At 64.6% G+C, this 112,049-nt stretch carries 112 protein-coding genes and 1 tRNA gene (2 of these 113 cut by a window edge); 48 read left to right on the forward strand and 65 right to left on the reverse strand.

Annotated features, from left to right (window positions below; all coding sequences use genetic code 11):
* Together AC3ANW_RS12185 and AC3ANW_RS12190 are read right to left on the reverse strand one after the other, a co-directional pair.
* Window positions 1-1,933: the 5' portion of a response regulator gene (locus AC3ANW_RS12185; RefSeq protein ID WP_488341109.1), read on the reverse strand. The gene continues 1,598 nt to the left of window position 1, outside the view; 1,933 of the gene's 3,531 nt are visible here — the first part of the coding sequence; it begins with the start codon at window positions 1,931-1,933; the stop codon falls past the left edge of the window.
* 114 nt (window positions 1,934-2,047) lie between these two features.
* Window positions 2,048-2,974, reverse strand: coding sequence for an alpha/beta fold hydrolase (locus AC3ANW_RS12190; protein ID WP_488341110.1), 927 nt, complete (start codon window positions 2,972-2,974; stop codon window positions 2,048-2,050).
* 87 nt (window positions 2,975-3,061) lie between these two features.
* On the opposite strand from AC3ANW_RS12190, the gene AC3ANW_RS12195 reads away from it, so the two are divergent.
* Window positions 3,062-4,111, forward strand: coding sequence for an aldo/keto reductase (locus tag AC3ANW_RS12195; RefSeq protein WP_488341111.1), 1,050 nt, complete (start codon window positions 3,062-3,064; stop codon window positions 4,109-4,111).
* Window positions 4,112-4,117: 6 nt separating this feature from the next.
* On the opposite strand, the gene alaS is transcribed toward AC3ANW_RS12195, so the two are convergent.
* Window positions 4,118-6,751, reverse strand: a complete 2,634-nt coding sequence (alaS, locus tag AC3ANW_RS12200; protein ID WP_488341112.1) for an alanine--tRNA ligase — start codon at window positions 6,749-6,751, stop codon at window positions 4,118-4,120.
* Between the two features lie 137 nt (window positions 6,752-6,888).
* On the opposite strand from alaS, the gene AC3ANW_RS12205 reads away from it, so the two are divergent.
* The 6 genes from AC3ANW_RS12205 (at window position 6,889) to AC3ANW_RS12230 (ending at window position 14,248) form a co-directional block, all read left to right on the forward strand.
* A complete protein-coding gene (locus AC3ANW_RS12205; RefSeq protein ID WP_488341113.1) occupies window positions 6,889-8,367 on the forward strand; it encodes an NAD-dependent succinate-semialdehyde dehydrogenase in 1,479 nt (492 codons plus the stop codon).
* 19 nt (window positions 8,368-8,386) lie between these two features.
* Window positions 8,387-9,079 carry a response regulator gene (locus AC3ANW_RS12210; RefSeq protein WP_488341114.1) on the forward strand — a complete coding sequence of 231 codons (693 nt, stop codon included), beginning with the start codon at window positions 8,387-8,389 and terminating at the stop codon, window positions 9,077-9,079.
* Complete coding sequence (locus tag AC3ANW_RS12215; protein ID WP_488341115.1) at window positions 9,057-10,565, forward strand: sensor histidine kinase; 1,509 nt, start codon at window positions 9,057-9,059, stop codon at window positions 10,563-10,565. The genes AC3ANW_RS12210 and AC3ANW_RS12215 overlap by 23 nt, the downstream gene beginning before the upstream one ends.
* Before the next feature lie 118 nt (window positions 10,566-10,683).
* Window positions 10,684-11,160 (forward strand): tripartite tricarboxylate transporter TctB family protein, encoded by a 477-nt coding sequence (locus AC3ANW_RS12220; RefSeq protein ID WP_488341116.1) that lies wholly within the window; start codon window positions 10,684-10,686, stop codon window positions 11,158-11,160.
* A gap of 3 nt (window positions 11,161-11,163) precedes the next feature.
* Complete coding sequence (locus AC3ANW_RS12225; RefSeq protein ID WP_488341117.1) at window positions 11,164-12,732, forward strand: tripartite tricarboxylate transporter permease; 1,569 nt, start codon at window positions 11,164-11,166, stop codon at window positions 12,730-12,732.
* Window positions 12,733-12,868: 136 nt separating this feature from the next.
* On the forward strand, window positions 12,869-14,248 hold the full coding sequence (locus AC3ANW_RS12230; protein WP_488341118.1) for a carbohydrate porin: 1,380 nt from the start codon (window positions 12,869-12,871) through the stop codon (window positions 14,246-14,248).
* Window positions 14,249-14,253: 5 nt separating this feature from the next.
* On the opposite strand, the gene AC3ANW_RS12235 is transcribed toward AC3ANW_RS12230, so the two are convergent.
* A complete protein-coding gene (locus AC3ANW_RS12235; RefSeq protein WP_488341119.1) occupies window positions 14,254-16,836 on the reverse strand; it encodes a GAF domain-containing protein in 2,583 nt (860 codons plus the stop codon).
* 168 nt (window positions 16,837-17,004) lie between these two features.
* Between AC3ANW_RS12235 and AC3ANW_RS12240 the strand changes: the two genes are divergently transcribed.
* Window positions 17,005-19,752: an ATP-binding protein gene (locus AC3ANW_RS12240; RefSeq protein ID WP_488341120.1), complete on the forward strand. Its 2,748-nt coding sequence runs from the start codon at window positions 17,005-17,007 to the stop codon at window positions 19,750-19,752.
* A gap of 185 nt (window positions 19,753-19,937) precedes the next feature.
* The gene (locus tag AC3ANW_RS12245; RefSeq protein WP_488341121.1) at window positions 19,938-20,498 is read left to right on the forward strand and encodes an FxDxF family PEP-CTERM protein; all 561 of its coding nucleotides are present in this window, start codon (window positions 19,938-19,940) and stop codon (window positions 20,496-20,498) included.
* 82 nt (window positions 20,499-20,580) lie between these two features.
* Here the strand turns inward: AC3ANW_RS12245 and AC3ANW_RS12250 are convergent, their stop codons facing one another.
* From AC3ANW_RS12250 to AC3ANW_RS12265, 4 genes are all read right to left on the reverse strand, one after another.
* The gene (locus AC3ANW_RS12250) at window positions 20,581-20,940 is read right to left on the reverse strand and encodes a hypothetical protein (RefSeq protein ID WP_488341122.1); all 360 of its coding nucleotides are present in this window, start codon (window positions 20,938-20,940) and stop codon (window positions 20,581-20,583) included.
* A gap of 55 nt (window positions 20,941-20,995) precedes the next feature.
* Entirely contained in the window at window positions 20,996-21,277 is a 282-nt protein-coding gene (locus AC3ANW_RS12255) for a hypothetical protein (RefSeq protein WP_488341123.1), read from the reverse strand.
* 289 nt (window positions 21,278-21,566) lie between these two features.
* The gene (locus AC3ANW_RS12260; RefSeq protein ID WP_488341124.1) at window positions 21,567-21,950 is read right to left on the reverse strand and encodes a hypothetical protein; all 384 of its coding nucleotides are present in this window, start codon (window positions 21,948-21,950) and stop codon (window positions 21,567-21,569) included.
* Window positions 21,951-22,220: 270 nt separating this feature from the next.
* Window positions 22,221-22,451, reverse strand: coding sequence for a hypothetical protein (locus AC3ANW_RS12265; RefSeq protein ID WP_488341125.1), 231 nt, complete (start codon window positions 22,449-22,451; stop codon window positions 22,221-22,223).
* Between the two features lie 163 nt (window positions 22,452-22,614).
* Between AC3ANW_RS12265 and AC3ANW_RS12270 the strand changes: the two genes are divergently transcribed.
* The 3 genes from AC3ANW_RS12270 to AC3ANW_RS12280 are packed head-to-tail and all read left to right on the forward strand — an operon-like array spanning window position 22,615 to window position 23,899.
* A complete protein-coding gene (locus AC3ANW_RS12270) occupies window positions 22,615-23,058 on the forward strand; it encodes a hypothetical protein (RefSeq protein WP_488341126.1) in 444 nt (147 codons plus the stop codon).
* On the forward strand, window positions 23,055-23,432 hold the full coding sequence (locus AC3ANW_RS12275) for a hypothetical protein (RefSeq protein WP_488341127.1): 378 nt from the start codon (window positions 23,055-23,057) through the stop codon (window positions 23,430-23,432). The genes AC3ANW_RS12270 and AC3ANW_RS12275 overlap by 4 nt, the downstream gene beginning before the upstream one ends.
* Complete coding sequence (locus AC3ANW_RS12280; protein ID WP_488341128.1) at window positions 23,429-23,899, forward strand: hypothetical protein; 471 nt, start codon at window positions 23,429-23,431, stop codon at window positions 23,897-23,899. The genes AC3ANW_RS12275 and AC3ANW_RS12280 overlap by 4 nt, the downstream gene beginning before the upstream one ends.
* Window positions 23,900-23,941: 42 nt before the next feature.
* On the opposite strand, the gene AC3ANW_RS12285 is transcribed toward AC3ANW_RS12280, so the two are convergent.
* The 33 genes from AC3ANW_RS12285 to AC3ANW_RS12445 form a co-directional block, all read right to left on the reverse strand.
* Window positions 23,942-24,682 carry a phospholipase D-like domain-containing protein gene (locus AC3ANW_RS12285; protein ID WP_488341129.1) on the reverse strand — a complete coding sequence of 247 codons (741 nt, stop codon included), beginning with the start codon at window positions 24,680-24,682 and terminating at the stop codon, window positions 23,942-23,944.
* A 147-nt stretch (window positions 24,683-24,829) separates the two neighbouring features.
* A complete protein-coding gene (locus tag AC3ANW_RS12290) occupies window positions 24,830-26,293 on the reverse strand; it encodes a hypothetical protein (protein ID WP_488341130.1) in 1,464 nt (487 codons plus the stop codon).
* Window positions 26,290-26,616, reverse strand: coding sequence for a hypothetical protein (locus tag AC3ANW_RS12295; protein WP_488341131.1), 327 nt, complete (start codon window positions 26,614-26,616; stop codon window positions 26,290-26,292). Before AC3ANW_RS12295 ends, AC3ANW_RS12290 begins: the two co-directional genes overlap by 4 nt.
* A 56-nt stretch (window positions 26,617-26,672) precedes the next feature.
* Complete coding sequence (locus tag AC3ANW_RS12300; RefSeq protein ID WP_488341132.1) at window positions 26,673-27,197, reverse strand: styrene oxide isomerase; 525 nt, start codon at window positions 27,195-27,197, stop codon at window positions 26,673-26,675.
* Window positions 27,198-27,199: 2 nt separating this feature from the next.
* Window positions 27,200-27,715, reverse strand: a complete 516-nt coding sequence (locus AC3ANW_RS12305) for a glycoside hydrolase family 108 protein (RefSeq protein ID WP_488341133.1) — start codon at window positions 27,713-27,715, stop codon at window positions 27,200-27,202.
* Complete coding sequence (locus AC3ANW_RS12310) at window positions 27,712-28,200, reverse strand: hypothetical protein (RefSeq protein ID WP_488341134.1); 489 nt, start codon at window positions 28,198-28,200, stop codon at window positions 27,712-27,714. The genes AC3ANW_RS12305 and AC3ANW_RS12310 overlap by 4 nt, the downstream gene beginning before the upstream one ends.
* Complete coding sequence (locus AC3ANW_RS12315; protein WP_488341135.1) at window positions 28,197-28,676, reverse strand: hypothetical protein; 480 nt, start codon at window positions 28,674-28,676, stop codon at window positions 28,197-28,199. Before AC3ANW_RS12315 ends, AC3ANW_RS12310 begins: the two co-directional genes overlap by 4 nt.
* A complete protein-coding gene (locus tag AC3ANW_RS12320; protein ID WP_488341136.1) occupies window positions 28,676-29,011 on the reverse strand; it encodes a hypothetical protein in 336 nt (111 codons plus the stop codon). The genes AC3ANW_RS12315 and AC3ANW_RS12320 overlap by 1 nt, the downstream gene beginning before the upstream one ends.
* A 12-nt stretch (window positions 29,012-29,023) precedes the next feature.
* Entirely contained in the window at window positions 29,024-31,339 is a 2,316-nt protein-coding gene (locus tag AC3ANW_RS12325) for a hypothetical protein (protein WP_488341137.1), read from the reverse strand.
* A 1-nt stretch (window position 31,340) separates the two neighbouring features.
* Entirely contained in the window at window positions 31,341-31,631 is a 291-nt protein-coding gene (locus AC3ANW_RS12330) for a hypothetical protein (protein ID WP_488341138.1), read from the reverse strand.
* A 20-nt stretch (window positions 31,632-31,651) separates the two neighbouring features.
* Entirely contained in the window at window positions 31,652-32,203 is a 552-nt protein-coding gene (locus AC3ANW_RS12335) for a DUF4376 domain-containing protein (protein ID WP_488341139.1), read from the reverse strand.
* A 2-nt stretch (window positions 32,204-32,205) separates the two neighbouring features.
* Entirely contained in the window at window positions 32,206-38,193 is a 5,988-nt protein-coding gene (gene gpJ / locus AC3ANW_RS12340) for a TipJ family phage tail tip protein (RefSeq protein ID WP_488341140.1), read from the reverse strand.
* A gap of 38 nt (window positions 38,194-38,231) precedes the next feature.
* Window positions 38,232-38,663 (reverse strand): hypothetical protein, encoded by a 432-nt coding sequence (locus tag AC3ANW_RS12345; RefSeq protein ID WP_488341141.1) that lies wholly within the window; start codon window positions 38,661-38,663, stop codon window positions 38,232-38,234.
* The gene (locus AC3ANW_RS12350; RefSeq protein WP_488341142.1) at window positions 38,660-39,166 is read right to left on the reverse strand and encodes a DUF1833 family protein; all 507 of its coding nucleotides are present in this window, start codon (window positions 39,164-39,166) and stop codon (window positions 38,660-38,662) included. Before AC3ANW_RS12350 ends, AC3ANW_RS12345 begins: the two co-directional genes overlap by 4 nt.
* Window positions 39,163-39,471: a hypothetical protein gene (locus AC3ANW_RS12355; protein WP_488341143.1), complete on the reverse strand. Its 309-nt coding sequence runs from the start codon at window positions 39,469-39,471 to the stop codon at window positions 39,163-39,165. The genes AC3ANW_RS12350 and AC3ANW_RS12355 overlap by 4 nt, the downstream gene beginning before the upstream one ends.
* Window positions 39,472-39,537: 66 nt before the next feature.
* A complete protein-coding gene (locus tag AC3ANW_RS12360; protein WP_488341144.1) occupies window positions 39,538-42,156 on the reverse strand; it encodes a phage tail tape measure protein in 2,619 nt (872 codons plus the stop codon).
* Between the two features lie 2 nt (window positions 42,157-42,158).
* Window positions 42,159-42,473, reverse strand: coding sequence for a hypothetical protein (locus AC3ANW_RS12365; RefSeq protein ID WP_488341145.1), 315 nt, complete (start codon window positions 42,471-42,473; stop codon window positions 42,159-42,161).
* Between the two features lie 17 nt (window positions 42,474-42,490).
* Window positions 42,491-42,799: a phage tail assembly chaperone gene (locus tag AC3ANW_RS12370; protein ID WP_488341146.1), complete on the reverse strand. Its 309-nt coding sequence runs from the start codon at window positions 42,797-42,799 to the stop codon at window positions 42,491-42,493.
* Window positions 42,800-42,810: 11 nt separating this feature from the next.
* Window positions 42,811-43,773: a phage tail tube protein gene (locus AC3ANW_RS12375; protein WP_488341147.1), complete on the reverse strand. Its 963-nt coding sequence runs from the start codon at window positions 43,771-43,773 to the stop codon at window positions 42,811-42,813.
* Window positions 43,774-43,779: 6 nt separating this feature from the next.
* A complete protein-coding gene (locus AC3ANW_RS12380; RefSeq protein ID WP_488341148.1) occupies window positions 43,780-43,965 on the reverse strand; it encodes a hypothetical protein in 186 nt (61 codons plus the stop codon).
* A 9-nt stretch (window positions 43,966-43,974) separates the two neighbouring features.
* Complete coding sequence (locus AC3ANW_RS12385; protein ID WP_488341149.1) at window positions 43,975-44,412, reverse strand: hypothetical protein; 438 nt, start codon at window positions 44,410-44,412, stop codon at window positions 43,975-43,977.
* Entirely contained in the window at window positions 44,409-44,738 is a 330-nt protein-coding gene (locus AC3ANW_RS12390) for a hypothetical protein (RefSeq protein WP_488341150.1), read from the reverse strand. The genes AC3ANW_RS12385 and AC3ANW_RS12390 overlap by 4 nt, the downstream gene beginning before the upstream one ends.
* Window positions 44,739-44,740: 2 nt before the next feature.
* Complete coding sequence (locus AC3ANW_RS12395) at window positions 44,741-45,073, reverse strand: DUF2190 family protein (protein ID WP_488341151.1); 333 nt, start codon at window positions 45,071-45,073, stop codon at window positions 44,741-44,743.
* A gap of 69 nt (window positions 45,074-45,142) precedes the next feature.
* Window positions 45,143-47,218: a prohead protease/major capsid protein fusion protein gene (locus tag AC3ANW_RS12400; RefSeq protein WP_488341152.1), complete on the reverse strand. Its 2,076-nt coding sequence runs from the start codon at window positions 47,216-47,218 to the stop codon at window positions 45,143-45,145.
* Window positions 47,219-47,287: 69 nt separating this feature from the next.
* Window positions 47,288-48,769 carry a phage portal protein gene (locus AC3ANW_RS12405; protein WP_488341153.1) on the reverse strand — a complete coding sequence of 494 codons (1,482 nt, stop codon included), beginning with the start codon at window positions 48,767-48,769 and terminating at the stop codon, window positions 47,288-47,290.
* A gap of 1 nt (window position 48,770) precedes the next feature.
* Window positions 48,771-48,986: a phage head-tail joining protein gene (locus AC3ANW_RS12410; RefSeq protein ID WP_488341154.1), complete on the reverse strand. Its 216-nt coding sequence runs from the start codon at window positions 48,984-48,986 to the stop codon at window positions 48,771-48,773.
* Complete coding sequence (locus AC3ANW_RS12415; protein ID WP_488341155.1) at window positions 48,926-49,399, reverse strand: Mor transcription activator family protein; 474 nt, start codon at window positions 49,397-49,399, stop codon at window positions 48,926-48,928. The genes AC3ANW_RS12410 and AC3ANW_RS12415 overlap by 61 nt, the downstream gene beginning before the upstream one ends.
* Window positions 49,400-49,403: 4 nt before the next feature.
* Window positions 49,404-51,407 (reverse strand): phage terminase large subunit family protein, encoded by a 2,004-nt coding sequence (locus AC3ANW_RS12420; RefSeq protein WP_488341156.1) that lies wholly within the window; start codon window positions 51,405-51,407, stop codon window positions 49,404-49,406.
* On the reverse strand, window positions 51,404-52,006 hold the full coding sequence (locus tag AC3ANW_RS12425) for a hypothetical protein (RefSeq protein WP_488341157.1): 603 nt from the start codon (window positions 52,004-52,006) through the stop codon (window positions 51,404-51,406). The genes AC3ANW_RS12420 and AC3ANW_RS12425 overlap by 4 nt, the downstream gene beginning before the upstream one ends.
* On the reverse strand, window positions 52,003-52,755 hold the full coding sequence (locus tag AC3ANW_RS12430) for a hypothetical protein (RefSeq protein WP_488341158.1): 753 nt from the start codon (window positions 52,753-52,755) through the stop codon (window positions 52,003-52,005). The genes AC3ANW_RS12425 and AC3ANW_RS12430 overlap by 4 nt, the downstream gene beginning before the upstream one ends.
* Window positions 52,752-53,048, reverse strand: coding sequence for a hypothetical protein (locus AC3ANW_RS12435; RefSeq protein ID WP_488341159.1), 297 nt, complete (start codon window positions 53,046-53,048; stop codon window positions 52,752-52,754). The genes AC3ANW_RS12430 and AC3ANW_RS12435 overlap by 4 nt, the downstream gene beginning before the upstream one ends.
* A complete protein-coding gene (locus AC3ANW_RS12440; RefSeq protein ID WP_488341160.1) occupies window positions 53,041-55,395 on the reverse strand; it encodes a DUF5906 domain-containing protein in 2,355 nt (784 codons plus the stop codon). Before AC3ANW_RS12440 ends, AC3ANW_RS12435 begins: the two co-directional genes overlap by 8 nt.
* A gap of 170 nt (window positions 55,396-55,565) precedes the next feature.
* Complete coding sequence (locus AC3ANW_RS12445) at window positions 55,566-56,069, reverse strand: phage regulatory CII family protein (protein WP_488341161.1); 504 nt, start codon at window positions 56,067-56,069, stop codon at window positions 55,566-55,568.
* A 417-nt stretch (window positions 56,070-56,486) separates the two neighbouring features.
* Between AC3ANW_RS12445 and AC3ANW_RS12450 the strand changes: the two genes are divergently transcribed.
* The 8 genes from AC3ANW_RS12450 to AC3ANW_RS12485 all read left to right on the forward strand — a co-directional run bounded on the left by AC3ANW_RS12450 (window position 56,487) and on the right by AC3ANW_RS12485 (window position 60,791).
* Entirely contained in the window at window positions 56,487-57,200 is a 714-nt protein-coding gene (locus AC3ANW_RS12450) for a S24 family peptidase (protein WP_488341162.1), read from the forward strand.
* 8 nt (window positions 57,201-57,208) lie between these two features.
* Entirely contained in the window at window positions 57,209-57,844 is a 636-nt protein-coding gene (locus AC3ANW_RS12455; protein ID WP_488341163.1) for a hypothetical protein, read from the forward strand.
* A gap of 69 nt (window positions 57,845-57,913) precedes the next feature.
* The gene (locus AC3ANW_RS12460; protein ID WP_488341164.1) at window positions 57,914-58,126 is read left to right on the forward strand and encodes a hypothetical protein; all 213 of its coding nucleotides are present in this window, start codon (window positions 57,914-57,916) and stop codon (window positions 58,124-58,126) included.
* A gap of 286 nt (window positions 58,127-58,412) precedes the next feature.
* Window positions 58,413-58,919 (forward strand): hypothetical protein, encoded by a 507-nt coding sequence (locus AC3ANW_RS12465; RefSeq protein ID WP_488341165.1) that lies wholly within the window; start codon window positions 58,413-58,415, stop codon window positions 58,917-58,919.
* A gap of 254 nt (window positions 58,920-59,173) precedes the next feature.
* On the forward strand, window positions 59,174-59,482 hold the full coding sequence (locus AC3ANW_RS12470; protein ID WP_488341166.1) for a hypothetical protein: 309 nt from the start codon (window positions 59,174-59,176) through the stop codon (window positions 59,480-59,482).
* Window positions 59,483-59,499: 17 nt separating this feature from the next.
* Window positions 59,500-60,252 carry a hypothetical protein gene (locus AC3ANW_RS12475; protein WP_488341167.1) on the forward strand — a complete coding sequence of 251 codons (753 nt, stop codon included), beginning with the start codon at window positions 59,500-59,502 and terminating at the stop codon, window positions 60,250-60,252.
* Between the two features lie 12 nt (window positions 60,253-60,264).
* A complete protein-coding gene (locus tag AC3ANW_RS12480; protein WP_488341168.1) occupies window positions 60,265-60,534 on the forward strand; it encodes a hypothetical protein in 270 nt (89 codons plus the stop codon).
* Window positions 60,531-60,791, forward strand: coding sequence for a helix-turn-helix transcriptional regulator (locus tag AC3ANW_RS12485; RefSeq protein ID WP_488341169.1), 261 nt, complete (start codon window positions 60,531-60,533; stop codon window positions 60,789-60,791). Before AC3ANW_RS12480 ends, AC3ANW_RS12485 begins: the two co-directional genes overlap by 4 nt.
* Here AC3ANW_RS12485 and AC3ANW_RS12490 read toward each other — a convergent pair.
* Genes AC3ANW_RS12490 through AC3ANW_RS12505 form a run of 4 tightly spaced genes read right to left on the reverse strand, consistent with a single transcriptional unit; the run spans window position 60,780 to window position 65,184 of the window.
* Entirely contained in the window at window positions 60,780-61,652 is an 873-nt protein-coding gene (locus AC3ANW_RS12490) for a hypothetical protein (protein ID WP_488341170.1), read from the reverse strand. The genes AC3ANW_RS12485 and AC3ANW_RS12490 overlap by 12 nt on opposite strands.
* Complete coding sequence (locus AC3ANW_RS12495; RefSeq protein ID WP_488341171.1) at window positions 61,652-62,725, reverse strand: AAA family ATPase; 1,074 nt, start codon at window positions 62,723-62,725, stop codon at window positions 61,652-61,654. The genes AC3ANW_RS12490 and AC3ANW_RS12495 overlap by 1 nt, the downstream gene beginning before the upstream one ends.
* A complete protein-coding gene (locus AC3ANW_RS12500) occupies window positions 62,722-63,888 on the reverse strand; it encodes a GmrSD restriction endonuclease domain-containing protein (RefSeq protein ID WP_488341172.1) in 1,167 nt (388 codons plus the stop codon). The genes AC3ANW_RS12495 and AC3ANW_RS12500 overlap by 4 nt, the downstream gene beginning before the upstream one ends.
* A 12-nt stretch (window positions 63,889-63,900) precedes the next feature.
* On the reverse strand, window positions 63,901-65,184 hold the full coding sequence (locus AC3ANW_RS12505; protein WP_488341173.1) for a tyrosine-type recombinase/integrase: 1,284 nt from the start codon (window positions 65,182-65,184) through the stop codon (window positions 63,901-63,903).
* Window positions 65,185-65,410: 226 nt separating this feature from the next.
* Here AC3ANW_RS12505 and AC3ANW_RS12510 point away from each other — a divergent pair.
* The 5 genes from AC3ANW_RS12510 (at window position 65,411) to AC3ANW_RS12530 (ending at window position 68,228) form a co-directional block, all read left to right on the forward strand.
* Window positions 65,411-65,484, forward strand: a tRNA-Gly gene (locus tag AC3ANW_RS12510).
* 455 nt (window positions 65,485-65,939) lie between these two features.
* A complete protein-coding gene (locus tag AC3ANW_RS12515) occupies window positions 65,940-66,098 on the forward strand; it encodes a DUF3309 family protein (RefSeq protein ID WP_488341174.1) in 159 nt (52 codons plus the stop codon).
* A gap of 87 nt (window positions 66,099-66,185) precedes the next feature.
* Window positions 66,186-66,698, forward strand: a complete 513-nt coding sequence (gene nikR, locus AC3ANW_RS12520) for a nickel-responsive transcriptional regulator NikR (RefSeq protein WP_488341175.1) — start codon at window positions 66,186-66,188, stop codon at window positions 66,696-66,698.
* 24 nt (window positions 66,699-66,722) lie between these two features.
* Window positions 66,723-67,643, forward strand: coding sequence for a TIGR01777 family oxidoreductase (locus tag AC3ANW_RS12525; protein ID WP_488341176.1), 921 nt, complete (start codon window positions 66,723-66,725; stop codon window positions 67,641-67,643).
* 63 nt (window positions 67,644-67,706) lie between these two features.
* Entirely contained in the window at window positions 67,707-68,228 is a 522-nt protein-coding gene (locus tag AC3ANW_RS12530; RefSeq protein ID WP_488341177.1) for a MarR family winged helix-turn-helix transcriptional regulator, read from the forward strand.
* On the opposite strand, the gene AC3ANW_RS12535 is transcribed toward AC3ANW_RS12530, so the two are convergent.
* The 6 genes from AC3ANW_RS12535 to AC3ANW_RS12560 all read right to left on the reverse strand — a co-directional run bounded on the left by AC3ANW_RS12535 (window position 68,229) and on the right by AC3ANW_RS12560 (window position 75,563).
* Entirely contained in the window at window positions 68,229-69,533 is a 1,305-nt protein-coding gene (locus AC3ANW_RS12535) for an amidase (RefSeq protein ID WP_488341178.1), read from the reverse strand.
* Between the two features lie 97 nt (window positions 69,534-69,630).
* Window positions 69,631-70,704, reverse strand: a complete 1,074-nt coding sequence (locus AC3ANW_RS12540) for a porin (protein ID WP_488345417.1) — start codon at window positions 70,702-70,704, stop codon at window positions 69,631-69,633.
* 31 nt (window positions 70,705-70,735) lie between these two features.
* Window positions 70,736-71,530 carry an ABC transporter ATP-binding protein gene (locus AC3ANW_RS12545; protein ID WP_488341179.1) on the reverse strand — a complete coding sequence of 265 codons (795 nt, stop codon included), beginning with the start codon at window positions 71,528-71,530 and terminating at the stop codon, window positions 70,736-70,738.
* Window positions 71,527-73,332: a branched-chain amino acid ABC transporter ATP-binding protein/permease gene (locus AC3ANW_RS12550; protein WP_488341180.1), complete on the reverse strand. Its 1,806-nt coding sequence runs from the start codon at window positions 73,330-73,332 to the stop codon at window positions 71,527-71,529. Before AC3ANW_RS12550 ends, AC3ANW_RS12545 begins: the two co-directional genes overlap by 4 nt.
* 38 nt (window positions 73,333-73,370) lie before the next feature.
* Window positions 73,371-74,402, reverse strand: a complete 1,032-nt coding sequence (locus tag AC3ANW_RS12555; RefSeq protein WP_488341181.1) for a branched-chain amino acid ABC transporter permease — start codon at window positions 74,400-74,402, stop codon at window positions 73,371-73,373.
* A 12-nt stretch (window positions 74,403-74,414) separates the two neighbouring features.
* Window positions 74,415-75,563 carry an ABC transporter substrate-binding protein gene (locus AC3ANW_RS12560; protein ID WP_488341182.1) on the reverse strand — a complete coding sequence of 383 codons (1,149 nt, stop codon included), beginning with the start codon at window positions 75,561-75,563 and terminating at the stop codon, window positions 74,415-74,417.
* 359 nt (window positions 75,564-75,922) lie between these two features.
* On the opposite strand from AC3ANW_RS12560, the gene AC3ANW_RS12565 reads away from it, so the two are divergent.
* From AC3ANW_RS12565 to AC3ANW_RS12615, 11 genes are all read left to right on the forward strand, one after another.
* The gene (locus tag AC3ANW_RS12565; RefSeq protein ID WP_488341183.1) at window positions 75,923-77,110 is read left to right on the forward strand and encodes an acyl-CoA dehydrogenase family protein; all 1,188 of its coding nucleotides are present in this window, start codon (window positions 75,923-75,925) and stop codon (window positions 77,108-77,110) included.
* A 24-nt stretch (window positions 77,111-77,134) separates the two neighbouring features.
* Entirely contained in the window at window positions 77,135-77,509 is a 375-nt protein-coding gene (locus tag AC3ANW_RS12570) for an IacB protein (RefSeq protein ID WP_488341184.1), read from the forward strand.
* Window positions 77,510-77,517: 8 nt separating this feature from the next.
* Window positions 77,518-78,078, forward strand: a complete 561-nt coding sequence (locus AC3ANW_RS12575; protein WP_488341185.1) for a nuclear transport factor 2 family protein — start codon at window positions 77,518-77,520, stop codon at window positions 78,076-78,078.
* A gap of 33 nt (window positions 78,079-78,111) precedes the next feature.
* The gene (locus AC3ANW_RS12580; RefSeq protein ID WP_488341186.1) at window positions 78,112-79,395 is read left to right on the forward strand and encodes an aromatic ring-hydroxylating oxygenase subunit alpha; all 1,284 of its coding nucleotides are present in this window, start codon (window positions 78,112-78,114) and stop codon (window positions 79,393-79,395) included.
* 20 nt (window positions 79,396-79,415) lie between these two features.
* Entirely contained in the window at window positions 79,416-79,892 is a 477-nt protein-coding gene (locus AC3ANW_RS12585; RefSeq protein WP_488341187.1) for an aromatic-ring-hydroxylating dioxygenase subunit beta, read from the forward strand.
* A gap of 8 nt (window positions 79,893-79,900) precedes the next feature.
* On the forward strand, window positions 79,901-80,647 hold the full coding sequence (locus AC3ANW_RS12590) for an SDR family NAD(P)-dependent oxidoreductase (protein WP_488341188.1): 747 nt from the start codon (window positions 79,901-79,903) through the stop codon (window positions 80,645-80,647).
* 10 nt (window positions 80,648-80,657) lie between these two features.
* Complete coding sequence (locus AC3ANW_RS12595; protein WP_488341189.1) at window positions 80,658-81,620, forward strand: PDR/VanB family oxidoreductase; 963 nt, start codon at window positions 80,658-80,660, stop codon at window positions 81,618-81,620.
* A 23-nt stretch (window positions 81,621-81,643) separates the two neighbouring features.
* Window positions 81,644-82,135: a flavin reductase gene (locus tag AC3ANW_RS12600; RefSeq protein WP_488341190.1), complete on the forward strand. Its 492-nt coding sequence runs from the start codon at window positions 81,644-81,646 to the stop codon at window positions 82,133-82,135.
* Window positions 82,132-83,112 carry a ketopantoate reductase family protein gene (locus AC3ANW_RS12605; protein ID WP_488341191.1) on the forward strand — a complete coding sequence of 327 codons (981 nt, stop codon included), beginning with the start codon at window positions 82,132-82,134 and terminating at the stop codon, window positions 83,110-83,112. Before AC3ANW_RS12600 ends, AC3ANW_RS12605 begins: the two co-directional genes overlap by 4 nt.
* A 20-nt stretch (window positions 83,113-83,132) precedes the next feature.
* Window positions 83,133-83,900, forward strand: coding sequence for a class II aldolase/adducin family protein (locus AC3ANW_RS12610; protein ID WP_488341192.1), 768 nt, complete (start codon window positions 83,133-83,135; stop codon window positions 83,898-83,900).
* Window positions 83,901-83,995: 95 nt separating this feature from the next.
* The gene (locus tag AC3ANW_RS12615; RefSeq protein ID WP_488341193.1) at window positions 83,996-84,385 is read left to right on the forward strand and encodes a hypothetical protein; all 390 of its coding nucleotides are present in this window, start codon (window positions 83,996-83,998) and stop codon (window positions 84,383-84,385) included.
* Here the strand turns inward: AC3ANW_RS12615 and AC3ANW_RS12620 are convergent.
* Complete coding sequence (locus AC3ANW_RS12620; protein WP_488341194.1) at window positions 84,349-85,623, reverse strand: acyltransferase family protein; 1,275 nt, start codon at window positions 85,621-85,623, stop codon at window positions 84,349-84,351. The genes AC3ANW_RS12615 and AC3ANW_RS12620 overlap by 37 nt on opposite strands.
* 74 nt (window positions 85,624-85,697) lie before the next feature.
* Between AC3ANW_RS12620 and AC3ANW_RS12625 the strand changes: the two genes are divergently transcribed.
* Window positions 85,698-86,684: an AraC family transcriptional regulator gene (locus AC3ANW_RS12625; RefSeq protein ID WP_488341195.1), complete on the forward strand. Its 987-nt coding sequence runs from the start codon at window positions 85,698-85,700 to the stop codon at window positions 86,682-86,684.
* A gap of 24 nt (window positions 86,685-86,708) precedes the next feature.
* Here the strand turns inward: AC3ANW_RS12625 and AC3ANW_RS12630 are convergent, their stop codons facing one another.
* The 3 genes from AC3ANW_RS12630 to AC3ANW_RS12640 are packed head-to-tail and all read right to left on the reverse strand — an operon-like array spanning window position 86,709 to window position 90,099.
* Window positions 86,709-87,542: an LLM class flavin-dependent oxidoreductase gene (locus AC3ANW_RS12630; protein ID WP_488341196.1), complete on the reverse strand. Its 834-nt coding sequence runs from the start codon at window positions 87,540-87,542 to the stop codon at window positions 86,709-86,711.
* On the reverse strand, window positions 87,539-88,822 hold the full coding sequence (locus AC3ANW_RS12635; RefSeq protein ID WP_488341197.1) for an LLM class flavin-dependent oxidoreductase: 1,284 nt from the start codon (window positions 88,820-88,822) through the stop codon (window positions 87,539-87,541). The genes AC3ANW_RS12630 and AC3ANW_RS12635 overlap by 4 nt, the downstream gene beginning before the upstream one ends.
* On the reverse strand, window positions 88,819-90,099 hold the full coding sequence (locus AC3ANW_RS12640) for an acyl-CoA dehydrogenase family protein (RefSeq protein WP_488341198.1): 1,281 nt from the start codon (window positions 90,097-90,099) through the stop codon (window positions 88,819-88,821). Before AC3ANW_RS12640 ends, AC3ANW_RS12635 begins: the two co-directional genes overlap by 4 nt.
* 171 nt (window positions 90,100-90,270) lie before the next feature.
* On the opposite strand from AC3ANW_RS12640, the gene AC3ANW_RS12645 reads away from it, so the two are divergent.
* The 4 genes from AC3ANW_RS12645 to AC3ANW_RS12660 are packed head-to-tail and all read left to right on the forward strand — an operon-like array spanning window position 90,271 to window position 95,345.
* Window positions 90,271-91,863 carry an ABC transporter substrate-binding protein gene (locus AC3ANW_RS12645; RefSeq protein WP_488341199.1) on the forward strand — a complete coding sequence of 531 codons (1,593 nt, stop codon included), beginning with the start codon at window positions 90,271-90,273 and terminating at the stop codon, window positions 91,861-91,863.
* A 25-nt stretch (window positions 91,864-91,888) separates the two neighbouring features.
* Complete coding sequence (locus tag AC3ANW_RS12650) at window positions 91,889-92,839, forward strand: ABC transporter permease (RefSeq protein ID WP_488341200.1); 951 nt, start codon at window positions 91,889-91,891, stop codon at window positions 92,837-92,839.
* On the forward strand, window positions 92,836-93,720 hold the full coding sequence (locus tag AC3ANW_RS12655; protein ID WP_488341201.1) for an ABC transporter permease: 885 nt from the start codon (window positions 92,836-92,838) through the stop codon (window positions 93,718-93,720). The genes AC3ANW_RS12650 and AC3ANW_RS12655 overlap by 4 nt, the downstream gene beginning before the upstream one ends.
* Window positions 93,717-95,345, forward strand: coding sequence for an ATP-binding cassette domain-containing protein (locus AC3ANW_RS12660; protein WP_488341202.1), 1,629 nt, complete (start codon window positions 93,717-93,719; stop codon window positions 95,343-95,345). Before AC3ANW_RS12655 ends, AC3ANW_RS12660 begins: the two co-directional genes overlap by 4 nt.
* On the opposite strand, the gene AC3ANW_RS12665 is transcribed toward AC3ANW_RS12660, so the two are convergent.
* Together AC3ANW_RS12665 and AC3ANW_RS12670 are read right to left on the reverse strand one after the other, a co-directional pair.
* Window positions 95,276-96,397 (reverse strand): LacI family DNA-binding transcriptional regulator, encoded by a 1,122-nt coding sequence (locus AC3ANW_RS12665; RefSeq protein WP_488341203.1) that lies wholly within the window; start codon window positions 96,395-96,397, stop codon window positions 95,276-95,278. The genes AC3ANW_RS12660 and AC3ANW_RS12665 overlap by 70 nt on opposite strands.
* 33 nt (window positions 96,398-96,430) lie before the next feature.
* A complete protein-coding gene (locus AC3ANW_RS12670; RefSeq protein ID WP_488341204.1) occupies window positions 96,431-97,612 on the reverse strand; it encodes an acyl-CoA dehydrogenase family protein in 1,182 nt (393 codons plus the stop codon).
* Between the two features lie 213 nt (window positions 97,613-97,825).
* Here AC3ANW_RS12670 and AC3ANW_RS12675 point away from each other — a divergent pair, with 213 nt between their 5' ends.
* A complete protein-coding gene (locus AC3ANW_RS12675) occupies window positions 97,826-98,794 on the forward strand; it encodes a TauD/TfdA dioxygenase family protein (RefSeq protein ID WP_488341205.1) in 969 nt (322 codons plus the stop codon).
* 292 nt (window positions 98,795-99,086) lie between these two features.
* Window positions 99,087-99,581, forward strand: a complete 495-nt coding sequence (locus AC3ANW_RS12680; RefSeq protein WP_488341206.1) for a hypothetical protein — start codon at window positions 99,087-99,089, stop codon at window positions 99,579-99,581.
* Window positions 99,582-99,614: 33 nt separating this feature from the next.
* Here AC3ANW_RS12680 and AC3ANW_RS12685 read toward each other — a convergent pair whose 3' ends face one another.
* The 4 genes from AC3ANW_RS12685 to AC3ANW_RS12700 are packed head-to-tail and all read right to left on the reverse strand — an operon-like array spanning window position 99,615 to window position 103,626.
* Window positions 99,615-100,790, reverse strand: coding sequence for a c-type cytochrome (locus AC3ANW_RS12685; protein ID WP_488341207.1), 1,176 nt, complete (start codon window positions 100,788-100,790; stop codon window positions 99,615-99,617).
* Entirely contained in the window at window positions 100,787-101,572 is a 786-nt protein-coding gene (locus tag AC3ANW_RS12690) for an ABC transporter ATP-binding protein (protein ID WP_488341208.1), read from the reverse strand. Before AC3ANW_RS12690 ends, AC3ANW_RS12685 begins: the two co-directional genes overlap by 4 nt.
* The gene (locus AC3ANW_RS12695; protein WP_488341209.1) at window positions 101,566-102,606 is read right to left on the reverse strand and encodes an ABC transporter permease; all 1,041 of its coding nucleotides are present in this window, start codon (window positions 102,604-102,606) and stop codon (window positions 101,566-101,568) included. Before AC3ANW_RS12695 ends, AC3ANW_RS12690 begins: the two co-directional genes overlap by 7 nt.
* Before the next feature lie 15 nt (window positions 102,607-102,621).
* Entirely contained in the window at window positions 102,622-103,626 is a 1,005-nt protein-coding gene (locus AC3ANW_RS12700; protein WP_488341210.1) for an ABC transporter substrate-binding protein, read from the reverse strand.
* Window positions 103,627-103,867: 241 nt separating this feature from the next.
* On the opposite strand from AC3ANW_RS12700, the gene AC3ANW_RS12705 reads away from it, so the two are divergent.
* Together AC3ANW_RS12705 and AC3ANW_RS12710 are read left to right on the forward strand one after the other, a co-directional pair.
* The gene (locus AC3ANW_RS12705; RefSeq protein ID WP_488341211.1) at window positions 103,868-104,059 is read left to right on the forward strand and encodes a hypothetical protein; all 192 of its coding nucleotides are present in this window, start codon (window positions 103,868-103,870) and stop codon (window positions 104,057-104,059) included.
* A gap of 58 nt (window positions 104,060-104,117) precedes the next feature.
* Window positions 104,118-104,411 (forward strand): hypothetical protein, encoded by a 294-nt coding sequence (locus AC3ANW_RS12710; RefSeq protein WP_488341212.1) that lies wholly within the window; start codon window positions 104,118-104,120, stop codon window positions 104,409-104,411.
* Here the strand turns inward: AC3ANW_RS12710 and AC3ANW_RS12715 are convergent.
* On the reverse strand, window positions 104,370-104,819 hold the full coding sequence (locus tag AC3ANW_RS12715) for a VOC family protein (protein ID WP_488341213.1): 450 nt from the start codon (window positions 104,817-104,819) through the stop codon (window positions 104,370-104,372). The two genes, AC3ANW_RS12710 and AC3ANW_RS12715, sit on opposite strands and share 42 nt — an antisense overlap.
* A 107-nt stretch (window positions 104,820-104,926) precedes the next feature.
* On the opposite strand from AC3ANW_RS12715, the gene AC3ANW_RS12720 reads away from it, so the two are divergent.
* Both AC3ANW_RS12720 and AC3ANW_RS12725 read left to right on the forward strand, forming a co-directional pair.
* Window positions 104,927-105,790, forward strand: coding sequence for a LysR family transcriptional regulator (locus AC3ANW_RS12720; RefSeq protein ID WP_488341214.1), 864 nt, complete (start codon window positions 104,927-104,929; stop codon window positions 105,788-105,790).
* A 102-nt stretch (window positions 105,791-105,892) separates the two neighbouring features.
* The gene (locus AC3ANW_RS12725) at window positions 105,893-106,825 is read left to right on the forward strand and encodes an exopolyphosphatase (protein ID WP_488341215.1); all 933 of its coding nucleotides are present in this window, start codon (window positions 105,893-105,895) and stop codon (window positions 106,823-106,825) included.
* Here AC3ANW_RS12725 and AC3ANW_RS12730 read toward each other — a convergent pair.
* Window positions 106,809-107,987: an MFS transporter gene (locus AC3ANW_RS12730; protein WP_488341216.1), complete on the reverse strand. Its 1,179-nt coding sequence runs from the start codon at window positions 107,985-107,987 to the stop codon at window positions 106,809-106,811. The two genes, AC3ANW_RS12725 and AC3ANW_RS12730, sit on opposite strands and share 17 nt — an antisense overlap.
* A gap of 104 nt (window positions 107,988-108,091) precedes the next feature.
* Here AC3ANW_RS12730 and AC3ANW_RS12735 point away from each other — a divergent pair, with 104 nt between their 5' ends.
* Entirely contained in the window at window positions 108,092-108,664 is a 573-nt protein-coding gene (locus AC3ANW_RS12735) for a TetR/AcrR family transcriptional regulator (RefSeq protein WP_488341217.1), read from the forward strand.
* Between the two features lie 5 nt (window positions 108,665-108,669).
* Here AC3ANW_RS12735 and AC3ANW_RS12740 read toward each other — a convergent pair whose 3' ends face one another.
* Window positions 108,670-109,641, reverse strand: a complete 972-nt coding sequence (locus tag AC3ANW_RS12740) for a Bug family tripartite tricarboxylate transporter substrate binding protein (protein ID WP_488341218.1) — start codon at window positions 109,639-109,641, stop codon at window positions 108,670-108,672.
* Between the two features lie 112 nt (window positions 109,642-109,753).
* A protein-coding gene (locus AC3ANW_RS12745; RefSeq protein WP_488341219.1) for a sensor domain-containing protein crosses the window boundary here: on the reverse strand, window positions 109,754-112,049 show its 3' portion. 701 nt of this gene lie beyond the right edge of the window; only the last 2,296 of its 2,997 coding nucleotides appear in the window; the start codon falls outside the window, past its right edge — the gene reads right to left on this strand; the stop codon is at window positions 109,754-109,756.

The raw sequence follows: 112,049 nt of genomic DNA on the forward strand, positions 1-112,049 counted from the left end.
CGGTGATGTCGATGCCGACGCCGCCGTCGTCGCGCGGCACGACGACCACCGAGACCGTTCCACGTTCGGTGAACTTGAAGGCATTCGAAAGCAGGTTCTTGAGGATCTGCTCGACCCGCTGGCGGTCGGTGAAAAGCGAAGCCGGTGCGCCCGGCTGCACCGACATGCTGAACTGCACACCCTTCTGGTTGGCGACCGGCTCGAACATGCCACGCAGGCCGTCGAGCAGGCGGGTCACGCCCATGTCCTGCGGCCGCACATCGAGCTTGCCTGCCTCGACCTTGGAAATGTCCAGGATGTCGTTGATGAGGTTCAGCAGGTCGTTGCCGGCGCCGTAGATCGATTCGGCGAACTTCACCTGCTCGGCGTTCAGGTTGCCGTTGCCGTTGTCGGCCAGCAGCTTGGCAAGGATCAGCGAACTGTTCAGCGGGGTGCGCAGTTCGTGGCTCATGTTGGCCAGGAACTCGCTCTTGTAGCGGCTGGCGCGCTGCAGTTCTTCGGCGCGACTTTCAAGTTCGCCACGGGCTTCGTTGAGCGCGCCGTTGCGTTGGTCAAGCGCGTTCGCCTGATCGGCCAGACGCTGGTTGCTGCGCTCCAGTTCGACCTGCTGCACCTCAAGGCTGGCCTGCGATTCGCGCAGCACCCGCGACTGCTCTTCCAGTTCTTCGTTGGCGGTGCGCAGTTCTTCCTGCTGCACCTGCAGTTCTTCGTTGAGTTGCTGGGTTTCTGCCAGCATGTCCTGCAGGCGCTGGCGGAACCTTGCAGCCTCGGCGGATGCGCCCACGCTGGCCGCGATTCCGTCCAGCAAATCGATGTCCCGGTCGTTCAGCTGCCGCAGGAAACCCAGTTCTATGACACCGTTGACTTCGCCGTCGCGCTGGATCGGCGCCACCACACCCGACATCGGCAGGCCTTCGCCCAGGCCCGAACTCACCCGCAGGTAATCCGCCGGCACTGCTTCGAGGCGGATCAGGCGATTTTCGGCGGCTGCCTGGCCGACCAGGGTTTCGGTCCTCTGCATGCGTGCGTGTTCAGCGTCGAGTTCGGCGCTGAAGCCGTAGGCCGCCACCCGCCGCAGTCCGCCGTTGTCGTCGAACACATACAGTGCGCCGACCACGCTGCCCAGTCGCTGCGCGAGATATTCCAGCACGTTGGCGCCCAGGATCGGCAGCGCCTGCTGGCCTGTCAGGCGGGCAGACAACTCGGTCTGGCCTTCACGCAACCAGGCCTGGCGCTGCAGTGTCGCCGCGTGCTCGGCCTGCTGCTCCAGAACGCGGTCGTAGGTGCGGGAAAGCCCTGTCAGCTCCCGCCGCCCGTACCAGGCCAGGCCACCGCTGAGGGCCACGCTGAACAGCAGGAACAGCACGATGGTGACGATGGAGGTGTCGTGGGCGGTGTCGGTGCGCTCCCTCAGCAGGCGCTGCTCCACCTCCAGGAAATCGGACATCTCGCGCCGGATCTCGTCGGTGAAACGTTTGCCGCGGCCTGAACCGATGGTCTGCCGCCACCCTTCGCCATTGGTGCGGCGCAATTCCAGCATCTGCTGTGAAAACTCCACCCAGCTCTGCTGCAACGATGCAACCCGTTGCAGGCGCTGCACCTGCGGTGGATTGTCCGAAACCTCCTGCTCGAGCGAGGCGACTTCCTTGGGGAAACGGGACCTGGCTATTTCATAGGGGTCGAGAAAACGTTCGTCGCCATTGATCAAGAACCCGCGCATCCCGGTTTCCATGTCTGCCGACAGGGACGACAACTCGTGCGCGCGGCCGATGACACGGTCCGTGTGTTCCACCCAGGACATCGAATTCAGCAGATAGGCGATGAGTCCGACGAAGAAGACGGCCCCCAGCAGGCCGGCACCCAGCGGCAGCGCCAGGTTGCGGGAAAGAATGCGTTTGAAAGTGCGCTGGTCTATGGAATGCGGGGTATTCATGGCTCTCGCGGGTGGAGGCGGCTAGGCGGAGAAGGCGGGTGAGTGTGACAGAGGGTCACAGCGACCCGACGTAGGCGGATTTCGCAATTTGCTCGGCAAATCGCGTGTTATTTATCAGCTGCAGATGAAATTCTCGATCAACCCTGCCACCTGGCGTGGCTGGTCGTGGTGAAGCATGTGGCCGGCGTCGGCTACTTCCGCCGTCCGGCAGTCCTGTACCTGGCCCAGGCGCTCGTGGAAATCGGCCAGCGAATAGGCCCCACGGCGCGATGCGGCCAGGGCGCCACCGGTGGCATGGACTGCCAGCACCGGGCAGGCGATGGCGCGGTAGTGGGCCAGCGTTTCGTCCGCACGGAACACGCGCGCGGAAACGACCCGGTGCGACGCATCTCCGAGGATGCGCCAGCGCTCGCTGCCGTCGGGCTGCGGCACCGCCTGCGCCCATTCGCCTGCCAGCCAGTGGGCTGCCGACGGTGCCAGCCGCGGGTTGTTGCGCATCAGCCGCCGCGCGACCGCATCGCGGCTGTCGTAATCGGCCAGGGCCTTTTCGCCGCGGCGCAAGGCCGACAGTTCGTCCAGCCACTGGCCGTGCCGCACGGCGGCTTGCCCAGCCGGCACGTCGGCGAGGCCGAAACCTTCGAGATTGACCAGCCGGCGCACCCGCCGCGGCCGCGCGCCGGCATACAGCATGGCCACGTTTCCGCCCATGCTGTGGCCAACCAGGTCGACCGGAGCATTCGGCGACACCTGGTCGAGAAGGGCATCGAGGTCTCCCAGGTAGTCATCGAACACGCGGTGGTCGACCACGGGACTTGTCGTCAGGCCGAAACCGCGCCAGTCGAAAGCCAGCACCTCGCGCCCGGCCGGCAAGCGGTCGACCATGAACTGCCACGATGCGCCCACGTCCATCCAGCCGTGCAGCAGCACCAGCGCAGCCTGGCCGGCGACAGGCGCCCCCCAGCGGTGAAGATGCAGGCAGCACTGCCTTATCGGCATGAAGCTGCGGATCGAGGGACGTCGTGGGTGGTAGGCGTCAGGCATTTCGGGAAGCTGATGTAATTCGCAAAGTCGCAGGAAGACATTCTCATATCCTCCGACCTGTCTTTCATTCAGCTGGAAAACCCGCTCATGCAACAAGTCACCCTCGGACAAAGCGACCTGCAGGTCACCCCTATCTGCCTCGGCACCATGACCTTCGGGGAACAGGTCGACCAGGCATCCGCCCACCAGATCCTGGACCGTGCGGTCGAGCGCGGCATCAACTTCCTCGATGCCGCCGAAATGTATTCGGTGCCGGCCCGTGCTGCCACCTACGGTTCCACCGAAAACATCATCGGCAACTGGTTCGCCGCTCAGCCCGCGCGCCGCCAGCAGGTGGTGCTGGCCAGCAAGGTAGCCGGCCCGTCGCGCGGCATGGACTGGATCCGTGACGGCCTGGGCATGACCGCCGCCGACATCGAAGCGTCCTGCGATGCCAGCCTGAAGCGCCTGCAGACCGATGTGATCGACCTCTACCAGATCCACTGGCCCGAACGCCACGTACCGATGTTCGGCGGTCTGTATTACGACCCGGCCAGGGAAACCTCGCAGACGCCGATCCACGACCAGCTGGAAGCGCTCGGCAGGCTGGTCAAGGCCGGCAAGGTGCGGGCCATCGGCCTGTCGAATGAAACGCCCTACGGCGTGCATGAATTCGTGCGCCTGGCCGAGCAACACGGCCTGCCGCGTGTCGCCACGGTTCAGAACGTCTATTGCCTGATCGCCCGCGGCGTCGAGAACGCACTGGACGAAACCCTGCACCGTTTGGGCGTTTCGCTGCTGGCCTATTCGCCGCTGGGATTCGGGCTGCTGACCGGCAAGTACGACGAACCCGGACTGGAGGGCGGCAACGGCCGGCTGGCCAAGTTCGAGTCGATGCGCAAACAACGCTGGGGCAGGCCGGAAGCGTTTGCCGCCGCCGCTCGATACAACCAGCTGGCCCGGGACCACGGCCTGACTCCCACACGACTGGCCCTGGCGTTCTGCTACACCAAGTGGCAGGTGGCCAGCACCATCATCGGCGTGACTTCGCTGGCGCAACTGGACGAGAACATCGACGCCTACGGCACGAAGCTGTCAGCCGATGTGTTGGCGGAAATCGACAAGATCCGCTGGACGGACCGCGACTACGCCAACTGACAGGCATCAGACCCGCTCGGTCACCCAGCCCAGCACCGACTTCAGCGCCGTCGGAAGCGCTGCCGCATCGGTGCCGCCGGCCATCGCCATGTCGGCCTTGCCGCCGCCCTTGCCGCCCACTTGCTGGGCGACGAAGTTGACAAGTTCCCCGGCCTTCACCCGGCCGACGCTGTCTGCGGTCACGCCGGCTGCGATCTGCACCTTGCCACCGTCGACCGCTGCCAGCACGATGGCCGCGGTCTTCAGTTTGTCCTTGAGTTTGTCCATGGTGTCGCGCAGCACCTTGGCATCGGCGCCCGGCAACTGGGCGGCCAGCACCTTGATGCCGCCGACGTCGACCGCCTGAAGCATCAGTTCGTCGCCCTGCGAAGAGGCCAGCTTGCCCTTCAGGGCGGCGACTTCCTTCTCGAGCGAACGCACCTGTTCGAGCACCGAACCCAGCCGGCCTTGCAGATCGGCGGCAGGTGCCTTGAGCGTGGCGGCAACGGTCTGCACGGTCGATTCCAGTTGCTGCAGGTAGCTCAGCGCGTTGATTCCGGTGACCGCCTCGATGCGACGCACACCGGCGGCCACACCGCTTTCGCCCACCACCTTGAACAAACCGATGTCGCCGGTGCGGGCGACGTGGGTTCCGCCGCAAAGTTCGCGGCTGGACCCGATGTCCAGCACCCGCACGGTTTCACCGTACTTCTCGCCGAATAGCATCATGGCGCCGGTCTGCTGGGCCGACTCGATGTCCATCACCCGTGACTGGGTCGGCTCGTTGGCCAGGATCTCGGCGTTGACCCGCGACTCGATTTCCAGGATCTGCGCATCGGTCACCGCGGTGCCGTGTGCGAAGTCGAAACGGGTGCGTTCGGCGTTGACCAGCGAACCCTTCTGCTGCACATGAGTGCCCAGCACCTCGCGCAGGGCCTTGTGCATCAGGTGGGTGACGCTGTGGTTGCGCTGGGTGGCGGCTCGCAGCGCCGTATCCACCCGCGCCATGACCTTGTCGCCGACCTTCAGCGTGCCCTGGGTCTGGGTGCCGTGGTGGCCGAACACGTCGGCCTTGATCTTCTGGGTGTCGGCGACACCGAAGGCCACGCCTTCGGCCGCGATCTGGCCCTGGTCACCGACCTGGCCGCCGCTCTCGGAATAGAAGGGCGTGGTGTCCAGCACCACGACGCCGGTCTGGCCTTCGGTCAGTTCCTGGACCGGCGAGCCCTCGTGGTACAGCGCAACCACGCTGGCGGATGCCTCCAGCAATTCATAGCCGGTAAACAGATTGCCCGTGCCGGCGTAGTCCAGCGCACGGTCCATGCGGAACTTGCCGGCGGCGCGGCCAGCGGCCTTCTGGCGTTCCATGGCGGCCTTGAAGCCGTCTTCGTCGACCGTCACATCACGTTCGCGGCAGACGTCGGCCGACAGGTCGAGCGGGAAACCGAAGGTGTCGTGCAGCTTGAAGGCGACCTCGCCCGGCAGCACCGTGGCACCGCCGGCCAGGGCCGAGTCCAGGATTTCCATGCCGTTGGCGAGCGTCTCGAAAAAACGTTCTTCTTCGGTCTTCAGCACCTCGACGATGCGCTGGTGGTCGGCCTGCAGCTTGGGATAGGCCTCACCCATCAGCGCTACGAGGTCGGGCACCAGCTTGTGGAAGAACGGCTTCTTCTGGCCCAGCTTGTAACCGTGGCGGATGGCGCGGCGGACGATGCGGCGCTGCACGTAACCCCGGCCTTCGTTGCTCGGGATGACACCGTCGGCCACCAGGAATGCGGTGGCGCGGATGTGGTCGGCGATCACCCGCAGGCTCTTGTTTTCGAGGTCGGTGCAACCGGTTTCGCGTGCGGCGGCGCGGATCAGCGCGGCGAAGATGTCGATCTCGTAGTTGCTGTGCACATGCTGCAGGATGGCCGCCAGCCGCTCCAGGCCCATGCCGGTGTCCACGCAGGGTGCTGGCAGGCGGGTGACGCTGCCGTCTTCCGCCATGTCGAACTGCATGAACACGTTGTTCCAGATCTCGATGAAACGGTCGCCGTCTTCGTCGGGACTGCCGGGGGGGCCGCCTGGGATGTGCGCGCCATGGTCGTAGAAGATTTCCGAGCACGGCCCGCAGGGGCCGGTGTCGGCCATCATCCAGAAGTTGTCGGACTTGTAGCGGCCGCCCTTGTTGTCGCCGATGCGGATCACACGCTCGGGCGGCAGGCCGATTTCCTTGGTCCAGATGTCGTAGGCCTCGTCGTCTTCTTCGTAGACGGTCGCCAGCAGGCGGTCTGCGGGGAGTTTGTAGACCTCGGTCAGCAGTTCCCAGGCCCACTTGAGCGAGTCGCGCTTGAAGTAGTCGCCGAAGCTCCAGTTGCCCAGCATCTCGAAGAAGGTGTGGTGGCGGGCGGTATAGCCGACGTTTTCCAGGTCGTTGTGTTTGCCGCCGGCGCGCAGGCAGGCCTGGACGGAGGTGGCGCGGTTGTAGGAGCGTTTGTCTTCGCCCAGGAACACGTCCTTGAACTGGACCATGCCCGAGTTGGTGAACATCAGGGTCGGGTCGTTGCCCGGCACCAGTGAACTCGACGCGACCACGGTGTGTCCCTTGGCGGCGAAGAAATCGAGGAATGTCTTGCGGATCTGGGCAACGGTGGCCGGCGGAGTCGTGGGTGTCGTCATATCCGGCGATTTTAGCCGTCGCATGGCCAGCTCCCACCCCCGTGCATGCACGGCCCCAGGCCGGATGCGAGAATATTCGGCTCGCTCGCGCCGCCCGGCCGCAGCCACGTCACCAAGACTCACAGGAGTACCAGCGCATGGACATGAAGACCTCCCCCCTCGCCCTGCTGAACGACCCCAGCCTGCTCAAGACCGACGCGTTGATCGATGGCCGCTGGGTCGCCGGCAGCGCCCGCTTCGACGTGAACGACCCGGCCACCGGCCTCAAGCTGGCCGACGTGCCCAACCTGGGTGCCGCCGATGCCGAAGCCGCCATCGCCGCCGCCGATAAGGCCTGGCCCGCCTGGCGCGCCAAGACCGGCAAGCAGCGCCACGCCATCCTGCTGAAATGGTTCGACCTGCTCATCGCCAACCAGGAAGACCTCGGCCGCATCATGACCGCCGAGCAGGGCAAGCCCTTCGCCGAAGCCAAGGGCGAAGTCGCCTACGCCGCCAGTTTTGTCGAATGGTTCGCCGAAGAAGCCAAACGCGTCAACGGCGAGACCCTGCCCCAGTTCGACAACAACCGCCGCCTGCTGGTGATGAAGCAAGCGGTCGGTGTCTGCGCCGCCATCACGCCGTGGAACTTCCCGCTGGCGATGATCACCCGCAAGGTCGCGCCCGCCCTGGCCGCCGGCTGCCCGGTGGTCATCAAGCCGGCCGAACTCACCCCGCTGACCGCGCTGGCCGCCGCCGAACTGGCCGTGCGCGCAGGCATTCCGGCCGGTGTGCTGAACCTGCTGACCGCCGACAGCGACAACTCGATCGCCGTCGGCAAGGTGCTGTGCGCCAGCGACGTGGTGCGCCACATCAGCTTCACCGGCTCCACCGAAGTCGGCCGCATCCTGATGGCGCAGAGCGCGCCGACGGTCAAGAAGATGAGCCTGGAGTTGGGCGGCAACGCGCCCTTCATCGTGTTCGACGACGCCGACATCGACTCGGCCGTCGAGGGCGCCATGGCCAGCAAGTACCGCAACGCCGGCCAGACCTGCGTCTGCGCCAACCGCATCTATGTGCAGGAAGGTGTCTACGACCAGTTCGTCGAGAAGTTCGCCGTCGCGGTGAAGGCGCTGAAGGTCGGCAACGGTTTCGACGCCGATGTGGTGCAGGGCCCGCTGATCGAGCCGGCAGCCGTCGCCAAGGTGCAGAAGCACCTGGAAGACGCGCTGGCCAAGGGCGGCCGTGTGGTGGCGGGCGGCCAGAAGATGGAAGGCCAGTTCTTCCAGCCGACGGTGGTGGCGGACGCCACGGCCGACATGCTGTGCGCCCGCGAAGAGACCTTCGGCCCGTTCGCGCCGGTGTTCAGGTTCGAGACCGAACAGGAAGCCGTCGATGCGGCCAACAACACCGAGTTCGGCCTGGCGAGCTATTTCTACAGCCGCGATGTCGGCCGCATCTTCCGGGTGGCCGAGGCGCTGGAATACGGCATGGTGGGCATCAACGCCGGTGTCATCGCCACCGAGCACGTGCCTTTCGGCGGGGTCAAGCAGTCGGGCCTGGGGCGCGAGGGTTCGCATCACGGCATCGACGATTATCTCGAACTGAAGTACCTCTGCCTGGGCGATATCCAGAAGTGATCGAAAACTTAAGGGCGACATGAGGATCCTGCTGGTCGAGGACGAGGCCGAAATGGCCGCCTGGTTGCAGCGCGCGCTCAAGCAGAGCGGCTTCGTGCCCGACCACGCGCCGGACGCCCGCACGGCCGAAGCGCTGCTGTCCGTCGGCACCGCCTACGACGCGGTGGTGCTCGACCTGGGCCTGCCCGACAAGCATGGATTCACCGTGTTGACCGCCCTGCGCGACGCCGGCAACCCGGTGCCGGTGCTGGTGCTGACGGCCCAGGGCGCCCTGCCCGACCGGGTGCGCGGCCTGCATCTGGGGGCCGACGATTTCATGGCCAAGCCCTTCGCCATCGAGGAACTCGAAGCCCGCCTCATCGCCCTGGTACGCCGCAGCCACGGCCGCCAGCATCCGCGACTGCAGTGCGGCTCGCTGGCCTACGACAACGAAAGCCACGCTTTCACCCTGGCCGACCAGCTGTTGCAACTGACCCCGCGCGAACACGCTGCGCTGACCGCGCTGCTGATGCGGGCCGGCTCACCGGTCGGCAAGTCGCAGCTTTCCGACAAGGTGTTCCCGCAGGATGCCAGCGTCGGCCCCGATGCCATCGAGCTGGTGTTGCACCGCCTGCGCCGCAAGCTGGCGGACAGCGACGTGCTAGTCGTCACCGTGCGCGGCCTGGGCTACATGCTCGAAAGCGCGGCCCATGGCAACAGACAGGACGCCTAGCGCCACCGCCAGCAGCGGTCGGCGCTGGCAGCGTCCGGGCATCCGTTTTCAGCTGCTGGTCCTGCTGCTGCCCGGACTGGCGGCGCTGCTGATGTTCGACAGCTGGACCGACTACCGCGCCATGGCCCGCACAGTCGAGGTGGCCTACGACGAAACGCTGCTCGAAGTGATCACCGCGCTGGACGAAGGCCTGGCGACCGACTCCGACGGCGCACTGACCCTGCGCGAGCCCTTCTCCATCCAGGGCATGTTCGAGTCGCTCAACGCCAACCACAAACACCTGCAGGTGCTGGCCACGCCCGAGGGGCCGGACCTGCCCGGCGCGCCGCCGGTCGAGACGCTGCTGGGCGTCGACGACCTGCCGGCACCGCCACCCAGCGACAAGGCCGTGGTCTTCTACAACGCCGAATATCGGGGGTATCCGGTGCGCGTCGCCGCCCTGCAGCGCCGCGCCTACGACGGTCTCGGCCGGGCATGGCAGTTGTCGATCCGCGCGGCCGAAAGCACCGGCCGCCGGAACGCAGCGCGCGAGGCTCTGCTGAAACGCGAAATATGGCAGGGCGTGCGCATGCTGGCCGTCACCGTGCTGCTGGTGTGGCTAGGTGTGGCCTGGGCGCTTAACCCGTTGCGCCGCTTGCGTGCAACCCTGCGCGCGCGGTCTGCCAAAGACCTGCGGCCGCTGGAAACCCGTGCCGTACCCGGCGAGGTGGCGCCGCTGGTGGATGCGGTCAACCACCACATCGCCGACCACCGCGCGGTGCTCGAGAAACAAGCCGGTTTCCTGGCCGATGCATCGCACCAGCTGCGCACGCCGCTGGCGATCATGACCACCCAGGCCGGTTTCGCGCTCCGGCAGGACGACCCCGCCGTGCTGCGCGAAAGCCTGGCCGCCATCGCCTCGCAACTGGAACGCAGCCGGCGCCTGTCCGACCAGTTGCTGGCGATGGCCAATGCCAGCACCAGCCGCTCGACCGAACCACCCGCCGGCCCCGCCGACCTGCAGCAGGTCGCGCGTGGAGCGCTGCTGCAATACCTGCCGCTGGCACGCGAAAAGAACATCGACCTGGGATGGGACGAGACCAGTTCCGACTGCCCGGTGCCGGTGGCGGCCGATGCCGCCGAACTGCACGAAGCCTTCGCGAACCTTCTGCACAACGGCATCCGACACACCCCGCGCGACGGCCGCATCACGGTGACCGTACGGACCGAAAACGGCCCGCCACCGCACGCCGTCGCCGAAGTCACCGACAGCGGCCCCGGCCTGCCGATCAATGAACGCGAGGCTGTTTTCCAGCGGTTTCGCCAGGGATCCAGGGCTGCCGGCGCACCGCAGGGCGGCGCCGGCCTGGGCCTCGCCATCGCCCGGGCCTATGCCAGGCGCAACGGCGGCGACATCGTCCTGGCCGACCCCGCCGACGGCAGCCGCGGACTGGCGGCGAGACTGGTGGTTTCCCTGAGTGAACCCGCCGCCGGACATCCGCAATAACACGTATTTTGCGGCTCGCATGCCCAATCGGAAGCTGATTGGAAGCCTCGATTTCTAGACTCGCCTCCGTTCGAGATACAGGTCCATCCGGGCCTGGCTCGGAGCCTTTGGAGAGAGCATGAAACCTTCCCCGCATTTCAATAAGGACTACTACGGCGGCGCGCTGATGGTCATCATCGGCCTGGCCGCGGTGTACGCCAGCGTGCAGTACAAACTGGGCACCCTGCAACGCATGGGGCCCGGATTCTTTCCCTGCGCGGTCGGCGCACTGCTGGCGGCAACCGGCCTGCTGATCGCCCTGTCCGCCCGCGGCGACAAACCGGCGGCCGAGACCGGCGGCCACCACCCCGCCGGCCTGCCCGACCTGCGCGGCGGCCTCTGCATCATCGCCGGCACCATCGCCTTCCTGGTGCTGGGCAATTACTGCGGCCTGCTGCCGGCGACCTTCGCCATCGTCTTCATCTCGGCCATGGGCGACCGCAGCAACACGGTGCTGCAGGCCTTCGTGCTTTCGCTGGCGATGATGGTCATCGCCACCGTGGTCTTCTGGTGGGCGCTGCAGCTGCAGCTGCCGCTGGTGAAGTGGGGGGCCTGAACCATGTCGCAATCCCTGCATGACCTGTGGTTCGGTTTCGGTGTCGCCTTCCAGGGCACCAACCTGATGTGGTCCTTCTTCGGTGTGCTGGTCGGCAACCTGATCGGTGTGCTGCCCGGCATGGGCGCGCTGTCGGCCATTTCCATCCTGCTGCCGCTGACCTATGCGATGCATCCGGTGCCGGCGATCCTGATGCTGGCCGGCATCTTCTACGGCTCGCAATACGGCGGTGCCATCGGCGCCATCCTGCTGAACCTGCCATCGCATCCTCCACATGCGGTGACATGCCTGGACGGCTATCCGTTGACCAAGCAGGGCAAGGGCGGCACCGCGCTCGGCATCACCATGATCAGCTCGTTCTTCGCGGCTTCGGTCGGCATCCTGGTGATGGTTTTCGCGTCGCCGCTGCTGACCGAGGTGGCCTTCAAGTTCGGGCCGACCGAGATCTTCTCGATCATGCTGCTCGGCCTGCTGGCGGGTTCGACCATGTCGCGCGGCTCGCCGCTCAAGGGCGTGGCCATGACCCTGTTCGGCCTGCTGGCCGGCTGCGTCGGCACCGACGTCAACAGCGGCGCGTTCCGTTTCTCGTTCGGTGTGCCCGAGCTGTCGGACGGGCTCGAACTGGTGGCCATTGCCATGGGCCTGTTCGGTGTGGCCGACTTCCTGCTGAACGTCAACCGCATGAAGACCATCACGGCCAACACCAGCCTGCGCATCCGCGACATGCGGCCCAGCAAGGCAGAACTGAAGGAAGCCATCTGGCCGATGATCCGCGGCACCGCGGTGGGCACGGTGTTCGGCGCCATGCCCGGCACCGGCCCGACCATCACCACCTTCATCGCCTACGCGCTGGAACGCAAGATCAGCAAGACGCCAGAAAAATACGGCACCGGCATGATCGGCGGCGTGGCGTCGCCCGAGGCGGCTTCGCACTCCAAGACCCAGGTCGACTTCATCCCGACGATGTCGCTCGGCATCCCCGGCGACGCGGTCATGGCGCTGATCTTGGGCGCGCTGATGATCCAGGGCATCCAGCCCGGCCCGCAACTCATCAGCGAGCATCCGGACATCTTCTGGGGCCTGATCGCCAGCTTCTGGATTGGCAACGCACTGCTGATCATCCTCAACGTGCCCATGATCGGCGTCTGGGTGAAGCTGCTCCAGGTGCCCTACCGCTACCTGTTCCCGTCAGCCATGTTCTTCATCGCGGTCGGTGTGTTCAGCACGCAGAACAACCTGTTCCAGATCTGGGAGGTGCTGGCGTTCGGCATCGTCGGCGCGATTCTGATCTACCTGAACTTCTCGGTCGCACCCATCATGCTGGGCTTCGTGCTGGGGCCGATGGTCGAAGAGAACTTCCGGCGCGCCCTGCTGCTGTCGCGTGGCGACCTGCACATCTTCATCCAGCGTCCCATCAGCGGCACGTTCATCGCCATCAGCTGCCTGCTGCTGATCGGCGTGACCTGGTCGGCCTGGCGCGGCAAGAAGCGCGGCAATGCGCAGGAATCGGTGGCCGGGGAAGTGCTGGCCAGTGCACACGTGCCCCAGCGGCAGATCGAACAGGCCGTCTGAGCCGCATCACGGTCATTACGGTTAGCTCTCTCCGCATCGCGGAGTTCAGGCCGGCACCCAAAGGGTTGTCGGCCTTTTTTGCGTTTGACGCGTTGTCACGGGACGGCCTTTTCGGCTCCCTATACTTCGCCCGCCCATGAAAAGCCTCCGCGCCCCGCACGCATCCCTCCTCACACAGGCCGTCCTGGCCTTGTTGTGCTCGGCTGCCGCCCTGCCCTCTTCCGCCCAAGACGTGCCCGCCGCTGCCGACGATCCGCAAGAAATCGAGAACTTCTCGTTCCACGGCCAGGCAACCTACATCAACCAGAACAAGCCGGCGTTTCGCGCCGCCTACTCCGGAGTCAACAGCCTGTCGCCCGAACGCGAACACAGCTATTCGTTCACCTCGACCGCCTTCCTGGGCGTTCGCCTGGCACCGCAGACCGAGCTGTACTTCAACCCCGAGCTGGTGCAGGGCCTGCCGCTTTCGCGCCTCACCGGCCTGGGCGGGCTGACCAACAGCGAACTCCAGAAGACCGCCGGCACCAGTCCCATCGTCTACCGCGCGCGGCTGTTCGTGCGGCAGACCTGGGGCCTGGGCGGCGGCAGCGAATTCATCGAGGGCGATGCCAACCAGCTGGCCAGCCGCTACGACAAACGCCGCATCACCCTGACCGCCGGCAACTTCGCGGTGTCCGACCTGTTCGACGGCAGCACCCATGCACACGATGCCCGGACCCAGTTCCTGAACTGGTCCTTCCTGACCCACGGTGCCTATGACTTCGCGGCGGATTCGCGCGGTTATTCATGGGGCGTGGCGCTCGAATACCGCCACGACGACGACTGGACCCTGCGCGCCGGCCGTTCGCTGATGCCACGTGAATCCAACGGCCTGAAGCTGGATCATCAGTTCTTCAGGCATTACGGCGACCAGATCGAGCTGGAGCGCCGTTATCAGGCCTACGGCCGTCCGGGCACGCTGCGGCTGCTGGCGTTCCGCAACGTCGCGGTGATGGGCGGTTTCGAAGATGCGCTGGCCTATGCCGCAGCCAACGGAACCACACCCGACGTCGCCCCGGTACGCGAACGCCGCACCAAGGTCGGCGCGGGCGTCAACCTCGAGCAGGAAGTGGCGGACGGGGTGGGCGTGTTCACCCGGCTGGCGCGCAACGACGGCAAGTCCGAGACCTATGCCTTCGCGGAGATCGACCGGTCCATATCGTTCGGCACCACCATCGAGGGCGGCCGCTGGGGTCGTTCGAAGGACGCGCTGGGTATCGCCGTCGCACAGAACGGCCTGTCGCGTGAACACCGCGATTTTCTGGCGGCCGGCGGCTCGGGTTTCTTCGTCGGCGACGGCCGCATCAGCTACAAGCCCGAGACCATCGGCGAGGTGTATTACCGCCTGGCGCTGCCCAACGTGAAGAAGCTCGAGAACGCCATCACCCTGGGTTTCCAGCGCATTCGCAACCCGGCCTACAACGCCGACCGCGGCCCGGTGCGGGTGGTGTCGCTGCGATTGCACACCGAGTTCTGAGCCGGTCAGGCCTGCCGGTTCCTCTCCAGACGCTCGACCACTTCCTCGGCAAGTTTGCGCAGTGCGTCGAGCTGCTGCTCGTCGACTTCGCGCGGCTTGGAGTCGATGACACAGATCGTTCCGATGGCGTGGCCCCACGACGTCACCAGCGGCGCACCCGCGTAGAAACGGATGCTCGGGTCGCCGACCACCAGCGGGTTGTCGGCAAACCGGGCGTCCTGGGTGGCGTCATTCACCACCATCACCTGGCGCGGATCGTGAATGGCATGGGCGCAGAAAGCATGTTCGCGCGACGTTTCGCTGACCGCCAGGCCGACTTTCGACTTGAACCACTGGCGCTGGTCGTCCACCAGCGAGACCAGCGCGATGGGTGCATCGAACAGGCCGGCCGCCAGGCGGGTCGCGCGGTCGAAATCGTCTTCCTGGGCGGTGTCCAGCACCGCCAGGGCCGCCAGGTCGGCCAGCCGGGCTTTTTCGGCATTGCCGGTGGCGATCGTATGGCGCAGCGCATCGGACAGCGCCGCCATCGAATACGGCTTGGGCAGCAGCGAAAATTCGTGGTGCTCGGTGCTGGCCAGCACGCTGCTGTAGCCGCTGCACAGCAGCACCGGAATGGCCGGATACAGGCGGCGGATGTCGCGCGCCAGCCGGATGCCGTCCATCTCGGCCATCATCACATCGGAGAAAACCGCGCAGTAGGCCGCCGGTTCGTCGGCCAGCAACTGCAGCGCGTGGCGAGCACCGTGAGCGACCGATACCTGGTACCCCAGTTCGACCAGCGTCGCCTCGGCCGCATGCGCCACATCGTGGTTGTCCTCGACCACCAGCAGCCGGCCACGCGGCTCGCTGTCGAAACCGGCCATGTCGCCGTTGGATTCCGGCGCCACCGATGCGCGACGGCGCGCAAGCGGCAGGTAGATCGTGAAGGTGGTTCCGCGGCCGGGTTCGCTTTCGACCTGCACGTCACCGCGCGACTGCTTGGCGAATCCGAACACCTGCGACAGTCCCAGTCCGGTGCCCTGCCCCACGGGTTTGGTGGTGTAGAACGGTTCGAAGACACGGTCGATGCGGTCGGGCGCGATGCCCGAACCGGTGTCACGGACCGACACCGCCACGAAATTGCCCGGTACCGCCCCTGCCGAACGCAGGGCCGGAATGCCATCGACCCGGCGGGTGTGGATGTGCAGCCGGCCGACGCCTTCCATGGCGTCGCGGGCATTGGCAGCCATGTTGACCACCGCAGTATCGAACTGCCCCGGGTCGACATCCACCATGCAGGCGGCGTCGGTGGTGCCTGAGGTTTCCAGCGTGATCTCGATGCGGGAGCCGACCAGCGTCTGCACCATGTCGCCGATGGCGGCCACGTTCTGGGCGGCATCGAACACCACCGGCTGCAAGGTCTGGCGCCGCGCGAAGGCCAGCAACTGGCCGGTCAGCTTGGCGGCACGCGCCACCGCGTTCGATATGGACGCCATGAACCGCTGCCGCCGCTCGTCCGGCAGCGCCGGCCGCTGAAGCAACTGGATGGACGTGCTGATGATGGTCAGCAGGTTGTTGAAATCGTGGGCGATGCCGCCGGTCAGCTGGCCGACGGCTTCCATCTTCTGGCTTTGCCGCAGCTGGTCTTCGGCCGCCTGCAGGGACTGGGCCTGCAGCTTGAACTCGGTGATGTCGCGGCCGACCGCGATGATGCGGCCGTCGCCCTGGCCGGCGCTCCAGGATATCCAGCGGTAGCTGCCATCGCGGTGGCGGTAGCGGTTTTCGAATCCCGGGAAATTGGCACCTTCGGCAATCGCCCGGGCGCCGTCCAGGGTGCGGGCAAGGTCGTCCGGATGCACCAGGTCGGCAAGGTTCTTGCCGACCACCTCGCGTTCCTGCCATCCCAGCATCGAAAACCATGCGGGGTTGACGGCCAGCACCTGGCCGTCGAACCGGGCCACCAGCATGACCTCGGCGGACAGCTGCCAGAGCCGGTCGCGGTCGGCGGTGCGGTCCTGTAGCTGGCGCTCGAGTTCTTCGTTGGCCGAGCGCAGTGCGCCCAATGCCTGGGCCGTCGCGATGGCGGCCCAGGTGCGGTCGGCCACGCTGGCGACGAATCCGATCTCTTCGTGTGTCCATTCGCGCGGTTGGTCCTGGTGCGCCAGGAACACGCCGACCAGCCGGCCGTTGCTCATCAGGGGAACGTTGAGCAGGGCGCGCACCCGGATGCCCGCGAACGCATCCTTGCGGGCGGCGGTGCGCGGGTCTTGCTCGACATCGCTGATGGCCACCACGCGCCCGGCACGCAAATCTTCGATGAAGGAGCCGAAATCAGCGAAACGATAGCGCCCCGCCAGCCGGCAGGCGTCGTCGCTGCGACACCAGTCGCGGGTGATTTCCACATGGGCGCCGGCATCGTCGATGACGCCATAACCGGCGCGCAGCACGTTCAGCGTCTCGCCGCAGACGAGGGCCGCGGTCCCCGCGATATCGGCCGCGTCGGACAGCGGCCGCAACAGATCACCGAGTTTCAGTGCCGCCGCCTGAAGAAGGTCGGATGGCCGACGTTGATCCACCTGGGAGTCGCTCTGGGAGTCCTGGAAAGCCATATCGCCGATTAGTTTAGAAACACCTGCCACTCAACGCCGCAGAACTCTCCATATTTTGCTTCACATCGTCATCGTTTCTCTTTAGCTAAAGCCGCTGTCTTTAAAGCCTTTACGTGGACAATGAAACAGATTGGTACGATAAAAATCCGCAGGCTTCCGGCGACTGAATTGAGCCCTTCTTCCATCTCGATCCCCGTCAAGGCAGGTTTCCAGCCGCCACCCGGACGCCTTCATACCCGTCTCGGCCTGGCCCTGGGTGGCCTGATCGTGATTCTTTGCCTGTCGCTCAGCGTCATGCTCGGAGAGATCGCGGAACGCCGGCTGGTGAAGCTGGGTGCCAGCAACCTGGACATGCTGGCCGAGCAGATGGCACGAGAACTTTCTAACGGCATGAACCAGTTCGCCAAGGAAGTCATCAACCAGAGCATGCGCGACCGGTACCACGAACCCGCCACATCTGCCGGAGACATGCGGAAGGCGCTGGACGATTTTCAACGCGAAAACCCGGAGGTGGCCTACGCCTCGATCGTCGACATCCCCAGCGGTACGGTACTGGCGGCCACCGGTGGTGTTTATGAAGGTGGCGATCTGACGGGCCGGCCGGTGTTCTACATGGGCAGGACTGGCCTGTTCATCGGCGACGTTCACGGTGCGGTCCGGCTCGCGGACCTGCTGCCCAAACCCAAGAGCGGCGAGCCGCTGCGTTTTCTCGACGTGTCGGTGCCCATCCGTGATCAGAAGGGCCAGGCGTTCAGGGTTTTCGCGGTGCATATCGGCTGGGAATGGGCTGGCCAGGTGCGTGACAACATGCTGGGCCCGGCGGCAGAACGCCAGGGCGTGCAGTTGTTCCTGGTCGACACCGACTCCAAGGTCGTGCTGACCGCATCGCCCGATGTCGTCGTCGGTGCCGACCTCTCGGCCCTGCTGTCGAACACCGGACAACGTGCGCTCAAGAAGACCTGGAATGACGGCGAACCCTATCTGACCGCCGTGGCAGTCACCCACGCCCGGGGCAGCTTCGGCGGTTTTGGCTGGCGTGTCGTGGCCCGCCAGCCCTATTCCGCCACGCTGGCTTCGGTGCGCGACCTGCAACTCGGGTTCATGGCCGGCGGCCTGGTGATCGGGCTGCTGGCGGCGTGGCTGGCCTGGCGGGTCACAGGGCGGCTGGTCGACCCGTTGCGCAGGCTGGCCGACCAGGCAGAAGGCGTCAACGCCGGCGATGTGTGGGCGAACAGCACTTCGCCCCATGGCACCAGCAGCGACGTCGGTGAGGTGCAGGCGGTCAAACGCGCACTGGCCCGATTGGCGGATTCCGCCCGCATCCACGCAGACGCCACCAACACACAGGCGCGTCAGTTCGAGGCGTTGGCCGACTCGCTTCAGCAGGTGGTCTGGCAGGCCGACGCCGACGGCCAGCTTCAATACATCAACCACACCTGGATCCTGGCGCACAAACCGGCCGGCGCTTTCAACCTCGCCGACCTTGCAGCCCTGGTCCATGAAGAGGATCGCGCCGCCTTCAGCCGGCAATGGGCCGACGCAAAGGTCCAGGGAAGCGACTTGAACTGCCGCTGCCGACTGTTCGCACCGCCGTCGGGCGCGCCCCGCTGGTTCGAAGTCCAGGCCCGCGCGGTCGCCGGTGCCGACGGCAGGCTGAATCGCTGGGTCGGCACCCTGTTCGACATCGACGGCATCACCAATCTGGCCGAAGCCACCAGCCGCGCACTGGCAGAGGAACAGTCGGCGCGGGCCCAGGCCGACCGCGCAGCGCGCATCCGCGACGAATTCCTGGCCACCGTCTCGCATGAATTGCGCTCGCCGCTCAATGCCATCACTGGCTGGTCCGACATCCTGGCGCGCAAACGGACCGACGACCCCATGATCGCCAAGGCCGCCGAATCCATCCGTCGCAACGCCCGCCACCAGGCAGCATTGATCGACGACCTGATGGACATGACTTCGGTGATGGCCGGCAAGATGGTCATCCGCATGGAGCCGGTGGACCTCGCGCTGTCGGCCAAGAACGTGTTTCTGTCGCACCTGCACAAGGCGCAAGAAAAAGGCGTCGAACTGGTCTGCCGCGAGGTTGCGCCGGTCATCGTCGAAGGCGAGCCCCGCCGCCTGGAACAGGTGCTGTCCAACCTGGTCGGCAATGCGGTCAAGTTCACCGAGGCCGGCGGCCGGGTCGAGCTGTCGGTGCGCGCCGAAGCCGGCCGCGCCATCTTGCAGGTAACCGACAGCGGACGCGGCATCGGCGCCGCCTTCCTGCCCCATGTGTTCGAACGCCTGCGACAGGAAGACGGCTCGGTGACCCGCCGCGTCGGCGGGCTCGGCCTGGGCCTGGCGATTGCACGCGGAGTCGTAGAACTGCACGGCGGAACCATCGAGGTGACGAGCCCCGGCCCGGGCCTGGGCAGCTGTTTCACCGTGTCGTTGGCACTGTCAGTCGAGGCATCGGACACACCGACCCTCCAGGAATCACGTCTGCCCGGTGCACTGGGTGACCAGCTTCAGGGTTTGCGGGTCCTGCTGGTCGACGACGAACCCGACGCCCGCGAAGTTGCGCAGGTGGCGTTGGCGGCTTTCGGCTGTGTGGTGCAGACACGGTCTTCCGCTGCGGAGGCCCTTGCCAGCCTGGCGACCGAAAGCTACCAGCTGCTGGTGTCCGACATCGGTATGCCCGTCATGGACGGCCTGAGTTTCATCCGCCAGCTACGGACGCTGACCGACGGACCGAACCATGGAATCCCCGCCGTGGCCTTGAGCGCCTTTGCCATGGAAACCGATATCCGCGCCGGCCTGGCAGCCGGTTTTCAGGCCTATGTCGCCAAACCCATCGCCCTGCAGAAGCTGTACGACGCGATCGTCGGGGTTTTGCCGGCGGCAGCGCTCGAGCCGGCCGGCGGTCGGCCGTAGGCGGTACAGCCATGAAGACCACCGATTCGAATCTGACAGTTCAGGCAGTGATTACAGCGAAACCTGCAGCGGTGACAATTTAGAGGACTGCAAGACCGAACGGCCTATTGGAAACATTAAGCCCACATGTGACATTTCTATGCCACATGTGACGCCCAAACCTCAATCCAACTGGTTATTCAGATATGCAAATACCCGTCAAAAAAACTGCTCTGTTGAGTTTGATCGCCATCGCATTGGTGGCGCCGGTTTCCGGCACCGCATTGGCGGCGACGAACATCGGAACGGTGAACGCGCTGGCCACGTTCGGCTCCACGACGACGCTCGGGACATTCGACGACCTTTACAACTTTGCGGTAACCCCGAATTCGGGTGCGGTGATCTCTTCGACCACCTTCACTTTCGGTGTCGGCGGAACCACGATGACGGCGCTGGACCTGTACGTCGGCACCTTTCTCACCGCGGCCGACCTGATCGGACATACGGCCTTGCCGACCACGATTCTTTATTCGCAATCGGGCGGCAGCATGTTCACCGCCCTCAACCAGATGGCCGACTATTCAACCTTGGGTTCCGTCGGCTACACACTGCGCGTGGCCGGCAACAGCAGCGTCATGGCGTTGCCATACACCGGGTTTATCGCACTCGCACCCGTGATGCCTGTGCCGGAGCCGGAAACCTACGCCATGGTGCTGGCAGGGCTGGGAATGATGGGCACGATCATTCGCCGACGCAAAATGCAGTGACCAAGGTCATTTCCATCTGGCCGGATCAGTTTCCGCGGCAGGCGTCGCGGGATGTCATCGGGACTGATCTTTCGCCACAGGACTAAACGATCAGCCCGCGAACGTCCTGGTAGGAGTCTTGCATATTGCAGCGCTTTTGCAGGTCGGCCCCTGCCAGTTTGAGCGCAGTCAAACCATCTGGTGCGATCGGTAAAAAAACGACGATTTGCCAGTTGCACTGGCCTTGGCCGTGATTGACGCGTGGAACGACTGCGAATTGGTGAGGATTCAGCTCAACCTTGACCGGCTGCATCGAGATCATTTCTTCGATCTTTTCTTGGATGCTGTCGGCAGAATATTCGGGATATGCATGGCCCGACGAATTCCTTGGAAATGCCAAAAAAATCCGGTTCAGCTTCGAGTCCCTGACGTGAACATCCACTGGTTTCAAATTTTCGGACATGGCATTATCTCGATTGATTTCCAGGATGGGCGTCGTGGATACCGCCTACTTCGGGTCACCCCCAAATCGAGCCATGCGACTTCCTGTATGACCGCTCCATCTGCTCACACTTCTCGACCTGTTCCGCAGCACCGATGGTCGGAGGATCGCGGGTACCAGCGGCTTTCCAGCAATTCAAGATCACCCGCAAGGACCGTTCTCGTTGGCTTTCTCCATCGCCCCTGCCCGAATACAGTACTACCAATACCAGCAATGAGACGATGCCGATAATCACGCTTGCGTTATAAACCAATGTCGATCTTGAGAATTCATTGGGCTTGTCCTTCGAGCCGATCATGCAATCCTTCTTTCGCTGCCAGCAACATGAAACATACCGTGCGCAAGCATGCACGCAACAAAAAAACATGAACACACTAGTTTCATTTTGTTGCATTTTGTTGCACACACGATGAATCTGGACAAGGCATCGAGTTCTTGGCTCCCAATGCCCTAACAAAAAGTAAGCGCTCAATCACCAGGCGATCGAAGAACCGTTCGCCGGAATTCCATGCAGCGTCTCGACGAACGCCGCTTGATAACCGTCCGCATCATGGGAAGTCACATGCCGAAGGTAAACAGCGGCTCACTCACGATAAGCAGAACCACAAGATGCCGATGAACACGCCAGACACCACCGCGGCCACGATTCGTCTCAGATTCCTGGCGCACCGATGCTCTTTGTGCGCGGCCGCCATGCGGCCGTCCATTTCTTCGTCGTACATGCTGTCCAGAACCGAGTCGCGGACCAGTTCGGAGACGGCGAATTCGCTTTCGTTGCCCGCAACGGGCACCCGACCGCCACGAAGGGTCACCCATTTGCCGCCCAACTTCATGCGGGCGCTCCACAGCGCATCGTTGGCGACCAACCGGAACCTGGCTACGTATGGATGAGATCGCCCGGTTTCATGGTCAAAGAACTCTCCGTTGACTTCGGTGCCAGGGGCTTTTGATTGATTGGGGCTATCGATCATTTTTGCAGGATAGTCCTGATGGGCCGAGTGAATGTATTTGTTTCAGCTGCCTCCGTCCTGTCGATACCTTGTCTGCTGGGACGAGCCTATTCGTGCGACGCGAGATTGGCGCAGACCGGCTTTTCTCATACACTTCAACGTCTTAGCGGAAAAACCCCTTATCCATCAACAGGATAGGAAACGCGGGTGTAGTTCAATGGCAGAACTCACCCACCCTCTGAAAACGGCGGTTTTTTCACGAAAGCTACGCCAAAACCTACGCCGATCTTTTCAGGATCCGGAAGCGCAATCAGCGTCCCCCACCGGGTCTGTCGCCTCGTTCTCATACGTTCGGTTGTCGGCCGCGGCCAGGGCCAAGGTGCCGGCATTCAGCGCATCGGCATAAGTCCCGTAGTCGCAGTCCGAATGGCTGTTCGGCGTGAAGGTGTCGCCGTCGAGTTCCACCAGCACCCAGCGGTAGGCGTCTGGTTCTTCTTCAACAACGTACAGGGCATAGGTCATGGTGGCTCCAGTGGTTCAGACCACTGTGAAGCCTGGCGCGGCCTAGAACGTGACCAACCGCTACGGCATCAAAAGACTGTATATTTAAACAGTGCTTCTGTATGTCTACCGTCTGCGCTCCAAAGGGCGCCCACTCACGCCTCGCGAGGTGTCGGAGTCGCCTGTGCATGGTCACCTGACCTATGGGCAAGGCTCCCGAGAGTTCTATGCGCGCGGCGTGATGGTGGCCCGCGTTCTCGATCCAGCCGAACCGACCAGGGACCTGGTGCCCGCCATCGACAACGCCCGGGTCGAGCGCCTGCGCGGTTTCGTTCAGCTGCGCGGCATCGAGTATTTCAAGAAATCGATCAAGAGCCGCACCGACCGATGGGAGCAGTCGTGGCTCTGCTGCGCGACCCTGGAACAAGGGCTGCAGGTGCTGCTGCGGGCGGAGGCGCGGCGGCGGGCCGGTATGCCGTTGGACCGGCTTCCTGGCGCACCACCGCCGATATCGCTACTCGCTCAAGAGCGCGCGGCCGAACGCCTGATCGAATCGAACCGGAGGTTCGCGCAAGAACTCGCCGGCATGGAAAAGGACTCACCGTTCTGCCGAAAGGAAGACTTGTGAACTGCTTCGTCTATCGACTGCGCCATCGGGGAACCCGCATGGGCGTGGATGCTGTCACCGCGTTTCCGCCGGCCCGCGGCTGGCTGGCAGTCGAACGGCCTCATACGACGACGGAGCCTGGCGCACACGCGCAGCTGCTCGACCTTGCCGAACACCAGCGCGGCGTGCTGCCCGATCTGGTGAACGCCCGCGTCGGCAAGATCGCCGGTGGCATGCTGCTGGCCGGCACGGAGCAATGCGATGGCCGCACCGCCCGTCAGAAGATGCAGACTTGGGTGGTGGCGCCCACGGAGACCGAAGCAGCCGCCATGGTGCGCGCGCTGCGCGGCGAGTTGGACGTGGTGGTCGCATGCCGCGCGGAGATGCGGACATGATCAAACGCAACATCGAGGACGTGTTGAAAGCCTACGACGCTGCCGCAGCTGAGACGCGCGGCCGGACGCTTGACCAAATTGACCACGCCGCGGATGCCGAGACAGCCCGAGCGAGAAAGCTGCTGGCCGTGACGTTGGAAGACTACACCGGCGACTCGGAGCATGAGGTTCCAGCCTCCTGCTGGCGGTATCGAAAGGAAATGGAGCGGCTGCTGGGCGGCGCGCTGCCGATGGTCCTGGCGTTCCGGGCGTTCAGCATGGCCAGGGAAAGCGAGCCGGAAGAGTTATCCGAGACCGAGCGACGGCTTGCTGAGGAATGGGTGAAAGCGATGCCGCGGGCACATGCGGCTGGCGTGAATGGGCTGGGGCCGGTACCTACAGCCTGGTTTGAAGTGCGGAGCGTGCGGCAGGACACGCCGATGAAACCGCGGGTGGCCGCCGCTCCTGCACAGGGTGATCTGTTCTGATGGCCGCACGGTGGATAACTATGTGGTTCCAAGTAATGGCAATCAAGTGCGCATTTCGTGGGTGTTTATTCTTACATCAGGCGCGACGTAATCGTGGGACCAATTCAGGCCCTCTGAAATTCGCAATAAGTTTGACCACTCTTCATAATATGCTTCCGCTACCTCTTTGCTCTCGATATAAACACCATTCTCTAGGGACAAACTTGCATTCAAAGTCATATTGAAAGAGCCTGTCCAGACAGCATACGGCTCAATCACATTTTCCTGGGAGTAATTACAGAACACCAGAAATTTATGGTGCATTCGAGGAATTATTTCTTGCCCACCAACTCGCGCCATCCCGATGCAACGCACGGCCACCGACGGAATAAGAGATTCTCCAGATTTCGAATCAGCACTCTCAAGCCCGGAAAGATGACGCCAATGAAGTGGGTACAACACATCGTATTTTTTCCTACGGAGTGCCTTAGAGCTTGAGGTGTCGTTGACATCAGGTCGTAAAAAATCCTCTTTTTGCAGAATGATGGAAACGCCATTTTTTTTTGATAGGGCGTCTAATATCGGGAAACTTGTCAGCCAAGCAACACACCCAACTACGGCTCCGCTCTTATTTATTTTCTTGATTATGGCTGATTCTAGCCCCTTAAAATAAATCTCTACTCTCTTAACCTCCTCCACAGTTTTGGAATTGTCAGGCAACGGTATAGATTTAAAGCAAGTGCCGTCAAAATCGGTCTCTAAGAACTCGCTTTTATTCAGATCTTGCAAAGGGTTGGCTTTCATCACTTCGTAATGCTCGTGGAAATTAGTAGGAATGTGCCATAACCACTGTTGCTCAAACCTATAGCCCATCGAAATTATTCGCCGGAGCCGCAAATGCGGTCACTCCCCCCTGCCCTCACCGGTCATGCGGTGAGGGCGCAGCCAGGGTCAGTTGAAGCCAAGCACCTGCTTGTAGACCTGCAACACCACGTCCTGCCCGTCGATGCCGGGCGCATTGTTCGTCAAGTGCTGACCATCGACTTTGATAAGCGCTGCGCCTTGGTTGGGCAACCGAAGAAAGGCTGGAGCCATATCGATTACCGGCGTGCCTCGCTTGACGGCCCAGTTCTTGATGACACCGTGCCGCAAGCGCTGGGAATTCTTATTCACGAACGGAGCGATGTTGAAGTTCATCAACACACATGCTTTGGGGATGCTCGGATAGTAGGCATCCACCGCTGCTCCAAGCGCATTGAGCGCCGTCGTCAGGTCTGCAGTCGGTGTGTTGTCGGTCTGATTTTCGTTATCGGATGACCCGACGAACAGAAAAAGGCCTTGATCCATGAACGGGAACATCACCGGCCGCGTCAGCCAATCCGCCGACTTGGAGCCTGCATAGCTGCAGTTGATGAACCAGATCGTTCCAACGCCCCCGAGCATCGCATCGGCCAGCAGGGAGCCGCTCGGCGGCATCCACGAATCAATCGTCAACGGAGTGCGCAGCCGCCCATTCGTGCCTTCCTTGAGCTTGACGCCGTAAATGCGGCCGTTGAAATAGTCCTGCGGCGGCGCGACGGTGCTTCGACCACCGATGTAGTACGGATTGGCTGCGGTGGCCGGCCCGAGCGTGATGGTCCCAGCCGTCGTGTTGACCACGCGGGCTGCGACGATTTCGGTGAACACATCGGTATTTGGCTGCGCCCAGTACCAATACACGCTGTAGCCACCCTGGCCGTTGTTGACCTGCAGCCATACCTTTATCACCACCCGGGTTCCCCCGACCACGATGCCGGCGAGCTGGGCTGTTGTCAGATTTGCCGTGAGCGCACTCGCGTCGTCGGAGGCGGTTTTATAAAACGTGAACTGAATGTTGCCGGCAGCCTGGCGATTCAAAATGAAGGACCGCGCGCCAGAACCGCCGTTACAGACGAGGCTTTCGATGGTTCCGGGCGCCGTGTCTCGCGGCATGAAGTCGAGTTCGATCGCCAGGTCGCCCGTGAAACTTCCGATATTGGCCGAGGGAATAACTCGTGCCAGGTTTTTGTAGACCACGGTTGAATCGAAGTCTTGGTATTGCTCCGCGCCCGCCTGGATTACCTGCACCGGACCCAGGCTTCCAGGTGCGCCGATGGCATAGTCGGCATAGTTGACTTGAGCACGATTTGATGCGTCCGTGCCAGGGGTCAGCAGTGCAGCTTCGGACGCCAGGCGACGGAAGCCCGAGCTGGTGCCGGAATCCGTATTGGTGTTCTTGCTGTCGCTGACCAAAACGATGGCAGTGGACTTTCCGGCACGCACTGCGTTGGAAAACTCCACAAGCCGTGAATCAACCGCATAGTTGAGCGCTATGGACAGCCCGGCCTTTGCTGCCGCAAGCGCCTGGGCATCGGAATAACTGGTGCCGCCCATCATGATGTGCCTCCGATAACAGCAACGTACTGCCCCGGCTTGACGCCGAAATATTCCCAACTTCCAGCTCCCATCGGAAGCCCTGCAGCGGCAGCTTGAGCAGCAGCTGGAGCATCGGGAACTGGCACGACCGCGACCCGACATGCGCCTTCTGCGTAGAGACGGACAACACCGGCATCTGCGCCGATAGCGCTCGACACCGCCACCACCGCCGAGATGCCACGAACCTGCTGCGCAAGCGGCGGCAGGCTCACCATGGGCGCAGATCCGCCTGTGCGGCGGTCAGCGCTCAGCGCAACACACTCCGAAATAATCAAATTGGCCATTGGCCCTCCGATGAAACGCCGCCGTGCGGCAAAGAATGAAATGACAGCAAGGCCGACTACTTCGGCGGGTTTGCGGCAGCAAGAAGCTCGGTCTTGCGGCCGCTGTCGGCGGTTGTGCCGAACCAGAACGCCATGACCACACCCCACGCGGTGGTCAAACTGCCGAGCATCAGCAACATGGCCTGCGAGTCGGTCACTTGCATGTGCCCGGTCATGAGGCCGATCAAGATGGCGAAATAGCCCACGGTCACGCCGCCAGAGAGCGCAGCGGGCACCCAACTGCGCGTTGTTTTCAGCAGCTCGCGTGCATCCTTGCGGTCGCCTGCAGCGATGGCTTCCAGCGCTTCGACGTTCTTGAATCCGAGGGCCTGCATCTGGACGGCGAAGTCTTGGTCGGCGCGCTTTACAGCCAGCAGCTGGTCGGGTGTGGCACCGCTGATGGCGGCCTTGACCGCATCGGTCGTGGCCTCTGAAAGCCCGAGCGCATTTGCGGCCGCGGTGAGGGCCATGCCTCCCAGTGGGCCGCCAAGGGCCGTGCCGATCCAGGGCGCCACGGTCTTGATGATGGTGGTGAAGTCCATCTTCAGTTGTCCTGCGCCGCGTAGTCGAGGTCGGCGGCGACCCGATTCGTCCAGCCCTTGCCATATGTCAGCCAGGTGGACAGCGAGGTGTAGTGCCGCAGGCGGAATGCATTGAACTTCAGCAGGATGTCGGCCAATTCAGTACGCTTGACCGCAGCCAGCGTGAGATCACCGACCTTTCCATCCTGGGCGACGCCCACGGCGTACTGCAGGCCCCTTTTGGAAGTGTCCATGCCAGCATTGACCGCGAAGTCCCACATCTGAAACACGACCGCCGGATGCAGAGCCTCTGCACCGATCTTGTCCCACCAGTCGCGCCGGTAGATCACCTTCGCCTGGTCGAGCGTCAGGTTCTTTATGTCCAGATCGGGATAGGTGTTCGCAGCAATTCCGAACTTCGTTCCCTTGTTCTCGCCGACACCGGGCCGGCCGCCTGTCCAGTTGCCCGGATCTTTCGGATCGCTTGAGAACAAGCCTTCATGGCTGACCAGGCGGGCAAATGCTTCGTCGAAATTCATGGCGTTCCTTTCGGTGGCTCATCGGCGGGTGGAAACATCGGTGCGGTACTACCGACAAGCCGGTCCGCCGCGGTGTCGGCCAACCTGCCGCCGACGTTGGTGAGAAAGTTGAAGGTGCGCAGCCGCGCGATGCCGGCGACCAGAAGCAGCGCGAACGCCACTTCGAAAGGCAACTTGATGCCGAACCAGGCCCGAGCCGCTTCCATCACCACATAGACCAGGCCGCCAGCCATCAGCGAGATCACCGCGTCACGCCAGCTTTCGCGCACCTGTTCCCACACCACTCGGCTGTCGGTGGCCAGGGTGAAGATGGTCCGCAGTGCACCCCCCAAGAGGGCCACGCCAGCGGCCATTCCAAGGCTTCGGATGTCATACGCCGCCACGCCGTCATAAAACGTCATGGCATGCGCCACGCGCGGCGCCACTGCGGCCAGGGTCGTGGCCCAACACACCATCAGGAAATACGCCAGTCGAGGGTGCGTCATGCGTGGGCTCCTTCACCCTGGCGGCTGTCGCGCTCGTGGCATCGCCGGATGAGTTGGTTGTTGAGGCTCACGGCAAGGGCCGCAGAGAACCCGAGCGACATCACCGCGTTGCGCAGGAAGATGTTCGACAGCGTTCCGGTGCCCATGCCGGCGGACAAGGTGCCCAGGTAGGCCCAGAGCACCGTGGCAATGCCCAAGGACAGGCAGGCCAGCTTTGCGGCGATCCGCCGGTACGGTTCGAGGCCTCGCAGCATGGAGACGGCCAGAAACGGCAGCAGCAACACGGCGCATCCGGCGAACAGGCATGCCAGCAGCACCGGGTGGCCTGTCATGCCGGCGACCCGCGTGAGCAGCGATGTCGGCACGCTGGCGATAAGCAGCACGGGGTCGATCATGTCCTGCAGCAACGCACCGCCCAGCAGGATGGAGAGCATGCGGCTCTCGGACATCAGGTGCTTGAGTTGGAGGTGGCGCATCAACGGCCTCCCCTGTCGGCAGCAATCGCCCGTTGCAGCGTCAACGCCTGGAAATTCCCTCGCAGGACCCACGCGTAGAAGAGAACGACACCACCCAAAACCAGAAGCAGCGGCAGCGATCCGACTTGGTCGTCATAGACCGCAAAGCCCGCCAGGCAGATCACCAACCCTTTGGCGAGCAGCAGTGCCCAAAAGACCTGCAGGCGATCCATCAGCCACAAGACCAGCTTGTTGCGCTCCCGGCCGCCCAGCCGCAGAACCTCCCAGGTTGTCCAGAAGTCGAGCAGCTGCTGCAGCACGACGATGGACAGAAGAACGTATGAGACGTTTTGCATGTCCGGCCTCGTTTAGTGCACGACCACAGCGCAGTTCGCGCGGCCGTCGGCAAGGATCGAACGAACCCGACCGACCACCCGCAGGTACTGACTCATGTCGGCTTGCATCGCCGCGGCAGTGACAATCCCGCCGATGATCGAGTCGCCTGGGCCTTCGGCTGCAACGATGTAGTCACCAGGCTGTGCGCCCTGCACGTTCACGGGCACACGGCCGCTGTAGGCAACGCGATCGACGCAGACCCGCGCAGCTTCGAGCGCCACGTCGAAAGCCGCCCGCGCCGCGAGGTATTCAGCGTATGGGCCAGCGCTGAACGCCGCTTTCTCGGCAGGCACCACCTGTTCGTCGTAACGGTGGCGCTCTGCCGCCAGGTGCGCTTCGCCTGCCGCCCTTACGTCCACGTCGTAAACCTGCCTTGCTGCCGCGACAACTTCTGCACGCGCCATCACCAATCGGGTGAAGTCGTGCATATCCGCCTCGTGTCGGTCCCGACGGGCCTGCCACTCCACATCTGTTTCGGCTTCGTCCCGCTTCGCAAGGGCAGGCTCCGCCGGCAGGAAAGGCTCAATCGGCTCTTCGAACGCCGCAGGCACGGGTGGCAGAGTCGGCTCGAATTCGCTGGGCACGAACACCGGCTCCACAGGTGGTGTCAGGTGCTTTGCCCAGGTGTCGCCGCCGACGTAGCTCGGATCAGTGGACTTGATGCCGAAGGTGACCGCATCGCTCCACCTGTCGGTCACCTCGTCGTTCGAATCGATGCCAAGAATTTGACCTTTTGCGATCACACCCGCGGTTGCGGCGATGGCGTGATATTCCGCATAGTCGGAACCGCTCGCGTTTACTGTCCCGCCGGCATTCAAAGAACGGCCAGTCGTTCCGTTTGTCCCCAAAGCAACGCAAGTTGCCGAATTGTTGACGTAGCCGAATACCGTGCCATATACGGCCATGCCTCCATAACCGACCCTGCTCACCTCGAGAATCGCCGACCCTTCTGCTACATCTCGGCTGATCTGGTGATAAGCGCCGGCCGTTGCACGGCCAGCACTCAGGACGCCGCCCAAAACCGCATTGCCAGCGTAGATTTCCGACCACGTGTACCCGGGGTAGCCCAGGCGCGTTGTGCCGTTTGCCGCTGGGCGAACTGTTCCCGAATCAGCTGACAGGAACAAGTCATTCATGGAGCGAAGACCGAAATGAGTTCCCTCGCCAGAACCGACAACCGCGCCGCCGTCGGTTCCGATCAAGCCGATTTCGTTTGCTGTACCTCCCTGAAGGAATACGCCGTAGGACGAGCTAGCCCCAGCAGACTGCGCCTTGAACAACGGGCCCAAGCCACTGTTGATTTGCAGGGTGGCATAAGTTGTCAGCCCGCCAACACGCAGCGGGGCCAAACCTGTGCCCGGGTCGTTGATCAGCTTCATACCCAAGCTGTCGACCGTCCATTGCGCCGCATATACACCGGACCAATAAAGGGAGAGTCGCGGCGCTGCAAGAGCAACGTTGTCCTGCACGCCGTTGAAACCTCGCTCGCGAACGGTCATCGATGCCTGATTCGCTTCCGTGGCGGAGGTCTGCGTGAAGGCGGTGAGGCTGTTAGGCGCCGTCACTCCGCTTGGCTTCACAGTCAGCCGGTTTCCGCTTTGGTCCGGAAGCCACTCCTCGCCGAAGCCGACACCCCAGGAGTCCACCGTGTCGTTGGCTCCACGGAATCCGATGGCCGCCACACGACCGCCAGCAGTGGTGTTCACAGCACTTGCGCAGCGACCCCAAGCCCCATAAGCAGAGGTCGGCGTAAAGGTCGGACCGGTGAACTGCTCCAGAGTCATTTCGCCGGGCAGCTTGAACTTCGTCGACGACATGACACCGGGCACGTCGACGCCACCGTCTGCAGCGACGGTAAGGCGGCCAGCGCCGGCGGTCACCAGCTGGAGCACGTTTGCGCCCAGCAGGTTCACGCCGGTGTCCTGGTCCGCCAGGCCACGCATGCTGGGCACTGCTGCCGTACCAGCGGCGAACAGGCCCTTACCCACGCCGTCGACCACGCCGCCGAACTCGTTGATCAGTTCCTCGACCTCGGCTGCCAGGTCACGCAGATAGCTCTGCGTCGGCACGATCACATAGTTCTGGCCAGCACCATTGCCGCCCAGGTACGGGGTCGCCAGCGTGAGCTGCACATCGGAGTTGATCGACTCGATTTCGTAGATCTGGCCGTCCGGCCCTTTGAAGCCTTCGCCGATCTTCGCACCGGCATTCCATGCCGTGCCGGCACCGGTGACGGTGCGGATGCCGTTTTGAACCGAGACGGTTCCGGAACGTGTCCAAGATGCCATTTCAAGCCTCCTTCGAATCGGTGACGACGGCCGCACCGGACAACGGGTTGCCGGCAGTGGAAACGAGGGCCGCATAGATCCACTGGCTGCCGTCGTCGCCGATCGGTTCGCCCGGCAGCACGATGGAAAACGGGCCGACCGGCGCCGGGGTCTTGGCGGTCATGAAGCAGATCAGCGTCGCGGTGGTCTTCTTGTTCACCACATCGACCTGGTAGTTCGTCAGAACGTGGTGGCTCGGCGCCGTGCCGCTGCGGGCGTGTTCGATGGTTTTGGTGAGCGCGATGGTTTTCATAAAGCGTTGTGGTGGGTAAATCAGGAGGGGATGGCCGCGATGGCCGGGAGGTCGGTGAGGTCAGCCAGTGCCGCCTTTTGCGCCCAGGCCCAGGCATAGGCCTGCGTGCCCCTGCGGGTCATGGCGACGGCCAGTGCGCCAAGCCATTCGGCATAGGCGTCCAGGCTGGTGAAGACATGGGTCTGGTTGGCGGCATCCCGCCAGATCAGCAGATCTGCCGGCATGTCCAGCTGCAGGACCCGGCACTGGGCGATTTCCTGCAGCTTCGCGCTGACATTGGCCTGCGCGGTCGCGTCCGCATCCAGCAGCAAGCCGTCGTGCTCGATGGGCGCCGTCGTGCGCGCCAGGCGCGCGGCCTCGATGCGAGCCAACGCCTGGGCCTTGGCTGCATCGAGCGCAGAGACGCGAGGCACCCAGGCGCCCGCGACCCGCACGTCATCCAGGTTCGGCGCCTTGTCGTTGAGGACCATGAATTCGCCGTCCAAAGCCTGCACGCGGCACAGTTCCTCGGTGGGCATCTCGCCTTGACGCAGCAGCACGCCGTCCGCATCGATGATGGAAAACGTTGGCATGGCTACCTCTTCGCAATGAGCATGATCAACCTGGCCTTGCCCAGGTTGGTGCCGGCCACCGTCACCGAATAGGTGCCGGGCCCGACGCTATAAACAGCCGATAAAACCTCCGAACCCAGGCCCGATACGCTGTCGATCTGAGCGCCATTCACGTAGATGGCCATGGAGCCTTCAAAAGTCGACTCGCCGGAATTGGTGCCCAACGTTCCCGTGGCGATCAGGACAAGCCTCGCGCCCGTGGGGATCGGAATGTTGTTGATGGCTGTCGAGCTGCCGCCGGCAGCGGCCAAGGGCAAGCTCACCGCATCACCGGCGATGTTCAGCGTGTTGATGACGTTGGCCTGGTTGATCGTCAACCCGCCATTCGTCAGGTAGCCCCACGGCCCCGACAACTCGAAGTAGTCGCCATCCGAATTCAAAGCCAGCCGGGAAGCGCCGGCTTTCAGTTCGACCAAGGTTTGACCGTTCGCATGCCGAGCCAGGACGAACCCGTTGTTGCCGTCGCCAATCCACTTCGGATAGGAGCGGAAGTAGCCCCAGCCCCCCGAGCCGTCATCGAGCAGATCGATGCGGCCCGAAGTCATCTGCCCCAGCTTGGCGACGATGGCGGAGATTTCGTTGACCTTCAGCGCATCGGCCAGCACCGTCCCCTTGGCGATCACGTTGCCGTCGAAGAGCGCGGTGGGTGCACCGGCGACCAGGCCGACGATGAACGGATAGGTGATCACGCCGTTGTCTTCGGCTGCAAACGCAACCCGGCTTGCCATGAAGACGATGGTCTGCTCGACGCCGTCGATCACCAGGCCGGTGACCTTGCCGCCGGCGGACACGCCCAACGAATAGATCGCCGACAGTTCCCCTGCCAGATTGGCGAGCAGCTGCTGCTGGATGACGATGCTGGCCGAGTTCTCGCCGGCGGTGACACTCACCGTATCGATGAGGTTCGCCTGCGCCGCCTGCTCGGTGACCAGCCCTTCGATGCTGCTGGTCATCCCCGCCTGGTTTTCGCCCATCACCAGCAGCAAGGCGTCGATGCGCGAGGCCTCGGCCGCGAGGGCTGTGGACTGCGCCAACGCTTCCGCCGAGATCTGAGCCGACACCGTGCCGAGATCGGATTGCGTCTGCGTCGCCAACACGTCGACCTGGCGGACGACGGCTTCGGTTTCGCTGGCCAGCTGGCTGGCGGTGCGGCTGAGTTGGGCAGACTGTTCCAGATCGGCCGCCTGGAATTGCGCAGTGGCGACCTCGAGCTGGTCGGCCACCACCTGGGTTGCCGTCGCCGCAATCGATGCCTGGGCGCGGATCTCGCCGGCAAGCGCCTCTTCGGTGGTCGCGAACTCGACCGCGAGTTGTTCGGTCCGCGCCGCCTGGACCGCGTTTTCCGTGGCACGGATGCGTGTCTCTTCCAAGGCGGCAGCGCGTTGAGCCGCGTCGGCCTGACGAAGCTCCACCGCCAGGGTTTCCCGGCGGCTGGCCTCGGCCGCGGCATTGCCGTCGACCAGGGTCCGCAATTCGCTGGTCGCCAGGGCTGTGGCCGTCCGCACCGCCCGCAGGTTCTTCCAGTTGCTGAGGATGCCCTTGAGCTGGGTTCCTGCCGTACCGTCCAGATCCTGCGCCGCCTGCCGGCTTTGGGCCGACAGGGTCTTGGTGGTCTCGCTCAGTGCGCCGGTTTCGGTCGCCCGCGCGCGCTCTTCGCCGTCGATGCGCGCATCCAGCAGGTCGTTGGCTGTGGCGAAGTCAGCCCGGGTGATGCGGATGTCCTCGGCCAAAGACTTGTCGCGGTCCACACTCGCAGTGGCGTTGCTGGCGATCAGCGCGCCCTGCTCGCGATCAGCGTCCTGCAGCTGGACCTGCAGGGCATCTCGGCGGCTGGACTCTGCTGCGAAGTTGTCGTCGACAAAAGCGCGCAACTCGCTGGTCGCCAGCGCCGTGGCTTCGCGCAGTTTCTTGCGGGCATCCCAGCCGGCCAGCGTGCCACGAAGGCGGCCTTCGGCATCCTCTGCGAGGGCTTGGGCATTGCTGCGCGCCTGGTAGACCGCCGAGGTGATGCTGCTGGCGTCGCCAATCGCCTGCAGGACGGTTTCGGCCGAACCGATGCGGCCTTCGAGGTTTTCTTTCGTCAGCTCGAAGTCGGAGAACTCGACCTTGCTGGTCAGCGCCTGCGTGACCAGGTCGAGTTCCTGCGACACGGTCGCAACCTTGACCCCCAGCTGCGTGACCGTCAGCTGGCTGGCCTTCAGCAACAACGTTTCGTTGATGCTGTCCAGCGTGACCTCGATGTCGGTGACCTGGCCGATCAACCCGTCCAGCGCGACCTGGCCTGACGGATCCATCTGCGCGGCCAGGATGGCCTGCGCCACCTCGGTGCGGGTGGCACGCAATGCCACCTGGCCCTTGAGCGCATCGACCAGCAGGCTGACGTCGACCAAGCGTTCGCTGGTGTAGTCCAGGCCGTAGATGCGCACCTGGCCGGTGGCATCGTCTTCGTAGATGCCAGCTTGCCGGATTGTGCGATTCGCCTTGCGCGCATCGAGCGCGACCCGCAGCAAGGACTCGCCGGTCTGATCGAGTGACTCCAGCGTGCGGCGGTTGATGCCTTGCTGCTGCTGGGCCAGGGGGATCAGCGCAACAGGTAAGGTCGGCAGCAACGTAGCCGGGTCGGTCGTAGCACTTCCTGTGAGCAGCTGCGACAGCACGTCGGTCATCGAGATCAGCGGCCGCAGCATGGTTCCCGGCGCCGGCAGCGGCGCGCCGCCGGTCAGGACGCCGGTGATGTCGTCCAGTCCGGCGGTCAGCTCGGCCTTGGCCTGCTCGAACCCGGGCAGGGTTTCGATGGTCACAGACCCAGGCGCGCTCACGTTGCCGGCGACGTCGACGGCGACCACCCAGTACTTGTGCAGTCCGGGTGCGGCTTCGTTGCGGGTGTAGGCGGTCGCGGTGACCTCGCCCAGGCGCGTCGAGGTGGCATACGCGCCGCCCTCGCTGATCGTGTAGCCCCGCAGCGGCTGGCTGGTGGTCGCGTTGGTCCACTTGAACGACACCAGCGACAGGTCGCGGACAGCAGTGACATTGGGCTGGTCAGGCGCCAGGACCGTCAGGCTGGCACTTACAGGTACCGACCAGTCGCCCGCCGTGGTTTTGTGCGCCGCCCAGACGGTGGTGGTGCCGGCCGCCAACCAACCCAGCGAACGATTGGTGCCACGGCCGGTGAACACCACAACGCCGGTGTCCCACGTCGCACCGCGCCGCAATTCGGTCAGGGACCAGTCCACGGCGGCCAGGCCGGCGGGCGCGCTCCATGAGGCCAGCGCGCCAGCGTCGGTCATCACCAGCGACAGCCCACCAACGTTGGCCGGCGGATTGCTGGCGATGGTGTACAGGGCCGTTGCCTTGCTACCCATGCGGCCAAGCCCATCGAAAGGCCGGACTTCGATGGACCACTGCTGGCCGCGATCCGCATACCAGCTGACGCGCGTGCCGCCGGTCTCGCCGAGCAGTTCCATCGGTGCACCGTCGGCACTTCCCCACACCTGGGCATGGTCGTAATTACCGGCCGCGTCGAACACGACCGTCAGCTGCGTGCGCCAGGCTTCGCCCACGCGAATGCGCTCGGCGCTGATGGACGCATTGCCGGCCGACGGCGGAACCACGGGCAGGAGGCTGTCCTTACCCGGCTGGGTCCACGTTCCATTCCAGACGTAATCCCAGAATTCCCGGCTTTCCGGCACCACCGTGACCCTGGCGCCTTTCATCTGGCCGACCGGCACCACCGACACGACCCGCACGCGCAGCCCCGGCGTAGCCTTCACATCGAACAGCCACACGGTGTCTTGCACAGGGCGGCTTGCGCCGGGCACCGGCACGTCCGCAGGCCACACGGCGTTAATCGTCACGGTGCGGCCGTTGGCCGACACCGCGGCCACGTTGTAAACCCGCATGTTGGCCTCGCCCGACAGCTGCAGGCCCATCGTCCGCATGCCGGTCGTGGTGGTCGGCAGAGGCTCGCCCAACTGCAAGGTGAAGCTGCTGCTGGTCTTGCTGAAGCCGGCGAGCCTGCCGCTGTAGCCCCACTGCGTCAGGTCGTGACTCAGGGCGACGACCTTGCCGCGTGGATAGACCAGGTGTTCGAGGTCCTGCTCGAAGGTGATGCTCTTCTTCGCGTAGAGGCTCTGGCCCAGCGTGAACCGCGCCCGCCGCGCCGCGTCCTTGGCCCGCGTGGTCCCACGCACTGCCAGCGTGCTGCTGCGCTGCGGCGTGCCGACCAAAGTGGGATCGCTGACCCGCACCGGGCGCTGCACGTAGTCGTTGTCCGCGTCGTAGAACTGGTATTCCAATTCGTCGGCGGTGGGCGTCAAGTCGTGTTCGACGCTGAAGGATTTCGCCTTCATGCGCGCCATGTTGATGATGCCCTCGATGGGCTGGTCTTCCGCCAGCCAGATGACGCCGAATTTCCCGCTGGCCCGGCTGACGCGGCCGAAGCCAACATCGGCAATCGAGTCCAGCAGGTCGCTGATCGACATCTGCTCCTGAATGAAGGCGTCGAACCGAAAATCCTTCGCGATGCAACGCACCATGAAGGCCTTCAGGCTATCCATGTCGATCTTCTTGTCGGGCAGGCCCATGCCGGCCATCAACCGGCCATCGCTGGGCCGGCGAATGCCGCGCATCAACATCAGGATCTGCGCGCCTGGATTGCTGGTACCGGCGGACCCGGGTTCGGTCACGTTGACCCATTCCTGCCCGTTCCACAGCGGCATGCCAGCCGCACGACCGATCCAGTTCACCGAACTGAGCGCGCCGGTCAGCTGGCCGCTGGCCTTGACCTCGATGTGCACCCGGGGCTGGCCCGAGTAATCGGCGGTGTCGGCCTGGTAGCTCTTGAGCTGGGTCCAGGTGACAACGTTCTGCTGCTGGGTGGTGGTGGCATTGGCGGTCACCTTGCGCAGCTGGACTTCGTACTGGCCCGCAGGAACGTCCTTGGTCAGGGTACGGCGCAGAGGTTTACCGCTGCTGTTCTGGAACACGACGCGCAAGCTGTCGCCATAGAACACAGACCAGTTCGCCGAGCCCACGCGGCGGTAGGCCACCTCCAGCTCGACGGAAGCGACCTGGTACCCTCCGCTGTTATTGATGCTCGTGAGCGTGCATTCCAGATCGACCGCAATACGAGTGGTGTCGACGCTGGTCGTGCGGGTACTAAACGCGCCTGGGGTGCCATCGGTGTTCGCGTTGTCCAGCAGCGCGCCATTGATGCTGTCGACGGAGGAACTGGGGATTTCGCCATCGTTGCCCGATGGGAAGCCGGCACGGATGACCTTCACGCCCTGGTAGGTCGACAGCAGGGTGTCGCCCACGTCGATCTGGTTGACCGAGCCGCAATTGATGCCGGCGTGCAGTTGGCACGCCAGGTACTGGTCCTCACCCTCGAACCAGGTGTATTGCTGTGCGGCCAGGTCGGGCACCACCTTGCACTCGCCCAACTGCAGGCCCATGGTCCCATACAGCCGCTGGCTGTTGCTTCCAGCGGAGAGCGCGTAGGTGGTCCCGGTCGCAGTGCTGCCCGTACTCGCGGCGACCGCCTTCGGGCCGAGCAGCTTGTTGATGATGAGCGAGCCGCCGAGCATGATGGCGCCCTGCACTGCCGCGATGCCGACGCTGCCGAACGCGCCTGCAATGCCCAGGTCGAAAGCCGCCGCGGCGCCCAAGCCTGCGCCGAAGGTCAGGGACGACAGGGCCACGATGGCGGCGATGGCCAACACCGACTTGCCTGCGGTGGCACGAATCTCGACAAGATGACCAGGGCGCACCCGCACCCTGCCCCACTGCTCGGCCGGCACGGAGATGCCGCCAACGCAGATATCCCAGCCCGTGCCACCCATGCCCTGCAGCTGCAGTGTCTCGGCCAGCGTCAAGCCGGCGGGAACCACGCGATGCTCGACCTGCAGAGCGAACGGCTGCGCGGCGATTGCAAGGCAGATGCCGTCGCTCACGGGCAGCGGGCACGATGGCCTATCGAGGACAGACTGTTTCAGATCCACCGGAGGAAACTTTCGAAATGCATGGGGCCGGACAGCACGTCATGCAGCGGCTGCAGGCGGGTGCCGAAGGTTTCGTTCTGGCAATGCAGCACCCACGCCGCGCCGAGGTGCATGAACACCGTGCCCAGGTGCCAACGGCGGTTGAACGGCGGCACGCCGTTGGGCGTGACTTCCCACAGCAGCACCAGGTCGCCAGTGGCCGGCGCCGTGGTTGGCCGCGTGTACCGCTCGAGGTGGACCGCAAGATCACGCGCCTGGCCGCGGACACCAGCCGAACGCGATGCGGCCAAAGGCACGTCCACGAACCGGCCGAACAGTTCTCGCTGCACGGTCACCACCAGGTCAGCGCAATCGAACTGACCGTCGATGTATTCGTAGCCGATGAACCGTTCGGCGTCCTGCAGGGTGATGGCGCCGCTCATCCTGCGAACAACCCGGGGGAAGTGATCGGGTCGTGGCGCATCAGCACGGCGCTCTGACGCAGCAACGAGTCGTCACCCAGCGGAATGACAATGCGCTGCACCGTGGAGGTCACACGGTTAATGGCTGCGGTGTATTCCCACTCGATCTGCGAGGGCCGGGCCCGGCTGACGATTTGCAGCGTTGCATCGAGCGTGGTGCCGTAGGGCAAGGCTTCCATCTCGGCGGTCAGCTCACGCCCGACGTTGGTGATTTCCAGCTGCGCCGCACTGGCTTGACCAGCCACGTCGGTAGGCAAAGTGATTTCCATCGGGATCGGCACGAATGTCGTGTCGACATAGGCCGACAACGCGTCAGACCACACCGGGGCAACGCAGGACCGGGTGTCGCTGACCACATGGACCGGCGCGCTCAGGGCCGGGTCGGTGATGCTCACCAGCAGCAGCAGGCCGTCTCCGTCATCGACGGCCTGCAACTGGGCGCGCATGGCGGGGGTCCACGTCATGCGCTGGCCTCCCGCACGTACTCCAGCACGCAAGGCTGCTCGGAATAGCCGAAGTTCGGCGAGATCGGCGAACATGTTCCACGCGAAACCATGCGCGCTTGGCGAACGGTCTGGGTGCGAGGGTCGGTCCAGTCGAACCATCCAGCGCCGCCGTTTGCGCCGGCGGCGCTGTAGAACCAGTCGTCAAAGCCCATCTCGATAGCCAGCGTCCTAAAAAACAGCTTTCCGCTGATCTGGACGACAGGGTCGGAGGATGTCCGGCGCACCTTAGGCACGCCTTTTTCCATGTCGCTGCGCTCGGTCACGGGGCCATCCTGGCGACCATATCCAGGCAGCTGAAACCCGACGTTGGATGGGAAGATAGCCATCGTTCAGCCCATCGAATCGTTGAGGCCGAACCGCGACCGCATGGCGCCATACAGCGGCCCGTGGCCTCCGTTGACGTCGTCCGCCAGCGCCGACGAAACGTCGTGCAGCAACACCCGCACATTGATGCTGCCGTCAGGGTTCTGGCGTTGCTGGGTCTCGACCTTCTGCTGCGTGCTGCCGTGCTGCTCGACAGTGACGTTCACCACCAACGGCGTGGCGGTGTCCGACTGGCCCAGGTTGGCCGTGACGCCGAGGCGGCCATCGACGCCGCGGGTGAGCGGCATGATGGCTTCGGGGCCGGCCTCGCCCATCAAGCCTGCGCCCTTGGCAAAGGCGAACGTCGTGGGCTTGTCCACCACCGAATTGGCGTAAGCATGCAGGCTGGGCGACTGGTACACACCGCCGTTGGCATTGGGCTTCACCGACCCACTCGCGGTCCCGCCAAAGATAGATGCCACCGCGCTCAACAGCCCGCTGCCGTTGCCCAAGGCGGTAGACATGCTCGCCCGAACCTGCATACGGATCATGTCGCTGATGATCGAATTCGCGAGGCTGGAAAAGCTCAGCTTGCCGGTCATGGCGAAGTTCACCAACGCGTCTTCCATGCCGCTGAAAGCATCGGTCCAGAGCCGGTTTGTCTGGCTGGCGATGTCCTGCGCCGATTCGAGATAGGTGGCCACGGCGGACTTCGCGCCGACAGACCAATCCATGCGCAGCGCCCTGGACTTCGCGTTGAAGTTCTCTTCCTGCCCGATGCGCGAAACCCAGTAACTGTCCAGCGCGGCCAGCTCCTGCTGGAACTGCTCCTGACCGATCTGATTGCGGCCCCGGTCGCGAACCAGCTCTTCACGGCGGCGGTCCACCTCGCGCCGCAGCTCGGTCATGCGCTGAAGTTCCTGCAGGGCCTGGGGACCCATGCCGGCACCCTGCAGCTGGTCGTCAATCGACTGCTGGCGGGTGTTGTAAGCGGCATTCAGCGTGGTCTGGTATTCGTCGACCGCCCGCTTGATCTTCGCGGCCAGCGTGGCGACCGCACCTTGGAAGCCGACCATGTTGGCAACCATCTCGTCTTGGATGCGCGCGCGCTCGTTCTTGTAGCGCTCGGCCGCTGCGAGGTTGCGCTTGCCGGCGGCAAGCTCTTCCTGTTTCTTGGCAATGACCAATTCGTCGGCCAGTGCGAGCTGCCGCATTTCGAACTGCTGCTGCAGGGATTCCCGGGCGGAGATAAGGCCCTGGTCGTACGCTGCGTTGATGGCGGCCAGGGACACCTTCAGTTCGCGCTCAACGCCCTGGGTCTGTCCCTTCAGCGCTTCGAGATCCGCGTTGAGACCTGACTCGGATGGTTTCGCCGTTTTCGCGGCGTACTGCTTCCTGATGACGGCCTCACCAGCGGCTTTCGCTTCGGGCGTAACGAATTCGCTGTTCGGGTTGACCTTCTTGATTGCCTCGATGTTGGCCCGGTACTTTGCCAACTCTCGATTGATTGCTTCGGCGCCCTTGGCTTTATCCTGGATGGCGCTGACGCTTTTGGCGGACGCGATTGATGCCTCTTCATCTTTCGCCTGGTCAGCCTGTCGCTTCGCATTAGCCGCCGCGCCATCGTTGATACGGGTCATCAAGGCGATGCGGGCACGCAGCTTTTCGTTGCCCTGCTCCCAGCCGTCGCCCATCATCTTGGGGTCACGGGATTCCCGGATAGCCAGCTGCTTTTGAAGCTCGGCCAGTTGCTCCGCGCCGGTCTTATCCCGACCGATGCCCATCATCTTGTCCCAGGCCCATTTGGCCGCGTCAGCAACACCGTTCCAGCTGGTCTGCAGGAACCCCAGGTTGCTGCGGATGGTCTCGGCGCTCTTCTGCACAGCGTTGGCGTAGGTGGTCTGCGCCAGTGCCGCGGCCTCTGTCTTCTTGCCTTCCTCTTCCAGCGCCCGGATCTGCTCCCATATCGCTTCCGTCAGGTAGTGGTGTGACTCGTTCAACTTCTCAGACGCCTTGACCGGTTCTTCGCCCAAAGCAACGAATTCGGCCACGATGTCCTTGACGGCCGCACCGGTGGACCGGCTCATAGCCAGAACTGCGTCACCGATCACGCCGAACTGATCGCCTGCAATTTTTCCGGTGGCTACCATGGCGGCGAGCGCGGCAGCGGCATCGTGTTGCGTGCCGGTGGTCTTGCTCATGGACGCAGCCAGCACGGCCAACTGGCTGGCGGACAAACCGGCATACCCGCCGGTCAGGGCGAGCTGCTTATTGAACTCGGCCGACTCCTGCCGGCCCTCTTCGAACGCGACGAATAGGCCGGCCGCTGCAGCCGCGGCCAAGGTGAGCGGATTCACCATCTCGAAGATGTATCCACCCAGCGCCTTCGCCGCCGGCACCACGCCGCCGAACATATCCTTCAGCTGACCGCCCTGCTGGATCAGCACCGTCAGCGGAGCCTGGCCGCCCTGCAACGACGTGATGATGTCGGTGAGCTGGGCCGGCACCATTCGCATGGCGGCGGCAGTCTGTTTGGCCGAGACGGTGGCGGTGTTGCCCATCTCTTCCATGGACTTCTTGACGCTCTTGAAAGCCGGCTGGCTGTCGTCCTCACCCTTGATGCGAAAAACAAGATCGTCAGCCATGGTCAACCCTTTTCAGATCCCAACTTGACCGCGTGGAGTTCCATCACACGCAGGTCAGAAAACACACCCGGCCAGTCCATCGGATCGATGCCGGCGGCCTCGCGGGCCACCGCCAAAGCCTCGTAGCGCAGGCCGGTAAAAACGCCACCCAATCCGGCGTACTGGGCTTGGGTGGTCAGAAGCGCAAAAACGTCGACGGCAACCATGCAATCGGCGGGCAACAGCAGCGGCGGTTCGCCGAGCGGCTCTTCGGGTTTGAGGCCAGCGGCGGCCAGCGCTTCGGTTTGGGCCTGGCCGTCATCCCAGCCCAGGACCAACCGCGCGGCCGCCGCCCTCAGTTTTTTGCCCGGCTCTCCTGCAGCTCGGCGCGAAAGGTGACGTACACGTCCAGGGGCGAAGCTGGAAAGCTCTCCACCAGTTGCGTCAGGAACTGCGGCAACGTGAGTCCATCGGGTTGCGTCGGCGCGGAGTGCACGATTTCGAGCAGCATTTCCAGATCGGTCTGTTCGCGTTTCACCCAGGCGGCGAGCTGCGACCGGGTCATGTGCTTGAACACCAGCGGCAGCGGCAGGTACCCGCCGCCGGGGATGGTGATGCGGACTTCCTTCTGGAAGGTCGGCTTGGGATCGAGGTTGAACGCCATGAATCAACGCCTCACTTCAGGAAGATGCGGATTTCGTCGTTGCCGGTCACCGGCACGAAGCGGGCGTCGTAGCCGATCAGCCGCTTGCCGTTGAGTTCCTGCTTCGACGGATTGGTGAGCTGTGCCGCAGCGAGGAACAGCCCAAAAATGTTGCCGGGCGCCGTGCCGTGCACGAACGACAGCGACTGCAGGAGGTTGGCCGTCACGTTGCCCATGAAGGTGACTTCCTGCGCAGCGGTCAGGTCCAGCTGAAAGCTGCCCGTCACGTCGCGGTCGGTGATCTCGACGGATTCCGAACCCAGCAGCGGCATGTGGTTCACGACGTTGCCGGTATCGACCTGGATGCCACGCGACGGATAGGCCGTGCCACCGGTCAGCACGCCGGCAGCGTAGGCAGCACCCAGGGTGATGTCGCCGCTGTTCGCGTCGGTGACGACCTGGGGCGTCTTGAAGGCGGTCAGCGTCACGCCGGCCGGCTCGGCAGCAGTCGGCGCGGCGTAGAGACCGGTGAAGTTGAACGACATGACCGGGCGTTCACCGACGCCCAGCTTGAAGACCACCTTGCCGCGTGCGCCCACGAGCTTGTGCCACACGCCGGAGTCGAACCAGTAGATGGTGGCCGACTCCATGGAGTCCGAGATCGGCAGGTATTCGACACGGCTGGCGGCCGTGATCGTTTCTGCAAAGCCGCAGGCCCGCAGCAGAGCGCCCCAGGCAGGGGCGGTGCCGGCGGTGCCGCTGCCGGCGATTTCGATGTCGAAACCGCACTGATAGTTCGCGGTGCCCACCAGCTGCTCGGATGCGCCGAGGTAGGGGCGCACCAGATCACGGTCGACGTTCTGCGCGTTGAACGCCGGGTACGACAGGTTGCTGACCAGCATCGCATTGGCGGCGCCGGTAGGCACGGAGTCGGTACCGTAGACGGTTTCGAGCTTGGCCAGCACAGCGGTGCGGCGGATGGTGCGGTTTGCCATGGCGATTTACTCTTGGGCTTCGGCTACGCCGGGGGTGGTGGAAGCGCGGTCGGGCGCGGGCGCGGTGGCGGCCAGCTGTTCCAGCGAGCCATCCGGCAGGCGGACATACGAACCGCCGGCAACAGGCATTTCTTCAATGGCCGGCGCCTGGGGCGAGGGCTGCGAGGGGGTTTCGTTCAGGTCGTCATCCATGACGGGCTCCTATGAAAGCGACCCGCCGCTGGTGCGGTGGGTGATGCGGAAATTGAGAAGGGCCAGAGCCACGCCGGTGTCGGCGTCGTCCTGATCCCAGGTCAGGTCTTCAGCCACTACGTCATCGGCCACGCCGCCCAGCGATGGGTCAGCCATTACCCGGGCATAGGCCACCAGGGCCAGCGCATCGGCATTGGCTTCGGCAGTGCCGGTGGAGGTGGCACGCGCCTTGACCAGCACGCGCATGCGGGTGGTCCAGTCGACGGGGGCGCCAAGAATCGCGCCGGGTGCTGCGCGGCTGGTGTCGCGAAACACCGAGATCGACGCCGCGACGCCCGAAGGCAGGGTCAGGTCACGCTGTTCATCGATGCGGTCACACACTGGGGGATCACGGCGCAGTGCTTCGGCCAGTGCTTCGCGGATGGCGAGGTGAATGGAGCCGCTCACAGCACACGCTCCAGCAGCAGCCGGGTCATGCCGTCTGCCGGTTCGGTATTGCGAATCGTGAAACGCAGTGCCTGGACGCCAGGCGCTTCGCCGGGGCCAGCCGCCGTGTCGATCAGGATCTGCGCGTCCGGCTGGGCGGCTGCGACCGCCGAAGCTGCGGCAGTGGCGGCGGGCTGCACAGCACCGATGCCGAGCGGCGACACGAACTGCTCGACGTAGATGACCGTGAACGCATCGCCGCCGGCCACCAGGCGTGCCTGGGCGTTTCCCAGGCAACGCAGGACGGCGGCATCCGCGCGAGCAGCGGCAGCGGCGAAGGCGTGCATGGTCAGACGACGATGCCGTTGAGGCGAACGCTGCCGACGATGTCGGCGCTGGCGGCGGGCGCGATGGCGCAACCGATCAGCGTGTTCGACGCCGCGGTGGTGGTGCAACGCTTGTTGGTGTCGTCCCAGTACACCTTGACGCCAAGGGTCCAGGCTTCGCCGGTCGCCTTGGTGAGGCCGAAGCAGCCCGTGGTCTTGCCTTCTACGGAATTGCCGCTGGCCGCAGATACGGCGGCGACAGCGAACAGAGCGCCGACCAGCATGCCGCCGCCGCTGGCGACGGCGTAAGGAGCGATCAGGCTGACGTCATCGCCACGCTTGAGATAGTTGTTCATGGGGTGAACTCCGAAAAATTGAGGGGGGGGTGGTGCCGATCACGCAGGCACACGCCTGCGTGTCAGGCGTCAGGCGCCGTTGGCCTTGTAGAGGCCGCGGTAGTCGATGGCCTTGGCGGCAAAGTCCTCGCGGCACTTGAACTGGATGCCGTCGACCTCGAAGCCCACTTCGGTTTCGATGGTCGGACCCTCCGCACCGTCCAGGTAGCAGTACTCGACGGTGTCGATCTGGCTGCTGCTCGATGCCAGATACCAGGCGGTGGAACTGATCGAATCGAGGATGGGTTCGACGATGGGTTCGACCGCCGTGCGGCCGCCCGCGCGGAACTCGTTCACGTCGGATTGCTTGGCCGGCGCGTAGTTGCTGGAGGTCAGCTGGTAGGCGGTCTGCTCCAGCGCCGCCGGCACGATCAGGAAGTTGGGCGAGATGTTCAGTTCTTCGTTCTGCAGGCCCTTTTGCGTGCGCATGGATGCACGGGCGGCTTGCAGCGCGCTGAACTGCAGCGAAGAGCTGCCAGCGGTGCCGAGGTTGCGGTGATTCGCGTGGAACAACGGAATGCCGTCGCCCATCTGGGAGTTGGCGGTGAGCTGCGAATAGACGGTGCGGTTTTCCAAGCGGCGCGACGACGCGCCGAACGCGGTCACCAGCCGGTCGAAGCCGCGCAGATCGTCATTGATGATGGCCTGACGGGTCAGCGCGACGATGCGGCCGTAGGTGATGAGGGCATAGGTCTCGTTGCCGTCCTTCATCGTGCCGTACTGGAACTCGCCGTGTTCGTTGGTTTGCAGCAGATCCGGCGCGCCGGACAGCATCACCACGCTCATGCTCTTGAAGTCGGGCGCGTTGGGCGCGCGGCGAGCCCACAGTTGGTAGGTGCCGGGGTTTTCGTCGTAGGCGCCGCGCAGGCGCTTGCTGGCGACGTTGGCGAACAGGGAGCTGAAGTCGCTGGTGGTGTGGAAACCGGCCGAGCGGTGCTGCAGCATGCGCGTGGCGAGGGCCAGGCGATCCATGCCACGGGTGCTGACGCCCTGGCGTTCCAGGTGGTCGCGACCGATTTCCAGCATGGACATGCCGCGGAACTGGCGACCGTTGTCTGTCAGGGTTGACCGGCTGTCGACGCGGTTCAGGATGGCCTCGGTCATGCCGGCGATACGCGTCTGCGTCTCGTCGGTGACGGTCTGCACGCTGACGTTTCGATGGCCGCCAGATGCGGCATCACGCACGGCCAGCTGTTCCAGCACGCGGGACTGGGCCACTTCCATGGTGGCGCCGGTGCGGATTAGCTCCGACGCCAGGTCGCTGGCACCGTGACGCTGGCACAGCGAGGTGATGTCGGCGGCCCGCTGGGTGGCAGCGGCAACGGCGGCGGTGGTTGCTGCAGCAGCGGAGCGCTGGGCTTCGGTCTGCTGGGCGGCGGGCGTGGGATTGCCGCCGGTGGTTTCGTCTTCGTCCATCGAACGATCCTTTCGGTTGGGGGTTTCGGCTGCGGAGCCCGCCGTGGGCTGAGGGGCGGCACGCGTGACGAATTCGCACGGTGCGGTGATGCGGGAAGTGCCGGGCTGGCCTGGCTGGCCGGACGCCGAGCGGGTGCCGGCGGCAGCATCGGCCGGCACGGTCACGAATGAGAGTTCCATCGGCTGCCAGCGGGCGGCGCGATAGAGAGGCATGTTCACGCCGTCTTCACGGTCCTGAGCGCGGATGATTTCGTAGCGCTGGACGGCGTAGCCGACGCTAATGGTGCGAATGATCCCGGCCTGGATATCACCGACGACACCGGCTAGTTCCTGGCGTCCGGAGAGGCGCAAGGTGGCACGGCCTTCGGCGCCTTCGATCCAGCCGCGGGTGGCAATGCCCAGGATGCTGTCGACGCCGCCGTAGGTGCGGTGGTTGTCTAGCACCTGCACTGCGCCGGCATCGAACCGCGACATGTCTACCGCTTCATCGGTGACGACAAGTTCTTCTTCGTACGGGGTGTCGTTCCACCAGTCGTAGCGCCGGACGCGGGCACCGACCGTCCAGACGACATCGACGGTGCGCTCTTCGGCATTGAAGGACCCGGGAACAATCGTCGCCTCACGCGCCTGCAACGGAACGTCACGGCGGATGGCTTGTTGCGGGGCGGCGGTGGTGGTCTCTTCGTCCATCCCCGCCACTGTGTCGAGGATGCTGTCTCAAGTTTAGAAAACGTGAGACTGTTTTTGCCCCGGGGTGTTTCACGCCTTCGTTTTGGCAGCAGCAGCAGGGGCCGGGGCCGGTGCCTGACCGTCTTCCGTGCGCCCCTTCTGCAGGAACATCAGCACGTCCAGCAGCCCGCTGTCGCGCAGCGTGTCGATGTCGCTGGCGAGTTCCTTGAACACGGCTTCGGGCTTGTAGCCACGCTGCCGCAGCTTTTCGCTGATGGAAGACAAGCCGCCGGAGATCTCGGCCAGGTCGGCGCGGACATCCTGTTCCGGGTTCACATAGTTCCATTTCGGAGTGGAATGCTCGACTTCGTACGTCGCCCGCTGGATCTTGCCGGCGAGCTGCGCGGCGTCCTCGAATGCCCGGGCGATGCGCTCGCAGAAGCGGGGGATGAGGACGTGCCACTGGGTCACCTCGCATTCGCGCCGGAAGTCCAGCAGCCGCACGCGGGCGCTGCTGAAGTTCACCTCGCTGACATCGCCGGTCATCATTTCGTAGGTGACGCCATAGCCAGCGGCGACCAGGTGCAGATTGAATTTCAGGTAGTCAACGTAGCCCGGTACGACCTGCGGCTGGACAACGCTGGTGGTCATGCCAGGCGGCAGGCCGATCACATTGCCGCTGCCGAGCGTGCCCAGGTCATAGGACTTGCCGTCTTGGCCCGGGTCCTGGCTGCCGGGCTCACCCATCATGGTCACATCGCCGCTGGCGATCACCGACAGGCGCGTCTCCAGATTCTTGCGTGCCAGTTCGGCGTCTTCGTACAGCTGCAGGTCGCGGGTGCGGGCGATCACCGGGGCGATGCGCGGGAAGCCGCGGCCTTGGCCGGGGCGGTCCGGGGTGAACAGGTGAATGATGGATTGCGCCGGAATGAACCGGCTCAGCCCACGCCGGGCGAAGAGCCGCTGCTCGCCCGGGTGGGTCTCGAACAGCCAGTAGCCGGACACTCTGCCGAGCGGGTCGTACTGGATGCCGTTGACGATGGTGTCGGCACCTTCGTTGCCGCTCTTGTAGCTGTCGAGCCAGTCGATTTCCAGCAGTTGCAGCTGAAGGGGCACAGCCAGGTTGTCGGCCGCCAAGCGCGGGCGCAGGCGGATCAGGACTTCGCCGTCCTGTTCCATTGCGCGGTACGCGGCGGCCTGCATGCCGTAGATATCCAACCGACCATCGGCGTCGGCGGTGTTGGCCCACTGCGCCCATAGGGTGTTCAGCACGTCGGCATGCCGCCCCTTCCAGTTCGGTGTGATGCCGGTTCCCACCACGTTCGACACCAGCGACCGCAGGGCCTGGGCGATGTAGGGGACGTTCTGTGTCAGCGCCCTGGAGCGGGTGCGCAGCTCGCCGGCATCGGCCGCGTGGTCAGTGTTGGCCGAGGCGCCAGGACGCCGGGGCTTCCAGCCGTCGCGCTTGGAGGCGCCTTCGTAGGCACGGGACAGCACCTGTCGCTGGATGTGGCGGCGGATGCCGCGGGCCGGGTCGAAGAAACCGACAAGCTGGTCGATGGGATTGCGCATGTCAGTCTCCCCGCAGGGTGGTGAATCGGAACCGGAAAGGTCCGGTGGTGCGCGCGCCCGGCTGGGCGGCGGCGATCTGGCCGCGAACATGTTCGCGAGCGCGCAGCAATTCGGAAACGCTGCGGTAGGTGACTTCGCGGCCTTCGACCTTGACGGTCAGTTCGCCGGTGGCGATGGCGGCGTCGATGTTTTCGAGGTCGGTGGTGGTGAGGGGCATGGCACGGGCTCCGGGGCGCGGTCGGCAGGAGGGGCCGACGCTACTGGAGCAGCTGTCTCATGTTCAGAAAACGTGAGACGGTTTCCGTTGGCCGGCCGGCCGCCGGGCTGGCGCAGCACTCGGTACACCGTAGCGCGGCTGATGCGCAGCTCACGCGCCACCTCGCGCGCGTTGCGGCCGTTGAAGCGGGCCAGGATCTCCTGCGTAATTTGCTGCCGCTCGGTCATGCCTCGGGCGGGGATGTAGCAGTTCTCGCCGCGGAACTCGGCACGCACCGCCAGCTTGGCGTCGGCAAGACGGACGGCGGTGACCGCGCGGGCGAAGTCGGGCGCGGCCATCAAAAGGTAGTCGAACATGCGGTCGACCAAGTCGGGTTCATCAGGCAATGGGATTGGCTGTGGAGTTTGGGTCATGGGTTCACCAGTCGCGGCCGAAGCGGCCGGGCGCAGAGGCGGTGGGTCGGGCGTGGCGTGGCGCAGCCGGGTGGACAGGCGCGGCAGCAGCATCGGGAGAGGCCTGGGAGCTGGGTGGCGCAGAAGCCGGCGCATCCACGGGCGCTGGGAACGCGAGCGGCGCCACGACGAACTCGCCGGGCACCAAACGCTGCTCGCGCCGATCCCAGTCCGCCCGGGTGGCGCGGTGCAGCCGCAGCGAGGCGTGATGGGTGGCGGCATACGCATAAACCCAGGTGTCGAGCGGTTCGTTGCGGATGCCGCCGCGGCGTTTCTCGAAACGCCCTTTGGCCGGGTTGAAGGTTTCGCTCACTAGGCCGGTGAAATATTCCGGCGGCAGGTCTTCACTGAAGTGAACGGTGCGCTCGACCGCTTCTTTCTTGCTGGAGTCCGCCGATAGGCGGCTGTAGAGCAGGTGCTTCACCGCCACCGTGCCGATGTGCTGGATGAAGATGCCCCGGATGTCGTTGCCGCCGCGCCGGTTCACGTCGTGGGCCTTGGGCTTGGACAGAACAGGCGCATTGTTGGGCACCGCCCCGAAACACACCATCGGACGGCGGATGCGTTGGGCCCGCACGTAGTCCTTCACTGCTTCCGTGCGGTGGCCGGCGGCGTCGATGGCGGTAGCCTCGACCTGCAGCAACGCGCCGCTTTCGTGCAGCACCGGCCGGTTCAGGAGATCTGTTAACGCCGCCCACACCGCGCCCTCTGCAGGGTCGCCGGGTAGTTCGACATAGTCCAGCACCCAGCAAGTCAGGCCACGACCCCAGCCGAGCAGCTGCACGGCCAGTCGATTGTCCTGGGTGTCGACGCCGGCCGTCAGGGCCAACACCCCGTGCGGCGCCACGCGCAGCGCGTAAGGCTCGACCCGCTCGGCGACCACGTTGTGCCGCACCGCGCGCATGGCGGCGTCTTCCCAGGGCTCGGCCAGCCGGTCGTTGACGAAGGTCTTGAGCCGGGCAGGTTCGTGCTGCGCCTCACGCCATAACTCGACCAGGTCCATCCAGCGCGGACCCAGGCCAAACTGGTAATACAGGCAGTTGATGTGATACCCGCGTACCTTGTTTTCCGGACGCCCAGGCACCCACCGGCCGGCGGCGATCATGGCCGTCTTGTCGTGTTCCTCGATCACGCAGCCGTTTTCCTGGCAGACATACCAGCACCGGGTGCTTTCGTAGTGCAGGCCGGACCACTGCAAGTGCTGCATGTGGCCGCAGTGCGGGCATGGCACATGGAAATGCCGCTGGTCGCTCTTGTTCCACAGCTGCTCGATCCGGCTGGTGCCCTTGATCTGTGGCGTGCTGATGTACAGCCGTTTGTAGGTGGACGGAAACGCGCTGGTGCGGCCGTTGAGCATCTCCACCGGGTCATCGCCACCGGAGAGGTTGTTGGCGAATTCATCGACCTCATCGACCAGCAGGGTGCGCACGGTAGTGGACTTCAGGCGGCTCGGACTGCCGGCGTGTTCCATGTACAGCTGGCCACCGGCAAAGTCCTTGAAGGTGCGCTTGTTGGCCGAGTCTCGCGTGGCCGTGCTGGTCAAAGCGCGCTTGACGGCCGGCGTCTCTTCGATCATCGGATTCAGCTTCTGCGCCACCCACTTTTCCAGCGAGACTTCGCCCGGCAGGCACACCATCACCGGGCCGGGATCGTGGTCCATGCAGTAGCCCAGCGCGTTGGCAGCGACCTCGGACTTGCCGAACTGGATGGGGAACATCAGCACCACCTCACGCACGGTGCTGCGGGCGCTCATGCAGTCCATCGGCTCGCGTAGTGGCGGGTTGCGGTTGGTGACCCACTGGCCGGCGACGGCGCTACCCTTGGTGGACAGGCTGCGCTCGGCATCGGCCCACTCGCTGACGGTGAGTTTCTTGCGAGGCGCGGCAGCGCGGGCCATGGCCCGGAAGCCCAGCACCACGGGGTCGGCGAAGGTTTCCGGCGGCGCGTCGAGGATTGCTGTGTCGTTCAACTGGCGTCCTCCGCCGTGGCGCGGTTGAGCCGGGCCACCACGTCATGCAGCAGCTGTTCGACCTGGTCGGCGATCACGCTGCGAATAGCCGCCTCATCACGGCCCACCAGTTGCGGCGGCAACACGCCGGCCCAGGCTTCCAGCTTGCCGCGCAGAGTGGCGCCGGCATCGGCGAAGGCAGCGATCACCGCCGCACGCTCCATCAGCTGGCCGATGTCCTTCAGGTACGCGACCCGCTCGCGCAGGGCCGAGTAATGTTCCTTGTTCGACCGGCTGTTTTGGTAGCCGCGAGGTTCGGCCTCCGGCGCGGGCTCACCGGCAGAGGGTGCGATGAAACGCACTGGGGCCGGCTCACGTTCCACCGCGTGGCCGGTATCTGCTGCTGCACCACGTTCGGCAGCGTGGCGCTCGGCAACACCGAGCTTCGACGGGTCGCGCGTTGCAGCGATTCGGGCGATGCTTTCGGCGACCTTCACTGTCTTGCCGTCGTCGGACATCACCAGCCGTCCGGCCTTGCGCAACTCGATGCCGTAACTGGGCTTGACGTTGATGCGGCCACAGAAGGCGCGCAGGGTCATGGTCTCTGCAGCGTCGGTCATCGTGCGGTCCTCAGTGCGGCGGCGAATTCGCGTTGGAAGTGCCCAGCGAAATTGCGGATGGCGACCGCCCGGCCGGCCTGGCCGAACGGCAGTCGCACTTCGTAGCGCGGGGCACTCGGCGAGAACAGCACCACGGGCCGGACGCCCTGGCCGAACGCCATGACGCGGCGTTCATAGATGCCAGGCTTCAGCCCCTTGTTGTACTCACGCAGAACGAAATAGCGCGACAGGGTGCGCCGGCCGCGCAGGGCATCGCGCTCCTGCAGCTTGCTGAGACGCCTCGACGGTGTGGCGCCAGCGTTGGCCCGCAGATCCAGCAGGATGCGGGTCAGCTGAGACCGGCGCCAGTTGCCGTACACGTCCAGTTCGGCACCGACCGAAGGCACCACGAAACGGTTGCTCGGCAGGATGCCGGCGGCCCGCAGCGCACGTTCGGCACCGGTGGCGCGGCGAGGACCGCCGGACGCCTCGATGGACAGCCATTTGGCGGCGGAACGGCCCCCCTCCCCGTTGTCCTTGGGGCTGATGACCGCTTCGAGGTTGTCACGCCGGGCCTGGGTGAATCGCAGGCTGTTGAGCGTGAAGGGCGTGGGCCGGTCGAAGGCGCGTTGCATCGTTTCGCGCTCGGCCGCCATCGCTTCGACTGCGACTGCGTTGATGGCGCGGCTTGCAGCGAAGCGGGTTTGCTTCATCCGATTCGCCAGGGAGGTGGTGGCGGTGGCGATATCCACCTGCAGATCGATTTTCATGCCCATCCCACCATCTTTTTTAGGACAACGTTGAGGGAGAAAAAAGCGCGCGCGTGCAGCGATGCAGCGTCAGCAGCGAATCGCGCCTGCCTGCGCGGTGCACGCACCCGCCCGCCTGCCTGCACGCCCGCCTGCGCCGCACGGGCGCCCACACGCACCGCGCACCCACACGCATGAAGGGCGCCCAAACGCTGCAACGTCGAGCGAAACGCCGCAAAAATGACTGCAAATGACACTGCAAAAATGGCTGCAAATGCAGTCTTAATCGCTGCAAACAGGGATGTTTCAGCCATGCGACATGCCCCGGTAGTCCTTCAAGGCGATGCGGAAAATGTCCATCCGGTTCGCCAGCCAGCCCAGTTCGGACTCCCCTTGCGGGCATTCCTGGCCGCCCGGCAGGTAGGTGAAGGAGACCTGCCGCTTGCTGCCGATGTCGCTGACGGGCACCAGGCGGCGCTTCACTTCCGCGCTGTGCTTGCGCATCAGCTGGTTCGCGAAGCGGGCCTGGTTCAGCGCCTTTTGCCCCACACGCATGCACCAGGTCTGGTACAGGGCGAACAGGTCCAGGCTGTCGCAGGGCGTGAGCAACGCGGGGCTGTTGCGGCCCGGGAAACCTGCCAGATCGCCGGCCTCGAACGCCTGGAAGAAGCGGCTGGGCGAGTCCAGGCTGAGCCCGATCAACTCCCGCTTGGCGTCCGTCATCGGCGGCAACGTGCCAGGGCCGAAGTCGCCCAGCGTGATGTTCAGCAGATGGTCGTGGAGCGCCTCGGCGCCACCGTTCTCGATCTCGTGGAGGCACTTCTTGTAGAAGTCGGCGCCAAGCTTCTCAGGCGTCCAGATCACCGCGTGGCGGCGGTCATCCTCTTCGAGGACCACAGGCATCGCCTCATTGCTGAGGAACACCATGTTGACGTGGTTGCGTTCGTCGTACGCGGCCATGTTCTTGGGGTTGATGCGAATCCATTCCCCGGTGATGAAGGCCTTGAGCTTGTTCTTGATGTGATACAGGTCGCTGCGGGCGACGACCTCGTCGGCGATCAGGAACAGGCGCCGGCTGGCCCAGTCGTTGAACTTGTCCTCGATGGCGCTTTGGTCGATCACCCGGCCGTATCGGCCATAGATCGCCATGATGGCCTCGAAGAACAGGTTCTTGCCGGTGCCCTGGGGGCCATGGATGACGATGGTGGTCTTCATCTTGGCGCCGCGGTGCTGGATGGGATAGGCCAGCCACTTCAGCACCCAATCGAACAGCAGGTCGGGCCGGGAGTCGCCTGCGCACATGTGCTGCAGCAGCTCCAGCAAGTAGTCGCAAGAGCCGGCCTTCGGGGTGGTGGGCCAACCGCTGAAAAGGTTGCAGATGATGGTCGGGTCGCGGTCGCTGGGATCGAATCCGACCTCGCTGATGCGCACCATTTGCTTTTCTGGATGCTCGGCCCAGGCGCGGTGCAGTTCGCGCGACAGGCAGGCGTCCCGCATGTCGCTCAGGGCCAACATCGCATGTTCCTGGAAGTCAAACACCGTGCCGCCGTGGCCGTAGACCAGGGCGTATCGCTCGAGCAGTTCATCAACCGAGTCGATGGGGCGCAGCGGGGATCGCGCCGCGTCGGCCCCCTCCCCCTGCTGGGTTGCGCGGGCCGGCGCCTGTGCACGCCAACCGAGTGCCGTGAGGCGTGCTTCGACCTGGGTGCGCACGACGTGCAGGCCTTCGAGCGCATGCAGGTCGTTGAAGTCGGTGAGCTTGCGGCCCTTCGTCTCGAATGCCAGTCGGCGGGCCGGCTCATCGGCGAAGGTCGGCGCGATGAACACGCCATTGACTGCAAGGGCCGCGCCGCTGGCCGCCGTCACGCCTGGGTTGCCGTTGCTGAAGCTGTCGTCGTCCGCGCAAATCAGGATGTTGGCCAACTTGTAGCGCTTGCGCAGTGCAGCGCAGACGGGCGCCAGGTTGCCGGCGTCGAAGGCCACTGCCACCGGCAGGCCGGTCGCCGCGAACAACGTGGCGGCCGTGGCATAGCCTTCGGCCACCAGGACCACGCGGCCGATGACGCCACCGAACAGGTGGAAGTGGCCTTTCTTCGCCAGGCCTGCGGGCCAGAATTCTTTCTCCAGGCGGCGGCGCCCTCCCCCCTGCTTGGGGCTGCGGATGATCTGCAGGCCGTGCACCTTGCCGGCCACGTCGAGCATTGGAATCACCAATGCGCCGGTGCTGGGGCTGAATCGGACGCCGTGCGCGCCTACACCCTTGCGCACCAGGTACGGTGAATCGCCTTGCTCGACACACTGGCGCCACGCCTTGCTGGCGCGCTGTGCGGCGCGCTCCGCCTCTTCCGCCCTGGCCTGTTCGGCGCGGCGGCGATCTTCGGCCAGGCGGGTGCGCAGGCTTTCCCGCTGCTCGGCCGTCATTTCGGCCTTGCGGACCTGGATCTTCTGCGCGTTTTTTTCGTTGCCGTGCCACACGCCCCAGCTGCCGACGATCAGGTCGTCGCCGCTGGGCAGCCGCAATTCATGGAGGTGATACCAGCCGCGGCGCTCGCGGTCGCCGCCGTCGATGCGGACCCGCTGCCGCTTGCCGATTTCGAGGGCTTCCACCAGCAGGCCGCCGTTGACCAGCTGCTGCAGCACGTCGTCATAGTTCGTCGCCACCGTTCAGTAACTCCTGCGACTGCTGTGTACACACCGAACGGGGCGCGAATTACCCTCGACCCAACATGTCAGGAAGGACCCACATCCTGGCCCGAAGGGGCTCAGATGCGAACAGCGCGCAGCGTCCCGCCTCAGGCGCCCCGTGGGGGTGGGGGTCAGGCCTGCCTGCCTCATGCCTGCCCCCGCTCGGACGCGGGGATCGAGGCGACGTGCATGGCACGGGCGTCGCGCACCACCTGCTGCGCCTGGTCGGTTAGGTCCATCGCCTCGCGCTCGATGCGGCGCAGTTCGTTGGCACTGATCTTCCCGTCGGCCAGTGCATCGGTGACAGCAGTCAGCAGTTGCGAACACTCTTGCACTGCGCCGACGGCGCATGGCCCTGGCCGGCGAGGAAGTGCGGGCTCGACGTCGGCAGCCATCTCACGCACCTGCAGCTGAACGAAGCCGCCGCACTCGCTGGCTACCGACATGGCGTAGGCACGGCAGTGCGGCGTGTTGAGTTCGATGCACATGGCCGAGATGGCGCAGGCATCCAATACACCCAGCTTGTGGTCAGGTGAGTTGCCCAGTTCCTTCTCCAGGGTGCTGGGCTTCTTGTCGAGTCGTGCAGCGGCAGCGGCTATGCCGCCCGGGTAATTGCGCACCATCAGGCGCAAGGCGTCGAGTTGGTTCATACGTGTGGGAGGGGAGATTTCCGACGTGGACTGAGGGCCATGCGCCGTGGAGACTCGGGGCATGGGCTGTAGAAATCAGAGGGAAATAGTTAGACGGTGGAACGAGCGCCGCTGTCGGCAACGGAGCTTCCACAAGCACTTTGTTGGCTTAAAGAATCTCCAGGCGCGAGGCTGACCATGTCCTCGAGGCTGACCGCGCCTGCAGTGAAATTGCGCACAGGCGCTAGATGCTTAAGGGGTACGTATCCGTCAGCCATCTGCGTAACGCGTCCAAGGGACACACCTAGATGGCGCGCCAAGGCCGTAGAGCGGCCGCGCTCAGCGGTCAACCAGAGCTTTAATTTCATCGGCACACTTTAGTTTCCGCTAAAACTAAAGTCAAGTGCTTACTTGTTTAGGCTCAGATAAAGTTTGGACATGGACTTCATGGAACAGCGCCGTAATCGATTGCGGCAGTTTTTGGCCGATAACGGTGGCTTTGCTGCGGTCGCGACGAAATTTTCGCTTTCTCCCTCCCACGCTAGCTACCTGTCCCAACTTACCGCAAGAGAGTCCGTGGCAAGCTTCGGAGAGCGTAGTGCAGCAAACTGGGAACGGCGTCTCGGCTTGAAAAGTGGGTATCTGTCTGGGCAGACTGAACCCACGAAGGAAAGCGAGTTGACGGCTAGGGAGCGCTTCCAAGATGGTGAAATTGACTTATCCACCCAGCCTGGCCTTGTGCCCATAAGACGCGTCGAACTGAAAATCTGCGGCGGGTTTCCCGGTTATGCCGTTGAACCAATCGAGGACGAGGGGGCTCCCGTGTTCTTTCGCAGTGAATGGTTACGTACGCGCGGCTACAAACATGAGCAGCTATTTGCAATCAAAGTAGCTGGGCAAAGCATGGCCCCCAATTTGAACGACGGCGATCTCGTTATTGTCAATACTCTAGATAATGAAGCCAGAGATGGCCAGGTTTACGCAATTAATTATCATGGCGAAGCCATAATAAAAAGACTTAGTAGAGAAAATGGGTTGTGGTGGCTTGTGTCTGACAACCCTGACAAAGCTAGGTACCCGACGAAAGAGTGCAGGGAGCAGTTTACAAAAATACTCGGGCGGGTAATTCATAAGCAAAGTGAAATGATTTAGGAGAAGAGATGAAAGTTTGGTCTTTAGTTGCCATTGCAACGCTCAGCGGTTGTGCGGGCACGATGAACTACACGCCGCCCAGCACCACCGCAGGCGCAATACCAACGAGCAAAGTATTGGACGCCTCGAGGGACGAGGTATGGAACAAGCTCATACCCGCACTAGGGAATGAGTTTTTCGTTATCAACAACCTAGATAAAAGTTCCGGCCTCATTAACATAAGTTATTCCGGCGACCCGGAAAAATATGTCGACTGCGGTGTGGTGGAAAGTTACGTAAAGAATGCCCGTGGCGAGCGACGCTTTAGTTTTCCTGGCTCAAGCGCAAATCAGAACTACGAAGTCATGGCAAACAACATGCACTTGTTTTTTGTGAATCGCCGGATGTCTTTGGAAGGTCGAATGAATATTATTCTTTCAAGCGAGTCGCCTACGAAGACTCGAATGACCGCTTCTACAAGATACGTCCTTACCAAAACCACAGTTGCCCGCAACGTTGAAGGTCAATCGCAGAGCCAGACTGACAGTCTGACGCTGACAGGCCTTACACCCGGCTCTTATCCTGTGGCCAATGCTGCGGGGCAGGCCACAACATGCGTCGCCAACGGCCGGCTCGAAAGAGCCGTGTTGGACTTGATAAAATAATTTAGTGAACAGTTGACAACAAGTTTTAGTTGAGACTAAAGTGCACTCCGTCATGAAGACGGAGTGCACATGCAAATCAATGCCAAATCGCTGCGCAGCTACCGCGCAGCCCTCATCCCGGCCGGGATTGAGCGCGAAGACGTAGAAACCCACGCAGCCGCCGGCACCCTTCCGACGATCCGCGTTCGAGCCCGTGACTGCGCCCACGCGCAGTGGGCAGCCCACCAGGTCACCGGCCGCCCGGTGCATTCCGCAGAACGCGTCGAAGAGGTGGTGGCTTGAGCGCCGCCCGCGCTACTCGCAGGCCTCGCCGGCCGCGCTTATTGCCGGATGGGTTCCCATCCGCAGTGGCATCGCCGGGCGGCTTTTGGCTCAGCCACGTTCTCCGAGACTCAATGCAACGTGATGCGCTCACGAACGCAATGGAGAAGGTCCATGACAACGTACCTCTCTGGTTCGGGCTGCTTAAGGGCCGCAACGTCCTGGATGCTCGAATCAACGAAGGGTTCGAGATCATTCAGCGCTCCGGCGACCTGCTGCGCTTAATACCTATTCGCCGAGGTGCCGCATGAGCGCCGCGCCGGTCCAAATCTGGATCCGTCATCGTGGCAGCCGCCGCCAAGCCTTCTACGGCGCCGGCTCAGCCTGGCATCCGCTGCAGGTCGCCAAGGCGGAAAAAGCACTGCGTGACGGTACGTTGACGCTGGCAGGCGGGAAAGCCGTGCAGGTTGTTCCACGCGAAACCCCCGAAGGATACGTGCATCCGGCGGCGGCGGCGTTCGCTGCGCAGGCCCGCTATCTCAGCGGTCAGATCGACGGCATCAACCAGCGCGGCTGTATATCCCTGTCGATGCTGCAGATCGCTGCGCTGGTGGCCTTCATCGTTCTGGTGCTGACGGTAGCGCCGCACCTGCTCGACGGCCCTGACGCGGCGCAGGCCGAACAGGATGTGCAGGACGAAGTCGCCGCGCTCACCAGCGCGCCCGCCTCGGTTCCGCCAATCCGCCCGCAACACCCCAGCGCCGGCCTGCCTGCACGCATGCCCCATGCGTCGGTCGTAGTTTCGGCCCGGTGAAGGCACGGCATGCACGCAACAGCACCGCATACGGCAACCAGCCGCGTAAGCCGGCCCGCCGCGTTCGTTTTCAAGACCACGAAGGTGCCGGCTTTCAGGGCCTGCGAACTGTGCATTCATTCCAGCCAGAACGCGACGGACCTCCACTGCGCCAGCCCTGCCGTGCAGCACCTTGTGCCCATGCCGACCGTCCAGGCCGCGCGGGCTCATGGCGGGCCGTGCGGGCCAGGCGCTTCGCACCTCGACATGCATGCATGGCAGCAGCGCCGGGGCAGCTGATGGAAACCAAGCCGCTGTCCGACGCCCTGCTGCGCGAGACCTACGAACTGATGCGGCTGCGCCATCGGCAGTGGCCCAGCAGCTTCGACGCCGTGATGGCAGACCCGCAGCGCAGCCGCCTGGTGCGTATCAACGCATCCGTCCGAAGCCGCGCGGCCAGCACCTGTGCCTGCCCAGCGCCACGCGATGTGCCGGCACCCAGGCCACGCCCTACCGCCCGACCTGGCACCCCGCCAGCCTTTGACCGCAAACGCGCCGCCGCTGGCGACCGCGAAGACGACTGACCTCCATTCCTCGAACCATGACTACGACCCACATCGAAGCGACCAAACGGGCCGCACTAAAGCAACGCGCAGCGGCCACCGTGCTGGCCTTCACCGGTCCCGCGGGTGCGGGGAAAGACACCGCCGCGGCCGCCCTGGTGACCCACCGAGGCTTTGTTTCCATCGCCTTCGCCGACGCCCTGCGCCGCGAGATCGCAGAGGCCTGGCACATCGACCAACGGATGCTGACGCACCGGCCAACAAAAGAACTGTCGATTCCGGCCCTGGCGGTAGGCATGTGCAACGACCCGGCGTTCGTGCGTTGGGCGTTCGACTGCGACGAGAGCCTGCACGCGAGTCGAAGCCCGCGCTGGGTGATGCAGACCTGGGCGACCTACCGCCGCCGTTACGAACCCGCCCACTACGCGCAGATCGTCGCCAGCTGGATCGCGCGCAAGGTGGGTATCGGCAACGCACGCATAGCGGTGACAGATCTGCGCGACCCGGTCGAGGTTGCTGCGCTGCGCGACCTGGGCGTGCGGCTGCAGGTAGTGCGTGTCCATCGCCAGGAAGTCACCCGACTGGCTGACGACACCGCGCGGCATAGCAGCCAGTGGCACGACATCAAAGCCGATTGCGACCTACAGAACGACGGAAGTCTGGTCGCGCTGGGTGAAGCCACCCTTGCGATGGCCGATGCCGCGCTTTCCCGCCCGGTGATGTTCATCGGCCATCCGCCGTGCGCCACGCACGCCCCTCGCGCCGCCGGCCATGCCGAAGCTCAGTTTTGAGGAGCCATCACCATGATGTCCACTAACCAACGCCTGGCAATCTGCCGCCAAACCCCCGTGACCGACGTGCGCGTCGAGCGACCGCAGGCCATCAGTGCGTCGCATGCACTCGCCGAAGGCGTGACGCGGACCGACGATCACAATTATTTCGGCGTGGAGGACAAGCACTTGGGACTTGAGCCGCGCGAATCGTATGCCTCGCTTTGGGATTCACCTAACGGCGCGTGTACCTGGACTCCCAACCCTTGGGTGTGGGTCGTTTCTTTCCGGAGGATTTCATGAGCAAACTGTCGATGTCGCCGGTTATTCACATCGAACCCCACTATCTCGCCAAGCCTCAGGTTGCGGCTTTTCTGTCAATTTCAGAAACCACCATCGATCACCTCGTTTCGAAGGGCGATCTGCCGCGTCCTCGTAGGCTCAGCAATGGGCGGGTCGCTTGGCTCGTAAAAGAGCTGCGCGAATGGGGCAACGAGCGCCCGGTCTCTGATCTGCTACCGCCCCCAAATTGTAGCCGCATGAAAAAATTAAGTTTTTAAATGATCCGCCCAAATTCCAATAATAAGCTTTTCTCCTGCTTTTTCCCTCACTGCAGGTGGGCGGTCGGCTATCCATGGATAGAAATGAATCCTACCCTTGGTGTTGGATAATTTGGCGTGCCATTCGCAGCATATCCGCGCATCATTTATTTCAATATGACGCTGAGCCATTGCCGCAGCGTTTGCCCGCGTTTTGGGACTCTCCGGCGAGATGGACACACCAACTGCGGAAGCTTGCGCTGCAAGTTCATCGAGGCGATTATTTCCCTCGAACGATAATTTGCCGACGTCGTTAAGCCAGCCAAGAGTAAGCAACAGTTGATCTTTAGTCTCGACATACGATAGACCTAATTTACCAAAGGACGGTTTTCCAAAAAAATATAAATTGGGAAACATAAACCCCAGCAAGGCATTTAACTCAGCTTCTTTTTTATTGAGCACAAGGAATAATCCTCGCACCGCAATCGCGGCATCTTCCAGCCGGGATACGCCATAAGTCCCGTGGGCAAAAGCTAGACCACTGCTCATTTGCTCATCAAGTATTAAAGCGCCAACCTTATTGGCAATAAATTCTTGATAACTTGACTTACACCAAATACAGTCAATCAGCTGATCCAAATCCCGCTGAACCCGCAGGATTGAGTCGCGGGAGTTGAGATGCGCGCCATCAAAAATATACTGGGCTATTTCCGTCCCGTCTATAACCAGGGAGTAAAAGTCTCCAGGCATGTGCAAAGAAATACCGTCACTACCACCCGCCACGGCCATAACGTCCAGGAGATTTTCCAAAGCCTGTTCACTTGCCGGCAGGGACAGGATAGTCTTCGCCAAAGATTCTTCGTGCAAGTAAAAGGGAATCATCAGTTTCGCCTGCTCAAACGCATTAAATTACGCGACATCTGATCGAAAAACCCTTTTGGCCACTCTGCAATTTTCCCGTCTTTCCGAAGCAAAACTTCTGTTGCCTTGGATCCTTCAATCTCATCTCCTTGCAAATAGTATATTTTTACATCCCCCTCCTTTATACCGACACGTTCTTTAACAGCAAGCCTTACACCATCCAAAAAGTGATCACTATGCGTCTCTACAACTATCTGTAGTCCAGCCTCCGCGGCCATAACGACCAATTCACCTAGCGCCGTTTGTCCTTTGGGATGCAAATGCGCCTCGGGATTTTCGAGCACTAGAAGTCCACCGCGATCCCGTAGCGTTGAAAACCACATTGCCACCCGATGCAACCCTTTACTGGAACCTTCACTGCCGGTCATTCCTAGAACTGATAGCACAATTGGCAGCGCGTAGCTTATCCCGAATCCGGAGTTTGTTGCTCTATGACCATGAACAGCGATCCGCGACGCATCAAATTTAGGCTGTATATCAAAGTCCAACTTAATGCCTGGCGATATCTCCCCCATCCACGCAATCAATTGATGTCGAAGCGTAATACCTACTGAACTTGGGTGCCTCAATGATTTGTGCACTTCGCATGATTCAAACTGGTCTGCAAAATGCGCACTATATTGTCCGTACTCACCCACTCCAGCAAAACTTCCATCCGGCAGGGTCGGCAGCTCTACTTTTGGACCCCACCGATCGGCACTAATATGCTGCAGAAATGGAATTGTCGGCTGCTGAAATGAACGCGGCCATACATAGTTTTCGTCTATAACAACGCCGTATCCGCCATCGGTCTGCTCGGCAATTATACTAATCTCCCCCTTGGGCAAAGTGAGCTGCGACTTAAACTCCGAATATCCCCCGAGCCCAGGCAATACAACATTCTGATTAGATGCAGCCAAAATAGCCAATCTGAGGGCTTGCAAGACCGAGCTTTTGCCGGAATTATTGAATCCAGCAAGGATTGTCAGCTTGCCGAAGCCAATTTCAATATCAGCAAGGGACTTAAAGCCTTGGATTTTTAAAGTATCGATCATTTGTATTTCAACAGCAGGGAGGAAATTTTATCGTACCGCTCAACTACTCCGCGCACTTCGCCACCATGCCGCCCAATGGCATAAGCAAATGTTTCATCTTCAAACATTGAATAATATTCCTTAAGAAACGGCACTGAATTTTGATAAATTTTTTCATACCACTCTTTTGGAAGGCGCACCATGTAATACATCCAAACATCGAATAGCGACTTATTCAGCGGCGTCTTTCGTTCGCCGCTTTGCGATCGCCTAAAAGCGTGCTCTCCAAAAAGATTAATGCAGCGCGAGAGTGACACCCTAAAGTGCTGGATAGTCGCTTCCGGACTTACAACAATGTCAAGCTCAATGTCGCCGTTCAGAAATCGCATGGTATCAGAGAGAAACTCATCCATATCTCCGCGAAAAGCCGAAGGACTTCTTAGGTGAAACGCCATGTACCGCAACAGCAATTCACGACCGGCCATTCTGTCATCCCGCACCGTTTTCCCGACGTATCTGCGATATAAACCGAGCTCAACCAACTCCTTCAATATTTCGGTTGCCCGCCCTTGATATAGGGCATGACGAATTTCTTGAGAAGAAAGCCGCATCCCTCCAGTGTTAATTCGCTTGAAAATGTTCCGCTTAACGGACTCCGGCGTGTCAGGATTTATGATGGTAAAAGAAAGCTCAGCCTCCATTATGTTATTTACCACTCTGGAAGTAGCACTCATCTTGCGCTCAATGGAAAAGAAATCTTTCCCATCGAACTGATCCCCCCAAAATTCCAAGCCTTTTAATATAAGACCTTTGCCATCAGCATCAGGTCCCAGCACGAAGTCTCTGATGGTTGTAAGCCGCTGCAGTCCGTCAACTACCTCCCACACGCCTTGTTTATCTTCGGATACGTAAAACATTGGCAACGGAATTCGCAGCATCATAGATTCGATAAGCAAACTCTTTCTTTCCTGATCCCATACGTAATTACGTTGAAATGCAGGAGCAAGTTGGATAGTCCCGTTCTTAAGTCTTCGCAAAACCGCATCCAAAGCGACCACTTTAGATGAAAGAGATATAGACGCAGGATCAAATGGCTGATTATTGGCAGGCATTTCAGCCTCTGCTTCCACGCCTGCGCTCAAGCCCTCATGAGCGAGTTCTTCTTCATTAATTTTGAGTTTCATAAACTTTAGTGATTAACCAAAAGACAAGCGGGAAGTAGCCAATTCTTCCATGCGAATGGATAACTTTTTCAACCAAACCAGTTTCTCAGCATCGTAGGTATACGAGTTGTAGATTCCGACGATTGTGGGGGGCAAATGGCCAATGATGATTTCGCCAATTTCGTTTGAACAGCCCAAGGAAGCAAGCATAGTGCGAGCAGTGCGACGAAGGTTGTGAGGTGTCCAATCAGATACGGGTAGAACTAACCCTCGCCCCTTCCTGCGTCTCACTTTTGCTGAGTAAGGCTGCAAATCGTAAATGTAGGTCGACAGCTGCGACTGTTCGTAATGTCCGTCGCCACCATCGTCGAACAACCAGCCCTCGTGCTTCACTCGCTGTATCCGGTCCTCGACCACCTCCCGAGCCCAACCGAACAACGGAACACGATGGTCAGTGGCCTCCTCGAAACGAGCATTCTTTGTCTGCTGCTTCGGGATCGTCCACCACAGGTCATCGCCCTCCTGAGTGATGTTCTCCGGCCGCATAGCCAGGATCTCGGATCCGCGCGTGCCGGTCCACAAATACAAAATGATGGCCTCGCGCGCCTCGGCGTGCATGTTAGGCAGCCAGCCCAGCAGCGTGCTCAATTCACCCTCTTGCAGCACCCGCCGTTTGCGGCCGACGTGGGCGCCGCCGACGATCTTCCCTTTGCTCTGCAACTTGCCCTTGAGCACTGATCGCCACCAGTTCGGCGTCTCGCCGATGCGGCCGGCATCGAGCGCATGGTCCCAGGCGGCGCCGAGCAGCGAGCGCAACTTCGCCGCAGCCGTTGGCGTTTCCTTTCGCCGGTCCAACACGCGATAGGCATCGGAGCGGGTCACCTCGCTGGCCAGCTTGGCCGCGAACGTCGGCTCCTCATCGCACAACCTGGTCAACGCACGCTCGGCAGCTGTTGCGCCCGCCGCTTTCCGGTTGACCCTCAAGCTCTCGTCGACGTACTCACGGATGATTCGACGGACGGTCGGCAAGCGCTCGACCTCGGCTGCAGCTGCTCGCGCTGCCTTTTTCTCCACCGCCGGATCCTGGCCAGCAGCAACCTGACTGCGTTTCTCCTGCCAGGCGGCGGCGGCGACTTGGACGGGCATGGCGGGCCACTGCCCGAGGCGGACCTGTTTCATCAGCCCAGTGGTCGACTTGTAGCGGTAGATCCAACTCTTGTTTCGCAACGAAACTTCGAGGCGCAACCCTTGGCAGCCGTCGACCACCAAGTGCTCGCCGGGCTTCAAAAGCTTGGCTGCACGCGCATCGAAAAACATTGAACCTATACTCCTGGCCAGCAGTCGAGCCGCGCTAAAACGCGGGGCGGCGGCGTAGGAAAAGGGCTAGGCTAAAAACCTACGCCAAAACCTACGCCAAGCGGGCAAGTGTATTAGGGTTCGGATGGGTCAATCCGGGCCGCGAAAAGTTGGAGCGGAACGACTTTTCTCATACACTTCAACGTCTTAGCGGAAAAACCCCTTATCCATCAACAGGATAGGAAACGCGGGTGTAGTTCAATGGCAGAACTTCTGCTTCCCAAGCAGATAGCGTGGGTTCGATTCCCATCACCCGCTCCATTCGACGCCGCACGGCTTTCAGCCGTGACACAGGCTGAACTTAGCCAGCTTGCGTCTTCACTCCCCACTGGAGTTGGACGTACCCTGCTGGTGTTGGCTTCGTGGTCACAGGGGCGTCAGAGATTCCCCGCATGGCTGACTGCTCCGCCCACTTCCTGCTTGCCCATGAAATCCCGCCCAACCTGGACGCAAGCCTCGATTTAAATCAGGTCCGCCAACGCTCGAACTGGATATTCGATCGGCGCGCGTCGGCATCGAGGTCGACGCGCTGGATGCTGTTGATGCTGTTCTTCGGAGCCGCCGTACGAAGCGTCCCAACGGCGCTCCCGCGGCCTGCCGAACTGACGGCGACTAGGCGCAAAACCTGACGCACCACGGGGCCCCCATCCTGCGAACCAAGGCCTGGAGGCTTTCTAACAATGGCCCCATACCAACATTGCTCGAGGAGCCACAAAATGTCGCTGTCATTCATTCTTCTGATCGTCGTCATCCTGATCCTGATCGGCGTGCTGCCGACCTGGGGCCACAGCCGCAATTGGGGCTACGGCCCGAGCGGTGGTGTCGGCCTGGTGGTCGTCATCCTGTTGGTGCTGCTGCTCATGGGGCGTATCTAAAACAGACCCGCTGCGGCGCCGCCTGCCGCATCGACGTCACGGGGGTGGACCTATCATGGGTCCATCCCCGTTTTCATTTCCGACGCCATGCAGCGCCTTACCTTTTCGCTGGACGACGAACTAGCCCGGCAGTTCGACGAGTTCATCACCACCCGCGGTTACGTCAACCGCTCGGAGGCGGTGCGCGACCTGATTCGCGCCCGCATCGGAAGCGTCACCCTGGAAGCGGCGCACGACCATGGTCACGATCATCATCACGGTCACCACCACCCGCATGCCGACTGGTGCATCGCCAACGTGAGTTATGTCTACGACCACCGGGAACCCACCGTCACCACTCGCGTACTCGACCTGCACCACGACCACCACGACCTGGTGGTGAGCAGCGTGCGCAGCTACCTCGATCACGACAACTGCCTGGAAACCGCCGTGCTGCGCGGCGCTACCGATGCGGTGCGCGCCTGTGCCGACCAGCTTGTGGCTCTGCGCGGAGTGCGCCACGGCAACATCCACATGGTGCCGCTAGGCGCCAGCGGCCAGCCGCACCAGCATCCGCACGGCGGCCCTTCGGCCCATGTGCACCTGAAACCCATCAACTGACACGGCCTCGCCGCCCACTGCTGCATGAAACCTGAAGCCATTCTCGTCATCGGAGCCACCGGCTTCATCGGCCGCACCCTGGTGGCCGGACTGCTGCAGGAAGGCCGGACGGTGATCGCCCTGACCCGCAACCTTCAGCGTGCAAGGCGCTTGCTGGGCAGTCGGGCGCTGATCGTTCGCAGCCTGCACGACCTGCCGGACGACAGCCGCATCGACGCCGTCGTCAATCTGGCTGGAGCTCCGGTGCTGGGCATGCCGTGGACCGAATCCCGACGCCGCGAACTGCTGCAGAGTCGCCTCGGCCCCGCTGCTTCCGCGTTCGAGCTGATGGCCCGGCTGCAGCGCAGACCCGCAGTGCTGGTCGCAGCATCGGCCGTCGGTTTCTACGGTGCGTCGGCCCGTGACTCCTTCGAACCGAGAGACGAGTCCGGGCCACCGCAGCCGGGCCAGTTCCAGTCGGACCTTTGCGCCGCCGTCGAACAGGGAGCCCTGAAGGCCGAAACACTCGGCGTGCGTGTGGTCCGCCTGCGCCTGGCCGTGGTGCTCGGGCATGGCGGTGGCGCGTACCCGATGCTGGCGCAGAGCGCCCGCCTGGGGCTGGGCGCGGTGCTGGGTTCGGGCCATCAGGCAGCGCCGTGGATCCACCATGACGATGCCGTCTCCCTGCTGCGTTTCGCACTTGAAACCGGCGGCCTCAAAGGCGCCCTCAACGCGGTGGGGCCCGACGTCAGGTCACAGGCGGATTTCACCCGGGCACTGGCGGCTTCCTTTGGCCGCAAGGTGTTCCTTCGCCTGCCCGCCGCCCCGCTGCGTCTGCTGACCGGCGAGATGGGCAGCCTGCTGCTGGACGGCCAGAACGCGGTGCCTGCGGCAGCCCTGTCGGCCGGGTTTTCATTCCGCTTTCCGGACCTGGATCAAGCCTTTCAGAATTTGGCCGACGGCTAAAATATCCGCTCTGTTCTTCCTCCGCCGGCGAGCCTTGTTCGCGCCAGCCATCCTGCAAACGCCATGGCCATCCGCTCCTCGAAACGCTTCAACCCGTCCGGTCCCGAGTTCCATCGTGCCGACTGGCCTTTCTACTGGATCGCCCGCGTCAACACCCTCTACACACAAGAGATGGAGCGGGCATTGAAGGTGGTCAACTGCGACCTTTCGACCTGGCGGGTGCTGGCCATACTGCATGAACAGGGCGTCAGCAGCGTTTCCGAAATCGCGGTGCACGCGGTGGCCAAGCTATCGACCACCACCAAGATCGTCTACCGCATGAAGGCAGACGAACTCGTCACCACCGCCACCTCGCAGGACGACGGCCGGGTCACCATGGTGACCATCACCGAGGCCGGTCTGCAGCAGCTGCAGCGGGTGAGCGACGCCACCCACGGCCTGTTCGAACGCAGCTTCGACGGCCTGACGCCGCTCAAGCTCGAAAAGCTCAACGAATCGCTGAGGGTGGTGTTCCGCAACCTGCACGGCGGCGACCACCCCATTCTCGAAACGCCGGAAGCTCCGGCGCCTGCGGCTTCTTCCTGATCAGGCCGCCAGCAGCGGATGCAGCCGTGCGGCGACCGCCAGCAGGGCTCGTTCCTGCCGCGGCCGGCCCACAAGCTGCATGCCGATCGGCAGCCGGTTGGGGCCGAACAGACCGGGCACGTTCACACACGGCAGACCCAGCAGTGTCCAGACACGGCTGAACACAGGGTCACCGGTTGCCGACAGGCCCTCGGGTGCCTCGCCCGGCGCGGCGGGCACCAGCAAGGCGTCGGCATCGCCCATCAAAAACAGGACCTTGGCGCATGCGTCCTTTGCGATCTCCAGGCTGGACCGGTAGTCGGCTTCGCTCACCGCGCGGCCGGTCGCCACCAGGTCGCGGATATGCGGGCTGATGCGTTCCGCGTGATGCTCGGCTTCGAACGCCAGGTTGCGGCAGGCCTCGTAAGCCATCACGGTTTTCTGCGCCTGCATCAGGCCGGCCAGGGCGGCGGGCAAGGCGAGCTCGGCCACCGGCACGCCGGCCTTCGACAGGCGCTGGTGGGCGGTTTCCCAGGCCTGCCGGCCGGAGGCGTCGCTGTGGTCCCATTCGTGCGTGCGGCAGCTCAGCAGGCGCATGCCGTCAGCGTCCGGCAGAGCTTCGAAAGTCTCCGCCATCAAGGCGGCGCGCATCAGTTCCAGGTCTTCTGCGCTGTTGGCCAGCCAGCCCAGGGTGTCGAGCGACGGCGCGAATGCCTTGACGCCCTCGCCGCTCACCAGGTCGTAGGTCGGCTTGAGCGCGAACACGCCGCAATAGGATGCCGGCCGGATCAGCGAACCCGCCGTCTGCGAGCCGAAAGCCAGGGGCACCATGCCGCTGGCCACCGCCGCAGCCGATCCGCTGGAAGAGCCGCCCGGCGTGTGTTCGATGTTCCAGGGGTTGGCCGTGGGGCCGGGCGTGAAATACGCGAATTCGGTGGTCACGGTCTTGCCCATGACGATGGCGTCGGCCGCCCGCGCACGCCGCACCGCCGCGGCATCGGCAGCCGGTCGATGGCCTTCATAGACCATCGATCCATAAGCGGTCGGCAGGTCGGCGGTGTCCAGCAGATCCTTGACCGCCAGCGGCACGCCGGCCATCGGCCCGATGCTCTGGCCGGACCCGATGCGCCGGTCCAGCGCCTGGGCGGCGGCCAGTGCCTGCGCATCGCCACGAAGCTTCCAGGCGTGCAACGCCGGTTCGAGGCTGTCGATGGTTTCGGCCGCCTGCCGCACCACGGCTTCGGCGGTGGTCTCGCGACGGGCGATGGCCTGGTGGATCTCGACGGCGCTGCGTTGCGGCTGGACGAATCGGTTCATGGCGCTCATAGATCTGGCGGTCCTTCATTAAAAAAGGGCGAGTCCCCCCGGACTCGCCCAAAACTCGCAATGTCACACGCGGCCTCGCGGCCGCAATTTCAGGAGATCAGAAAGCGTGGCGCACACCGATTTCGAAGCCGGTCGAATTGCCGCCGGCGCTGGTGGCGCCCGGCGTGGTCAGGCCGTCCACGCCCAGGCTGCGCGTGCTGCTGCCCTTGTTGCTCAGGCGGGCCACGGTGCCGTAGACCTGGGTGCGTTTCGACAGGTTGTAGCCGTAGCCCAGCGCGAACTTGTTGAAGTCGTTGGCGCTGTCCTTGACGTCGTAGCGCGACACGGTGGCACGCAGTTCGCCGGCACCGATGGGTGCTGTCAGGCCCAGCAGGTACGAGTTGACCTTGTTATTGCCGACGGGGTTGCCGTCGACCTTTTCCTGGCCGAAATAGACGATCGGCTTGACCACGCCGAAGTCCCAGGTCGCGCCGAAGTTGGCCAGCTTCAGGTCGCGGCCGACCGCCAGCGGAGCAACGTCGGAAGCACCGACGAACTGCTTGAAGTCGGCGTAGGCGACGGCGATGTTCAGCGGACCGCTGGCATAGCCCAGGCGACCGGCGACGATGTTGTTCTGCTTGTCGTTCAGCGACGTGCTGTTCTTTTCGCCGAACGAATATTGCAGCTGGCCGTACACGCCGCCCAGGTTGCTCGGCAGCACGTAACCGATCATGTTTCCGGCGTTGTTGCTGCCGCCGGCCAGGTTGAAGAAGGCAGCGCTTGAACCCACGCCACGTGCACCGAACGGATCCAGCAGGGCCACGTTCCACCAGGTGGCCAGGAAGTCCCGGCCCAGGCGGAGTTCGCCGAAGGTGTTGCTCGACAGGCTGACGGTCGAACGGCGCTGGAACATCAGTGCGCCGCCGGCCGTGCCGGTGCCGGTGTCGATACCCAGGGCTCCTTCGAGCCAGAAGCCGGCCGACAGGCCGCCGCCCAGGTCTTCGGTGCCACGGAAGCCCAGGCGGCTGGCGGCGTTGCTGCCGCTCGAGAGGCCGACCTTGTGGCCGGCCGCGCCATCGCTCTTGAGATAGGTGACGCCGGTGTCGACGACACCGAACAGGGTCACCGAGGATTGGGCCATGGCGGCGCCCGATGCGACCAGTACGGCCAGCGCCACGAAACTCTTCTTCATCATGCTTCTCTCTCGCTCTTGGGTTGAAAAATCAGGTGCTCAACATGGCCTGGTGCCTGCCCTGGCTGCCCAGGTAAGCCTCCACCACGCGGGGATCGGCTGCCATGACGTCGGCCGGGCCTTCCATGGCCACGCGGCCCAGTTCCAGCACGTAGGCGTAGTCGGCGACCTTCAATGCGGCGCGGGCGTTCTGTTCCACCAGCAGGATGGAAACGCCGCGGTTGCGCAGGTCGGCAATGATCCGGAAGATGTCCCGCACGATCAGCGGAGCCAGGCCCAGGCTGGGTTCGTCGAGCATCAGCAGCCGGGGCCGGCCCATCAGGGCGCGTCCCAGCGCGAGCATCTGGCGTTCGCCACCCGACAGCGTCGAGGCCTCCTGACCGCGGCGCTCCTTCAGCCGGGGAAAGAGGGAGAAGACTTCTTCGAGCGCCTCGACGTGCCGGGCCTTGGGTTCGCGACGGAACCGGAAAGCGCCCAGCCGCAGGTTGTCCTCGACCGACATGCTGCCGAAAAGCGCCCGGGTCTCGGGCACCAGGGCGATGCCATCGCGCACCCGGGCCGCCACGTCGCGGTCGTCGTCGCGGGTGTCTTGTGCGGTGCCGGGCACGGTGATCTCGCCACGCGACGGCAGCACACCCATGACGGCCGACATCAGCGTGGTCTTGCCGGCGCCGTTGGGGCCGATGACGGTGACGATCTCCCCCTGGCGCACCCGCAGCGAGACACCGGTGACCGCATCGATCTTTCCGTAGCTCACGTGCAGGTCCTTCACTTGCAGGAGCAGCGGCGCCTCGGCAGCCGCGACGGGTTTCAGCACGGCGCTCATTCGGCCACTCCCAGATACGCTTCCAGAACACGCGGATCGGCCTGCACCGCTTCCGGCAAACCTTCGACGATCTTTTCGCCGAACACCACCACGACCACACGGTCGACCAGGCTCATCACGAAGTCCATGTCGTGTTCGACCAGCAACACCGCCATGCCTTCTTCGCGCAGCTTGCTCAGCAGCGTGGCGAGCGCCTGTTTTTCGCCGTGGCGCAGACCGGCGGCCGGCTCGTCCAGCAGCAGCACGCAGGGGTCGGCGCACAGGGCGCGGGCGATCTCGACCAGGCGTTGCTGGCCCAGTGAAAGACTGCCGGCCTCTGTGTGCAGGAAGGCACCCAGGCCGACACGTTCGATCTGCCGTTTCGCTTCGGCCAGCAACCGCGACTCTTCATGCCGGTCGAGTCGCAGCACACTGCGCAGCAGCCCTTGCCGGCCGCGCAGATGGGCGCCGATGGCGACGTTCTCCAGCACGCTCATGCGGGGCAGCAGCTTCACATGCTGGAAGGTGCGGGCCAGGCCGGCCGCCGCGATGTGGCGAGCATTCCAGCCGACCACCGAACGGCCCTTGAACTCGATCTGCCCGGCGGTCGGTGTATCGCAGCAGGACAGCTGGTTGAACAGCGTGCTCTTGCCCGCGCCGTTCGGCCCGATGACCGCCAGCACTTCACCGGCATGCAGGTCGAAGTCGATGTCCTTGTTGGCGACCAGTCCGCCGAACCGGCGGGTCAGGCCGCGCACCTCCAGCACCGCGTCGCCGCGCCTCGGCATGGCGTTGCGCGGCAATGCCGGTGCATCGGGCACGGACCGCCTGGCGCCGCGGCCGCCCCAGCGGCTCTGCACCCAGCCGGCGATGCCGCCGGGGGCGCGGTGCATCAGCAGCACGATCAGCACACCGAACACGATGGCTTCGTAGTTGCCGGTGCTGCCGAAGATCTTGGGCAGGATGTCTTCCAGGCCGTTCTTGGCCAGCACGAAGACCGCCGCGCCGACGATGGCGCCCCACAGCTGGCCGGCGCCGCCGATGAGCGCCATGAACAGGTAGTCGATGCCCGCGTTGATGCTGAAAGGCGTGGGGCTGACGAAGCGCTGGGTATACACATACAACCAGCCCGACAGGCACGACAGAAGCGCCGCCAGCAAAAAGGCGGTGAGCTTGGCGCGGAACACGTTCACGCCCATCGAAGCCGCCATGGCCTGGCCGCCGTTCAGCGCACGGATGGCCCGGCCCGAACGCGAATCCAGCAGGTTGCGAGCGCCCCAGGCCGAGGCCAGGACCAGCGCCCAGATCAGGTAGAAGATCTCTTCGCCCCTGTCGAGCGTGAAGCCCGCCAGCTTCAGCGCCGGCAGGTTCGACAGTCCGGTATAGCCGCCCAGCGACTGGAAGGTGCCGAACAGGTAATACAGCGCGATGCCCCAGGCGATGGTGCCCAGCGGAAGGTAATGGCCCGACAGCCGGAGCGTGATCAACCCCAGCACACCGGCCACGGCCAGTGTGAGCAAAACGCCCAGCAGCAATGCGGCCAGCGGCGATCCGCCAGCCCACTGCAGCCACGAAGGCAGTTCGGCGCTGCTGGCCAGCCAGGCGGTGGTGTAGCCGCCGATGCCGACGAAAGCGGCCTGGCCGAAGCTCGTCATGCCGGCCACGCCGGTCAGCAGTACCAGGCCCAGCACCACCAGCGCGGCCAGACCGATGTTGTTGAACAGGGTGACGTAGAAGCTCGGCAGCAGCGGCACGGCAGCGATCAGCGCGAGGGCGACCACGGCCGGCACGGCACGACGGATGAATTGGCTGGATGGCGGCATGACGGGCTCGGTACGAACAGAAGAAGTCGGCACTGCGCTCATGCTTCTTCTTCCGAATGGCGCGTGGTCAACGAACGCCACAGCAGGAACGGCAGGATCAGGGTGAACACGATCACTTCCTTGTAATCACTCGCCCAGAAGGTCGAGAAAGACTCCACCAGTCCCACACCCGTGGCGCCCAGCGCGGCCACCGGGTAGCTCATCAGCCCGCCGGTGACGGCTCCGACAAAACCCTTGAGGCTGATCAGGAAGCCGCTGTCGAAATACAGCGTGGTCAGCGGCGCGATCAGGATGCCCGACAGCGCGCCGATGAAAGCGGCCAGCGCAAAACTGGCCTGGCCGGCGAAGGTCGGCGAAATCCCCATCAGCTCGGCGCCCAGCCGGTTCACCGCCGTGGCCCGCAGCGCCTTGCCGTACAGCGTGCGGTTGAAGAACACGAACAGCGCCACGATCAGCACCAGCGACAGCACGATGACCCACAGCGTCTGTGCCTTGAACATCACCGGACCGAGTTCCAGACCGCCCTCCGAAAACGGCTCGCTGCGGGCACCTTCCGCGCCGAACATCAGCAGCGACAGGCCCACCAGCACGCCGTGCAGCGCGATCGACACGATCAGCAACACCAGGGCGTGGGCGGATGCGATCGGCTTGAAGCAGATGTCATACAGCAACGGCCCCATCGGCACGATCAGCGCCAGCGTCAGCAGGCCCTGCACCGTCATCGGCAAGCTCTGCAGCGGCAGCGACCTCATCACCATCAGCAAGGCGACCGCATAGGCCAGCATGCCCCACACGCCCCGCGCCGGCGGCCGGCGGCTGCGCCACACCGAGGGCAGCGCGGCCAGCGCCCGCAGCACGGCGAGCCCCAGCAGCAGCCAGGCCAGCACGGCGGGTTTGCCCGCCTGCATGCCGGCCATGGCCATGGCGCCGAAGGTGACGAATTCACCCTGCGGCACCAGCAGCACCCGTGTGATGCTGAAGACCAGGACGATGGACAGGGCCAGCAGCGCGTAGATGGCGCCGCTCGTCAGTCCGTCCTGGCCCAGCAGCAGAACAATTTGCAGATCCATGCGTTCTTCTTCTTACTTGAGCAGCGCCCAGCCGCCGTTCTTGACGGTGATGAGTTCGCGGCCGCGTTTGTCGAAACCGCTGTGATCGGCGGCCGTCATGTTGTAGACGCCCTGCGTGGCGGCCAGCTCTTTGGTCTGCTCCACCGCATCACGCAGGCCGGCGCGGAATTCGGGCGTGCCCGGCTTGCCCTTCTTCAGCGCGGCGGGAATGGCGGCCTGCAGCAGCATGCCGGCGTCGTACACGTTGGCGCCGAAGGTCGCGGGTTTGCTGCCGTACATCTTTTCGTAGTCGGCGATGTACTTCGAAGCGATGGCCTTGGTCGGGTTACTGGCCGGGATTTCATCCAGCACCAGCATGCCGCTGGCGGCCATGATGGTGCCTTCGACCTTCTTGCCGCCCAGCTTCAGGAATTCGTCGAGCGCGGCGCCGTGCGTCTGATAGACCTTCCCCTTGTAGCCCTGGTCGAACAGCGTGGTCTGCGGCAGCACGGCCGAGCTGCCCGGCGCTGCGATCAGCACTGCGTCGGGGCGTGCGGCGATGGTCTTCAGAGATTGCGCCGTCAACGATGTGTCGCGGCGCTGGAAGGACTCCGAAGACGCCAGCTTGATGCCGGCGGCGGACAGCAGGCCGCCCATCACCCTGGCCCAGTTTTCGCCGTACGGATCGGCGGTGCCGATCAGGCTGACGCTCTTCACGCCGGTCGCCTTCATGTGGTCGACCAGCGCGGTGGCGATCAGATCGTCGTTCTGCGTGGTCTTGAAGACCCACTTCTTCTGATCGGTCATCGGCAGCACCACGGCCGCAGTGCCGACGGGTGCCAGCATGGGCACGCCGGCTTCGGCGATGAACTGGATCACGCCCATCGCATTGGGCGAGCCGCTGGGCCCGATCAGCGCGTCGATCTTGTCTTCGTTGATCAGTTTCTTGACCGCCGACACGGTGGCGGTCGGGTCCGATGCGTCGTCCAGCGAGAAGTATTCGATCTTCTGGCCGGCCACTTCCTTCGGCAGCAGCGCCACGGTGTTCTTCTGTGGAATGCCCACCAGCGCCACCGGGCCGCTGGACGAAGACACCACACCGATCTTGATCTGGGCATGGGCCAGGCCCGAGGCGCAGAGGGCAGCGGCGAAGACCACGGGGAGCATGCGTTTCAGTGACATGAAAAGACCTCGAAGAAAAAACAGATTTGGGGACCGCATCGTAGGGGACGGTCTGTGGGAGCCGTCAGCAGAATTCGTGCCACGTTCACGTTTTTCCACCAAACAGTGGCCGCGATACTAGTCGCGAATTCAAGCGTTAATCCTAGGGATTTCATGGAGAAAGTCCTACGGCTTCACCCGCCCCCGAATTTTGTTTTTTCGGTGTTTTCCCCTACCAAACTGGTGCGCGTGGCTCCGGTTTGGTGCTTTTGCCATCGGTGGACGCACCCAAATAACTCGACTGTTTTGGGCAGCGTATTTAGTTGACTGTTCACGTAAAAGTCGGCTACCTTATTGGGTAATTACTGCCGGAGAAACCGATGCTGACCCTCCAATCCGCGACTGCCGAAACCGCCGACGAAGCGCCCGCTACCGCGCCCATGGCCGCCGCGAGGCCGTCCTTCGAAGAACTGCTGGCCGACATCCGTGCCCGTCGCCACGAGTTCGGCGAACAGCAGTTCATCTCGCAGGACGTGATCGACAGCTTCAAGGCCCACGGCGTGTACCGCGCGCTGGTGCCCAGGTCGCTCGGCGGCGAAGAGAAGTCGCCGCGCCAGTTCTGCGAACTGGTCGAACGCATCTCGCAGGCGGACGGCTCGGCCGGCTGGGTTGCCAGCTTCGGTATGGGTGTCACCTACCTGGCGTCGCTGCCGCCGGAGACCCTGCGCAAGATCTATGCGGACGGCCCGGACGTGGTGTTTGCCGGCGGCATCTTTCCGCCGCAGTCGGTGCCGCGTGTCGAGGGTGGTTTCGAGGTATCCGGCCGCTGGAGTTTCTCTAGCGGCTGCATGGGCGCCACCGTGGTCGGCGTCGGCATCATGCCGGCCGGCGGCGAAGGCCAGCCCCTGCCACGCATGGCCGTCATGCCGCGTGCCAGGGCTACCGTCAAACCCAACTGGGACGTGATCGGACTGGCCGGCACCGGCAGCCACGACCTGGTGGTGGACAAGGTGCTGGTGCCGGAAGAATGGACCTTCGTGCGCGGCAGCCCGGCGCAGATGGACGCACCCATCTTCCGTTACCCCAGCCTGTCTTTCGCCACCCAGGTGCTGAGCGTGGTTTCGCTGGGCATCGCGCGCGGTGCCATCGAGGAACTGAAAGGCCTGGCCACCGGCCGCATCAGCATCACCGGCGCACCGCGCACCGCCGACCGGCCGCAGGTTCAGATGGAAATCGCCCGTTGCGAAGCCCAGCTGCGCGCCGCCCGAGCTTTTTTCTACGAAGCCATGGACGAGGTATGGAACGTGCTGATCGCTGGCGGCGCACCCACACCGGACCAGGTCAGCATGCTGCGGCTTTCTTCGACCCACGCCACCCGCACCGGCGCCGAAGTGACCCGTTCCATCCAGATGCTGGCGGGCATGACCGGCATCCGCCGCGACTGCGCCCTGGCCACCCAGGTGCAGGACAGCCTGGTGGTGACCCAGCATGCCTTCATGGGCGACATCACCTATCAAAACGCAGGCGCGATGCTGTTCGGCTTGAAGCCCCTGCCCGGTTATCTGTAAACAAATCACCAAGGAAACACACCCATGACCACCGATAAGAAGCCGCCCCTGCGCACCCTGTTCTGCATCGGCATCAACCAGAACTTCTTCGACTCCACGCAAGCGGAGATGAAGGACGTCTGGACCGCCTTCGTGCAGATGATGCAGGGCATCGCCGCCCTCCCGGGCGTGACCGTCATCGGCAACATGGACGACGACCGCTCGATGGTCGGCCCGTCGGACAGCTGGCCCTGGACCACCTATGTGCTGGCCGACTGCCCTGACCTGGACAGCGTGCACGCCGCCTGCAACCTGTTTCGCACCACCCCGGTCGGCGACGGCACCTACAAGCTCTGGAAATACGCCAAGGTCGAAGCGCGTGTCGGCCGCGAACTGACGATTCCTGCATACGCAGCGTGAGCCTGGCGATGACGCAAGACCAGAAGATCGCCGCGCTGGAACTGCAGCTGCGCCGCCTGCAGGCCGAAGGCCTGATCCGCGCCTGCGTCACCCGCTACATGGCGCTGTGCGACCGGCTCGACTCGGCCACCCCGCTGGATGAACTGGCCGGCCTGTTCACTGCGGACGCCACCTGGGAAGGCCGGGGTGCGCGTTACGCCGGCAGCTTCGGCGGCTACCGCGGCCGCCAAGCCATCGCCGCCATGTTCCAGACCTATATGTGCAGCCCGCCGCACTTCGCGCTGAACGTGCACTTTCTGTGTTCCGAAACCATCGCCGTCGCGGCCGATGCACTGAGCGCCGACGCCAGCTGGGTGATGCTGCAGACGTCCACATTCGCCAGCGCCGAGTCGCATCTCAATGCCGCCCGGCTGACGCTGAAACTGCGGGAAGAAGAAGGCACCTGGCGCATCGCCCTTTTCCAGACCGAGAACCTGTTCAGCCGCCCCACCGGCCCCTGGAACGACACGGCACCGCTGCCCGTGCCCGGCCGTTTCGACAACTCCGGCAACGCCGACCAGACATCCTGATTCCGAATCCGAATCTTCCCCACGAGGCCCGCCATGAACGCACCCGCCCAAACCCTCCATTTCCATCGCCCGAACGTGCCCGTCGCCGACCTGGTGCGGGACGATAAGGTCCACACCTCGCTCTACAACGACGCGGCCATCTTCGATGACGAGATGGAAAAGATCTTCCGCAACACCTGGGTCTGGGTGGCGCATGTGAGCGAGGTGCCGGACGTCGGCAGCTACAAGACCCACTGGGTGGGCAAGGAGCCGGTCATCGTGGTGCGCGACCGCAAGAAACAGGTGCGGGTGCTGCTCAACCGCTGCCGCCACCGCGCAGCCACGGTGTGCGAACACAAGAAGGGCAAGGCCAACACTTTCGTCTGCCCGTACCACGGCTGGAGCTATGCGCTCGACGGTTCCCTGCGCGGCGTACCGCACCCCGAGAGCTATGGCGACATCCTCGACAAGGCCGAACTGCCGCTGGTCAACCTGCGGGTCGAGGAATACGCCGGCATGGTCTTCGCAACGTTCAAGGACGACATCGAACCGCTGGCCGACTATCTCGGCCCGGCGAAGAAATGGATGGACCTGTTCATGAAGCAGGGCGGCGGTTTTCCGGTCAAGGTCGGTGGTGAACACCGCTTCAAGTTCCCCGGCAACTGGAAGATCCAGCTGGAAAACACGACCGACGCCTATCACTTCCCGCTGGTGCATCGCAGCTTTCTGCACTCGGTCGACAAGCAGACCGAAGAGATGCTCGACTTCGTCACCGGCAAGGGTTTCGTCGAAGACCTCGGCAACGGCCACAGCGTGATGGTGATGATCCCGGAGCTGATCGACCTCGACGCCGACCTCGACAAGGACATCCCCACCAAATACGAGGAACTCGCCCAACAGCTGCGCGACGAGGGCCACGATGAAACCAAGGTCCGCAAGATCGTGCGTGCCGTCGGAGGGTCGGGTTTCAACCTGAACCTGTTCCCCAACATCGCCTGCTCCATGGCTTTCTTCCGGGTGCTGCAGCCGGTTTCCGTCGACGAGACCGAGATCCACCATTCGGTGATCCTGATGGACGGCGGACCTGCCGAAGGCAACCGTGCCCGGCTGCGCATGCACGAGCATTTCCAGGGCCCCATGGGTTTCGGCACGCCGGACGATTCCGAAGCCTGGGAACGGGTGCAGGCCGGCGCCAGGGCCGGTCGTGACCTGTGGGTGCTGCTCAACCGCGGCATGCCGCTCGAGAAGAAGACCGAGGACGGCGTGGCCGGCGATGTGAGTGCCGAGACCGGCATGCGCGCTGCATATCGGCAGTGGAAAAAGATGATGACCGCGTGATTCGGGAAAGAGCCAACAACATGAACATCGACCTGCTCCACAAAGCCGCCGCCTTCATCTGGGCCGAAAGCGACATGCTCGACCACACCGAGTACGACGACTGGCTGAAGCTCTGGGCGCCCGACGGCGTCTACGTGATCCCGATCGACCCGAAGGAAACCGACTTCGAAAACACCCTCAACTACGCCTACGACGACCGCCAAATGCGCGAAAAACGCGTGGCCCGGCTGGTCGGCGGCGAGGCCATTTCGTCCGCCCCGGTCGCCCGCACGGTGCGCAGCGTTTCGCGTTTGCGCCTGCTGTCCGAAGACGGCGACCGGGTCACCGTGCGCTGCGCCCAGGACCTGCGCGAGTTCCGCAAGGATCGCTTTCGCCAGCACACCTCCGACGTCACCTACGAGCTGCAACGCGATGGCGACAGCTTCCGCATCCAGCGAAAGATCGTGCAGCTGATCAACTCCACCGACACGCTGACCGCTGTCGGCTACATCCTTTGATGACCGCCATGGCAGATCGACAAAACGCCCTGGTCACCGGCGCCGCCAGCGGGCTGGGCCTTTGCATCGCCGAAGCGCTGCACGGCGCCGGTTACCGCGTGGCCATCACCGACCGCGACGGCGCGGCCGCAGAGGCTGCGGCCTCCAAGCTCGACGCCAGCGGCGCCACCGCCTTCGGCCTGGCGCTGGACGTCGTCTCGAAGGCCGCCTTCGAAGCCGCCGCCGATGCAGTCGAAGCCCGCTGGGGCCGGCTGCAGGTGGCTGTCAACAACGCCGCGGTGACGCTGACCACACCGGTCATGCAGATCAGCCCGGAAGAGTTCGAGGACGTGCTGCGCATCAACCTGCGCGGCACCTTCCTGGGCTGCCAGGTTTTCGGTGCCCGCATGGCGGCGGCCGGCTACGGCCGGCTGGTCAACATCGCGTCGCTGGCCGGACAGAACGGCGGCACGGCTTCCGGCGCGCATTACGCTTCGTCCAAGGCCGGCATCCTCACCCTGACCAAGATCTTCGCGCGCGAACTGGCGCCCTCCGGTGTCACGGTCAACGCGATGGCGCCCGGCCCGCTCGACCTGCCGTCGGTGCGCGCCGCCGTGCCGGCCGAGCGGCTCGAAAAGCTGGTCGCGATGATCCCCGTACAGCGCCTGGGCAACCCCAGGTTCATCGCCTCCCAGGTCGTCCAGCTGGCGTCGCCCGAAGCCGATTCCTGCACCGGAGCCGCGTGGGACGTCAACGGCGGCATCTTCATGCGCTGAGGGTTTTGAAATGACCACTGAAACACACCGAGTCGTCGTCCGCAACCGCAGCGTTCAGGGCGGCGCCACCGTGGTGCTGGACCTGCAGAGCGCCGACGGCAGCGCCCTGCCCGCCTTCGAGGCCGGTGCGCACATCGACCTGCACCTCACGCCCGAACTGGTGCGCCAGTATTCGTTGTGCGGCGACCCGGCCGAGACCGGCCGCTATCGGCTGGGCGTGCTGCGCGACCCGGCGTCGCGCGGCGGCTCGCTCGCGGTTTTCGACACGCTGAACGAAGGCGCGCTGATCACCATCGGCGCACCACGCAACCACTTTCCGCTGGCCGCCGACGCGCAACACAGCGTACTGGTGGGCGGCGGCATCGGCATCACGCCGATGATCGCCATGGCCTATGCCCTCAATGCGGCAGGCAAGTCCTTCGAGCTGCATTACTGCGCCCGCTCGGCCGCCAGCAGCGCCTTCCTGGACGAACTGGCCGCCGCGCCTTTCGCCGCCAGCGTGCACCTGCATTTCGACGATGCCGGCGAGGCAGGAAAACTGCAGCTGCCGACATTGCTGGCAGCCGCCGGCACCGCCGGAACCCATCTCTACACCTGCGGCCCGTCGGGTTTCATGGACTGGGTGATCGCCACCGGCGAAAAGGCCGGCCTGCCCGCCGGACAGATCCACCGCGAATACTTCAGCGCCGACATCGACACCAGCGGCGCCGGCTTCGAAGTGGTCGCCAAGGCCAGCGGCAAAACGGTGCAGGTGGCGGCCGGCCAGAGCATCGTCGCGGCGCTGAAGACCATCGGCATCAAGGTCGACGTCTCCTGCGAGGAAGGTGTCTGCGGCACCTGCGTCTGCACCGTGCTGGAAGGCGAATGCGACCACCGGGACGTCTACCTGACCGACGAGGAAAAGGCCGACAACGACCAGATCATGACCTGCTGTTCGCGGGCCAGGTCGGCACGGCTCGTGCTGGATATCTGAACCGCCACCGGAAGGACGCCGACATGATTTCCACCACCGACTTTCGCAACGGCATGGCCCTGCTGGCCGGCGCCGTGAACGTCATCACCACCGATGGCGCGGCCGGGCTCGCGGGTTTCACCGCCTCCGCCGTGTGCAGCGTGACCGACACCCCGCCGACACTGCTGGTGTGCATGAACCGCAACTCCTTCGCCCACCGTTTCTTCGTCGAGAACCGACGGCTTTGCGTCAATGTGCTGGCCGGTGACCAGCAGGATGTTTCGGCCCTGTTCGCCAACCGCGAGGTGACGATGGACCAGCGTTTTGCCAAGGCGCCGTGGCAGGTGCTGGAAACCGGCGCGCCGGCACTCGAGGGCGCGCTGGTCAACTTCGACGGCGACATCACCCAGATCCACGATGTCGGGTCGCACAGCATCTTTTTTGCCGAACTGCGCTCGGTGCGCCTCGGCGGTCAGGAATCCCACGGACTGGCGTATTTCAACCGCGCCTACCACCGGCTGGGTGCACCGGCATGAGCCGCATCGCGATCGCCGGCGCAGGCGCCATCGGCTCTACCCTGGCCGCACGGCTGGCCCATGACGGACACGTCGTCAGCGTGCTGGCGCGTGGCGCCACGCTGCAGGCGCTGCGTCGTCACGGTGCGCGGCTGGAAGACCTGGGCGGCAGCGTTTCGGCAGGCGTCACCGCCGACGACCAGCCGTCCTTCGGTGTGCAGGACATCATTTTCCTTTGCTGCAAATCGCAGGACCTGCCGACGCTGGCCGCCCGGGTCGCACCGTTGGTCGGCCCCGAAACCCTCATCGTGCCGACCACCAACGGAGTGCCCTTCTGGTACTTCCACCGCGAAGGCGGGCGTTTCCAGGGTCGCACCGTCGAGACGGTCGACCCCGGCGGCAGCATCGGCCGCCACCTGCCACTGGACCAGGTCATCGGTGCGGTCACCTTCATCACCGCCGAGTCACCCGAGCCCGGACGCGCGGTGGCCCGCAACCCGCATCTCATCATGCTCGGCGAGCCCGGCAACGGCAGCAGCCCGCGCCTGCTGGCACTGGCCGGACTGCTCACCGCCGCCGGCATCGAGGGCCGCGTCATCGACCGTCTGCGCGACAAGCTCTGGACCAAGATCATCGCCAACCTCACCAGCAACCCGCTGTCGGTGACCACACGGGCCACGCTGGACCAGATCTACAGCCGGGCCGACCTGCTGCCCACGGTGCGTGCCGTCATGCTCGAAGCCATGCTCGCCGCCGCCTGCCACGGCGCCCGCATGACCATCGATCCCATCGAATTCCTGGCGCTGGGCACTGCCATGGGGCCGATCCGCACCTCGATGCTGCAGGACTTCGAACGCGGCCGGCCGCTGGAACTTGCGGCGATCGGCGATGCGGTGGTCGAGATCGCCGCGCTGTACGACCTTCCGATGAGCGCCACCCGCGAGATGCTTGCACGCACCCGCGAACATGCCAGAACAGCCGCAGCCGTCGCGGCCTGAACCCTTTTATGGAGCCCGCCATGAACACCCTCGCCACATCCGACGAACTCCGCCCCGCCGGCTGCTCCGAAACCGAATGGGCGCTGCGCTGCCAGCTGGCCGACGGCTACCACCTGATCGACCATTTCGGCTGGACAGAGACGATCTTCAACCACATCTCGGTACGGTTGCCCGGTGAAGAAGGTCACTACCTGGTCAACCCCTTCGGCCTGAACTACGACGAGGTGACAGCCGCCAACCTGCTGAAGGTCGACCTTCAGGGCGCGCTGGTCGAACCATCGCCCTACCCCGCCAATCCGGCCGGTTTCGCACTGCACAGCGCCATCCACGGCGCACGCCACGACGCCCATTGCGTGGTGCACACCCACACCACGCCCATCTCGGCCATCGCCCTGAAACGCGCGGGTTTCGGACACGACGACTTCTACGGTGCGCAGCTGACCGGCCGCATCGGGTACCACACCTTCGAGGGCATCACCCTGTTCGAAGACGAGAAGCAACGCATGCTGGTCAGTCTGGGCGACAAACACATCCTGGTGCTGCGCAACCACGGCGTGGCGGTGTGCGAATCGAATGTGGCGCGCACCTTCTTTTTGCTGTGGACCGTCCAGCGTGCAGCCGAGATCCAATGCCAGGCCCTGTCGATGGCAGGCGACAACGTGGCCCTGCCGGAAGCCATCGGCCGAAAGTGTGCGGACCTGACCCAGCAACTGATCGCCGGCCATGACTTCGCCGAAAAATGGTTCACCGCGATGGTGCGCCGCATGGCGGCCAGACGGTTACGCTGACGCTGTCGAGCGCCCACTACCATCGGCTTTTTCCTACAGGCCGACGGTCGGTTTTCCCCAGGGGCAGCATGCCGCGCCTTACGAGAATGCAGCACATGACTGCACTCCGCTGGCGCGATTCGCTGCCGCCCCCGCAACCCACCCGTCACCGCGTACGGGCCCGTCAGGATTTCGAGGATTCGGTCCTGGCCGATCAGCTCAAGGGCCCGGAGCACCCTGGCCTGGCCATGCTGGCCGCCGCCAAGGAACCCCGCCAGCGCATCGTGCTGCCGCAGGCAAACAAAGCCCGGCCCTCGCATCCACCCTTCGCCGACCAAGACAGGAACGACGAGCAACGCATGGATGACTGGGGAGACCTCACGGTTGGCCCGTCACCATCGTTCGCGCATTACGCTGGCATGGTAGCGGCCGGTGCGGCCCTGGTGGTCTGCACCTGGCTGGCGTCGGTTCACCTTCCGGAACTGCTGGAACGCTTGGGCGGCTGAATCGCCGGACTTGCCGGCAAAACCGGCCACGGCGGCGTGCGGAAGCGCTTCAGCAACGGTTTTTCGAACACGTGGTGGACCAGCAGGCCTACCGCGGTGCAAGCCACCAGCATCGCCATCGAAAACATGCCCACCGGCAGGCTCATGCCGAGCAAGGCCACCAGCCGCGCGGCCGGTCCCATGACGAATCCGTGGGTGAGGTAGCTGCTGTACGACGCGTCACCCGCCAGTTGCAGCACACGGAACACCTGGCTTTCCGACTGGTCGCCGGTCTTGGTTTCGAGAAGGCAGGCACCCACGACGAGCATGACGACCGTCGCCAGAACCGGCTCGTATGTTCCGGGCGACCACGCCAGCCAACCCAGCCAGGGCGCCAGGGCCAACATCACCAAATAGGCGAAAAACGCACCTGCCGCCAGCCCCAGTGCCCCACCGGACGAGATGCCGGCCGCCACGATCCAGCGCATGCAGCGCGGCCGGGCCCAGGCCAGCAGCATGCCGATCAGGAAATAGACGAGGCAGATATCGGTCAGCAGATACAGATAACCGGCCGGCACCGAGCCGACGGGTGGCGAACCGGCCGGTGCGGTCAGGCCTTGCCACTTCAACAGGAACATGAGTCCGAAACAGGCCGCCACCCATAATCCCCGCATGTTCCGATCGAACAACAGGGACACGGCAAACACCGCATAAAAGAACATCTCGAAATTCAGTGTCCAGCCGACACCGAGAATCGGACGAATGACATATTCATTATGTGCGATGAAGAAAAGCGACGAGGTCAATTCGCCGCCGGTCGGCGGATCGCCCTGGCACGCCAGTTTTGCGGCGTAGATAAAGGTCACCGTCCAATACAGGGGAACTACCCGCACCACCCGCCGCCAGGCGAATTCCGCCATGGAACCCACGCCTGACGGCATCCGCCGACCGGCACTGAAGATCATGAATCCGCTGATGCAGAAGAACAGCTTGACTCCCAGATCACCGAGTGCGAACGAAGATAATGGCGACCAGGCGGCGGCGACCTTGGTGCCATAAGTATCCTGTGCATGTGAAAATATCACCACACCGGCGGCCATCGCCCGTAATACCTGCAATGCACATAATCTCTCGGTCGCGCCGGACATAACCATCATCTCTCTCGGGTGCGGATCTCCGACTATGCGTCCCGACACAGCATTTGTCAGATTACCGCCTTGGTCCGTTGGTACCCGTGCATTCGTGGCAGGCGATGGCATGTTTACTGCTTAGGGTTGACGACAGGTCTGCAGGCACCCATTCGTGTGCACAGTCGGGCCAAAAATCCCCATCGATGAACAACGTGCCAGATCTCTTGAGCGCTCCTCCGGCGCTGGACCTCAGCCCGCTCTATCGCCACTGCGTTTTCCGGTCGGACGCCGCAGTGGAGTCGCACGACCACGTATCGCGTGAACTTTCCGACCACGACCTGGTCTGGCGGCACGGCCGTGTGGACACGGCCATGCACAAGGCCAGCCTTCGGCAAACCAGCATGTTCACCCTGCGTTACGGCGCCGAGGTGGAGGTGCGCCCGCGCGCTTTCGACGATTTCGTGCTGGTGCACATGTCGCTGCGCGGTGCCGCGGAAGTCGAAGCGGACGGCCAGCGCATCCACATCCCCGAAGGCCGGACCGCACTCATCGCGCCGCGCCGCAATATCCGCATGTTGTGGCAGCAGGGGTCGGAGCAATTCATCCTGAAGGTGCCGCACGCCTTGCTCGGCCACGGCGGCCAGCTGCCAGTTCTGCCCGCCGCCGCGCTGATGCCCACGCATTCCGAGGCGCAGTGGCGGTTGATGATGCAGTCGATGGTGCTGACCACCGCGCTGCAGAACGGCAGCCCGGCGCATGCCGCATGGGTGGACCATTTCGAGCAGAACGTGGCGCTGTTCCTGCAGACGCAGCACGGCTTCGAACCGACGGTCCTCGACACCACCGTCGAACCGATCGAAAGCGGCCCCGGCGAACAACGTATCGAGGCGATGGAGCATTACATGCGGCGCCGCCTGGCCGCACCGATCGCCCTGCTCGACCTGGCCCAGGCCGCCGGTGTCGGCGTGCGGACACTGGGGGTCCTGTGCCAGCGGTTCCGGGGCACCTCGCCGATGGACCTGCTGCGCGGCATGCGGCTCGATGCCGCCCGCGCGCGCCTGCAGGCCGGCGGCTGCAACGTCACCGAGACCGCTCTGGAATACGGGTTCGGCCACCTCGGCCGGTTCTCTGCCTACTACCGCAAACGGTTCGGCGAGCTGCCTCGGGAAACAGGCGAACGGCGGCACTGAGGCGCGCCGCGACCGAAGGCTCGATCAGCCCACGTGCGAGGCGGCATCCGCATCGGCAAAAACAGGCTCGACCTGACCGGCCGCCACCGCGCTGACACCCAACCCCAGCGCAGCCCGGATGGGTCCGCCCGGGACCTCGCCCGTCCAGGCCAGCAGGGCATCGAGCCCGTCCGTACCCAGTACCAGCCGCGCATCGTTGCCGGAAAATTGCCGACCGTCGCCAGCAACAGGCGACAGTTCGATGTCGACACCCGGGGCAGCGACGGAAATGCACGGCTCGCGATGCACCAGCAGCAGGGGCGGCTTCGAGGCACCGTCGGTCGGCAGGGTCAACGGGCCGCCGATGCGCGGATATGCCGTGTCGACAACGCGCGAGATACGCGATGCATCCACGAACCATTCCGCCTGCGCATCGCTCGCCATCGCTTCCAGCGGCCAGGAATCCCACAACGAAGACACCAGCCGAAGGTAATCCGCAGCGACGGCGACACCGGCCTCCCCGGGCGGCCGGAACCAGCCCGCAGCGGATGCATCCGCCCACACCCCCAGCCCGATGCGAGCGCGGTGAATGGCACTCAGCGTGGACGCCGTGCGCGCCAGGTTGACCGGATGCTGGCTGGCAGGGTCGACCGCCACCACGACCCGGCTGATGCGGGTCGCAGCCAGCAGGAAAGACGCCAGCACGGTGCGGTCACGCACCCGCCCGGGCGGCGTGCCCAGGCCGATGGAAAACGCCGCGACCGGCACCCGGTCGAGCGCCCGGCCAACGGCGGCAGCCCTTTCGCCGCCTGCCGCCAGTTCGACCGTCAGTGCCTCCAGCGCATTGCCAGAAATATCCAGAATGGTGTGGACGGTCATAAGGGCAACTCCTGGATGCGACGGGCGAACGGAAGGACTGATGCGTGAGCAGCGGCTCCGGGTTCCGGCGGCACCAGACCCTTGCGACGCAGCACCGGCACCACCTGATCGACGAACTCCTTCAGGCCCAGCGGGTTTGCATCGAAGAGCAGGTTGAAACCATCGGCCGCGCCGCCCCGGTACCAGCGCTCGACCACCACCGCGAACTGCTCCGGCGTGCCGACGAAGAACTGGTGGCCGAAACCCGAGAAATGCCGCACCAGCTGGCCGATGCTCAGGCCGTTGGCAACGCCATAGGCGGTGATCGACTTGCGGAAACCGGCCGAGCCGCGTTCCGTCGAGCCGGCCAGCCGGTCCAGCGCGGAAGCCGGCGCGTCCAGGTCCAGCATGGCCGCATCGACATCCAGCAGGCTGGCGAATCGGCGCAAAACATAGTCCTTCGGCCCGAGCTGGTGCACCAGCTGGAAACGTGCCTCGGCCTCCGCCTCGGTCGAACCGATGACCAGATGCACACCCGGCAGCACGACCGGCGGCCGGCGGCCCAGAGCGCGGGCCATGTCGTGCAGCTCGGTGCGGTTCTTGCGGGCGACCTCGAACACCGTTTCCGCCGAAAACACCGCGTCGGCACTGCCGGCCGCGAGCCGACGACCCTGTTCCGAACCGCCGGCCTGCACGATGAGCGGCGTGGCCTGCGCGGTGAAACGGGCGGCGGCTCCATCCGTCGGAAGGTCGTCGCGTCCGACCGAATATCGGAATTCGGCTCCGTCGTGATGAAAGTCGTGCTGCCCGCGGACCGCATCGAGATAAGCGCGATAGACCTCCAGGAATTCGGTGGCACGGGCATAACGGTTGTCCCGTTCCGGAGCCTTGGCCGCCTGGAAGTCCTGCGCCGACAACTGCGGCAGGCCGGTCACCACGTTCCAGCCGAAGCGCCCTTGCGACAGCAGGTTGTAGTCGAGCAGCCGGCCCGCCAGTTCCAGCGGATCGTTGGAACCGGTGGACACGGTGGCGATGACGCCCAGGCGGGTGGTTTCGGACAGCACTACCGCCAGCGTGGCCAGCGGTTCGACCATCCGCATCGGGCGGATCGCCGGATTGGCCGACAGGCCGGGGCCGTCGGCCAGGAAGATGCCGTCGATGCCGCCGTCTTCGGCGGTGCGGGCCACGTTGCGCCAGAACGTCTCGCTCAGGTTGTCCAAGGGGCCGGTACCGGGTGCACGCCAGGCGCCCGCATCGGCACCGAAGTCGTACACGTTGGCGTTGAGGATGAACCTGCTCATCGGGTCAGCGCTTCCTGCCGCAACGGCACGGACGACGGCCCGGCTGCCGTGCCGGCGTACCAGATGTCCGGCAGCGGCACACCGTTCAGGGCCTCGTCTCCCAGCACCCGGGCCTTCTGCGGCGACGGGTTGTGGGACGACAGGGTGCGCGCATTGCGCCAGTGGCGGTCGAACCCCCTGCTGGCGACCACCATCGAACCACCGCCGATGTCGAACAGCGACTGCGCGGCGTCCATCACCAGGCTGGGCAGGATCACCTGCAGCTGGGTCACCGTGCGATGCGCATCGGCGAACGGGTCGCCCCGCGCGCCCTCGCGCGGCGATTCCAGTAGCCGGGCGGCGGAGCGCACCGCCTGCAGTGCGGTGCCGGCCACCGCCGACAGACGCCCCACCATTTCCTGCACCAGCGGGTCGTTCGCCGGGACTGTCGCGGCCGCATGGCTGAAATGCCGCTTGCGGCCACGCAGCCAGGCGGTGGCGTCGTCGAACGCGCGGATGGCGATGCCGGTGAGCGTGGCCAGGTGGGTGAGCTGTGCCATGGCGTCGTGCCGGCCGGAAGGCGTGTCTTCCGACTGGGCGCGCTGGCGCACCCGGGTCGCGTCCACCGCCACATCGGTGAAGGTCATGGTGCCGCTCATGGTGAGCCGCTGGCCGACCCCGTCCCAGTCGTCGACCACCGCCACGCCGGCCGCGTCGCGCGCCACGGTGGCGATGACATGCGCGCCGGTGGTGTCGGATGCCAGCACGTTGACCCAGTCCGCGTATCCGGCGCCGGTCGTATAGAACTTGGAGCCGTTCAGGCGCAACCCTCCGCGGTCATCGGGCCGCACGGTGGTTTCGACCGCACCCACCGCAACGGCCCCGATTTCGGTGGTGGCGCTGCCGAAGATGCTGCCCCGCGCGATCTCGCCGATGGCGAATGCGCTGCCGGGCGGCGTGGGCACCTGCACCAGGTGTTCCACCACCAGCAGATGCGAACGCAGGCTTTGCGCCACGCTCGAATCCGCCCGAGCCAGGGCGATCAGCAGATCGACCATCTGCGAATAACGAAAGCCCGATCCGCCCGAAACCACCGGCAAGCGGGCCGCGGTCACGCCGAGCCGGGCCAGCCTGCGAAGGTCGTCCGCCAGTGATCCACCTTGGCGGTCACGCGTGACGGCCTGGTCGGCGATGTCTTTCAGCACGGTGTCTATGGCGTCGGCATGGCGGCCGAAACCGATGGAGCGGGCATCCAGGTCGGCAAACGCACCGCCGTTAGAAGGCAGCGCGGCGGTCATGAAAACACCGCCATGCAGAAAATCATCTTCATATACAGAAAGGTAATAACAGGTTGATTTGATATGGATGATACTTTTGGCTTCAAGGATTGATACGAATAAATTCGCTATATGCACCGCCAAATTTCATCTAAAGAACTCCGCCACCACAAAGCGAAAAGTCTGGTAGCAGTGGCAGGCGCGGTTGCACTGGCCGTGGCGCTGGCTGCCTGCTCCAAAAAAGACGCTGCGCCGGCCCCGACGGCCGACAGCGGGCCGGTGCGTGGCGGGCAGCTGGTGGTGGCGATCCGAGCCGAGCCAGCCCAGCTGAATCCCCTGGTCGACCAGGGATCGGGCGCACATTCGGTACGGCCCGCGCTGGATTCGCTGGTCTGGGACAACGGCGACGGCAGCTACGAACCCTGGCTCGCAGAAAAATGGGAGGTGTCGGACGACGCTTCCACGTACGTCTTCCATCTGCGCAAGGACGTGACCTTCCATGACGGCACGCCGCTGAACGCTGCTGCGGTGAAGGCCAATTTCGACTACGTGCTGAACCCGGCCAACAAGTCGACCGGCTCCACTGCAAAACTCAGACCGGTGGCGACGGTGGTGGACGAATACACGTTGTCGGTGAAGCTGGGCACACCCGAGTCGAGCTTTCTGACGCTGATCGCGGCGCCCTACTTCGGCATCCTGTCGAAGGACCAGCTGGAGAACGACCCTAAGTCGCTGGCCACGAAACTGATCGCCACCGGACCGTTCAAGTTCGACAGCTGGGTCAAGGGCCAGAGCCTGACCTATGTTCGCAACGACGCCTACCACTGGGCACCGGCGAAGTTCCACCGGGGCGTCGCCTACGTGGACAGCATCAAGTACGTTTTCCTGCCGGAAGACCAGACCCGCTACAACGCGCTGGTCACCAAGGAGGCTCAGGTGGTCGATTACGTGGCGCCTGAATACGCGGACAAGGTGAAGAAGGACGCGGACTACCAGACGCAGGAATTTTTGCTGCCCGGCGTCGGCTACAGCCTGCATCTCAACAGCCGCAAGCCGCCGTTCGACCAGCTCGAAGTGCGCCAGGCCCTGCTGCATGGGCTCAACCGTGCCGAGATCGTGGCCAGCGCCACTTTCGGGGCCTATCCGACGCAGGAATACCTGGCCAGCAGCACACCGGACTTCGCCAAGGACCTGAAGAACCGGATCACCTACGACACCGCACTGGCCGGCCAGTTGCTCGACCGGGCCGGCTGGACCGAACGCGACGCGGAAGGCTTCCGCGCCAGGGGCGGCCAGCGGCTGCGTTCGTTCATCCCTTACGCCGATAACGACCAGCTGGCCCAGCGCACGCTGGAGCAGGTGCAGATAGACGCGAAAAAGCTGGGTTTCGACATCCAGCTGCAACCCGTCACCGACCTGGCCGAGCGCCTGTACAACGGTAACTACGGCCTGCTGGGCTCGTTCCAGTCGGAAGCCACCGGCATGCAGCTGTGGCGCCTGTACGGCAGCGACAACATCAGCGACGGCAAGACGGTGGGTTCGAACGCGTCCTTCCTGAGCATTCCGAAACTGGATGCCGTACTGGCCAGGGCGCGTGCTTCGGGCAAGTCGGAAGACCGGGCGCAGTACTACGCCGAAGCGCAGGAAATACTGCCCGACTACGCGCCTTCGGTGCCGCTGTATTCCCGCGCCCGGCTGGTCGCCATCCAGAAGAACGTGCACGGCGTGGCATGGGACAAGGCCTGGCCGCAACCCTATCTGTTCGACGCCTGGATCGGCAAGTAAACCCCGGCCGCAGGAACAGCACGCAGTGGAATCCCGCCTCCTTCGCCTGGCACGGCGGCTCGCGCTCGGTGTCCTCACCGTGTTCGGCGCCATCACCGTCGCCTTCTTCGCACTGCGCCTGGTGCCGGTGGATCCGGCCTTCGTGATCGCCGGCGCGGGCAACGACGCAGTGGCGATCACGGCCGAAGTGCTGGCCGCCATCCGCACCGAATACCACCTCGACCAGCCGCTGCCGGTGCAGTACCTGCTGTACCTGTCGCGGCTGGTGCACGGTGACCTCGGGATTTCGTACGTGCAGGAACAACCGGTCGCCCGGCTGATTGCCGAACAGGCAAGCCCGACCCTGGCGCTGGCTGCGTTGGCCAGCGGTCTGGCGGTGCTGATGTCGCTGGCGGCCGGTGTGCTGACCGCCGGCCAACCGCGTGCCGGCGCATTCGCCAGCGCCGTCGAACGCCTGCTGGCGTCCACACCGGTGTTCTGGATCGGTTTCCTGCTGATGCTGGTGTTCTCGGTGCAGTGGCATGTGTTTCCGCTGCTCGACGCAGGAGACCTGCGCACCCTCATATTGCCGGGGCTGACCATCGCCCTGCCCACCGCCGCGCCGCTGGCGCAGGTGTTGCGGCGGTCGATGGAAGACGTGCTCGAACAACCCTTCATCACCACGGCGCGGGCGCGCGGGCTGTCCGTCCTGGCGGTCAAGCTGCGCCACGGCCTGCGCCATGCACTCATCCCCTACCTGACGATGCTGGGTTTCTCTTTCGGCGCGCTGCTCGGCGGCGCGGCCATCACCGAAACCCTGTTCGGCCGGCCCGGCCTGGGCCGCCTGCTGGTCAACGCCGTCACCCGGCAGGACATGCCGCTGGTGCTCGGCCTGGTCACCGTCAGCACCCTGGCCTTCGTGATCGTCAACACGCTGATCGACTTCGCCTACATCCTCATCGACCACCGGCTGAAGACGGTGCTGCCACCACCATGAATATCCCCGGTTCCTTCACCGCCGATGCGCGCCTGATGGTCGATGTAGCGCCGCGGGTCCTCGGCTGGCGGCGCCCCCGCGCCGCCTCGGTCGCCGCCGCCCTGAGCCTGCTCGTCTTCACGTTGCTGCTCACCGCCGCCGTGTGGCCGCAGTTGCTCGCCCCGGGCGACCCGCTGGCGGCCGAACGTCTTCAGATCCTCAAGCCTCCTTCGCTGCAGCACTGGCTGGGCACCGATCAGATCGGCCGCGACGTCTATACCCGCATCGTCCACGGCGCCCGGCCGTCCATCTTCCTGGGCATCGGCGCGGTGGCGATCTCGCTGGTCGCCGGCACGGCCCTGGGCCTGCTCGCCGGGCTGACCCGGCGGTATGTGCCGACCCTCGTGATGCGGGCCACCGACATCGGCGCGGCCTTCCCCGAACTGCTGCTGGCGGTGTTCATCGTGTCGCTGTTCGGCAGCGGCGTGTTCAACGCCACCATCGCCATCGGCATTGCCGGCATTCCGTACTACACCCGCATCGTGCGGGCCGAAACCCTGCAGGTGCGGGGCTCGACCTATGTCGAGGCCGCGCGTGCGCTCGGACTGGAGGGCCCGCAACTCGTGCTGCGGCATATCGTTCCCAACGCACTGCGGCCGCTGGTCGTGGTTGCCACCATCGGCCTGGGCAGCGCCACGCTGGCCGGTGCGGCGCTGAGTTTTCTGGGTCTCGGCAACCCGCCGCCCGCGCCTGAATGGGGATCCATGCTGACCAATGCCCGCAACTTCCTGACCATGGGCTGGTGGGCCGCCGTGTTCCCCGGCGTGGCCATCACGCTGTTCGTGATGAGCACCACCCTGCTCGGCCGGCACCTGCAGCAACGTTCTGAAGGCCGCGCATGAATACACCGACCCGTACGCCCCTGCTCAAGGTCCGCAACCTGCAGGTGGCCTTCGATGGCAAGGACGGGCTGCGCCGTGCGGTGTCGGGTGTGAGCTTCGACCTGGCGCCCGGTGAATGTGTGGCACTGGTCGGCGAGTCGGGCTCGGGCAAAAGTGTCACCGCCCGCTGCCTGATCGGTCTCAACGGACCGAGCGCCCACATCCGGGCCGACACGCTGCGACTGAACGGCGTCGACCTGCTATCGCTGGGCGAACGCCAGTGGCGTGGCATCCGTGGCCGGGCCGTCGGCTACATCCTGCAGGACGCGCTGGTGTCGCTCGACCCGCTGCGCACCGTCGGCCAGGAACTGAAGGAAGCCATCCTGGCCACCAGCGGCACGCCGCGCAGCGAGGTCGCATCGCGTTCGCTCGAACTGCTGGCGCAGGCGCAGATGCCCGACCCCGCCAGCCGCTGCAACGAATACCCGGCACAGCTGTCCGGCGGCCTGCGCCAGCGCGCGCTGATCGCCACCGCCATCGCCGGCAACCCGCCAGTGCTGATCGCCGACGAACCGACCACCGCACTGGACGTATCGGTCCAGCAGGAAATCCTGGCGCTGTTCGCACAACTCAAGCGCCAGGGCATCGCCATCATCCTCATCAGCCATGACCTGGGTGTGGTGTCCCGGCTGGCCGACCGGGTGCTGGTGCTGCGGCGCGGCGACGTGGTCGAAAGCGGCACGATGGCCCAGGTGCTGGGGCGGCCGCAGCACGGCTACACCCGCACGCTGATCGACGCCGTTCCGCATTTCGAGGCTGCGCGCGGCCATCACGACCGCAACGCTGCAAGCGCCGCCGATGCGCCGGTGATCCTGCGTGCCACCGGCATCGGCAAGACCTTCGGTGCGCTGCCCGGCAGCGGTCGCAAGGCACTGGGCGATGTGAGCATCGAACTCCGGCGCGGCCGCACGCTGGGCCTGGTGGGTGAATCGGGTTCGGGCAAGACCACGCTGGCCAGGATCATCGCGGGCCTGGAAACCGCCACCACCGGCCGCGTCCACACCGAAGACCTGCCGGCCGCTCCATCACCCAGCCGCGCCCGGCCGATCCAGTTCGTGCACCAGGACCCGCTGAGTGCATTCGACCCGCGCTACACCGTCGGCCGCACCATCGGCGAAGCACTTTGGATGCGGTTCGGCCGGGAACCCGGCGCACGTCACCGGCAGCGGATCGCCGACTGGTTGATCAGGGTGGGCCTGGACCCGGCCCTGGCCGAGCGCCGGCCGCTGACGCTATCCGGCGGGCAGCGCCAGCGGGTGGCGATCGCCCGGGCGCTGGCCAACGAACCGCAGGTGGTGGTGATGGACGAACCGGTTTCCGCGCTCGACGTTTCGGTGCAAAAACAGATCCTCGAACTGATCACCACGCTGCAACGGGACACCGGCGCGGCCTTTTTGTTCATCTCGCACGACCTGGGCGTGATCCAGCAGGTGAGCCACGACGTCGCGGTGCTGCGCCACGGCGAACTGCGTGAATACGGTCCGGCGGCTTCGGTGCTGCAACAACCGCAGGACGGCTACACCCGCCAGCTGATCGCCGCCGTGCCCACGCTCGGCGCATTTGAACCGGCCGACGCCGCTGCCTGAACCAGCGACCGCGCCGACCCGCGCACCACCAGTTGCGGCCGGGGCAAGGCGGCATGCCGCCCACCGGGGTCGGCCTGTGTCAGCAGCAGGCCGGCCTCGCGGCCGATGGCGGCGGCGTCCTGGCGCACCGTGGTCAGGCCGGGCGACAGCAGTTCGGAAAACATGGCGTCGTCATAACCCACCACCGACATGTCTCCGGGCACGTCGACGCCGTGCTGGTGCAGGCCCTTCATCACCCCCAGCGCCAGCATGTCGTTGGCGCAGAAGACCGCTGTCACCACGGGCTCCAGGGCCAGCAGGCCCGGCACGCTGCGCAAGCCCTCCGCGACCGTCATGGCCTGCATGTTGAATTCATGCACCGTGGCGCCGGGTGTCTGTGCACAGGCCGAATGGAAACCGTGCGACCGGCTGGAACACCACGAAATCTGTGGCGAGCCGTTGACCAGCGCCATCGAACGATGGCCGCATTCCAGCAGGTAACGTGCCGCCGTCCCGGCGCCGGCCGCATGGTCCAGGCTCATCGACGGGAACTCGCCCTGCGGGTCGTCGCGGTCGAGCAGCACCACCTGGATGCCCTTGGCCTGGAGCCGGCGCAGCATCGGCAGGTTGGCGTGGGTCGGCGCGATGAGAATGCCGCGCACGCCCTGGGATTCGAAGGCTTCGAGAATGCGTTTTTCGGTTTCGGCGTCCTCGTTTGAACTGCCGATGATCAGCGGGATCTGGCCGCTGGCGGTCACCGCCTCGATGCCCTTGACGACCTCCCCCCAGAACGGGTTGGCCACATCCAGCACCACCACACCGACCGCCTTGCCGATGCCGGACTTGAGCGCCCGGGCCGAGCTGTTGACGCTGTAGCCCGAAGCCGCCATGACCCGCAGGATCTCGTCGCGGGTGGCGGGTGCGACCAGCTGCGGCCGGTTGATGGCGTTGGACACCGTCGCCTGCGAAACACCCACCAGCCGGGCGATGTCCTTCGAGGTCAGGCGCGCCCGGAACGCATCGCCCTCGCCGGGCTGCGGCAGCGGTTCTTCGGGCGGAGCGGGTTTCGTCACGGCGCGCAGTCTAGCCGCCCCGGCTGCCGCCGTTCACTGGATGTTGCCGGGTTTCGGCGGTTCGCCGGTGAGGAACCAGTAGCCCACGTTGCGGGTCTTGTATTCCTCCGGGTTGTGCAGCGTATGGGTTCGAACGTTGCGCCAGAAACGGTCCAGGCCTAGCACGTTGGCGGTCGACCGCGCACCGGTCACCTCGAAGATCCTGCTGGTCACGTCCAGCGCGGTATTGCCGGCAAAGGCGTTGGCCGCCGCCAGCGGTATGGCCGCCTCGCCGCGCTCCTGCGCCGTCAGGTCGGCGCCCCGTGCCCACACCCGGTCGAGCACTTCAAGCGCCTGGTCGGCCAGTGCGGTGGCGGCCAGCGTGCGGGTGTACAGGTCGCCGTAGACACGTTTGACCCAAGGGTCGTCCACATGCCGCTCCACCCCCGAATGCACCCAGGGCCGGCTCTCGTGCACCGTGTAGTCGCGCGCCGCCAGCAAGGCACCTTGCGCGGTGCCGATGAACACATTGAGCAGCACGCTCTGCTGGATGAACGGTGTCAGCGTGCGGTACGGCGCATCGGCCGGGCCGGTCCGCCGGTAAACCTCTTCGTCTTCCACCCGCACGTCCTGGAAGGTGCATGTGCCGCTGCCCGTCTGCCGCTGGCCGAAGGCGTCCCAGTCGTCCAGCGCCGACCAGCCGGCGCGGTCCGAAGGTATGGAGGCGTCGATGGTCTGGCCGCTGTCTTCGTCGACCCAGGTGATATGCAGCTGGTCGGCGATGTGGCTGCCGGAGGTGAAGGGTTTGTGGCCGTTCAATATCCAGTGATCGCCCACCTTGCGGCCGGTCAGGCTGCGGGCGGCCGAGTTCGAATTGTTGGCCCAGAACCAGTTACCACGCGCCGAAGCTGCGTACCAGCGCGCCGCCTGTTGCGGGCTGCCGCGCACATGGGCGGCGTGCTGCGAAGAGCCGTGGTAACCGAACAGGTGGCCTAGCGATCCGTCGACCTTGGCGAATTCGCGTGCCACCCGCAGTGCGGTCGACCACGGCTGGCCGTCGCCGCCGTGTTCGGCCGGAATGGTCAGGTTCAGCAGACCGCTCTGCTTCAACAGCCGGAAGGGTTCCAGCGGACGTCCGCCGGCCTTGTCGCGTGCCACCGCGTCGAGTCCGAAAGCTTCACGCAGGTCGGCGGCCTTGCGCAGGTGGGGATTGGAAATATCGATGTCGAAAGCCATGCCTTCGAGCTTAGGAGAAGCTCCGCGCCCGATCCGGCGGCAGATAGACCGATAACAAGTTTCCATGCTTGTTTTCCGCACTTGATGGGCGGACGCCATAGCTGGAAAGCGCAGCACCTTATGCGGATTCGTCGCAGCGCTGCGCGTGCCTCGAATCGACACTGCAGCCATCGAGCCCGGCCCGCACGCGGGCCACCATCCAGGAGCAGACCGATGACCGCCGCCAATCAACAAACGCCCGTCGGGGCAATCGACAACAGCATCGCCGACCTGCGCATCCGCCGCGTCGCCGGCAGCCTCGGCGGCGAGGTGCTGGACTTCAGACTGAGCGCCGACCTGTCGGCCGGGGCCATCGCCGACATCGAAACCGCGCTGGTCAAGCACAAGGTGCTTTTCTTCCGCGGCCAGGGCCATCTGGACGACGCACAGCACCAGGCCTTCGGCGCCCTGTTCGGCCGCACGGTGGCCCATCCCACGGTGCCGTCACCCGACGGCACCAAACTTTTTGAACTGGATGCTTCGAAGGGCGGCGGCCGTGCCGATTCATGGCACACCGACGTCACCTTCGTCGATGCCTTTCCCAAGATATCCATCCTGCGCGGCGTCACCATCCCGGCTTACGGCGGCGACACCGTATGGGCCAACACCGCCCTGGCCTACGACCGCCTGCCGCCACATCTCAAGGCCCTGGCAGACAACCTGTGGGCGGTGCACAGCAACGACTACGACTACGGCGCCGACCGGGTGAACCTGGAAGAAACCCGGCTCGACCACCACAACAAGGTGTTTGTCTCCGCCGTCTACGAAGCCGAGCATCCGGTGGTGCATGTGCACCCGGTCAGCGGCGAACGTGCCCTGCTGCTGGGGCATTTCGTGAAGAAGCTCGCCGGCCTGTCGAGCAATGAATCGGCCCGCATCTTCGAGCTGCTGCAGAACCGGGTGGTGCGCCTCGAAAACACGGTGCGCTGGGCCTGGCAGCAGGACGACGTGGTGATCTGGGACAACCGCGCCACCCAGCATTTCGCCATCAACGACTACGGCAACCAGCCGCGTGTGGTGCGTCGGGTGACGGTGCACGGCGATTCGGCGGTAGCCATCGACGGCCGGCGCAGCCGCACCCGCCGCCGGCCCGAAGCGATCAACGATTCGCACATCGACACGCTGATCGCCACCACCGCCTGAGCGGGGGCGCGGGCCGCCGGCCGAGGCCCTGCGACTTATCCCTCGCCGCTGTGGAAAACCCTGTGCAAAGCCGGGCGGGAAACCTCCGTGATCCGCGCCGGCATTGGGCTGCGACACGGTGCCCGGCAAAAAGGCAGGGCGGCGGTGGCTGGCACCGGACGAACGGTGGCTTGCCGTCCCTGATTGCCGAGAAGCTTTCCGGTTTGTTCCACCGGAGGTTTTGCCATGGTCATCAGCGCGCCCTTTCTGACTGCTCCCAAGTCCGGAGAGTCGGAGGCCGACTGGATGGCGCGTGCGATCAGCAGCAAAAGGCATTGGCCAGCGGCGTCCACCTGACGGCGCCACCCGCGCCATCGCAGACGGCAAGGTGCTGTATGTGCGCCAGCCGACGCCGCACGGCACCGATCCGGCACATCCGCTGAACTACGCGCCGGACAACAGCCACATCCGCTGGTCCGACAACGGTTGCGTGATCCTGGAACTCAGCACCGACATCGGCGCCACGGGCGAGCTGGCGACCAGCTTCACCTACCACACGCTGACGATGCATCTCAGCAAGGTCGATCCGGCCATCAAGGCCGGTGCCGGCATTTCACCGGGCAGCTTCAAGTTCAGCGATGCGGATTTTCCGGCGATCGCAGGCTGGAATTTCTTCTCCGACAACACCGATCATCTGGACCATCGCTGCCAGTCGACCAACTTCAAGCGCTGGATCGGTGATCATTGCCCGGCCACATGGACCGACGAAGTAGTGAAACGCGACCCCATCGTCCTGCCCAGGCATTAAAAATCATCAGCACCCTGCAGATTCACCCGACCGTCAATGCACAAAGCCGCCCTTGACGTAACGCACCGGCTCCGAATCCATCCCTGCGATCAGCGCGCTCATGCCGTCCGCCGGCACTGCCGACGGCGTTGCGACCACCGCCGCGCTGCCCGAACGGCACAGCAGGTCGGACTCGGTCCAGCCGGTCTTGCCCGGCAGCCCGCGTGCCCTCAACCACCCTCCCCGGTCGGCCACGAACTGGGTTCCGGTCAGGGCCGACGGCGCCACACCCGCGACCAGGGCCAGGGCCTGCCAGGCTTGCGGATCCTGGCTGGTGCAACCGTCCTGCGGCGGAGCGACACCGGCACCCGGCGCCGACAGCCGCACGGTGACCAGCCGGCCGTCTTCCAGCACCTCGGCACCGTCACCCGCCGCCACCAGCCGCAGCCGCTGGCCGCGCCAGGAGGCGATGTCACGCGGCGGCTTGCCATCGCAGCGCACGGCAAAGTCCGGCACCCGCACCGGTTGCGGCCACAGGCCGGCAGCCTTCAGCGCCTGCCCCGCGGCTTGCGCCTTCATGAAGTCGATGACCGCCCAGGTATCGGCATCGTTCAACCTGCCCTCAAAACCGGCCATGGTCACCTGTCCTCGCCGGTCGTTCAGGCCGTGCTGGATGTTCCAGAACAGGTCGCCGTCGGCGCGCCGCCACAGCAGCGGGCCGGCCAGGTCGGGCGGCCATACCGACTGCCGGTCCGCCAGCGCGCCGCGGCCTCGCCCGTCGGCCCCGTGGCAGGCCACGCATTGCTGTTCGAACACATGCTGCCCCCGCACCACCGAGGCCGCCGTGAAGCCCGTCGGCGACTGATGGAAGCTGGTCGGCCGAGCCTCGGCCAGCACCACCGCCGACTGCGGCCAGGGCGCGAAGAACAGCAGCAGCAAGGCGCCCAGCCACAGGCCCGCGGCCGTCTTGCGCCAGCGCCACACCAGCACCAGGGCCGCGAGCAGCAACACCGCCGCCACGGCCGCGCAGACCAGCGACCAGGCGAGTTGCCGGGCCTGGCCGATGTCGATCATCAGGGTCTCGCCGGCCACCCGGAAAGACAGGGGCCAGGCCGGCTGGCCGTGGACGTCGCCGGTCAGGTGCAAGGTGTGCAGCAGCCACAGAAAATCGGACTGCGCGCCCTGCAGAAACTGCAGCAGCGCGTTCAGCCACTCGGCAGTCGGGATCACCAGCTCGCGTCGAGGCCCAGGTGGCGCAGGGCTTCGTGCCGCAGTTCCACCAGTCGCGGGTCGCCGCGGTGCCGGGGGTACGGCAGGTCCACCACGATCTCCGCCGCGATGCGCGCCGGCCGGTCGCTGAAGACGATCACCCGCTGCGCGAGGAACAAGGCCTCTTCCACGTCGTGCGTCACCAGCAATGCAGAGAACCGCTGGCGCTGCCACAGGGCCGCGAGTTCGCCCTGCATCTGCAGGCGCGTCAGCGAATCGAGCTTGCCCAGGGGTTCGTCCAGCACCAGCAGGCGCGGATCGTTGACCAGTGCCCGGGCCAGCGCCACCCGCTGCGCCATGCCGCCCGACAACTGGTGCGGAAACGCCGTGGCGAACTCGGTCAGCCCGACCAGTGCCAGCGCGGCGTCGATGCGCTGCCGGTCGACCTTCAGCCGGCCCTGCGCCTGCGGCCCCAGCGCGACGTTGGCACGCACGGTTCGCCACGGGTAGAGGGTCGGATCCTGGAACACGACGATGCGCGAAGGATCGGGCCGGGCGATGGTGGCGCCGTCCTGGGTGATGCTGCCGGTGGTGGCGGGCTCCAGCCCGGCGACCAGCCGCAGCAGCGTCGACTTGCCGCAGCCGCTGGGGCCGAGCAAGGCGACGAACTCGCCGGCTTCCACCCGCAGGTCGACCTGGTCGAGCACCTGCAGCGCGCCGCCGGCCACCTTGAACCAGTGGCTCACGTCCCTGATGTCGATACGTGCGCCGGTGGTGGTCGCATCGATGACGGCATCTACCATTTCACGGTTCCCTTCTGCCAGGACAGCACCCGGTCACGCACCGCGAACAGCAGCGTGATGAGGCCCGAACACAGCACCGCCATGACCAGCAGGGCGCCGTACATGTTGGCGTAGGCGGCCCAGCCTTGCGCCCATTGCAGGTACCAGCCGAGACCGGCCTTGACGCCCATCATCTCGGCCGTGACCAGCGTGGAAAAAGAGGCTCCCAACCCCATGAACAGCCCCACGAACACTTGCGGCAAGGCGGCCGGAACAGCCACCCGCCAGACCAGAAACCATTCGGACGCACCCACCGTCCGGGCCACGTCGTAATAAGCCTTGTTGACCGACGCCACACCCGACCATGTGAGCACCGCCACCGGGAAGAAGGTGGCCAGGCCGATCAGGAAGACCGCCGCCGAATAACTCGAAGGCGCGAAGAAGAAGGCCAGCGGCAGCAGGGCCGATGCCGGCACCGGCCCGAGGAAACGCAGCAACGGATGCACCCAGTAGCCGGCCACCCGCGACCAGCCGATCCACACGCCGGCAAAAAAACCCACCAGCGCGCCCAGCACGAATCCGTTGGCCAGCAGACGAGCCGAATGCAGGGTCGAAACCCCCAGACGGCTCCAGTCTTCCACCGCCACCTCGATCAGGCTCTGAGGCGGCGCAAAGAACGGCGCCGGCCACCAGGCCAGCTTGGCGGTGCCGATCTCCCAAAAGGCGAGCAGCAGCGGCGCCGCCACCAGCCAGCGGCCGGCCGGCTGCAGGGCACGCGCCACCCGCCCTGCCCGCGCGCCCGCCAGGGTGACGGCCAGCAGGGCGACGGCGACCACCAGAACCGCCCGGCCGAATTCGGCGGTGTAGGCCCAGTCGCTGAAACCGACCACCTTGTTGGGCCAGAGCAGCGTCAACAGGCCCAGCGCCAGCCAGGCCGCCGATGCCAGCAGGCCGGTGACGCCGAGCAGCGGGACCGCGGCCTGAGAGACGGCGGCCGGCGCGGGCCGCACGGGCCTCGGCGCAGCGTAGGAAGAGGAAGGATGAACGTGGCTCATGGCGCAGTCCGGCCGTCAGGCCAGCACATCCAGCGTGACGTGGTTCGCGAACTTCACCGGATCGGTGCTCTTCTTGAGGATGCCGGCCGTGTGGAAATCACGCGCGAAGAACTCCACCTCGTTGCGCAGGTCCCTGCCCACCGGGTGATGCGCGAAGTTGGTGGTGTGCAGCAACTGCTCCAGTTCCTCCTGCTTGATCTTCGAATATTTGGCATAGATGCGCGCCGTCTCGCGCGGGTTCTCCGCCGTGAAGTCCGATGCCTGCGCCAGCGCCCGCACCACCGCGGCCGCCGTGGGTTTGTCGTTGCGCACCAGCTCGCCCCGCGCACCGATCACGCAGCACAGCTTCTGCGCGTATTCGCCGGTGCCGCTGTTGCCGATCTCGGTGAACTGGCCCTGGTTGCGTTTCTCGATCAGGAACAGGTTCGGATCGCCGTCGGCGATCGCCTGGATCTCGCCCTTCTTCGCGGCCACGTCCAGCAGGTCGGCCGGGTACACACGCCATTCGACATCCTTGCCCAGGCCGCGTTTGGTCAGGTGGATGTCGAAGAAGTTCTTGGCCGGGCTGTTCTGGTCGCTCACCCCGATGACCTTGCCCTTGAGGTCGCGTTCGGTCTTGACGCCCGCGGTGTTCAGGCCGACCAGGCGCAGGCAGCCGCCGTGGATGCTGCCCACCACCTTCACGTCGAAACCCGACTCCAGCGGCTTGACCCAGCGGTGGATCAGGCCGGCGCCCACATCGGCCTTGCCGGTGGCCATGGCCTCGAGCAGCTGGTCGGCGGAACCGGCCCAGTTAAGCGACTCGACCTCCAGCCCGTTCTTCTCGAAGAATCCGCGCTCGAGCGCCACCGGGATAGGCGACTGGCAGTAACCCGACTGGCTCCAGGCGAAGGTGATCTTCCTGCGCGGCTGGCCCCAGGCACGTGTCGCCAGCGCACCGGCCGAGCCGGCGACTCCGGCCAGGGTGCCGGCCCGCAACAGGCTGCGGCGCGAGAACGTGGTGGGCAGGAAAACAGTCATGGCGAAGCTCCTCGAAGGCGGGTTTTTTGATGCGATGGACGGCGGTCGACCTGCCGCTGCCGCGACCTTAAGGGGCAAGCCACCGCGGCGCCAACGCACGAATTCCTGCATGGATATGCAAGGACGGAAGGTGTTTCCGGAGCCCGGTCCTACCGCGCTGCCCGCATATGGAACTGCGATATGGATCGTTCGCAAACAGGCTCCGGGTTTGCACACTGAGGCCGTCCATGAGGAGAGCCAGATGTCCCTGCCCAGCACCGATCCGAAAGCGCACGCCCCCGCTGTCATCGCCACCACCGCACGCGCCTGGAACGTCGGCCGCGAAAGCCCGCGCGCACGGGCCCGGCGGGCGCCGCGCGGTTATGTGCCGGCGCGGGTGCTGCGGCGTATGCGCGGCAGCCTGCCGGCACCGGCCCAGGCCTTTTGCTGGTGAGATGGGGCCTGCCTGCATTGCCCGGTTGCCGCCCGGAAGGTTCGCGCCAGGAGACACGATGACAAACCCGGAACTGCTCCTCCAGATCGCGCACGCCCAGGCTGCGGCGCTCGGAGGCCTGGTGCCGCCCGCGCTGCGTGCCACCTATGCCGAACGGCTGGTGGAACTGCATCGGCTGGGCTACCTCAGCATGACCGCCATCTATCGCCAGATCGTCAATGAACTCGCACTCGACGGTGGCCACCGCCGGCTGCATCCCAGGCGCATGACGACCGACTTCGAAAGGCGGCTGGCGGCCGCCTCGACACCCTCATCTGGCGAACAGGCTTTCCATATTGGCGAACGCCTTTAGTTCCACCGCATTGTTCGACGGGTCGCGGAAGAACATGGTGGCCTGCTCGCCGACCTCGCCCTTGAAACGGATGTACGGCTCGATGACGAATTCGGTGCCCACCGCCCGCAGCTTGTCGGCCATCTCGTGCCACTGGGCCATCGACAGCACGGCACCGAAGTGCCGCACCGGCACGCCGTGGCCGTCGACCGCGCTCACCTCGCTGAAACCGCATTCGTCCGGTGCCAGATGGGCGACGATCTGATGGCCGTAGAAGTTGAAATCGATCCAGTCCGGCGAACTGCGGCCTTCCGGGCAACCGAGCAGGTCGCCATAGAAGGCGCGCGCCGCGGCCAGGTCGTGGACCGGGAAGGCGAGGTGGAAAGGCGGCATCGTGGCAGGCGTGGTTGCGGCAGCAGGTTCGGTCATGATTCAAATCGTCGTGGAGAAAAACCGCGACTTTAGAAACTGTCCTTCATCCTGAAAAGCGATGTTTATTTGTATGCCTCACAAATAAATTCGATTAGCCTTCCGGCATGGTCAAGGAGCTGAAGACGTTTCTCGCCGTCGGTCGATACGGCACCTTCTCGAAGGCGGGCGCACGCATCGGGCTCACCCAGTCGGCGGTCAGCGCACAGATTCAGCGCCTGGAAGAAAACCTCGGCTTTCCGCTGTTCGACCGCGTCGGACGAAGCGCCCGGCTGAATGCGGCCGGCCAGGAAATGCTGGTGCGGGCCGAAGAACTCATCGCCCTGTTCGACGGCCTGCACCAGCCGCCGTCCGGCGCACAGCCGTCTGCGCTGCGTGTCGGGGCCATCGCCTCGGTGCAGGCCCATGCCCTGCCCGACGCGCTGGTGGCGATGCGGGCCGAAACGCCCCTGTTGCGCGTCAGGATCGTGCCCGGCGTTTCGCTCGGTTTCATGGGCCTGGTCGATTCGGGTGAACTCGATGCGGCAGTGATGATCCGGCCGCATTTCGAACTGCCGCCCGAGCTTGCCTGGAGGCCGCTGTGGAACGAGCCTTTCACGCTGGTCGTGCCGGCCTCGGTGCGTGGCAGCGACTGGACGACGATCCTCGGGCGCGAGCCCTTCCTGCGTTACGACCGCGGCTCGTTCGGCGGACGCCTGGTCGCCCAGTTTCTGGAGGCGGAAACGATCGAGGTCCGCGACGCGGTCGAGATGGACGAGATCTCCGGGCTGATCCGCCTGGTCTCGCAAGGCGCGGGTGTGGCGCTGGTTCCACGCTGCCGGCCGTATTTCCCGCTGCCCGCCGGGGTGCGGGCGATCGACCTGAAACGCGGCGACCTGCAACGTGCCATCGGCCTGCTGGAACGCAAGCGCCATTCGCAGATGCCTCTGGTGGCCGCGCTGCACAAGGCGCTCGCCGCTGCCCAGCACTGAGCGCCACTTCAGTAAGCCGATTTCCAGCAAAAACTATGTTTTGATGTGCAAAATTACATGTACGACTGCCGGCAAACCGGCTCACTTCAGGCAAGACCGAGCATGCAAACCACCAAATACCGACTAGTCACCCGCAGCGATTTCGACGGCCTGGTCTGCGCCGTGCTGCTCAAGCATCTGGACATGATCGACGAGATCAAGTTCGTCCATCCGAAGGACATGCAGGACGGCAAGGTCGAGATCGGCCCGCGCGACATCACCACCAACCTGCCCTATGTGCCGGGCGCCCACATGGTGTTCGACCACCATTCGTCCGAAGTCGCACGTAACGGCGGGACGACCGAAAACTACGTGATAGACGCCGACGCCCCCTCGGCCGCGCGGGTGGTCTATCGCCATTTCGGCGGCGACAAGGTTTTTCCGCAGGCGTGGGACGGAATGATGGCCGCAGTCGACAAGGCCGATGCGGCCCGTTTCAGCCGCGAGGAAATCCTCGACCCAGAAGGCTGGGTGCTGCTCAACTACCTGATGGATTCGCGCACCGGCCTGGGCCGTTTCCGCGATTTCCGGATCTCGAACTACCAGCTGATGATGGAGTTGATCGACAGCTGCGCCCGGCTGGGGCTGGACGAGATCATGCAGTTGCCCGACGTGGTCGAACGCTCGGCCATGTACTTCGAACACCGCGAGAAATTCGAGGACCAGCTGCGCCGCTGCTCCACCGTCCACGGCAACCTCGTGGTGCTGGACCTGCGCCACGAAGAGACCATCTACGCGGGCAACCGCTTCATGATCTACGCCATGTTCCCGGACACCAACATCTCCATCCACGTGTTGTGGGGGCTGAAGCAGCAGAACACGGTTTTCGCCACCGGCAAGTCCATCCTCAACCGCAGTTCCAGGACCAATATCGGAGCCCTCATGCTGCAGTACGGCGGCGGCGGACACGAGAATGCAGGCACCTGCCAGGTCGAGAACGACGACGCCCGGCAGGTGCTGTCCGAACTGATCGCGAAGATCAACCAGGACGGCTGAATCGGGGCGCCGCCGTGCCCTTGAAGGTGCCGACGAAGGCCACGGCAGCCAGCAGTACCACCAGCCCCCCATAGGCCTGCGATGTCGCCAGCAGGCCGAAATGTCCGACGGCCGCGCCGGCCGCCAGCGCCGGCAGGCTGAAGGCGCAATAACTCAGCACCAGGAACGCGGCCATCAACGATGCCCTTTGGGCCGGCGTGGCACTGGCCATGGCGGTGCGCAGCGCGGCCATGAAACCGACGCCGAACCCAACGCCGGCCACCACGCTTCCGATGAAAAACAGCAGGGTCGAGGCCATCGCCGTGGAAACCAGCACCAGGCCGACCCCTGCCGCCAGCGTGGTGGCGCCTATCCGCATCAACACGGGGGCCGCGAGTTTTCGGAGCAGCAGCGAACCGAGCGCACCGCTGACGGTGAGCGCGGCAATCATCAACCCGCCGACGACCGGGCTGTTCCAGCCGGTGACCTGGCGGGCCAGCGTGGGACCCAGCGACAGGAAAAACCCACCCAGCGCCCAGCAGGCGACGTCGATCGGAATCATGCGGACAAAACCGCTCCGTGCCGGGCCCGGCACCGCCACCCGCGGCCGCATCGAACCCAGCACGCCGGGCCGCCCCGCCACGGTTTCCGGCAGGCGCCGGGCCAGCCAGACCTGGATAAGCAGCACCAGCAACACGATGAGGTAGACCAGCCGCAGCGGCGCCGGGGCGCATTCCGCCAGCAGGCTGCTGCCGAGCGCACCCAGGCCCAGGCCGAGCAGCGGCACCGCGCTGTTGATGACCGGTGCACGGTCCCGGTCCAGGTCCGAAATGCCCGCCCCCAGCACGCTCAGCGCAACGCCGGTGGCCGCGCCCTGCACCAGCCTGGCGGCGATCAGCCAGCCGACCGAGTCTGCGCACAGGAACAGCACGATGGATACCAGCTCCCCCGCGACGGCACCCAACACCACCGGGCGCCGGCCCAGGTGGTCGGAAAGCTGCGCGAGCGTCAGCAGCGTGGCCAGCAGGCTGAACACATAGACCGCGAACACCAGGGTCAGCACGGCCGGCGAAAACCCCCATTCGGCGCGATAGACCGCATACAGCGGCGAAGGCACGCTCGACGCCGCCATGAAGACGAACATCAGCGAAGCCTTCAGTCGCAATGCAGAAGAAAAAGACAACGGTGAAACCGCTCGCATGGGAATCCTTAAAGCAAAATTTGCGCTTTAAGGATTGTGCCCGGCTTGCATCGTTAAAGCAATTTATTTGCTTTAAAATTGGCGACATGACACCAAGACCCGGAATACGCACCGGCGGCCGTAGCGCACGGGTGCAATCCGCCGTGCACGACGCCACCCATGAACTCATGCAAGAGATGGGCCGTGGTGCGATCACGGTGCCCATGATCGCCAGCCGGGCCGGTGTCACGCCCTCCACCATCTACCGCCGCTGGGGCGACCTGCCGGCCTTGTTATCCGATGTGGCGGCGGCCCGGCTGCGCGCCGACAACGACGCACCCGACACCGGCAGCTTCAGCGCCGACCTGCTCGCCTGGTCAGAACTCTTCGTCGAGGAAATGGCTTCCGAGCCCGGCCTGGCGCTGGTGCGCGACGTGGTCTACGGCGGCCATACGGTCGACGGCATGGCGCCCTGCCTGGTCTTCACCGCCGGCCAGATCACCCGCATGGTCGAACAGGCCGCTTCCCGGGGCGAGCAGACGCCGCCGGTCGAATACGTGGTCGACCGTGTTGCCGCGCCCATCGTCTACCGGTTGCTGATGGGCGCGGTAGCCGATGTCGACGCCGGTTACGCAAGGCGCCTGGCCACTGCCTGCCTGGCGGACTGGCGTCCCGACTGAGATGCCTAACGCAGGCGCAGGTTGGTGATGCGGCCGACCAGCCGCCAGCGGGCGATGTCCGCCCGCAGGCGGCCCTCGTATTCGTCCGGCGTCGATGCGACCGCTTCCACGCCGGCATCGGCCAGCCGCCGGTAGTTGCCCGGCGCCATCACCATGTCGGTGATGTCCTGGCCCAGGCGTCGCACCATGCCGAAAGGCAGGCCCTTGGGCGCGACGACACCCAGCGTCCCGGTGAACTCGAAACCGGGCAGGTATTGGGTGACGGACGGCACCCCGGTGGCATCGGCCACCCGGCGTTCGCCCATCAGCGCGACCAGGCGCAGCGGGCCCTTGCGAATCTGGGCGATCGACGCATTGAGGCCATTGAACAGCACAGGAATCTGCCCGTCGGCAACCGCCTTCTCGGCCGCGCCGTTGGTGGCGAAAGGCACATGCTCCAGGCCCAGGGCGGCCTCGTGCGCCAGCGATTCCGCCGCCAGGTGCGAGCCGGTGCCAATGCCCGGGCTGGCATACCGGATCGGTCCCCTGGCGTTCTGCACGTAGGCGATCAGTTGCTTGACGTCGTGCACCGGCACCGAGGGATTGACGAAGATGCCGTATTGGAAAGTGCCCAGCATGCAGACCGGCGCCAGGTCGGTCAGGGTCGAATATGGCAGCGAATCGCGCAGCGCCGCGTTGATGCACAGGGCCGGCGATGCCAGGCCCACGCGGCTGCCGTCAGCCGCGCTCCGGGCCACCGCCAGCGCACCGGGCACCGCCCCCGTGGTGTGCTGCAACGACACATGCTGGTGCCACAGCCGGCCCATGGCTTCGGCCAGGATGATGGCGGTCACGTCCAGGGGACCGCCGCGGCCGGCCGGCACGATGAGTTCGGTCGGCCGGGCCTGTCGCCCGGCGGACTGTGCGACCGCCACCGTGGAGGCGGGACCGACCAGGGCGGCAAGTGCGGCGCGCCGATTCGGCAAATAGGAATTCACGGCCTGTTTTTTCATAAACGCTGTTCAAGTCATTTGGACGCGCGACCATGTGAAGTGTAGAGGCCTTTGCAGGGCGTCCATGCCTAGTGGACACCGACCGGCCGCGACCGGTTCAACCGGCCATGCTCACCGGCAATCCGGACCCGGCGGCGAGGCTCAGGAAATGGTCGCCCGGCATCGGACGGCCATGCAGCCATCCCTGCAGCGCCGGACAGCCCTGATTCACCAGGAACCGCGACTGCTCGGCCGTCTCGACGCCTTCCGCCACCACGTGCAGGCCGAGGTGCTGGCCCATCGACAGGATCGAGCAGACGATGCCGGAACTCGCAACGTCGTGCGGCAGGCCCATGATGAAACTGCGGTCGATCTTGATCTCGTGCAGCGGCAACTGGCGCAGGTAGGCCAGGCTCGAAAAGCCGGTCCCGAAGTCGTCGATGGAAAACCGCACTCCCAATGCGACCAGTTCGTGCAGGCGCTCGGTGGCGTGGGCGATATCGGTGATCAGCAGGCCTTCGGTGATCTCGAGGATCAGCCCTTCGGCGGGCGCGCCGCTTTCTGCTATGGCGTCACGCACCACCTGCACGAAATCCGGATGCGTGAACTGCACCGGGCTGATGTTGATCGCCAGCGTCTGCCGGCCGCCCCGGCTGCGCAGTTCGACCAGCAGTTCGCAACCGGCGCGCAGCACCCACGCGCCCAGTTCGACGATGGCTCCGCACGATTCGGCCAGCGGAATGAACTGGTCCGGCGGCACATTGCCCCGATGGGGATGCTGCCACCGAAGCAGCACTTCACCGCCCTTGACCCGGCCGTCGGGGTCCACCTGCGGCTGCACATGCAGCGCGAACTGACTCGTCCCGATGGCGGCCCGCAGGTCTTCCTCGAGCGCGATGCGGCCGTGCAGGTCGGCCATCATGTCCTGCTCGAAAAACACCATGCGGCTACCGCCCAGCGATTTGGCGCGGCGCAGCGCCAACTGGGCCTCACGCAGCGCGTCCAGGCCTTCGGCGCTGGAGGCCTCGATGACACTGACGCCCGCGCTGGCATGGATGGCCAGCGGGCCGCGTGCCAGGGCGAAGCTGCCCGACAGGCTTTCCAGCAGTTTGGCAGCGACGTTTTCTGCGGTTCGCCGGGGCTCGTCGTTGATGCCGATGTCCGCCGGAACCACCACCACGAACTCGTCGCTGCCGGTGCGCGCCAGGATGTCGTGGCGGCGCAGCACGCTGCCCATCCGGCGTGCCGCCTCGCAAAGCACTTCGTCGCCCACGTGCGCACCGTGCGCCACGTTGATCAGCTTGAACTGGTCGATGTCCACACAGATGACCCCGGCCGGGCCGGCACCGGCGGCGACCCGCGCCTGTTCGGCGGCCAGCTGTTCGACCAGCTGCCGCCGATCCATCAGGCCGGTCAGCGGATCCCTCTGCTGATTGGAGGTGGAAACCAGCGTATCCACGGCGTCCTGCCATTCGGCCGGCCCGTCCTCCAACGGCTCGGCGCCAGTCTCGGCGATCACGAAGCGGCCCTTGCCCGACTGCTTGACCGCGTACATGGCGGCATCGGCCGCATGTATCAGGGTCTTGGCGCTGGTCGCGTGCAGCGGGTAGCTCGCCACCCCGACGCTGGCGCCCACATGCATGGTTCCGCCGTGCGGCAGCACGAAGGCCGCATCGAAGCTCTGGATGAGGCGTTCCGCCAGATCGGCCACGCCAGGATCGGTCGCTTCCACGCCAACGATCATCACGACCAGTTCGTCGCCGCCCAGTCGCCCGACAACGTCGCAGGCCCGCTGGAACAGGCCGCGGAGACGCCGGGCTGCTTCGACCAGCACGGCGTCTCCGGCCGCGTGGCCCCACTGGTCGTTGACCGCCTTGAAGCCGTCCAGGTCGATGAACATGAGGGTCACCGCGCCGTGTTCGTGCCGGGCGCTGTTGACATGCTGGTTCAGCGACGACTCGATGTAGGCACGGCTCTTGAGCCCCGTCAGCGCGTCGTGTTCGGCACGGTGGTGCGCCGCGTTTTCCTGCACCTTGCGCTGGGTGATGTCGTAGAGGACGCCTTCCACCCGCAGTTCACCGGAAGCCGCATCGACAGACGACGACACCATGCAGTGAACCCAGGAGGTCCGGCCGTCGGCGCGCAGCAGTTCCATGTCGCCGGCCTCCGGTTGCGACGACGCATGGGCACGGTCGATCAGCAGCGCCAGCTGGGTCGGACGCACGAAGACGGTGGCGGCGAAATCCGACAGGTCGGCGCCTTCCAGGTCGTCGTCCGTCACGCCGCGCAGCCGGCCGAGTGCCGGGTTCGCATGCAGCAGCCGGCCGTTGGCCGACAGGATGAAGATGCCGGCGCTGGTCGAGTCGAAGATGCTGCGGTATTGCACCTCCAGCGCGGCGATCTCTTCGCGCAGG

The sequence above is a fragment of the Xylophilus sp. PBN-3R genome, assembly GCF_057747805.1.

Excerpts from the sequence above, each read along its gene's own strand:
- AC3ANW_RS12575 (WP_488341185.1), top strand. The coding sequence starts at position 77,518 with ATGACGCAAGACCAGAAGATCGCCGCGCTGGAACTGCAGCTGCGCCGC.
- AC3ANW_RS12710 (WP_488341212.1), top strand. The coding sequence starts at position 104,118 with ATGACAAACCCGGAACTGCTCCTCCAGATCGCGCACGCCCAGGCTGCG.
- AC3ANW_RS12405 (WP_488341153.1), bottom strand. The coding sequence starts at position 48,769 with ATGCGCAATCCCATCGACCAGCTTGTCGGTTTCTTCGACCCGGCCCGC.
- AC3ANW_RS12640 (WP_488341198.1), bottom strand. The coding sequence starts at position 90,099 with ATGACCGCCGCGCTGCCTTCTAACGGCGGTGCGTTTGCCGACCTGGAT.
- AC3ANW_RS12585 (WP_488341187.1), top strand. The coding sequence starts at position 79,416 with ATGAACATCGACCTGCTCCACAAAGCCGCCGCCTTCATCTGGGCCGAA.
- AC3ANW_RS12280 (WP_488341128.1), top strand. The coding sequence starts at position 23,429 with ATGATCAAACGCAACATCGAGGACGTGTTGAAAGCCTACGACGCTGCC.
- AC3ANW_RS12700 (WP_488341210.1), bottom strand. The coding sequence starts at position 103,626 with ATGACTGTTTTCCTGCCCACCACGTTCTCGCGCCGCAGCCTGTTGCGG.
- AC3ANW_RS12615 (WP_488341193.1), top strand. The coding sequence starts at position 83,996 with ATGACTGCACTCCGCTGGCGCGATTCGCTGCCGCCCCCGCAACCCACC.
- AC3ANW_RS12530 (WP_488341177.1), top strand. The coding sequence starts at position 67,707 with ATGGCCATCCGCTCCTCGAAACGCTTCAACCCGTCCGGTCCCGAGTTC.
- AC3ANW_RS12375 (WP_488341147.1), bottom strand. The coding sequence starts at position 43,773 with ATGGCAAACCGCACCATCCGCCGCACCGCTGTGCTGGCCAAGCTCGAA.
- AC3ANW_RS12195 (WP_488341111.1), top strand. The coding sequence starts at position 3,062 with ATGCAACAAGTCACCCTCGGACAAAGCGACCTGCAGGTCACCCCTATC.
- AC3ANW_RS12460 (WP_488341164.1), top strand. The coding sequence starts at position 57,914 with ATGCAAATCAATGCCAAATCGCTGCGCAGCTACCGCGCAGCCCTCATC.
- AC3ANW_RS12620 (WP_488341194.1), bottom strand. The coding sequence starts at position 85,623 with ATGCCATCGCCTGCCACGAATGCACGGGTACCAACGGACCAAGGCGGT.
- AC3ANW_RS12190 (WP_488341110.1), bottom strand. The coding sequence starts at position 2,974 with ATGCCTGACGCCTACCACCCACGACGTCCCTCGATCCGCAGCTTCATG.
- AC3ANW_RS12285 (WP_488341129.1), bottom strand. The coding sequence starts at position 24,682 with ATGAAAGCCAACCCTTTGCAAGATCTGAATAAAAGCGAGTTCTTAGAG.
- AC3ANW_RS12425 (WP_488341157.1), bottom strand. The coding sequence starts at position 52,006 with ATGACCGACGCTGCAGAGACCATGACCCTGCGCGCCTTCTGTGGCCGC.
- AC3ANW_RS12720 (WP_488341214.1), top strand. The coding sequence starts at position 104,927 with ATGGTCAAGGAGCTGAAGACGTTTCTCGCCGTCGGTCGATACGGCACC.
- AC3ANW_RS12450 (WP_488341162.1), top strand. The coding sequence starts at position 56,487 with ATGGACTTCATGGAACAGCGCCGTAATCGATTGCGGCAGTTTTTGGCC.
- AC3ANW_RS12345 (WP_488341141.1), bottom strand. The coding sequence starts at position 38,663 with ATGAGCGGCGCCATCACCCTGCAGGACGCCGAACGGTTCATCGGCTAC.
- AC3ANW_RS12320 (WP_488341136.1), bottom strand. The coding sequence starts at position 29,011 with ATGCAAAACGTCTCATACGTTCTTCTGTCCATCGTCGTGCTGCAGCAG.
- AC3ANW_RS12225 (WP_488341117.1), top strand. The coding sequence starts at position 11,164 with ATGTCGCAATCCCTGCATGACCTGTGGTTCGGTTTCGGTGTCGCCTTC.
- AC3ANW_RS12205 (WP_488341113.1), top strand. The coding sequence starts at position 6,889 with ATGGACATGAAGACCTCCCCCCTCGCCCTGCTGAACGACCCCAGCCTG.
- AC3ANW_RS12480 (WP_488341168.1), top strand. The coding sequence starts at position 60,265 with ATGATGTCCACTAACCAACGCCTGGCAATCTGCCGCCAAACCCCCGTG.
- AC3ANW_RS12445 (WP_488341161.1), bottom strand. The coding sequence starts at position 56,069 with ATGAACCAACTCGACGCCTTGCGCCTGATGGTGCGCAATTACCCGGGC.
- AC3ANW_RS12655 (WP_488341201.1), top strand. The coding sequence starts at position 92,836 with ATGAATATCCCCGGTTCCTTCACCGCCGATGCGCGCCTGATGGTCGAT.
- AC3ANW_RS12725 (WP_488341215.1), top strand. The coding sequence starts at position 105,893 with ATGCAAACCACCAAATACCGACTAGTCACCCGCAGCGATTTCGACGGC.
- AC3ANW_RS12705 (WP_488341211.1), top strand. The coding sequence starts at position 103,868 with ATGTCCCTGCCCAGCACCGATCCGAAAGCGCACGCCCCCGCTGTCATC.
- AC3ANW_RS12465 (WP_488341165.1), top strand. The coding sequence starts at position 58,413 with ATGAGCGCCGCGCCGGTCCAAATCTGGATCCGTCATCGTGGCAGCCGC.
- AC3ANW_RS12395 (WP_488341151.1), bottom strand. The coding sequence starts at position 45,073 with ATGAACAACTATCTCAAGCGTGGCGATGACGTCAGCCTGATCGCTCCT.
- AC3ANW_RS12220 (WP_488341116.1), top strand. The coding sequence starts at position 10,684 with ATGAAACCTTCCCCGCATTTCAATAAGGACTACTACGGCGGCGCGCTG.
- AC3ANW_RS12330 (WP_488341138.1), bottom strand. The coding sequence starts at position 31,631 with ATGAAAACCATCGCGCTCACCAAAACCATCGAACACGCCCGCAGCGGC.
- AC3ANW_RS12455 (WP_488341163.1), top strand. The coding sequence starts at position 57,209 with ATGAAAGTTTGGTCTTTAGTTGCCATTGCAACGCTCAGCGGTTGTGCG.
- AC3ANW_RS12555 (WP_488341181.1), bottom strand. The coding sequence starts at position 74,402 with ATGGATCTGCAAATTGTTCTGCTGCTGGGCCAGGACGGACTGACGAGC.
- alaS (WP_488341112.1), bottom strand. The coding sequence starts at position 6,751 with ATGACGACACCCACGACTCCGCCGGCCACCGTTGCCCAGATCCGCAAG.
- AC3ANW_RS12490 (WP_488341170.1), bottom strand. The coding sequence starts at position 61,652 with ATGATTCCCTTTTACTTGCACGAAGAATCTTTGGCGAAGACTATCCTG.
- AC3ANW_RS12335 (WP_488341139.1), bottom strand. The coding sequence starts at position 32,203 with ATGCCAACGTTTTCCATCATCGATGCGGACGGCGTGCTGCTGCGTCAA.
- AC3ANW_RS12435 (WP_488341159.1), bottom strand. The coding sequence starts at position 53,048 with ATGGCTGAAACATCCCTGTTTGCAGCGATTAAGACTGCATTTGCAGCC.
- AC3ANW_RS12390 (WP_488341150.1), bottom strand. The coding sequence starts at position 44,738 with ATGCACGCCTTCGCCGCTGCCGCTGCTCGCGCGGATGCCGCCGTCCTG.
- AC3ANW_RS12560 (WP_488341182.1), bottom strand. The coding sequence starts at position 75,563 with ATGTCACTGAAACGCATGCTCCCCGTGGTCTTCGCCGCTGCCCTCTGC.
- AC3ANW_RS12625 (WP_488341195.1), top strand. The coding sequence starts at position 85,698 with ATGAACAACGTGCCAGATCTCTTGAGCGCTCCTCCGGCGCTGGACCTC.
- AC3ANW_RS12235 (WP_488341119.1), bottom strand. The coding sequence starts at position 16,836 with ATGGCTTTCCAGGACTCCCAGAGCGACTCCCAGGTGGATCAACGTCGG.
- AC3ANW_RS12370 (WP_488341146.1), bottom strand. The coding sequence starts at position 42,799 with ATGGCGTTCAACCTCGATCCCAAGCCGACCTTCCAGAAGGAAGTCCGC.
- AC3ANW_RS12595 (WP_488341189.1), top strand. The coding sequence starts at position 80,658 with ATGACCACTGAAACACACCGAGTCGTCGTCCGCAACCGCAGCGTTCAG.
- AC3ANW_RS12605 (WP_488341191.1), top strand. The coding sequence starts at position 82,132 with ATGAGCCGCATCGCGATCGCCGGCGCAGGCGCCATCGGCTCTACCCTG.
- AC3ANW_RS12470 (WP_488341166.1), top strand. The coding sequence starts at position 59,174 with ATGGCAGCAGCGCCGGGGCAGCTGATGGAAACCAAGCCGCTGTCCGAC.
- AC3ANW_RS12215 (WP_488341115.1), top strand. The coding sequence starts at position 9,057 with ATGGCAACAGACAGGACGCCTAGCGCCACCGCCAGCAGCGGTCGGCGC.
- AC3ANW_RS12265 (WP_488341125.1), bottom strand. The coding sequence starts at position 22,451 with ATGACCTATGCCCTGTACGTTGTTGAAGAAGAACCAGACGCCTACCGC.
- AC3ANW_RS12515 (WP_488341174.1), top strand. The coding sequence starts at position 65,940 with ATGTCGCTGTCATTCATTCTTCTGATCGTCGTCATCCTGATCCTGATC.
- AC3ANW_RS12660 (WP_488341202.1), top strand. The coding sequence starts at position 93,717 with ATGAATACACCGACCCGTACGCCCCTGCTCAAGGTCCGCAACCTGCAG.
- AC3ANW_RS12600 (WP_488341190.1), top strand. The coding sequence starts at position 81,644 with ATGATTTCCACCACCGACTTTCGCAACGGCATGGCCCTGCTGGCCGGC.
- AC3ANW_RS12415 (WP_488341155.1), bottom strand. The coding sequence starts at position 49,399 with ATGACCCAAACTCCACAGCCAATCCCATTGCCTGATGAACCCGACTTG.
- AC3ANW_RS12410 (WP_488341154.1), bottom strand. The coding sequence starts at position 48,986 with ATGCCCCTCACCACCACCGACCTCGAAAACATCGACGCCGCCATCGCC.
- AC3ANW_RS12630 (WP_488341196.1), bottom strand. The coding sequence starts at position 87,542 with ATGACCGTCCACACCATTCTGGATATTTCTGGCAATGCGCTGGAGGCA.
- AC3ANW_RS12360 (WP_488341144.1), bottom strand. The coding sequence starts at position 42,156 with ATGGCTGACGATCTTGTTTTTCGCATCAAGGGTGAGGACGACAGCCAG.
- AC3ANW_RS12325 (WP_488341137.1), bottom strand. The coding sequence starts at position 31,339 with ATGGCATCTTGGACACGTTCCGGAACCGTCTCGGTTCAAAACGGCATC.
- AC3ANW_RS12290 (WP_488341130.1), bottom strand. The coding sequence starts at position 26,293 with ATGATGGGCGGCACCAGTTATTCCGATGCCCAGGCGCTTGCGGCAGCA.
- AC3ANW_RS12230 (WP_488341118.1), top strand. The coding sequence starts at position 12,869 with ATGAAAAGCCTCCGCGCCCCGCACGCATCCCTCCTCACACAGGCCGTC.
- AC3ANW_RS12670 (WP_488341204.1), bottom strand. The coding sequence starts at position 97,612 with ATGGCTTTCGACATCGATATTTCCAATCCCCACCTGCGCAAGGCCGCC.
- AC3ANW_RS12500 (WP_488341172.1), bottom strand. The coding sequence starts at position 63,888 with ATGAAACTCAAAATTAATGAAGAAGAACTCGCTCATGAGGGCTTGAGC.
- AC3ANW_RS12475 (WP_488341167.1), top strand. The coding sequence starts at position 59,500 with ATGACTACGACCCACATCGAAGCGACCAAACGGGCCGCACTAAAGCAA.
- AC3ANW_RS12695 (WP_488341209.1), bottom strand. The coding sequence starts at position 102,606 with ATGAGCCACGTTCATCCTTCCTCTTCCTACGCTGCGCCGAGGCCCGTG.
- AC3ANW_RS12675 (WP_488341205.1), top strand. The coding sequence starts at position 97,826 with ATGACCGCCGCCAATCAACAAACGCCCGTCGGGGCAATCGACAACAGC.
- AC3ANW_RS12300 (WP_488341132.1), bottom strand. The coding sequence starts at position 27,197 with ATGGACTTCACCACCATCATCAAGACCGTGGCGCCCTGGATCGGCACG.
- AC3ANW_RS12295 (WP_488341131.1), bottom strand. The coding sequence starts at position 26,616 with ATGGCCAATTTGATTATTTCGGAGTGTGTTGCGCTGAGCGCTGACCGC.
- AC3ANW_RS12255 (WP_488341123.1), bottom strand. The coding sequence starts at position 21,277 with ATGATCGGCTCGAAGGACAAGCCCAATGAATTCTCAAGATCGACATTG.
- AC3ANW_RS12495 (WP_488341171.1), bottom strand. The coding sequence starts at position 62,725 with ATGATCGATACTTTAAAAATCCAAGGCTTTAAGTCCCTTGCTGATATT.
- AC3ANW_RS12715 (WP_488341213.1), bottom strand. The coding sequence starts at position 104,819 with ATGACCGAACCTGCTGCCGCAACCACGCCTGCCACGATGCCGCCTTTC.
- AC3ANW_RS12545 (WP_488341179.1), bottom strand. The coding sequence starts at position 71,530 with ATGAGCGCCGTGCTGAAACCCGTCGCGGCTGCCGAGGCGCCGCTGCTC.
- AC3ANW_RS12610 (WP_488341192.1), top strand. The coding sequence starts at position 83,133 with ATGAACACCCTCGCCACATCCGACGAACTCCGCCCCGCCGGCTGCTCC.
- AC3ANW_RS12525 (WP_488341176.1), top strand. The coding sequence starts at position 66,723 with ATGAAACCTGAAGCCATTCTCGTCATCGGAGCCACCGGCTTCATCGGC.
- AC3ANW_RS12540 (WP_488345417.1), bottom strand. The coding sequence starts at position 70,704 with ATGAAGAAGAGTTTCGTGGCGCTGGCCGTACTGGTCGCATCGGGCGCC.
- AC3ANW_RS12635 (WP_488341197.1), bottom strand. The coding sequence starts at position 88,822 with ATGAGCAGGTTCATCCTCAACGCCAACGTGTACGACTTCGGTGCCGAT.
- AC3ANW_RS12305 (WP_488341133.1), bottom strand. The coding sequence starts at position 27,715 with ATGAATTTCGACGAAGCATTTGCCCGCCTGGTCAGCCATGAAGGCTTG.
- AC3ANW_RS12400 (WP_488341152.1), bottom strand. The coding sequence starts at position 47,218 with ATGGACGAAGAGACCACCACCGCCGCCCCGCAACAAGCCATCCGCCGT.
- AC3ANW_RS12505 (WP_488341173.1), bottom strand. The coding sequence starts at position 65,184 with ATGTTTTTCGATGCGCGTGCAGCCAAGCTTTTGAAGCCCGGCGAGCAC.
- AC3ANW_RS12250 (WP_488341122.1), bottom strand. The coding sequence starts at position 20,940 with ATGTCCGAAAATTTGAAACCAGTGGATGTTCACGTCAGGGACTCGAAG.
- AC3ANW_RS12735 (WP_488341217.1), top strand. The coding sequence starts at position 108,092 with ATGACACCAAGACCCGGAATACGCACCGGCGGCCGTAGCGCACGGGTG.
- AC3ANW_RS12350 (WP_488341142.1), bottom strand. The coding sequence starts at position 39,166 with ATGACGTGGACCCCCGCCATGCGCGCCCAGTTGCAGGCCGTCGATGAC.
- AC3ANW_RS12485 (WP_488341169.1), top strand. The coding sequence starts at position 60,531 with ATGAGCAAACTGTCGATGTCGCCGGTTATTCACATCGAACCCCACTAT.
- nikR (WP_488341175.1), top strand. The coding sequence starts at position 66,186 with ATGCAGCGCCTTACCTTTTCGCTGGACGACGAACTAGCCCGGCAGTTC.
- AC3ANW_RS12580 (WP_488341186.1), top strand. The coding sequence starts at position 78,112 with ATGAACGCACCCGCCCAAACCCTCCATTTCCATCGCCCGAACGTGCCC.
- AC3ANW_RS12380 (WP_488341148.1), bottom strand. The coding sequence starts at position 43,965 with ATGGATGACGACCTGAACGAAACCCCCTCGCAGCCCTCGCCCCAGGCG.
- AC3ANW_RS12535 (WP_488341178.1), bottom strand. The coding sequence starts at position 69,533 with ATGAGCGCCATGAACCGATTCGTCCAGCCGCAACGCAGCGCCGTCGAG.
- AC3ANW_RS12210 (WP_488341114.1), top strand. The coding sequence starts at position 8,387 with ATGAGGATCCTGCTGGTCGAGGACGAGGCCGAAATGGCCGCCTGGTTG.
- AC3ANW_RS12315 (WP_488341135.1), bottom strand. The coding sequence starts at position 28,676 with ATGCGCCACCTCCAACTCAAGCACCTGATGTCCGAGAGCCGCATGCTC.
- AC3ANW_RS12550 (WP_488341180.1), bottom strand. The coding sequence starts at position 73,332 with ATGCCGCCATCCAGCCAATTCATCCGTCGTGCCGTGCCGGCCGTGGTC.
- AC3ANW_RS12590 (WP_488341188.1), top strand. The coding sequence starts at position 79,901 with ATGGCAGATCGACAAAACGCCCTGGTCACCGGCGCCGCCAGCGGGCTG.
- AC3ANW_RS12690 (WP_488341208.1), bottom strand. The coding sequence starts at position 101,572 with ATGGTAGATGCCGTCATCGATGCGACCACCACCGGCGCACGTATCGAC.
- AC3ANW_RS12565 (WP_488341183.1), top strand. The coding sequence starts at position 75,923 with ATGCTGACCCTCCAATCCGCGACTGCCGAAACCGCCGACGAAGCGCCC.
- AC3ANW_RS12310 (WP_488341134.1), bottom strand. The coding sequence starts at position 28,200 with ATGACGCACCCTCGACTGGCGTATTTCCTGATGGTGTGTTGGGCCACG.
- AC3ANW_RS12245 (WP_488341121.1), top strand. The coding sequence starts at position 19,938 with ATGCAAATACCCGTCAAAAAAACTGCTCTGTTGAGTTTGATCGCCATC.
- AC3ANW_RS12430 (WP_488341158.1), bottom strand. The coding sequence starts at position 52,755 with ATGAAAATCGATCTGCAGGTGGATATCGCCACCGCCACCACCTCCCTG.
- AC3ANW_RS12260 (WP_488341124.1), bottom strand. The coding sequence starts at position 21,950 with ATGATCGATAGCCCCAATCAATCAAAAGCCCCTGGCACCGAAGTCAAC.
- AC3ANW_RS12570 (WP_488341184.1), top strand. The coding sequence starts at position 77,135 with ATGACCACCGATAAGAAGCCGCCCCTGCGCACCCTGTTCTGCATCGGC.